Origin of the sequence: Butyrivibrio hungatei (genome assembly GCF_001858005.1) — a bacterium.
GTDB lineage: Bacteria > Bacillota > Clostridia > Lachnospirales > Lachnospiraceae > Butyrivibrio > Butyrivibrio hungatei.
This window is the reverse complement of sequence record NZ_CP017830.1, coordinates 1-91,776: the sequence shown is the minus strand read 5'-3', so window position 1 is coordinate 91,776 and position 91,776 is coordinate 1. Positions and strand designations below refer to the sequence as shown.

The window sequence follows — 91,776 nt, the reverse complement described above, 5'->3', positions numbered from 1 at the left end:
AAGCTTGACCCCGGAATTCCCTTAGCACCAATAGAACATAAAATTCGGATATAATGCTCATTCCAGCAAACTGGAATTGTTAGCACTCTGTCTTATTGCACCGGAGGCATAAAACATAAAATGCAATCGCCAGAAACTGTGATACCACAGACACAGTGACAAGATACACAGGATTCAAATCATACAGGGCACCGAGAAGCCAACTGCCCAGAAACCACGCAATACCAAATCCTGTCTCAAATATTCCGAAACCGGTGCTTCGCATGGAACGCGGGACGATTCCGCTGACAGCTGCTTTCATAATACTTTCCTGCGCACCCATTCCAATCCCCCACAGAATTATCCCAGCTCCGATCAACCAGGCATTTCCAGTCATAAAAACAAAATATGAGAAGAATGTGCTGCATAGTGTGGAAATGATCAGAGCCTTCAGCCCGACCTTATCATAAAGCCAGCCAAAGAATAGTGCAGCAAAGGCATCCACAGCCATTGCCCCAGCATATAGCAGGCTGAGCATGGATTCATTAAATGCTCCGGTATTAGCCGAATGAAGTGTGATCAGGGTGAAGTCTGCAAAGCCAAAAGCAAAAAAGCAGATGGCCGCCATGAACAGAACAAATGACTTCCTGAATTCAAAGCTTGCCGGTTTATCTTCCTGCTTTTCAAAGATCTCCGGATCAGGGTATCTTATCTTTGCTGTCAAAACAAGAGCTATGGTGATCATTGCAGGAACAAGCAGTATCGCAAAAGAGATTCTATATGTTGTAAAAAGGTCGTCTGTACCTTTTACAAGAGCTGTTACAAAAAGCAGTACCGGTCCGAGAAACGCGCCAAGCTGATCCAGAAACTCCTGATAGGCAAAGCCTTTTCCGGTTCCGATCTCGCTTGCCGCAAAGCTTACCAATGTGTTTTTGGCAGGCTTTTTTATCGCTTTTCCGATACGCTCCAGGATCACAAGACCGCAGGCCCAAATCCAGCCATGTTCAGGTACGAGTGCCAGTGCAGGAATCGCCAGAGCCTGTATTACATAGCCTGTGATAACAAATGTCCAGTATTTCTTCGTTTTATCTGCTATAAATCCGGATATGAGCCTTAGTGAATACCCGCACAATTCTCCTATACCGGACACAAATCCGATGGTTGCAGCGGATGCCCCTGCGAGGTTCAGATATTCGCCCAATATGCTTCTGGCGCCTTCATGAGTCATGTCCGAAAACAGACTTACGATTCCCATCAGGGTTATAAATATTATGGCGCCAGACAAAGCCCTTTTTTTATCCATGTTCTACTCCACTAATCCCGATTTGCTTATTTCATTATCCTGAAATTCAAAGTTTTATTATCGTCGCAAGTTTCTTTCCGCATAGAATTCCAAATATGCAGCAACAACAACTCAGTACCACATATAATCCGCCATTCATATATTGTTTCTTCTCAAACAAATTAAAAGCTTCAAGGGAAAATGTAGAGAATGTGGTAAAACCTCCACACACCCCTGTCTTCCAGAAAAGAATGGTATTATCAGATACACTTTCTCGGTTACTGGTAATTCCAACAACGAATCCAATTAGTATGGCACCGAGGATATTTGTAATCAGAGTTAATATCGGAAAATAAGTCTTAACAGGAATCAGACTTATTGCATATCGCGCTACTGCACCCAAGGCACCACCAAGTGCTACAAATAGAAAATTCATATCAACCTCTCTATTGTCATATATACTGAAATTTAAAAAGTATTCTCTGCCTTACTCTTAAGATAGCTATCAGCCTTTTTAAGCATCTCTTTTTTGTTATCATACTCTATGGTATTGATAGCATCTTCAAGTTTAAGAATCTTCAGAGCTTTGACCTCGTCTGGTCTTGTTATGCTCGGAGATGAGTCTTTATACTTAGCAAGGAAATAAACTACCTGCTTTGTCACTCCAGGTTTTTCTGAAAGCGTATACTGTTCGCTTGCTCTAAATTCAGTGTCTAACTCGACTTTCAGATTTGTTTCTTCCTTTATTTCACGAAGCGCAGTTTCTATTTCAGTCTCGCCTTCTTCCATATGTCCTTTTGGAAAGCTGTGAGATCCGCTCATCTCCTCAACTAAAAGATATTTTATTACTCCACCGTCTATAGTGTATACTATTGCCCCGCAAGATTTTTCAAACTTATCATTGAATTCTTTTTTACCCAGTTCCATGTAAATATAAAGAGAAGGATCTTCTCCTAAAGCAATAACATACTCAGGCATTTCTTTCTGAATAAATCCCAACTTACGGTACAAATTTATTGCCTTGGCATTAGCTGGATGGGGATCAACCCACAGATTTTCAGCTCCTTGTTTAAAAGCTTCTTGAATAGAGTATAGTAGCGCCTGCGTTGCAATCCCTCGGCCCCTGGCAAATTCAAATAACTTAATATCCAAAGAAGCATTTTTAGTTTCCGAATCAATACGATATTGAGTCTCACCGCAGTATTTGCCATCTTCAAAAATTGAATAATGATTTTGCTTTGGTCTTGCAGATATGAATCTATCTAACCATTCTCGTACTGCTTCCCCTGTCTCATGCAATCCTCCTGGCCAGATATACTGCATGACGTCTTCATCTGCCCACAGGTTTTGTATATTCTTGATATCATCATATGTTGATTCTTTAATAGTTATCACTTAGTTCAGCCCCTAAATCTTTAGTTTGTCTTAGTCAGTTTTAACTGAAATCTAATCAGCGAAATGAATCACTTCTACAGATTATAATGTCCTAATTTTCTCCACAACTTTTTTAAACTCATCATATCTAATTTGCTCAGAAAAGGTTTCATACCCTTATTTTTTAATAGTTGAAACAAATAAAGAAAAGCCTTGTCATCAAGGCCTTTCCATTATAAAATCCATCTTTAGTTATCAGTTCTCGAATCGGCGAATTAACAAAAATATTGCGTCTTTGGGCTAACCTTCTAGGATGTCCAGTTCATCATCAATAGCTCTGGATACAAACTGGTTTATTGTGATTCCTTCATTGGCAGCATATAATGCAATTTTCTTATGCTGCTCAGGCTTAATGCGAACATTGAATGAGCCTTTAAATTCTCGTTCAGGATCTTTTCCTATCTTCTGGCAGTAATCAAGGTAATTATCTATACAATCATGCAGGGACTGTGTAAGCTCTTTTACTGATTCTCCATGAAAATTCAGAGAGTCATTGATGCCAAGAACGTGACCTATGAATATCTGATCTTCCTGGTCAAATTCTACTTTTGCATGATATCCATTGTATTCCATCAGTGAACTTATCATTCTATCTCACCTACTTCCTTAAGAAATGCTATGACCATCTTTACGTGATACCTGTACAGCTCATTGCCTGGGTGTGGACCGTCAAATTGAAGGATGCGCTTTGTTTCAACATGATAATAGCCTATTCCTGATCCTCTTCCGCCCTCGAACTTTTCGCAGCCACATTGCTTCATAAGTGCGTCCAGTTCTCTTATTGTAAAACTTGTAGGTGCGGGTTTTGACAGTAATTTTTCTAGTAATTTTGATTTCTTTGGCACAGTAATTCCTCTTGCAACTATTTTCTAGTTACAATATAACACTTTAGCCCTACCTCGTCAATTCCAACAGAGTAACAGCTAGCATTTCCTTATTTCATACATATCTTCATGTTTCAGATACAATACCTGATATGTCGGTATTATTAGTGTGTTCCATGGATCAGATATATATACTCCGCCTGTAGACGTTGCTGATTTCTTGAACTGGATCCATAGGTCATCTATCATATCTGACATGATGAAAAGTTTAAGATAAACTTTATCTGCTTCAGATTCGCCAATTTCGTAAAAACGCATCCCACCTACACAAGTAACATCTTCCAGAGTATATGACCGTAAATTTCTTTGCATTACAGGCCGGATGTTGTGTCCAAGGCAGGCTGCGCTGATAGCATCACTGGGCTCTTCGAAGCCCTGCATTATCCATGTGAAGCATATTGCGAGCAGTGTCATATCCGAATCACGGATACTGTCCACGTAATGTAAGGTGTTAACATCGTTTTCTGACAGTGAGAAAATGCCCTTGCCTATGATAGACATATATTTTGCGAATAAAAAGCAGTCAACCATATCATAAGAGTCATACTCTGCAGGCATAATACGGAAGAACTTCTTTATGCGCTCAAATGGGTTATATACTACATTCTGCTGATTAAACCACGTGAAGAAACCCGCTTGAAAACAATTATATGTTTCCGGGCGTCGATCAACATACATTTTCGATATTATAGGCGTTTTATCTGCTTCTTTAGAAAGAATAGGTGAATAAAGATAACTTATATTTGAAGTGTACACTTTCCCATATTTTTCAAAAGATCTATTGATCACATCTGTATCATAAAAGTCATTTGGATTAGTCCTGCAACAAGGAAGGGGTAATAAATAAGCATTAAATCCTGTCCCTTTCTCATACGGACTGCATCTGATTCCTTCAGCGTGATAAAAATTATGTTCAAAAACAAATCTCCCATCCGTCCCTGTTCCCGGGTGGAAAGGGCAGGTCTTTACATAATGGAACTGATGGATTATGCTATGATATCCATCTTTCAGGCATTTGGGGCATATTCGCATATGATATGTACCAAAATAAGATCTTGCAGTGTTATAATCCATATGCGCAAAGATTTCCATTTTGTCTATATACCACTGGGGCAAAATTTTATTAAGGCACTCGATTGTTTCTAAACTGTTTCTGCAATGTCCATCCATCTGAAATCCTTCTATATATTTCTTCTCGTTGGTCGCTTCAGCTCCAAGCATTTTGAGCGCATGTTTACTTGAACATATGTTGACCCTGCAAAAGTTTGCAAGAATGCTGAATATGGATTCATAAGGTCTCACCCATTTTTTATCCCATCTGTATTTTCTGGAAAAAAGTAAATCCTCTTTATTTAGTGTATTCATCATCTGATTCACCATAGCCCGAAAGCGCTACACAACTTTCAAGTTCCTTTCTCGTAGGGAATGCAATTGGACTGCTTCCCAGTTTTCCATGCTTATTGAGGCAGATCACCAGTGAATCTATGAAATATTTCATGGGAATATCTTCTGCCGCAATCCTCTTTTGGATCCTTACACTCTGAAATGCTTCCCAGAAGTCATTGCTGATATCAAAAAAGGTCTTACCATCTGCGTAAGGAAAATAAAAATCCACAAGTCCATCCGATAATATTTCATAGTCTGTAATGCAAACATGAAGTTTATCTACCGAAGCCATGCAGAACTGGAGCTCTTTGGGATCCTGTATACCAAAGAACTGGCTTTCATTGATCATGAAACGTCCAACTATCTGATCTTTGCCCTGAAGTTTAAAGGAATGCTTAAGATCCTTAAGTTCCCTTGTCCCGTACATGAACACAGATAACTGGATATCTTTTCCGCTAAGATTGTTATATAAATCCATAAGCCAGTAAAAATCCTTTTCCCTTAGTTTCCAGGCTTCATCAATGAACATGACTGCTTTCTTAAAGGGGGTCTCGTGAGCACGTAATATAAGCTCATTAAGAACTCGTTCTTTTAGTATTAGTGCGGTACTGTATCTGGGACATTCATAGCCCATAGCCATAAGTATCGAGGCATAGAAGTTTCTCTCAGTTTCGGGGTGGTCAGTCACATTCCATATAATGACCATTTCACGGCTCCCATATTGATTTCTTATGGATTCAGCTACATAGTTCATGCACACCGTCTTGCCTATCCTGGCTCTTCCATAAGTAATACTCCCACAAGCTCCTATGCCGAGCCATGAATTGATTCTCCGTTCTTCATCAAGGATGCTCTTAGTCGGAAATACAAGCTTACGGGAAGTAAGATAGCGGATAGTCATCTGTGATATGAACTGTTCTGATATATTATTAGCTGATACAGCTTCTTTTGTAGAATACACGCATTAACCCTCCTTTCTGCTTTGGAACATCAACGTATAAAGGTCTTCCGGTGAAAGACCTTTAATATCTTCATATCTTAGTACAGCCCCAGTTTCCTGTTTTTTACGTACAGTCTCCAGGTTAAATGTATTATCACTTTGCTGTTCTGCTGCTATGCCCTTGCTAATCTCACGTCTGACTATATCTGCCCTGGTAGCGTTTCTCCGGCTTTTCTTTCCTTTGACATCAAGGCTTGATATATATGCATCTATCGGTGTATCAAATATTAGTTTTGATCTCCCACGCTCTCTGGCAAGCTTCAGGGCATTCTTTCTCGTCCTGACGGAATGTGATTTTGTACCGAATTCCCCACTTGCCTTAAGCGTGTCTATATATCTGCCATCCTGATCATATGCCTCAATACTGGAAATATCCCTGGGGTCATAAAGGATGGTCAGTGACTGTCCAAGGTAGAGTTCAGTGGCAGAGAGTATCTTGCTACGATACTCAGTACCCATAAACTGAATATATGCGTGTTTGCCATGTGCTGCCCTACCTCTGACAGTGCGTTTGTCCATCCTCATGTTCAGACGTTCTATGACTGATATGATCATATCTTCGTCAGCCACATATGGGTAAAGCCCTGCTTGAAACAGTTTGCAGCTCATGCACTCTAAGGGTGAAAGTCCATCTACCCCTTTATGGGGTGTGTTATTATACTCAGCTATGAGAACATCTATCAGTTCGGTCATCTGTTCATATGTGACATCATATTTTATTGCATTTTTTTCAGGGTTTTTTCTGACAGGATCTTTGGTATCTGACCCGGTTGTTGATGGCAGCATATGGAATCCTCTGGACTCTAGCGTTCCGAAAAATCTTTCAACAATTCCTCTTGTTTCGGGAGTTGCAACAGATCCATAGTTAACGCAGCAGCCAAGCTCATCTACAAGTTTTCCTACCGTGTATGCTGACAGATGCGATTTTGCATTATCCAGCATTATTGAATCAAAGACTGCATATTTGAAATCAGAAAACGCGGTTGAATAGAAACCGCCATTAGATGGATACTGAAGTCCTTCGATGGTCAGATCCAGCAGAGTTTTCGGTATGATGGCATTTTTAATAGCATCCATGACATCATACTGGTCGTAATTAAATTCCTGAGAAAGGGAATATCCAAGGATACATCTTGTTGCTATATCTATCACGGCTATTAACCACGCCCTTGTAGCAACAACCTTGCTAACAGTGCCGTCTGTATTGGGTACATCAATTACATATTCGATATCTATGATGTGGCCGTCAATCTGTACTGTAGCAAAAGGAGCCACCGGATTGACTGTAAGCCTGTGCCCAATCCCTGTAGACGCAAGCTTCTGGGCAGTATTTTTATCAAATCTTCTAGCATTTAAAGAAATGTTATCAGCTTCAAGTTTATGGACGTAGGCACACATGCTGACATATCCACGGTTTTCTGTAGTAAATGGGTACTGCCACTCTGTGATGCCAAGATTGCGGCATTCTTTAAGAAATAACCTGTGAAGTGATGTTATGTTCATGTTCCTGACAAGCGTATATTTCCTGTCACCAAAATAACACCCTATTATGAACTCTTTCAATTGAGGATACTTCTCCAGAAGCTGATCAAACTCTCTGCCATGTCCTGATCTCGTTTCTCTAAAGGGTTTACTTCCTGTTAAAAGGCCATGATATCCAAGAATATTCCCTGCATCATTTGAAGAAAGACATCTTTCTATCAGCGATACCATCCTCGAACCGGGGATACCTGTCATTTCAGTAATCTTTTTTACAGATTCGCCATCTATGTACATATCTACAGCCTGCTTATTTAGCATATACCTACTTCTTTTAGATTCAGGGACAGTATTGATAAGCGGTTCAGCCCACATGCTCCTTGCCTGGCGGAGTTCTTCGATATTATATTTTTTATTAGCCAATGGAGATCACCTCCGTATCTGCAGAGATGCAGTCTGTATTCATATTGCTCAGTGTGACCAATCCTCTATAGTACAGATCTGAAATATAATCCAGCGCTCTGTACTTTTCTAGGCGCCCCATCTTTTCAAGTTCACCGATACATATATGCCTTTTTGCCTGGATAAAACTTAGGAAGATCCTGTCTGCATTTACTCCACAAGCTGTGAATCTTCTGGCCCTGGCTGCAAGAAGCGATATATTTCGGATATAGAAAGGTCCTATTTCAATATTCTTTTCGTTTCGGAATACAAAATTGACATCATTCTGTAAGCACCACGCCGACTGGCAGGCAACCTTCACATGATCCTTACTATCATCAGAACTGCAAAGATATGCAACACCTTGATATTCTTCTGTTCCGTCTTTATATTTTACCCATGCATTGAACAGAACCTTTGACTCCTTCCCTCCTATATAGACAGTAGTTTCCAAAGGATATTCACAGTACCACTCCACATCAGGATTCATCTCAAGAGTAAGAATATTCTCATATTCAAGGTTAGAAAATACTGCTACTCTTCTCCGAAGTTTTCTGCTGTGAAATACCCAATAGTTACTGCCATAGCTTGAACTTCTCAGCCTGAAAATAGGTTCCTCGTATCGATACATTTTTAGTGCACCTCCTATCGATAAAATTAAGTTTATATAACGATAATATTATCGGCATAATTATATCCTTGGCACTCATATTCGGCTTTTTACACTTTTATCTTTAAAATTACGGCTTTTTACAAAAATAGCTTAAATGGTACGGCTTTTTACGATTTTTAGCTTTAAAAATTTAACCTAAATGGAGAGTAATGTAAAATGTGAAAAAAAAGAAAGCCCATGGTTGTGAGCTTTCTCGTATATGTATATTTTACTGTTTTAGGTTAATCTGACAGGAAGAATTTTAATCAAATGGTTAATGAAAATTTAATAACAAAAATACAGATTTACGTTTGCTAATGTGCTAAATTTAATAGTAGATGGCTGTGTTTTTTTCTCTATACTTTTATTAAGGAGCTCATTATGAGTAAAAAAAGTACCATAATCCGCAGGAGCGGGAAGATTAGAAACAAACTGCTTATTTACATTGTTCCTATAGTAGTGATCATGATTGCAGTACTTGTTATTATTGCAACTACTATGTCTAAAAGACGCATGACTGATCTTGCTACTTCAAACCTCAACTCTTCTATTTCCAATCAGACGAATAACATCGAATCCTGGTTGAATGAAAATCTTGAATTTTTCAAAACAGCGAAGCAAGGTATTGAGGGCTTAAATCCGGATGATGAACAGCTTCAGATTATTCTTAATTCCTACTATGGTTTCAACAGTAATTCCCCTGAAGGACTTCATATTGCTACATCTGATGGAAAGTTTATAAAACCCACAAATTCTGAGCTTGAAGAATCAGATCCTACTAATTCTATCTGGTACAAGCAGGGACTTAGCAGGGCAAATATGCAATATGGAACTGCCTATAAAAATGCAGAAGGTAAGAACGTTGTCAGCGCATCTGCCATAATTAATTATGGCGATGATTCCATAAAGGTTATCGCTGCGGATGTTACGCTTGATAAGATCAGTATTATTGTTAACTCCGGAGTAAAGATGGAGAAGGCCAGTTCTTTCCTTGTTGATACAAACGATAACACTATACTTGCGCACAGAGATTCTTCCCTTGTTTCTACAACTCTGAGCACTGACAGCAGTGACGCGCTCCTAAGTAGCGTAGCTCAGGCTATCAAGGATGGAGAATATAGCACAAGAGAAATTGGATCCTATGTAGTAGCGTTCAAGGAAATCAAAGGTACAGACTGGGTTCTTGTCTCATATATTGCAGAAGATGTCATAATGGCAAGCATACAGGAGCTTACTAATTATCTGGTTATTGCAGGAACCATATCTGTTATTGTCATTATTATCCTTATTATCTTTGTTGTAAGCAAAGTCGTAGCTCCTTTGGCAGGAATTACCAATAGTATTCGTGCCATGAGTGAAGGCGACTTTACAATAGATGTCCAGCAGGAAAGTAATGATGAAATTGGCGTAATGAGCGGTAGAATTGCAGAATTTGTTGAAAGTATGAGAAATATGATCTCGAGTATCAGTGAGCAATCTAAGAAGCTCAAACAGGAGTCCGAGAATTCCGATTCTGTATCAAAGGATATGTACGAAGCGTCACAGTCACAGGCTGAAGCAATGCAGCAGTTAAATGAGACTGTAGATCAGCTGGCTATTGCTGTAGGCGATATTGCTAATAATGCGACAACACTTGCAGCTGTTGTTGCCGACACACGTGATAATTCTCACAAGGCTGACGATGCCATGAAGGAAACAGTGAAGATTTCGCAGAAAGGTCGCGAGGATATGGAAAAGCTTTCCAATGCTATGGAGGGCATACAGGTTGCTAACGGCAAGCTTGTAGATGCAATCAATGAAGTTGGAACAGCCTCAGAAGAAATTACAAATATTGTAAGTATGATCGCTGAAATTGCAGAAGAGACCAATCTTCTCTCACTCAATGCTTCTATCGAAGCTGCTCGCGCCGGAGAAGCAGGAAAAGGTTTCGCTGTAGTTGCTACTCAGATTGGAAAACTTGCCCAGACAAGCTCAGAAAGCGCAACAAATATTTCAAACCTCATTGAAGAAGTGCACAGACTTATCGATGAAGCAGTGGGACAGGCAAATGCCAGTGCTGAGAGTATCGAAGAAAACAGCGAACTTATAAGTATTGCAGTTCAAACTTTTGATCAGATTTATGAAAACATTCAAGCTTCCAATGACTGCATAGAAGAAATGATACAAGATGTTCAGAAGGTAGATGACGTAGCAACCAACGTTGCTGCTATTTCCGAGGAACAGGCAGCAAGCGCTGATGAAATACTGGCAACCTCACAGAACATGGTTGAACAGGCCAAGACTATTTCTAAAAACAGTGAAGATGTAGCTAACAATTCCCACGAACTTGCTAATACATCTGACACTCTTTCTTCCCATGTTCAACAGTTTAAGATTTAAGAGGAGGTCTTATTGTGAAGAATACTATATTTAATAAAATAATCAGTATAGCAATGCTTGCTATAGTGACCACCTTTACCGTAGCAGGATGTGGAAATGCTTCTACAAATGCTGGTGGCGCTTCTATAGATGGCTCTGGGGTCAAAGTTTTTTTCTCAACAATTGTCCTGGATGACTTCAAGGAGCTCGTTATGAATTCTGTTGTTGAAGCAGGCTCTAGAACCGGAGTAACTGTTGATCTTGGGGCTCCGTGTGCTACCGCTGACGAACAGGTTGAGCAGATTCGAGAAGCTTCAACTAAAGGATACAGTGCGATCATCTGCAATCCGGTAGATACCGACACAGCTCTACAGCTTGAAATTGCTGCAGGGGAAGTTCCTATCATATTCACAAACTCTCAGCCCGATGAGGAACATCTTAGTGCGGATAAATATATTTATGTTGGAAGTTATGAAATTGACGCAGGAATGATGCAGGCAGAGTATGTATGGAACAAGCTTGGAAAACCAAGTTCAATAAATGTCGTAATTTTCCAGGGGCAGCCCGGACATCCTGCAGCTATCAACAGAACCAAGGCGGTAAAAAAATACTTTAAAGATAACGGCATAGATGCAACTTACGTATTTAATGACACTGCTTATTGGGATACAGAAAAAGCGGCTGAAGGGTTCAAAATTTTCTTAAGAACCAAACAGCCTTATGATTGTGTTATATGTAACAATGATTCCATGGCTCTTGGTGTTGTTCAGGCAATGCAGGAACTGGGAATTGATACAGCCAAGATACCTGTTGTAGGTATTGATGCAACTGCGGATGGATGCCAGTCTATTCTTGATGGTGGCATGCAGTTCACTGTTTATCAGTCTGCTTCCGGACAAGGCGCAGCATGCGTTGAAGCAGCTATCGCTCTTGCAAAAAAAGGTACGATCAAGGATGTAGAGTATGTAACACCTGACTGTAAGTATGTTTGGGTGCCTTTTTCACCGGTAGATAAAACCAATGCAGGATCAATAAAATAAGTTATTTCCCATTCTGGAAGCTGTCCACCATTTCCTGAAGCTCAACGTATCGGTCCATTTTGCGCTCAATTTCAGCGTCAACCTCATCTTTTTCTTTGGTTAAAGAAACGAGCTTTGGATAATCCGTGGCAGCTTCAGTTATGGCTGCTTCCAGCTGGGCGCTTCGCTCTTCTAATTTTTCAATTTCAGATTCGATATTGTCATATTCCTTTTGCTCGTTATAAGAAAGCTTAGTCTTTTCACGTGGAGTACGATATTTTCCTTTGCCACATGTATCATCAGTCTGTGCCTGTGATGTGGCATTTTTGCTGCCAGGGGCCTTATCATTAACTGTTTCGGTAGCTTTTTTATGAACTACGTAGTCTGAATAGCCGCCTTCACTCTGGTATAGTGAGCCGTCTGGTTCAAAAGCGAATATCCTTGTTACTACCCTATCAAGGAAATACCTGTCATGACTTACAGTTATGATTATTCCTGCAAAGCCGTCGAGGTAATCCTCTAAAATACGTAAGGTTTGAATATCCAGATCGTTGGTTGGCTCGTCCAGGATTATGACGTTTGGTTGCTCCATAAGCACTCTCAAGAGGTATAATCTTCTCTTTTCCCCTCCAGAAAGTTTTGAAATAGGTGCATATTGCATGTCAGGGCTAAAGAGGAATCTTTCGCACATGACGGAAGCTGAAACAAGGCCTTCTGAAGTTCTTATAAATTCAGCAGTGTCCTTGATATAGTCAATGACTCTTTTATTTTCATCAAGGGCCTCATTCTCTTGTCCAAAGAAGCCAATCTTGATAGTTTGGCCTATTTCGATAGATCCTGTATCTGGCAAAATTTGGCCAATAATACATTTCATAAGTGTCGATTTGCCGCAACCATTAGGACCTATGATCCCAATCCTATCAAGCTTGTTAAAGGTATAGGAAAAGTTCGCAAAAAGAACTTTGTCCTCGTAGGACTTAGAAATTCCGTCAATGATAATGGTCTTATTGCCCATTCGGCTAGGAAGTGAGCTAAGCTGAACCTGTCTTTCCTCTTCAGGCCGTTGTCTGTCGCGGAGTTCTTCGAATCTTTGGATATGTGCCTTCTGCTTGGTAGAACGGGCCCTGGCTCCTCTCAGCATCCAGGCGAGGTCTTTTCTGTAAAGAGACTGGGCTTTTCTTTCGGCAGCTTGTTCGTAGTCCAGGCGCTGCTGTTTGAGCTCTAGAAAGCCTGAATAATTGGATTCATAACGATACGCAGATCCTTTGTCTATTTCAAGAATCTGATTTGTCACTTCATCTAGGAAATATCTGTCATGAGTGATCATAAGAAGTGCACCTCTAAAGTGCTGCAAAAAGTCTTCAAGCCACTCTATCATATCAGAATCCAAGTGATTTGTAGGTTCATCCAGGATCAAAAGATCTGATGGTGTCATTATCGCTGCAACTAAAGCAGCTCTTTTCTTTTGGCCACCGGATAATATTGAAGGGTTACATTCAGGGTCATCGATACCAAATTTAGCTAGATTCGCCTTTATTTCCCCCATTTTGTCCCAGTGATCATTACCGGCGTAGATTTTTTCTGTAATATTTTCCAAAAGTGTCTTATTCATATCAAATTCAGGATTCTGAGGAAGATATGAGATTCTAAGACCGTTACTGATAACAACTTGGCCCGCGTCTGGTTCCACAACTCCTGCAATTATTGAAAGCAACGTGGATTTTCCAGTTCCATTGGTGCCTACTACGCCAATCTTGTCGGTGTCATTAATTCCTACAGAAATATCGTTAAGGACAGACTTTGCCATGTATGTTTTAGATACATTTTCTACATTTAAGATATTCATTAAAAAACTTATACTCCAATTTTGTTCAGCTAAATATTTGCACTACTTATTAAACACTAGCTGAGCAAAATTGTAAAATCCAAGATACCAAATTCTAAAATCGTGATTTCCGGCAATCTCCTGCCACATGAAATTCTCCCCATCTACAAATTGGTCGCAGAGCTGAGGGAGGTTTTTTGCTGCAGCTGATGCACTTGGATAAGCAACCTTATCTTGAAGACCGCAGATGTTATAGAAATAATATATAGGATATTCATTATCTTTGAGGATAGATGCTGTTTTTGAAGCAGTATTACTTGTAGGTGCAGCGGAAAAAGCTCCAAAATAGCCGAATATGTCTATGCATTCTCCCATTCCTATGTTAATAGTCTGCATTCCACCCATTGAAAGACCTGCAATCGCGCGATGCTCTCTAGCTTCCGAGAGGTCATATCCTTCAGAATAGTCAGCATAGGTACTGTAATGAGAGTCAATATATGGAATCAGATCATTTCTGAGCTCTTGACCAAAGAGGTAAAAAGAATTTATTCCAGAGCCTTCTTTGCCTCCAACTTTCCCTGCGCGGCCGTTGGCAGCAACTACGATAAATGGTTCAATATCGCCATAGTAAGCGAGGTTGTCCATGATTGCTTTAACTCTTGAAGTTGATTTATTAAGGCCCCACTCGTTCTCGTCTCCGCCGATTCCGTGGAGGATGATCATTACGTTATATTTTTTATCTGTGCTATACCCAGCTGGAAGATAAACATTGGCCTCTTTGGTATATTCGCTGCCATCACCTGCGTAATCATGCGCTGTGTAAGTGATATGCTCTATTGTGCCACCTTTTTCATCAGTTCTCATGGCTGTATATTTTGGAAGGACAATATCACCTACTTCTGCATGTTGCTCTTCTGATGAGGTGCTTTGAGAGGCTTCTTCTGAGGCTTCCTCTGTGTAGGATTGTTCCAAGGCAATGGCCTCTTCTATCCCAGGTTCATATTCAGTTGCCGTAGATGAGGCTATAGAACTTCCTTCATCGGCAGAAATAGAGCTTTTTCCACAACCAGTCAATATTATTCCCAGTGTTACTAACCCAATCAGTAATTTACTTTTCATAACGCGATGTCTTCTTTCATAATGTCTTTTGAGTAAGTATAAGCTAGGCTTTTTGTTTATGCTTATCACTTTATAGCACTTAAGCTTCAGATATTGCGAATAAAAAACACCGGACAAAGTAAAATAGTCCGGTGTTGCGATCAATTGATCATTTAAGTCTTATTTTATATCTCTCAAGATTAACTCCATCACATTCCAAGAAGACGGTTTCTATATATTCGCCCCCATTAGCAAGGATGGTTTTTCTGCTGGCTTCGTTTTCTGGAAGGCAGCTGACATTTATTTCGTCAAATCCAAAGATTGAAAGGAAGTCACATGCCTTAGCAAGCATTTTCTTGGCATAACCTTTTCTTCTTTCTGAAGGCCTTACAGAATATCCTACATGTCCCGTGAATTTCTCCATTCTTTCGGAAAGAACATTGTGAACCTGCATGCATCCTACAATTCTGTTATCAGATTTGCGAAGTGCAAAGATAACATTCCCCCAAGCTCCATGTCCATCAGCTTCTCGTCTAGGATTTGCCCAGTTAATGCAGTCATCAACATAATCTTTTATTTCGTCATGCCTTTTCATAGAGAAGCAACCATCAAAACTTGAACCTGCATCTAGCATTTCCTGCTTGTACGCTGCTATTTTGTCGGCTAGTTCCATGGTGGGTTCTATATAGATCAGGTCATCATCAAGCTCTTTTCCTGGAATATATTCAACACAGAATTTTTCACAGATTATCCTTGTTTCTGGATCGATCGTAAGGTTTGTGTCTTCATATTCACTTAGCTCTTCTTCAAAAAATCTTTGGTGGACATCTCTCCAATAGTTTAAGGATCGGTCTCCTTCTCCTTCTGAATATGCGTGAAAAGGGGAGACATCTCCAAAACGTCTGACATACACGTCATAATCTCTGATCACGCATAACGCCTCATCATTTGCATTTAATATGACACTATAGTCACCTGTTTTGGGAATCTCATCGAGAGCATCTTCAATTACATATGCATCGTACAAACTTGCTGTTCCAAACTTTTTTCCTTCAAGAACAAGTTGCGCAAGTCCATCAGGATCATCCCCAAAAGCCCATGCTTCATAAGGTGTATTTATATCGATATTTTTATTGAAGCAATATTCTTTCCACAATTCTTCTGCAGTCATTTACATATCTCCTTAGATGTCATTTCCCCTTAGTCTTTTGATTATTCCCCAATAATCATTCAACAACTTTTAAATAGCTACTTACACAATATAGCGTCTGGCCATTATATTCTACGCGAGACCAGCCATATTCATTATTAATTCCAGTCCTGATTGCCGTGTCACCTGCACTAAGTGTAGCCACGACAGATGAATCTGCGTCAGTTACACTTGGCTTATTTCTAAGATTTACTACATCTTTTGCAGTAACGGTCTCGTTACAATCAGTAAACTTTGTTTTGAAACCTGAATTATCAGAAGTCTGCTGCGCAGACTGAGGTGATTCCTGTTTTGGTGCACTTAGATCTGTGGTCAAAAAGCTTGATACAGCGTAATATGTATTACCTTCATATACAACTCTCGACCAACCGCTGGAGCTAATCCCTGTTCTCTGAGCAGTTTGACCATTTTGCAACGTTACTTTTACTGTACTATCACTTCCCTGACTTGGCTTGTCTCGCAAATTAGTGGTGTTTTTTGCTGTAACGGTCTCATCTACAGGATCAAATTTCATTAGTGCTTCAACGTCGGCAGAAGCGGTTTCTCTTTCAGATGTGTCTTTTGCTGATTCTGTGCCATTGTAACCAAAATAGGCTACATCCACATCAACAGGTTTGCTGATTCCTGCTACGCTTCCGTTGTTGGTATATTGCCACATAGCGCATTGACCACCGTAGGATGGGCCTTTTGCTATGTTTGAAGTATCCTGATTGTACCAGGCCATCCAAATCTTATATTTCTTTTCTATCTGAGACGTATTCCACTTGGCGTTTTCTGACAATTCATTTCTTGAAGCGTAGAAGATTGGTGTATATCCAGCATTATAGATCTGCTCTAAGAAAGCTATTGCTATGTTGCTACGCTCATCCTGCGTGAGACTATACTGTCTGCTGGATGTATTTTCAAAGCCTTCACAGTTATACCCTACTGGATAGGTAATGGGGTACTGTGCAATATAACTTGCAACCCAGTTCGCCTCTTCTTTTGCTTCATCGGTAGTAACTGCTGTTGAAAAGAAGTATGCTCCAATCTTTATTCCGTTCTTTTCAGCTTCTTGCATGTTGTATTTTGCATTTGTGTCTGCCTTGATTTCACCAGTTGATGAATCTCTATAACCAACTCTTATCATCGCAAATTCGACGCCGCTGGAAGCTACCTGAGCCCAGTCGATAGTTCCTTGAAAGCGTGATACGTCAATTCCATATGTAACTGAAGAATTCTCGCCTACACTACTAGCATTAACAAGGTCTGAAAGGTTTATTTTTTCACCAGTTTCTTCAGTATTTGCAGCTTGAGGATCGCTTGAACTTGCTTCTGTAACAGATATATTACTAATTGAGCTTGCCTCTGTGCTAGCCTCCGAGCTTGTCTCTGCTATTGTAGTAGAAGTTGTAGATGCTTCACTTATATCGGAAATATCCTCGACACTTATCACTTCTGCGCTTATATCATTATCATCAGCTAATTTATTATTTAAAAGAAGTATAGAAGCTATACCTATTATCAAGCAAGCTATTAAGACTCCCCCACTTATGATAACTTTTTTCATTCTACTCACCTTCATGTAATGCTACTTAGTTTACTAATAATTGTTTATGATTATAGCACAATAAGCTAAATAGACCGACTTTTATTCAGAAGCCGGTCTTTAGAGTTTAAATATTATTTTCTTGATATACGATCACATGGTCATCCTGCTGATAATGCTTGCCTTCTAGCACTTTAAATGCATGCTGCTTGCACACTCCTCCGAACCATTCATATGGTTTATCATTTTGAGTTTTACCATCAATGATCTCTTGTATTCCATCTCTTACACATCTCATAAGTGAGATGTCATCATAATCTCTTGCATGTCCGTGTAAGATCAGATCAGCTTCTTTTTCTAGGAAAAGTACGTTATCAATGGATTTTACACAGTCTGTAAGAGATACCCCGCCAGGTGTTTGCATCCATAAATGATGATTGATCGAATCTCCGGTAAAAAGGATTCTATCTTCCTTTAGCAAAAGAAGAATTCCCCCATATGTATGACCTGGAAGATCATAGATTTCAAGCGTTTTTCCTCCAAGATCAACAATGTCTCCGCCTTTTATTTCTTTAAATGGAGGCATTGATATACCCATAGCCTTGCATGGTTCAGCAAACGCAGGGGCATTTACAAACATTTCTGTCATTGGTATGTCTTTTGGATTGATATATGCTTCGTCAAAGAAGATATTTCCGTAGATATGATCGGGATGACCATGAGTATTAATGACCATTACAGGCTTATCCGTAATTTCACTTATGACTTTCTTGTAATCATGATACCCCATCATCGTGTCGATGAGGCACGCTTTCTTTTCCCCAATTACTACAAATGCGCTTGCCTCGTGGTTCTCATCCAGAAGATAAAGGTATGGCTTCAATTCTTTAACGTATAGTTCCTTGTCTTCAAACATAGATATGACCCCCATTTCTTTTAGTGTGAAAGAACGTGGAATAACACTTGTTTTTAAATAATTGTCATAGATTGTTGATGATCAAGGCTATTCCTGAAATAATCAGCATGACAATTACTATTTTTTTGATTACCTTATCATCTAATATACTACTTAATTTTATTCCTAAAAACAGTCCAAGTATCATAAATGGAAAAAGAAGAATGACATTTTTTATCACTTCCAAGGTCATTATGCCGGTCAATGCATATAAAAAAATCCTAAAGGTGTTTTCTACAATGAAAACTGCGCATATGTTGGCCTTAAACTCTTTTGTATCATCTGACACGCGACTGATATAAGCTCCAAGCAATGCACCTATTCCATAAAGCCCGCATAAAAGACCAGACAATAATCCTATAGCAGTTAGAAGTGCTTTAGATCCCTTTGCTTTTCTATTGGAGTATTCTCTTATGAGCATTTCTAGGCCGATCAGTATGACAACAATTCCAAAGATGATCTTAACGATAACGGCATCCAGATTTTTTAGTAAAAAAACTCCTGGTATACTACCTGCAATCACCAATATCGCCGTTGGAATAAAGACGGATATTTTGATCGACCTTCGTTCTCTTATAGTCATTACGATATTTGTAGGGTAACCTAGTAGTAATTCGACTGGAGAAACATTTATATTGTTATTTCCATAAGCCAAAATGCTGTTAAAAACCAACGTATTCGCAAAGCCGCATAGTCCTTTGATAAAAAAAGCTGCAATAGTGGCAATTATCCATGTTATCATTTATTTTTCCTGTTACTTGTCATTTCTGAATATGTCTTGAATCACTTGCAATCTCTAGACATGGCATTGAACCGATACCAGACTTTTTATCCATACGTACGACGGTAATGCCTGTGAAATCTGTATGTAAAAGAGCGCACATGTATGGAAATGTAAGATTCAAAATATGCGCAAGTGCCGCGCTTGATGAGCCTCCATGACTAAATAATGCCACTGTTTTGTGTCCATCCTCAGCAATTTTATGATCGTAGTAAAGGCCGTGTCTATCATATCCTAGTTCTGAAAGCCATTCATCAATGCCTTTTTCTACTTGATGAACTGAATTTACAACCCTGTTTTGAGCAAAAAACTCATTTTTTTCCCAATTATCATCATTTAGATCCATTCCACGTTTTGCCATTTCATCAGCTATATCCCAAGGATGTCCATCTGAAAAGATTGGAACGTCATTTATTCCACCCCAATCGAGCTCTTTCATAAAATCAAGTGTCTTAATTGGTAGTCCTAAGACTTTAGCGGTAGCTTCTGCGGTTTCCATTGCTCTTCCGTAAGGAGATGACCATATTTCTTCTATTCCTTCTTCCTTTAGCCTATCAGCAGCAAGCTTAGCCTGAACAATACCTGTTTCGGTCAAGCAGTTCTTTTCATAGTTGGGTTCCCCGTGTCTTACAAATACTATTCTCATATGTCTATCCTCCTGATGTTACACAAAAACCGCGGCCTGATTACTTATAATATTGACTATCCTTCTAGCATTATATAAGCTGCATACCATGTATTCAAGATTTTAAGCGGAGAAACAGCTTTTCATATTCTGTATAGTAAGAAAGGCTCCCCTGACATTGCCATTTTTTGATAATAGAAGATGTTTTTTTAAGTAGATTTTGTCTTAATACAGTTATATAGTTTATATAACTCGATGTAAGGAGGCTTTTTGACCATGAGCGATAAAAAATACATTGCACTTACTTTTGATGATGGTCCATCTGATACTACAACAAGAAAGGTTCTTGATAAGCTCAAGAAATACGGTGTTATAGGAAGCTTTTTTCTTATTGGTGACTGTATTCCTGGAAGGGAAGATATCGTGAAGGAGGAGCTGGATTATGGATGTGATATACAAAACCACTCTCTTACTCACTCTGACATGAGAACTTTTGACGCTGATACAATAAAAGCTGAAATAGATGAAACAACCAGAAGAATAGTTGCCATTTCAGGTAAGGAACCAACTTTTTTTAGACCACCTTACATATATGTAAATAATCTAATGATGGAATCAATTCCACTTATCTTTATAAGTGGCTATGGCTGTGATGATTGGGTTCCTGAAGTTGGAGCTGCAGAGCGCGCCAAAAAAGCTATTGAAGGCGCAAAAGATGGTGCTGTAGTACTGCTTCACGATCTAGAAGGTAATGACGCTACTGTTGAAGCCTTGGATACTATTATCCCAGAGCTCAAAAGGCTGGGATACGAATTTGTGACGATCACTGAACTGTTTAAGCGTGCTGGAATAAATTATAGTAACGCAAAAAAAGAGGTTTATTCATATACCGACCAATAAAACTTATCTTTCTAGAATTGATAGATTAAACATCGCTATCTTCTCGATGACAACGTAACAAATAAATGTCTTTTCAATTATGCTTAATGAAACACCAAAAGGTGTTTCATTTTTTTATGGTTCTTTTTGTGATTCAAAAAATATTTATTGATTTACAATAAATTTATATTGCAAATCAAAAAAATCCATGTTATAAAGACAATATACAAGTACTTGGAGGTTAACATGGATAGCAAACTAAATAATTTCGTTAAAGCCATCTTAGATTTTTGTTTTTATATTGGCCTTGTGGCAGTCATCGCCGTTCCTTTTCTATTAAAACACGCCGTACAGCTTGCGTTACAAGTGTTGGGGGAAACAACGGAATATGCCGCGATCAACGACCATTATTGGTATGCAGTTGTTTCGATAATGCTTGTTGGAATCGCAGCACTTCTGATCTTGTATGAGCTTCGCAAGATGATGAAGACTGTTATAGACGATGACTGTTTTGTTGATGCTAATGTTAAAAGCTTATATCGTATGGGTACCTACGCATTTGTAGTAACTGTGATAAAGCTCCTTAGATGCTTTGTATATTTCACTCCTTCAGCCATTGTAATTGCGGGTGTATTTCTTTTCGCTGGGCTATTTAGCAAGGTTCTGGCAAGAGTATTTGATAAGGCTGTGAGATACAAGCAGGAAAATGATTTGACCATTTAATGGAGTAGGTAGAGATATGATAGTGATAAATTTAGATGTCATGATGGCAAAACGGAAAATAGGACTAACTGAGCTAGCCGGTAAAGTAGGAATTACCTTGGCTAATCTATCTATTTTAAAAAACAACAAAGCAAAAGCGGTTCGTTTAGAGACCCTTGATGCAATATGTAAAGCTTTGGATTGTCAACCGGGAGATATCCTAGAATATGTTGATGATCAGGAGGAATAAGTATGGAAACCAACAATAATCAAATGCCACAGTACAATAATGGTTCTAGTGCACAGGCACCTCAATTCAACAACGTTACACCTATGCCACCTACATCTGCACCTACAGGAAATGCTGAGCATTTTAAAAAGTACGGATTATTATCTCTTGTATTTGGCTTAGTATACGGATTTTGCTTGTACAATAATCACGCGAGCATTACATATCCTATATTTATGGCTGGAGCTCTTATCATTCTCAAGCTGTTTAGAGCTAAAGATGGATTTTCATTATTAGCAGATTGCCATGGTAAAAAAGGTTTAGGAGTATTTTATGTTGTTTCTTTGATGCTTCTTTCTATACACAGATGCATGACAACCAGCTCTGCTCTCGAATTTTTAGAGAGGCTTGCCATTTTTCTTTTATTCTTTAGCTTTATCGTCTATCTGTATGTTGATACAACAGGTTTTGATATTGGCGCATGGTTTTTAAGCTTGTTGTGTGCCATTTTCAAGCCACTTGAACACCTTGCTCGTCCTATCTCAGATCATAAGGCTTACAAAATAACTAATGGAAAAATTGTCGATAACGAGAAGAAAAAAACAATTACAGCAGTGTTCCTTGGTATTGCTATCGCCATTCCACTTTTGATAATTATTATTCCACTACTGTGCTCTGCTGACCTTGTTTTTGAAAACTTCCTTTCAAACATCAAGTTTGACTTTGATATATCTGAAGACGTATATCACGGAATCATGATGTTTCTGACAGCCCTTTTGGGATTTTGGAGCGCATATACCATTATTACTTCCATGGTTTTAAAAGAGCTTAGAATCAAAGTTAAAGGTGAAGGTACAACAAATCCAGTAATAGCCATCACATTTACTAGCATTATAGGACTTGTTTATATTTTATTTTGCGCTATTCAGCTTCTCTATCTCTTTAGCGGAAGCATAGCTCTTCCTGAGGGATATACATACGCAGAATATGCCCACGAAGGCTTTTACCAGCTTCTTGCAGTATGTATCTTAAACATTATAATGGTCTCAATCTGCCAGGCATTTTTCAGCAAATCCAAGGTGTTGAAGATTCTTTTGACCCTAATTGCAACCTGCACATATATAATGATCGCTTCATCTGCCATGAGAATGATCCTTTACGTTGAAGTATATCATTTAACATTCCTTAGACTCTTTGTTCTATGGTTCCTCGTAGTTTTGTGCTTTTGGCTCGCGTTCCTTATTGCAAGCATGTACGTCAAGAATTTTCCTGTATTCAGAGCTTGCATGGTAGCGATCACCCTCGCATTTTTAGCCTTCATTTATAGCAACCCAGATTATCAAATTGCCCGCTATGATCTTGCTGCTGCAGAAGAACAGATTGATGATTACGACTCAGTCAAAAGTTACATTTGCTACAATTTATCTTACGATGCTGTTCCTGCAATTGTAGATAATGAAGAACTACTGACTGCCTTTAAAACTGCTCATTATTCCAGAGATTCTGAAATTTATATAGACAGCAAAAAATTCTCAGGATTTAGAAGATTTAATATCTCCTACTATATAGCCAAGCAATATTTGAAATAACTCTCAGCAATATTTGAACTGTTTTCGCTACATAATGATAAGAAATGATCATCTACAAGATGTATCATTAAGATCAGAGAATGTATTTTGACTATTATAGGAGGGCAAAATGAAAATATTAAAAGTAACAGATCCAGAGTTTACAAACTATGGAAGAATCATTGAAGGCTACGAAGAAGAAAAAAAGCAGATTGAAGAAGCATTAAGAGATAAAACTCCAATCCCAGAGGGAACAGACTATGTAGCTGAGGAAAAGGTTCTTCAGGAGCTTCCAGCAGCTGACAGAATCGCTAACTCTCTTTTTGGCGGCTCACCAATGCAGTTTGGATGGTGCAATGGTCACAACACAAAACTTAACTGTCTTGAATATCATCGTTCAAGCGAAATCAATCTCGGTGCTACAGACTTTATCCTTCTTCTTGCGAAAAGAGAAGAGATTGTAGATCACAAGATAGATTCCAGCAAAGTTAAGGCTTTCCTTTGCCCTAAAGGAACAATGATCGAGGTGTACGCTACAGCGCTTCACTATGCTCCATGTCAGGCTAGCAAAGATTCTGGTTTCCAGGTTCTTGTTGGTCTCCCAAAAGGCACAAACGTAGGAATGCCTAGCTTCACACCTGTCAATCAAGAAGATAAGCTAATGACAGCTACAAATAAGTGGCTCCTTGCTCATGCTGAATCATCAGAAGCCAAGAACGGCGCTTGGATTGGAATCACAGGCGAGAACATCGACATAGTAGCTGATATCTAATTACTTTTTTCAAAAACAACCAATTATAATCCTAATAAATACGCCCCGAGGAGCACTGCTCTTCGAGGCGTATCCTATTTATATGACTTTTATTCTTCCCATGCTGATTTAAATTCCGATTCTTCTAGAGAAACATAACTATCCATGTAATCATCATACTGCTTCATTGTTATGAGATTAGCGTCATCATAGGCATTCTCTATATCGCCTTCGTAATAATAAAAGGTACTGTTTTCGTCATAGTCATCCTGTCCTTCATAGATTGCAATAATGTAGATGGTTTCAATTACTTCACCTTTTTCATCAAACCTTACAAGCTCCATGAACCTTCTTCCTGAATGCATGAAGTCTGTATGTGCTACGTAATAATGCCCATTTCCCTTTTTGATACTAACATTATCTGCTGTTCCGCATCCACCATCGATATGCTTGATCTCACCATCAACAATGTCATATACTTCCCAGCCATAGTAAAAGCCATCTACAAGAAGTTCATCTTCTCCATCATCGTCAAGATCAATGTAATATGCCCTAGGAATCCCAGCAAAATCTATTCCTTCAGCAAATATCTCAGAAAATGTACTTCCATCAACTTCAAGCTCATCATTGAGAAATTGCTGAAACAATTCATTGCCCTCTTTAGAGGCTCTTTTTCCTTCATTTGTCGATTCAACTGAAGAAGCCTCCGTAACAACTTCTGTGGATTCCTCTTCAGTTACCTCGTCCAAAGACTCTTCTGAAATAGCTTCTACAGATTCATGCTCGGCTACTACAAATTCATTCTTGTTTTCTGTTGCACAACCCATAGTCCCTATTATCATGAGCCCTGTAAGCATAATAACAAATACCTTTTTCATTTTTGTATATCCTTTCAACCAAAAATTGATGCCCTTAAGCACACCTTACAGTTATAACACATTTGCTACGAAAAATAAGTTGCAGTTTGACGCTTGTTATTAACAAAAGTTGGAAGTATAATTTAAGGCGTTGCACGAAAATTACTAGGATTCGAAAGGATTTTTAAAATGGATACATTAGAAATATTGAGAAATCTAGCTATCATTGTTATAAGCGCTAAGCTATTTGGTCTTATTGCCCGTAAACTCAAGGCTCCACAAGTAGCTGGAGAAATTATCGCAGGTCTACTTATTGGACCCTCTCTTTTTAATATAGTTGTTGACAATGATTTTTGGTCAGGAATGGCTGAAATTGGTGTAATACTCCTAATGTTCAGCGCTGGTCTTGAAACCAATATCGACAACCTCAAGAAATCTGGCTTAAAGGCTACAGCACTTGCTATTGCTGGAGTTTCTCTTCCTCTGATTCTCGGAACAATTATGTATATGTGCTTTTATGGATTTTCTGCTCCTGGAACTTCTACATTTGTGGAAGCTGTATTTATTGGAACTATTCTTACTGCTACTTCTGTTAGCATTACTGTTTCGGCCCTTAAGGAGCTCGGCAAGATATCAACTGATGTAGGTACGACAATAATGAGTGCAGCTATTATCGATGATGTAATCGGTATCGTTGTGCTTACCGCTGTTCTTGGTCTTAAGGACCCAAATGCTGATCTTGGTGCTGTGTGCATCAAAACTGTAGCGTTCTTTGCACTTTCACTTGTTGCCGGTGTTATTATCTTTAAGATCATGCAACGTTTTGTTCACAGATGGCCTCATACTCGTAGAATTCCAATTATAGGAATGGCACTGGCTTTTGTTCTTGCATATGTTGCTGACAAATATTTTGGAGTTGCCGATATCACCGGTGCTTATGTTGCTGGTATTATACTAAGTTCTCTTGACGATTCTGCTTATATCGACAGAAAAATGGATATTAGTTCATATATGATATTTGGCCCTATTTTCTTTGCAAGTGTCGGACTACAGACCAACCTTAGAACCGTAGATCTTTCAATTTTAGCTTTTTCAGTGGCTTTTGTTTTGGTCGGTCTTTTGGGAAAAGTAATTGGGTGCGGATTAGTTGCCAAACTTTTAAAGTACAATAACTCTGACGCACTTAAGATTGGCGTTGGAATGATGACAAGAGGTGAAGTTGCACTAATCGTTGCTCAAAGGGGGCTTAAGGCCGAGATTATCGATAGTAAATATTTTACTTCGGTAATTCTTTTGATCGTAGTTAGCTCTATTTTGACGCCAATAATTCTTAAAGCAATTTATTCCGTAGATGAAAAAAAACAATAATCTTACATAAAAAAAACAGGTCAGACATTTTAAACCATCTGACCTGTTTTTTCATATTTTCCTTTAGCGGTTACTTTACTTCGTCCGTAGTTCCATCTTTTTTTACAACTTCAAGCTTACAACCAAGTCCAAATGCAGCTGCAGCTCCTGCAATAAGTGCCCAAGGTGCTGCGGCAAAACCAAGGATTCCACCAACAACTCCTACATTTACAGGAACACTAAATACTACTTCGTCATCCTTTTTGATCTGGATTCTATCGACATTGCCTTCTTCAACCTTTTTCTTAAGTCTATCAATGATAGCCTTTGTATCTTCTCCTATATCTTTCATATCTGGCTGAATAAGCTTGATTGCTGCATCAACATCGCCATCAGTTTTCTGAAGCGCTTCTTTTGCAACCTTGAATTCAACACCTGTCTGATCCATTACCTTTTCAACAGCTTCTAATGTGATTTCCATATTTGTATTCTCCTTTCAAATCAACTAGCAACTACAACTTTTGCAATTAAACTTACAATTCCAACCAAGATAAGAATTGGGAATGCGATGTAAATAAGTCCCCCCATCAACAAGCCTATCAATATCAGTGGTAGAAATACTAGAAACACCAAAACTTTCATGATACTCCAAGTAGCTTTAATTGCAAAGCCAAGCATTCTTCCAAAGATCATAAGGAAAAATATGATAAACAGCATTGATAACATGATCCTCACCATCCTTTCTAAAATAAAAACCAATGTTATCTGTTGTTGAAAATATTGTATATAATGGAGCTTTAAAAATATATATTCATAACAGGAAATTTATGTGCCATATTTCGATTTTATTGCGAGATATGATTGTTCTATTTGCAATGTATCAATCCAGCTTCAAGATCATCTCAATAACACGCTTAGCACACCTTTTTAGGTCTTCTCTTGTAATAGCTCCCATTTCCATAGCTTTTTTTACTCTTTCTGGGTATCCATTTGCCATCTTAACATCATTACCTGCAAGAATCTCTTTATACTGCTCTGATCTATTCCACCAGTCACTTGTTACCATGCCTTTGAATCCCCATTCATCGCGAAGAATTCCGGTTAAAAGATCCTTTGACTCTGACGCTCTCTGTCCATTTATTACATTGTATGACGACATGATTGTCCATGGATCAGCTTCCTTAACGATGATTTCAAATACCTTAAGGTATATTTCTCTAAGCGCACGCTCTGAAACTCTTGAATCACTATGTTTTCTGTTGGTTTCTTTATTATTTGCAGCAAAATGCTTTACGCTACATGCTACGTTATTTGATTGAATACCCTTAACCATCTGCGCAGCAAGTTTTCCAGCAAGATATGGATCTTCTGAATAATATTCAAAGTTACGGCCACAAAGTGGGCTTCTGTGAATATTTACAGCTGGCGTAAGCCATATCTGGAGGTTGTTTTCCTTGAGCTCCTCTCCACCTGCAACACCAATTTCATACAGCAGCTCTTTGTTCCATGTAGAAGCAAGAAGTGTTGCACATGGCCAAGCTGTTGTTGCAACGCCGCATTCCGGATTAATTCTGACACCTGCAGGGCCATCAGCAGTCATAACATTTGGAATACCATATTCAGGCTTATTGCCCATTCCCCATGTGTTAGCAACACCTCTGTTAGGCTGACCACCAAGAATATCTATAAGATCTTCATCATCAAGCTGCTCTACAAATTCATCAACAGACATTTTGCCATCAAACACGTCTATAAGAGGCTTAACACCTTCTTTATATGGATTCATGAGAAGATACCTTGCTCTTCCCTTCTCTTCTGGGACCATTGCCTCTTCTGTTCCTGGCACCATCTTTTCAAAAATGCATTCATCCTTGTCTCTAGCTGGACCTGTAGGAAGATCTTCATAGGTTCCATCAGCAAGAAGCCTTTTCTTTAATGACACGGGATTAAGCTTCTCAGAAAGCTTTTCATATATCTCATCGTCATCCTGAGCGTATGTATAGTCAATCTCATCAGCCTCAGCTACACTTCCACCAAGGAAAAACTTATAATCGCCTTTTTCAACAACATAGGAAGATTTCTCTATCTTTCCAAGATCATCATATGAAGCTAACTGATATTTATTAACTGAAAGCTCCATTACCTGGGATTCTCCAACTTTTATAAGTCTGCTCTTTTCAAAAGAAACTAATACTTTTGCCGCTTTTCCAAGCTTACCCTGTGGTGCTGAAAGATAAATGGCTACAACTTCTTTTCCGCTAACTTTTCCAGTATTTGTAACATTAACAACAAAAGTTATGTCATCGCCTTTTTCTTTTACTTTAATAATCTCTTTTTCAAAGTTTGTGTAAGAAAGGCCATAGCCAAATGGGTATACCACTTTATTTTTTGCTCCAGAAAGGGTTTCAAAATATCTATAACCCACAAATATATCTTCTGTGTAATCAACATATTCTGGAGACTCGTGGAACCCTGCTGTTGATGGATAGTCGCCTACATCTGCTGCAAATGTGTCTGGGAGCTTACCTGATGGATTAACATATCCCATAAGAACCTCAGCAGCAGCTAATCCGCCTTCCATTCCACCTTGCCAAGCTAAAAGAGCTGCTTCTATAGCACTGTCGTTCTTTATCCACTTTGTATCTACAATACCGCCTGTATTTAACACAATTATTGTATTTGCAAAGGCTTCTTTTACAGCATTAATCAGCTTTTTCTCGTTTTCTGTAAGATAAAAATCTCCTTCAGGGAATATTTTTCCTGCTGTTTTGGGCATGCTTACCTCATTGCCCCAAGGATTGTATTCTCCGTCATATTCTACATCTGAACGGTCCCAACCTTCTCCAGAAAATCTACTGATACTGATGATCGCTGTGTCTGTATATGCTTTAGCCCCCTTTATGAGTTCATCCTCTAAGACAGGCTCCACTGTCATTCCAGGTGCAGATCCAGTTTTATACTGTTCTTCCACATTTTTCTTATAAAAATCACAGACTGGTTCATATACATCTACTCCAAGGATTTTGAAGCCATCATAGATGTTATGAATATATTTGGTGTAAACATCGCCGCTTCCGCCACCACCTTTTACATAATCAAAGGTTCCTTTTCCAAAAAGAGCTACCTTCTTGCCCTTTGATAACGGCAAAGCTCCCTTTTCGTTCTTTAAGAGTACCATTCCTTCAAGAGCGGCATTTTTTGACAACTCAATATGTTCAGTGCCGGCTGTAACCCTTGTATCACCGTAAAGTGGCATAGCTGGCTGATAATTTGCTCTAACCCATTTTTTCATAAGATATCCCTTTCATTCTTTTCAAAATAAATAAATCAATCTAATACTACCATTTTGTTAATAGATTAGTTATAAATTTTTCTTATTTTTTTTAGGCATTCATTCGAACATATAATGTATAATCTCCTTATGAAATTCGGAATATGCATTTTAGCGATGGTAGCGTAGCTTTACCGGAGCATAAAAATGTGGATGTGGTTTCTTGAGGGCTCAAAACAGGCAGGTCATTCGACCTGCCTGTTTTATTTCTATGCACCAGCAAAATAACTCTAACAATTACCATAAATACGATATTTATTGCTTTTTGAGGGATGTATTATTATATTATTACTGTTAATGATTTTTATGTGGAGGAGCACTATGAAAAAGTGGAGTTTTTCATCTGAACATTTAATACCACTGAGCTTCTTAGGAGCAATTGTTGTTGGAACAATACTCCTTCTACTTCCAATATCTACTGCAATAGGCGAAACTACCGACTTCGTTACAGCACTTTTCACAGCAACTACATCTGTTTGCGTTACAGGTCTTGTTGTTACAGATACATATAGTCACTGGAGCACCTTTGGTCAAGTAATTATCCTTATTCTGGCTCAAATTGGCGGACTTGGAATAATAACCGTTGCATCAACATTTTTACTAGTATCCCAAAAGAAATTTACTATGGGCGAAAGAATGATGCTCAAAGATGCATTAAATCTAAATTCACGATCTGGTATACTTGGAAAGCTTGTCAGGATCATCCGTGGAACAATTATGGTAGAACTTCTTGGTGCTATCCTTTATTCATTTCGTCTCGTACCACTTTTAGGTCTAGCAAAGGGATTATGGGCATCATTATTTAATTCAGTTTCTGCCTTTTGTAACGCAGGAATGGATATCATAGGTCCAACGAGCATGGGGCAGTTTCACTCTGATCCAGCAGTTCTTTTGATCACAATGACACTAATTGTAATTGGCGGCCTGGGTTATGTTGTTTGGTTCGACATATCATCCGGAATTAAAAACGGTATCAAGAAAAACTATTCACCCATAACAATAATAAAACGCTTTACAGAACACACCAAGTTAGTCCTTACGATGACGTTTTCACTCATATTTTTGGGTGCTTTGATCATTTTCTTTGCTGAATACACCAATCCGGCAACAATAGGAACCATGTCGCTTTCCGACAAGATCATAAACAGTTTTTTTCAGTCTATAACTCTTAGAACTGCCGGTTTTGCAAGCTTTTCGCAGAAGGGATTGACAGATATATCATGCGTAATATCCTATGTTCTAATGTTTATAGGCGGATCCCCTGTAGGTACCGCTGGTGGAATAAAGACAGTCACTTTTTTCCTCGCAGCTATCAATATAATCAACTACATAAATTGTGATGAAAAAAATCTGGTTTTTCACAAACGAGTAACCGAAGATCTCATGAGAAAAGCTTCTGTCATACTTGCCGTTAGCTCTTTTACAGTAATTGTCCTTACTCTTATACTACTGGCAACAAATCCTGCCATCACGGTAGTTGATTCACTTTTTGAAGTAATAAGCGCTTCAGCCACTGTTGGTCTTACAAGAGATGTTACCCCGACCCTTAATCTTGCCGGTCGTATTATAATTATCATAGCAATGTATTTAGGCAGAATTGGTCCAATATCAATGGCAATATTTTTTGCTAACCGTAAGCCAAATAAGAATTCATGCAAATTCGCTGAAGGCGAATTTTACGTCGGATAAAGGAGAAAAAATGAAAAAATCAGTTGCAGTTTTAGGCCTTGGAAGATATGGCATCAGCTTGGCAAAGAGCCTCTATGACATGGGTGCAGATGTCCTTGTTGCTGATAAAGACGAAGATACCATAAAGGAAATGGCTGGCTTTTGCACAGTTGCTGTCGTTGCTGATCTAGAAAACGAAGAAGAAATCAAGGCATTAGATCTCAAAAACATGGACATTGTAGTATGTGCCATGGGACGAAACATGTCAGCAAGTATCATGGTAGTAGCCGTAGCAAAAGAACTTGGAGTTCCTCTTGTTGTGGCTAAAAGTTCTTCAGAAAGAATGTCTTCGATACTAAAGAAGGTGGGAGCAGACAAGATCATAATTCCTGAGGATTTTGGTGGAAATCAGTCAGCTCGAATCCTTCTTTCTGATACATTTATGGATTACTTCCAGCTCGATGATACTCTGTCATTAGTAGAAATCAAGCCTAGAGACAATTGGATTGGTAAAAACCTCATCGAATTAGAGCTCAGAAAAAAGTACAAATTAAACGTAGTTGCAGTTAAAGATAGCCAGACTCCTTGGGGATTCATTGATCCTCAAAGAAAACTTGGTAAAGACACTACATTACTTGTTATCATAGAAACTAGTGAGCTAAACAAGATCAACAAAAACTGATGATTCTTGTTATCATCGATTTTAACGCATATGGAGGTAAAATATGTATTTTCTGATCAATAATACTTTAGAAGAATGTAGCGCAGAACAGTGTCATGATGCCGCTGCCCCATATGTTGCTATCTTGACTCCTGCACAGTGGGCAGAGCAAAGCGAAAATTTTGATATGGGACTTGATTTTGATATAAGCAATGAGGAAATATTCACTACAAAAGCAGAAGTTAACTATGACTCCCTAACCGGAACCTTCTGTATTCCGATACAATCATCCCATACAGATGAACCTCAAAAGTTTTCATATGCACTTGATGAAACTGGCATTGTATTCATAGATAATGGGGATACTGTAGAGAACATCGTTAAACGCATTCAAAGATTCAAGAAATGGAAAAAACCTTCTCTCGAAAGATTTTTCTATGACTTTTTGGAACTTATCATACATGACGACCTCTCTACGATGCAGCGCTATGAGATGGAGCTCGATAATCTGGAAAAAGAAATAATGACAGATACAGAAGCTGCTGACATGAGCCGAAACAATGACATTCGTAGCGACATACGAGATCTTAGAACTCATTATGAACAGCTCCTAGATCTTGGTCAGGAACTAGAAGAAAATGAAAATGGCTTTTTTAATGAAGAAAACCTCAGATACTTCAGAATGTTTTCAAGCAGAGTTGAAAGACTGTATGAAGCCGCAACTCATATAAGAGATTATACTATCCAGTTAAACGATCTATATCAGTCTCAGCTCGATGTTAAGCAAAATAGAATTATGACTGTGCTTACCGTGGTTACTACAATTTTTATGCCACTCACACTGATCGTTGGTTGGTATGGAATGAATTTCAAATACATGCCAGAGCTCGAATCAAAGATGGGATACCCTGTTGTAATTCTCCTCAGCATATTGATCGTAGTAGGAAGTCTTATCTTCTTTAAGATAAAAAAGATACTGTAATTTGGTCATGCAACCCAAAATAAAAATCGCTTCAGTGAAAGCGATTTCAGTTTGGAGCTTTATTTCATTTAGACCTGTTTTTTTAATTTTTATTATTTATTTAACTGACTCGTTATGTTATAAATATCTCAAATGATTTTTTTAGAGGTGATAATATGGCTGAAACAAATAATGATAATGTTATGCTGTCTCAGGCTGAGATAGATAAGCTTATAAAGAAAATGGAAGAAGAAAAAGCTGAAAAGAAGTAATTATTTAAGGTTCAGTTCCTTATTTGAAACTGAACCTTTTCTTTATTTCCGTGAATGACTATCTTCGCTTTATAATTTTCATTCCTGTAATGAATGCAAATGGAAACATGAATATCTTTTCCGTTCCATCATTAAATCTAACCACAAACTTTGTTGGTATCTCGTCATCATCAAGAGTTACGTCGGTAATCACACCGTCACCATATTTTGATTGATTCACTTTATCGCCAGTCTTAAGTATTTTTGGAACATTTTCGCTGGAAGTCTTTGCCTGCAACTTCTTTTTATATGAAGAAATAGCTCGTGGCTTAGTTTTTTCCTTAATATTCACTGGAGTTTTTTCTTCTTTTTTGCATAGCTCTCCAACAAAATGTGATGGCTTATCACTATATTTTAGAATGGTAAGCGTATCTTTTGCTCTGGTCATTCCAACATAAAAGATTCTCCGCTCTTCCTCATAATCTCTCTTCTCTTGGACTGTTGCTGTCTTGAACGATTTAATGATCTTACTTGGAAAAACTCCATTAACAACATCCATAAGAACAACATGCTCATATTCAAGGCCTTTACTTGAGTGAATCGTAGACAAAATAAATTTGGACTTGTAGTTTTCTTCCTTGTTAGCAAGAATATCCCTTAACTGGTTAAGTCTGTCTAGAAATGCCTCTATTGTAGCCTCATTTTTGGCAAGCATCTTTAGGATAAAAAGCTTATTATCATCAATATTGTTGTTCTTTAGATACTCTCCATATCCCATTTTTTCTATGCGATTTATGGCTTTAATAGGATTCTCAGATACCATATTTCTAAAATTGATACGCAAGTCTCTGACATTTCCTAAAATTCTTCGATTTATCTCCAGTTCTTCGACTGCATCGAGAATCCCAATATGCTTATAATCGGCAATGTAGCACATTTTCTCAGCATCAGCCTTGCTCAGGTACGTCTGAAATTTATAAAACACCTTCATGAAAAGTTCAGGATCCATAGGGCTTAATGCAAAATTCAAGATAGTTGTCACATCCACTACCACTCTATGTGAAAAGAAGCTCATATCAGTATTTTTAATCCTGTATGGAACTTCATCTCTCTCAAGAATATCAATAAGAGGTAAAATAGACTCATTATCCCTGTACAAAACTGCCGTCTGCTCTTTTACCGTGGTAGCCATCTTATGAAGATAGTCATATTGCGACTCTCTGCTCCTAAGTACATCAAATCTGATAGCTTCACCCGCTTCTCTTGTAGCATTCATATGCTTGTCATGGCGACTAAAATTCTTTTGAATGAACTTATCCGCCACTTCAACAATTCTAGCGTTTGATCTGTAATTTTTGTCCATCACAAGCACTCTTGCACCTGGATGATCTTTCTCAAAGTTCAGCAACGCATCTGGATATGCTGCCCTAAAACCATATATACTCTGATCTTCATCTCCTACCATAAAAAGATTGCCATTTTTTCCTGCTAAAAGAGATATAATCATATGCTGTATTTTGGATGTATCCTGCGCTTCATCAACGCAAAGATACCTGTACCGATCTCTGTAATGATCCAGAAGTTCCTTAGAACCCTTAAGCATCCTATATGCATATATCATCTGATCATCATAATCCATAAGGCTGCGTTTCTTTAACTCTGAATTGTATTCCTCATAAATCTTAAAGAGATCTATTCCTTGATCCTTACCAATCTCTACTATGTCTTTTTCTGTAAGGAGCATGTTTTTACAGTAAGTTATCAAAGTACGGATGTTTTTGATATCACTCTCTGTGGGATACTCTTTCATTACATTCAGATAAATGTCAGTCAAGATCTTACCTGAAACCTTCTCATCTGTTAAAAGATCAAATGATTTCTTACCAATAAGCCTTCCATAATGGCTTATTATCTTAGCACAAATTCCATTGATAGTTCTAAACTCTAAGTTAGTTGCTCCTTCGTTACCAAAAATGTTTACAAAACGGCTTTTCATATCTCTTGTTGCTGCAACTGTATACGTAAGAGTTAGTATATTATCTGGTGCAATTCCACTTACAAAAAGCATATACCCCAGCCTGTTTACTAGAACCGTCGTCTTTCCACTGCCGGGAACTGCCAAAAGAAGGACCGGGCCCTCAACAGCCTTTACGGTCCTTTTTTGTTCATCATTTAATTTATTTCCATATCTTTTAAAAAACTCTTCATCTGTCAAATAACTCATAACGATACAATTTTATGTTACGAGCACATCTTATGTCTATATACTTTTTTCTAAGCAAAAAACTTCGTAATATAGGATTTATCCTGCCATTGGTAATTTTTATAAAAGATTTATAACCAAGTTAGGAAAAAGAAATATTTGTGAGTTATAGTATTAAAAAATGAGTTGCCTCAACTTATATTATTCTTCATCAAGGAGGTGTCTGCGATGGATGTTAATCACAAAGATATCAATAGCAAAATCAAAAAACCTGCTAAGGTTATTGACGCCGTAAACTATAACGGCAAATATATGGATCCAAGTATTTTAAAAGGAAAAATCATTTCTGTAACAGCAATACTGACCACTTTGATTGCTATATCATTAGCAATTATGTTCTTATGTTAAAGGCTTATACCAAAAAGCCGCCTGTTCATCTTGTGAACAAGCGGCCCTTTAATTTAATGCTTATTTGTTTGTCTTATCAATATTTACGCTAACACCATCTCCGCTTAAGTTAATGTTTTTATTAACCTTAGCGTCGTATGTACCAGCTTTCATGATCTCAGTAAAATCTACGCCTGTAGCTTCTGACATTGTATCAAAAACCTGTTTCATAACAATTGGCATATTACCTGAAATCTGGCTTGCACCATTTGTGCCATCCCCTGTTCCATAAATATTGATCTTATCGATCTGTGAAAGAGGTTTAGCAATTTCAGCAGCCATCTGAGGCATGATCTTGATCATCATTTCAGCCATAGCTGCGCCATTGTACTTCTTATAAGCTTCTGCTTTCTTTTCCATTGCTTCAGCTTCTGCAATACCTTTCGCCTTGATTGCTTCAGCTTCTGCCTTACCTTTTGCAGCAATACCAGCGGCTTCAGCATCATATTTTGCTTTAATACCTGCAGCTTCCTGCTCTGCAGCGAACTTCTGAGCTTCAGCCTGAGCTTTCTTTGCATCAGCTTCTCTTTCCTGCTCATATTTAGCAGCTTCGGCCTTCTTCTGTCTCTGAACAAGTTCTGCTTCAGCTTTCTTTTCAGCCTGATACTTCTCAGCGTCAGCCTGTTTCTCAATTTCAGCGGCAAGTTGCTGCTGTTTTACTACTACTTCCTTCTGCTTAAGTTCTGCTTCACGTTCTGCCTTCGCGATCTGAGCATTAACTGTAGCTGTCTGAATTGACTTCTGCTGCTCCTGCTGCTGAATTTCATAAGCGGCATCCGCAACAGCACTTGCTGTGTCTGCCTCTTTCTTAAGTTCTGCCTGCTTGATAGCGAGAGCATTGTTCTTTTCAGCAATCTCAGTCTGAGCAAGAACTCTTGCATCATTTGCTGCTTTATCAGCTTCTGCCTTTGCAATAGCTACGTCTCTGTCAGCCTGCGCCTTTGCAATAGCTGCGTCCTTCTTAATCTTAGCTGTATTATCCATACCAAGATCACTAATAAGTCCATTTTCATCAGTTACGTTCTGGATATTGCAGGAAAGAATCTCAATACCAAGCTTGTTCATATCCTTTGAAGCTTTTTCCATAACCTGATCTGAGAAGCTATCTCTATCAGTATTGATAGTCTTAAGAGCAAGAGTACCGATGATCTCACGCATGTTACCTTGTAATGAATCCTGAAGGTCCATTGTGATCATCTCTGGATCCTTGTTAAGGAAGTTCTTGGCAGCAAGCTGAATTGCTTCAGGAGTTGTACCAATCCTTACCTTTGCAACAGCATCAACGTTAACGTTAATGAAATCGTTTGTAGGGACTGACTGCTCTGTCTTAATATCTACAGTCATCTGACCAAGATACAATTTGTCGACTCTTTCAAAAAATGGGAGCTTTACGCCGGCTCTACCGATGAGAATTCGAGGTTTTCTTCTAATACCTGATATGATAAACGCTCTGTCTGGGGGAGCCTTTACGTACCCCGCTGCAATTACAATAATTGCGATAACAACTACTGCTGCGATTAAAATTGTTGTTGTGTCGAATAACATATTCATCATCCTTTCTGAGCACTTAATGTGCCACATAAACGAACCACTTTGTTTACCGGTTCCTTATGTGATAATTCTATATGCTACTCACTACCAAAAAAATCACGTCTTTAGCGTCTTTTTATCTTATATTTTTCCTTTTTGGAAGAATATTTATACTCCGCTACAATCAAAGCTTGGAATAAAGCTTTCCTTGGCCGTTTCCCCGACCTGCATATATCCGTTAACAACTCCAATGGATGCTGCGTATTCAACAAGACTCTTGTAGTCTCGCTCTGAGACCTTCCTATCAATCTCTGGATACTCTTGCAGCTGCCCATTAGGCGTATATTGATTCATGAGGCTGATAAAAATATTGTCTCCATATTTATCATAAAGATACCTTACGATCATTTTTGCCTGGATAAGCATCCCAGGCATCAAAAGGTGCCTAACTACTACCCCTTTTTTAATGAGATTTTCTTCACCGTTATCTGACCCAAATTCGCAATTTGGATGCTGCCTTATCATTTCATCTATCGCAGCTTTTGCAACATCAACGTAACCCTTTGCTTTACTATATCTAACTGCATCCTGTTCCCTAATATATTTAAAATCTGGAAGATAGATGTCGATAAGTCCATCTAGCATCTTAAGGGTATCTACCTCAATATACGATGATGTGTTCAGCAAAAAAGGAATCTTTATATTTCTACTTTTAGCTCTTTCAATTGCAGTTTTGATAGTGGGAATAAACATATCACCTGTGACCAGATTTATATTATTTGCGCCTTTTTCCTGAAGCTCAAAGAAAATCTCAACCAATCTCTCGGTAGGTATTATCTTTCCCACTTCACCACGACTAATCTCTTTATTTTGACAAAAAACACATCCCATGTTGCAACCAGAAAAAAACACGGTTCCAGATCCGTGTTCTCCTGAAATACAGGGCTCCTCCCACATATGAAGAGCAGCCCTGCTTACATGTAATTCACTTTTTTCATTGCAATAGCCCTTGGTCACAGTCCTATCTATAGAACATTTTCTTGGACACAAGGTACAGCTTTTGTATAATTCTTGTTCTGTCATCTTTATCACATGTAATGGCAATCACTTTATTGCCCAGCGCATTTTAGTTGATTTACTTCTAGGATTTATCCTACATTCTTCTGCAGAGGGTCTGACAACATCAGCTGAGATCTCGCTAAATGCTCCCTCTTTAAGGTGCTCTTTAAAAGCCTTTTTTACTAATCGATCTTCTCCAGAATGAAAAGTCAGGATTGCCACTCTTCCTCCCGGATTTAAGATTGTAGGCAATTTTTCTAAAAAAGAATAAAGAACTTCAAATTCACTATTAACATCGATCCTAAGCGCCTGAAAAACCCTTGCGCAGCTCTTTTTGATCGCCTGATCCTTTTCCTCCGTAGGAACTTTCCAAAGAGCCTGCTCTATCGCCTCTCTAAGCGCTGTCGTGGTATCGATGTTTTTTCCTTTTTTCATAAACGAAAAAACTTTATCAGCAATTTCTTCTGCATAGGGCTCGTCGGAATTTTCCACCATCATTCCCACAAATTCTTCTTTTGTTATGTTTTGAAGTCTCTCCGCTGCAGATTCTCCATGAGAAGGATCAAGCCTTAAGTCCAGTGGTCCATCTATCTTATAGGAAAATCCTCTCTCAGGATTATCAATCTGCATAGATGAGACACCAAGATCAGCCAAAACAAAGTCAAATTTACCGGCTTCATTAGCCACTTCATCAATGTTTGCAAAATTGATCAATCTAAACTTAAATCGATCCTCATCAAATCCCGCCTTCCTAAGTCTCTCAACAGTCTTGCTCGATTCTATAGGATCCACATCCAGACCATATATACAGCCTTTTCCTCCAAGTTTCTCTAGCATTTTTCTTGTGTGACCACCATAGCCAAGAGTACAATCAAGACCTTGCTGTCCAGGTTTGATCTGAAGAAAATCCAAAATCTCTTTTACCATGATAGAAATGTGCATCCCAGCAGGTGTGGAGCCTTTTGAAATAACATGCGCTATTGTATCTCCATACTTTTCAGGATCATGCTCTTTATACTTTTCCTCAAATTTTTTGGGATATTTACCTGAGTAATGTACTCGTCTTTTGTGCTTTATCTCTTCCAATTATTTACCCTTTTTTCCTTGTATTAACCTAAGCTTCTCTTTTCTGCTTAGCCTTTTTATATGCCATTCTCTGCTCATGGCTTCTTCTTTGGTATTTGCGGTTTCATAATATACAAGTTTTACTGGAAGCCTAGGCTTTGTGTATTTGGCTCCTTTACCTGCATTATGATCTGCTATCCTTTTATCCAGATCATTTGTCCAACCGCAATATAGCGTACCATCTGCACATTCAACTATATATGTATAGTTCATTTTTGCTCCAATTAAAAAAGTGCGCTAGCTATAGTTCCAAGTACCATAGCTGCTATCAAAATAAGTGCCATAATCGCTATTGGCTTTTTAAACTTTCTTGTAGACATTTCTCTTCTCCTATTTGTAAATATATTTATTTCTAGCTCGTAACAAGCGTTCCATCGTGTCTCTGATAACATTTTCCGGACATGCCAGATTTAGTCTTTCAAATCCGCTTCCTGATGCCCCAAAAACATAGCCTTCATCCGCAAATATATATGCTTTTTTGACCATGAAGTTCTCTAGTTCATTATCAGACAATCCCCATGCTCTAAAGTCACACCATAGCAAATAAGTTCCCTCTAAAGGTAGTGCTTTGATCTCAGGCATATTCTTGGCAAAAAAATCTCTCACATACGTAGCATTATCTGCTATAACTGCTATACATTCATCAAGCCATTTCTCACAGCTTCTATAAGCTAAACGACAAGCTTCCATTCCCAAAGCATTAGTTCCAGATCTAAAGCCTTCCAATCTCGATCCAATAAATTTATCCCTAACCTCTTGGTTCTTTATTATTATGTTCGAAGTTTGAAGTGCAGATAAATTGAATGTTTTGCTTGGGGCAGTACATACTGCCATATTCATACTTGCTTCACCGGAAATTGTACTCATAACAGTATGAGTAATACCTGGCATTATTAGATCATTGTGGATCTCATCATCAATTATAAATACATCATTTGCAAGACAGATATCGCATACTCTCTGCAGTTCCTCTTTTGTCCACACACGTCCAACTGGATTATGTGGGTTACAAAAGATAAGTAGCTTATTCGATATTTCTTTTGCTGCTTCCTCAAACGCTTCGAAGTCAATCCTGTAACCATTTTCATCAAAAATCAGAGGAATATCAACGAGTTTCCTAGCCTTTATATCCACTGCTCTTCTAAATGGTCTGTAAGAAGGTGAAAAGACAATAACGCCATCCCCTGGCTTTGTTACACTAAGGATTAAGTCTCCTATCGCTGTAACAACTCCATCAGATGGCGCGATCCACTCTTTTTCTAAATGATATGAATGTCTTTTCTGCATCCATTCTATGACTGCTTCGTAATAATCTTCGGAAGCAAATGTATAACCCAAAGTTCTATCAGCTAAGTATTTACCTATTCCCTCTCTGATCTCAGGCGCTATGATAAATTCCATATCCGCAATAGAAAGAGGTACTATCCCATCAGGAACATCCGGATTTCTATCATACATATCCTTATACTTATAGGAACTTTTAGCGTCACTAACAGGATTAGTCACAAAATCATACATAAAAAGGCTCCTAAATAGTTCTTTTATCAGATACAGTTATATCCTTTATTAACGAGAATGTTTTCAACAGCCTCAATATCATCTGTGTTGATCACCATGATAGGTCTGCCTGATTCACGATTAAATGAAAGATATGTGTAATTAACATTTATATTAGTTGAATAGAGCGTTTTGAGAATCTTATCAAGTGCTCCTACTTCATCCTGACACTCTACAGCAAGAACTGGAGTTGTCTTACAAATATAATTTTCTTTCTGAAGAACTTCAATACACTTTTCAGGGTCAGAAACAACCATCCTGATAATGCCATATTCAGCAGAATCATTAGTTACAGATCCCAAAATGTTGATTCCATTCTCACACAAAATACCTGTGATATTTTGTAAACATCCTTTCTTGTTCTCAGCGTAAATAGATACCTGTTTAAGCATTACATCCTCCCTTGTCCAACTAAGCTAGCAAAAAATTACTCGTCTCCTAAAATCTTCTTGACCGCCTTTATAACATCAGATGAAGTGAATGGCTTAACGACAAAGTCCTTTGCGCCCTTCTTAAGAGCAAGCATGATCATATTCTCATACTTCTGGTCTGAGCACATAATAACATTCGCCTTTGGATCATACTCCATTACTTCCGTTAAGGCATCAATACCATTCATTTTAGGCATATTGATATCAAGAATCAACAGATCTGGCTTTTTTTCTTTATACTGCTCTACAGCATCCACTCCAGTTAGTGCCTCACCTACTATCTGATATTTCTCAGGATCCAGAGCAGATTTCAACATTTGTCTCATAAAATTTGTATCATCGGCTATCAATATTTTTTTTCGCATAATTTTTCTCCTGAAATAATGTGAAATGTAGCACTTATATTATGACAGTAAAAGGTCATCTAATACAACTATAATATTGATTATTTAAGAATTAAACTATAATAATGCGATTTAATATTTTTTTAATTGCATATATTTTTGTATGTTCGATAATTAATATATGATTTAATGTTTTAAATTATTGAAAGAAAGGATGATAAGATGAAAAACTGGAAAGCACTGATACTGATCCTAATATTAGTTTTATCAGCAACATTCGCTGGCTGTGGAAAAGAGACCGCAGAAAATCCGGAAGAATCAGTACCTTCTGTAGAAAAGCTGACGCTTTTAAACACAAAAATTGAAGTTGCTTCACAGATGGACGAGCTGGCCGCCAAATATGAGCAAGAAACAGGAATCAAGATTGAAATTATCAATGTCGATCCAAGTGCTGACAAACAGGCCACTCTAAAAGGATATTATCTTTCTGACCAGATGCCGGATATTATCGCATGTGAAGCATCTAGTTTTGCAAATTGGGATGGCCTTTTAGTGGATCTAAGCGATCAAAACTGGGCATCTAGAACTGATGCTGCTTACAAAGATGCTACATATGGCACTGTAGGCTTCCCATACACTACAGAAGCAATAGGTCTTGCCTATAATGCTGAAATTCTTTCTGCTTGTGGCGTTGATCCTGCCTCTATAACGAATCCCGAATCAATGAAAGCTGCTTTTGAAGCTATCGATGCAAAAAAAGATGAGCTTGGCATCAAAGCTGTACTTGGTTATTCCTCTGAACCAGAAAATCTTGGATGGTCAGCCGGAAACCATGTCTTTGGCACATATCTTGACTCAGGCCTTGATAGAGCAGATACAACATATATTGATTTACTGAATGATGGAGGAAAATTCGATGATCAGAGATTGGCAGCTTTCGCTGATATGATCGAGTTATTTAATCAGTACTCTGATCCAGATCTGTTAGTAACTGGATCATATGATGATCAGGTTCTCGGATTTGCCTCCGGCAAATACGCTTTTGTCACACAGGGTTCGTGGATAGGCGCAATTCTTGTAGGCAATGATGCAAGTGCTTATCAAGCCGCAGGTAGTTTCAAAGTTGGAATGGTTCCATATGCATTTCAAAGCGGAATGGAAACCATCCTCACTAGTGCTCCTTCCTGGTGGGCAATTCCTAAGGAGGGACAAGTAGAAGCCGCAAAGGCATTCCTGCAGTGGTGTTCAGAAGACACTGCTCAGCAAATTCTCGTAGAAAAAGCTGGTTTCATTAGTCCTTTCAAAGATTGCAAATATGTCGCTTCTGATCCTTTTGCAGCAGTTATTTCTGAATATTTAGCTGCAGGAAAAACATCAAGCTGGCACTGGATGGACATGCCTGAAAGCCTCGGACAAAATGGGTTCTCTTTTGCATTTAATAAGTTTGCTAACGGAGAATTAGATAAAGACGGATTTATAAAAGAGTTAAAAAACATTGCTACACAATGGTACTCAAAACTTTAAGGAGGTAGGATCGTGAAAGAAAGTAAAAACGTAAGTGTTAAGACAAAAGATTCCATCGTATTTCAACTTTCTGCCTTGAATCTTCTTATCTTAATCGCTTTTGTCGTAGTTATGGTGATGGTAATGTCTGCCATGAGAACCTCTACAACAAATAGTATTACGATGTTTGGCTCTATGATGGAACTTACTACCCACGAAGCAAATCTAAAATCTGATGTAATGTCACTATTTGATCAGGCCACAAGCTATGTAGCTGCTGAAGCACCTGAAACCAAAAGTGCTCTTTTGCCTCAGATTACCATAACCAAAGATACAATTAGTTCTGACATACAGATACTTAACGATGATTTTGCTAATTACAACGACGAAGAGGCAACAGCTCAATTAAGTGAAATAGCTGGTCAGTACTCAAGGTTATGTGCTTTGATCGACAAAGCCATAGCAAGATGCGATGCTGGGGATCAGGCTGTCGCATACTCAATTCTTTTTGAAAAAGCTGAAATCCAAAAGATAGCAATATTCCATGCTTCTAAGGCCCTGGACAAAGCTATCACAAAATCAGCAGCTGAAACCACCGCTCAGATGAATGCCCTCATGGTGTCAGGTGTTATCGTTGCGATCATTGGTATGGCAGTGATCCTTATACTTATTATATTTAACTTCCTTATCAGTTATATCAACATTGTTAAAAAGATCAAATCCATCAGTTCTGAAGTAAACACAATGATCACTAATATCGAAAAAGGAAATGGTGATCTTACAGCAAGGATCAATACTAAGACAAAATCAGAGCTTCTATTTATTACAACTGGTATCAACCATTTTATCGAGACTTTGCAGGGTATCATGCGAGATGTAAAAAATGGTTCTGTGGTTCTTACAAGTTCTTCAGAGGAAGTTATCTCACAGCTTCAGATTGCTGATGACAGCGTAACAAATACCTCTGCAGCCCTTGAAGAGCTTTCTGCAAATATGGAAACCGTTTCAGGAACAGTTTCTTCTATCAATACTAAGGTAGAGGATGTTAAAGCCGCTTCTCAGGAAATAACAGAGCAGGCACAGGCAGGAACCGAAACCGCTATCTCTATCAAGCAGGAAGCCAACGAACTTAAAGAAAGAGTAACTCAGAAGAAATTACAGGCTAGCGACCAGGTTTCTCAGCTTTCTACTGTACTCACTCAGTCTGTACAGGATTCTGAAAAAGTTAGCCAGATCAACGAACTTACAAATGTAATCCTAGATATAGCAAAACGCACTAACCTTCTTGCTCTTAATGCTTCAATCGAAGCCGCAAGAGCAGGTGAAGCAGGAAAAGGCTTCTCAGTTGTAGCAACAGAGATAAGCGCTCTTGCCGAAAACAGCCGTTCTACTGCTTCTAATATCCAGGATATTAGTAATGAAGTAACAGAAGCTGTTAACAGACTTGCTGAAAACGCCCAGGCAGCGCTTGATTATATCAATGGAACTGTTCTTGGAGATTATGATGACTTCGTTCAGACTGGTGAAAAGTACGAACATACAGCAGATATAATGAATAATATGCTGGCTGCATTTGATAATAAGGCGGAAAGTCTCAATTCCACAATGCAAGAAATGGTTGAGTCCGTAAGAATGATAACCGATTCAATAAAAGAAAGTTCTATTGCAATTTCTTCTTCCGCAGAGAATTCTTCGGAAATTGTTGGTGGTATCAAAAAGATCTCAGATGCGATCAATAAAAACAATGAAATCACTGAGCAGCTTAGTGATACAACGCAGAAGTTTACTTCCCTCTAAAAATTTTATCTTAAAAAGCATTGGGACACTTAACAGTGTTCCAATGCTTTTTTATAGTCCTGTTGTCTTATCTTAGCTCGACTTATCTTTCCGTTACTTGTTCTAGGAAGCTTATCAATAAATTTGATGATCCTTGGATACTTATAAATTGCTGCTCTCTTTTTTACAAAGTCCTGAAGTTCCGTTCCAAGCTTGGCATTAGCTTCATACCCCTTATTTAAGATTATGCTAGCCTTTACTACAGCGCCTCTGTTCTTAGATGGAAACGCAGTAACTGCGCACTCAAATACCGCAGGGTGCTTCATAAGTATATCCTCAACTTCAGATGGTCCAATCCTGTATCCGCTAGATTTTATAACATCATCATTCCTTCCTAGGAAAAAGAAATTACCGTCCTTGTCCATGATCGCTTTATCTTTAGTGTGATAGACTCCGCCGCTCCACACTTCTTCATACATCTTTTCATCCCCAAGATAGCCTTTAAATATACCAATAGGTTTTCTATTTCCATTAGGAACAATAACAATTTCTCCCTCTTCCCCTGCCGGTACAATCCTTCCATCTTCATCCATAAGCTTAATCTGGTATAAAGGAGATGCTTTTCCAATGGACCCAGGAAAAGAGCTCTGTTCTATCGTTGTACATATCTGCAACGCTGTTTCTGTCTGCCCAAAACCTTCTCTGATAACTATCCCTGTCTGTGACGTAAACTGCTGTGACACTTCTTTAGGCATCGGCTCTCCGGCAGTTGTAGCATAACGCAAGTTATTTAAATTATACTTCTTAAGGTCCTCCAAAACTAAATATTTATATATCGTTGGAGGAGCACAAAAAGTGTTTATTTTCTCTTCTTCTAACAGCTTAAGAAGATCCGCAGCGTAAAACTGTTCATAGTCATATACCATAATTGCTGCACCCAAGAACCACTGACCATATAGCTTTCCCCATGCAGATTTAGCCCAGCCAGAGTCCGCAACTGTCAAGTGAAGGTCGCCATCGTTCATTCCATGCCAGTTTTTGGCTGTAAAAATATGTGCTATCGGATAAGAATAATCATGAATAACAGCCTTTGGAGCACCACTTGTCCCAGACGTAAAATAATAGAGCATACTATCATCTATGCTTGTGGTTACTCGCTCAAAAACGTCACTTTCTCCAGCAATAAGCTCATTAAAATCTGCTTTATCTTCATATTTATCCCCGACCACGATCTGAATGATATCGTTCTTATCTATAGCTTCTTTTACCTTGTCACATATACTCTCTGAATTAACACAGATTATCGCCTTAGTGCCAGCTACCATAGCTCTCTCACTAATGTCTTCGGCAGACACCATGTGGGAGGTAGGAACAGCGATTGCTCCAAGTTTGTGAAGTGCCAAGATGCTGATCCAAAATTCATATCTTCGCTTCAAAAGAAGCATAACAGAATCGTTTTTACTAATTCCAAGCTTCTTAAATGTGTTCGCTGCCTTGTCGCTAAGCCTTTTGAGCTCTCCAAAGCTTAGCCTTGTCTCTTTTCCTTCGGCGCTCCTATGAACAAGAGCCAATTTATCGGGATTTTCAAATGCAAACCTATCTACTACATCATAAGCAAAATTGAAATTTGGAGGGCACGTTGTCTTGATCTCTACTATTTCACCCTTTGAATCCCTTACTTCCCTGTAGTAATCTTCATATATGTGTCCCATGGTCCTTAATATCCAACCTTTCTAAAACGCCTATATCTTCCATCAATCAGCTGATCTGAAGTCATTGACAAAAGAACTTCTATTTCCGCCTCAATGTCCTTCTTCAACTCTTTAAGTCTTCCCTTTTTGTACACCTTATCTATTAATCCAAGCTTATAAAGCCTATCTGCAGTAAGCCCAAGCGCTTTTGCTGCCTCGTCTGCCTTATCTGTGCTCTTCCATAAGATATTGGCACAGCTTTCTGGAGATACCACGCTAAAATACGCATCTTCCATCATCCATATCCTGTCTGAATGACAAAGGGCAAGAGCTCCTCCACTACCACCTTCACCTATAACAATTGAAAGAATCGGCGTTTTTAGATCAGACATTTCATATAAATTTTCAGCTATAGCTCTTCCCTGACCTCTCTCTTCCGCATCAATACCGCAAAAGGCCCCTGCAGTATCGACAAAGCAAATGACAGGCCTATGAAACTTTTCTGCTTGCTTCATCAGTCTAAGGGCTTTCCTGTAACCTTCAGGATGCGCACTACCAAAGTTATGAAATATCCTATCTTCCGTGTTCTTTCCTTTTTCTATTCCTATAGCTGTAACAGGAATATTGCCAATCTGCCCTATCCCTGCTATAACAGCTTTGTCGTCACCGTAATATCTATCTCCATGAAACTCAATAAAACTCTGTACAATAGATGATATATAATCTATCGCCGTTAACCTGTTATCTTTTCTTGCGCCAAGCACAATCTCGTAATCTTCCATTCTTTTCCTCTTAAAAAAGCTTTTAACTATGCAACCTAAGAATCGCTGTAAGCGTCTCTTTTTGCCTGCTCCTTGGAACAATAAGATCCACAAATCCGCACTCTAATACTCGTTCTGCCTTCTGAAAATCCTTAGGCAACTCCTGATTAAGGCTCTTTTCTATTACTCTTGGCCCCGCAAATCCAACTCTAGCTCCGGGCTCAGCAAGCGTAATATCTCCTAACATCGCAAAGCTAGCATCCACACCGCCTGTTGTAGGATTGGTTAAAAGAACTATGTACAGATTGCCATTATTACTATGCCTCTTGACTGCCGCTGAAACTTTAGACATTTGCATTAAGGAGATCATCCCCTCCTGCATCCTTGCGCCACCAGAAACAGTTACTCCTATTACTGGAAGACTCATGCTAGTTGCATATTCGAATAATCGAGTTATCTTTTCACCTACTATTGCTCCCATGGATCCCATCATAAAGTTTGCATCCATGGCAAATATACAGGCTCTATAACCGCCTATAGCAGCAACTCCGCATATTACGCCTTCGTTCTCGCGACTTCTTTCTCTAGCCAAAGAAAGCTTCTCCTCGTAGTCAGGAAACTTAAGTATATTGATTGACTCTAAGTCTCTGTCATGCTCTATAAAGCTCCTTTTATCCGTCAGCATGAGTATTCTTCTTCTGGCTCTGACGGGAAAATAATGCCCACATTCTGGACAAACAAAGTCGTTTTTTCTTATCTTATATACTGGAATCTGTTTTTGACATTTTTTGCAGACTACTCGCCTGCTTTTTACTTTTACTTCACCATATTCCAGCTCATTATTTGCTTTTAAAAATAGTTTTTTTAATTCCATGCTTGTAAAACCTTTTGGCAGATACTGGTATCATAATTACCGATCAAAAACTTGCTATCTTCCATAAATCTCATATGTATTTCGCGATTGTTCTCAACTCCTACTAGCACAAACTCAGACAATGCACATTTCATCTTGCGTATTGCTCCATCTCTGGTATCTGAACATACAACCAACTTCCCCAGCATCGAATCGTAAAAAGGGGTTACTTCACAATTTTGATACAAAGCTGAGTCAAATCGTACATCCACTCCACCTGGAATATGGAGAAGTTCAACGCGGCCTGTAGAAGGTCTGAAATTTTTTGAGTCTTCTGCACAAATCCTACATTCTATAGCATGCCTGCTATTTGATATGTCTTTCTGGTCAAATGGAATATCTATTCCCGCTGCAGTCCTGATCTGCCATTCTACAATATCAATTCCGCAAACCATCTCAGTTACGGAGTGTTCTACCTGAAGCCTTGTGTTCATCTCCATAAAATAAAAATCATCATTTTTGACCAGGAACTCAATGGTTCCAACAGTAACGTACCCCACAGCACTAGCAAGTCTGACAGCTGCTTCATACATTTTTATTCTGGTCTCATCTGATAATACAGGTGCCGGACATTCTTCAATAAGCTTTTGATTTTTGCGCTGAACTGAGCAATCTCTATCTCCTAGAACGATCACTTTTCCGCTTCGATCAGCTAGAATCTGAACTTCCACATGCTTAACATTTTCAAGATATTTTTCCATGAAAATGCCATCATCGCCAAAAGAGTTATAGGCTTCCTTTTTGACCTGCGAAAACGCTCCTGAAAGCTCATTTTTCTCTCTTACAACACGAATGCCTTTCCCTCCACCGCCTGCTCTTGCCTTTAAAATTATGGGGTAACCTATTTTCTCTGCACTATTCTCAGCGTCATTAATATCAGTTAATATATCGCTTCCGGGTGCTACTGGAACGCTTGATGATATCGCTATCTCTCGCGCTCTTTCTTTCTCACCCATTTTTTCCATAACTTCTGCTCCAGGGCCAATCAAAACTATTCCATTATTTTCGCAGGCTTTAGCAAATTCCGGATTTTCTGAAAGCATCCCGTATCCTGGATGTATTGCCTTCACTCCTACCTCTTTGGCTAAAGTTATGATCGCGTCTATATTTAGATAACTGTCCTTGGCTAAAGGACCTCCTATACAGTAACTTTCATCAGCCATTTCTACATGAAGTGCATCAGTATCAGCTTCAGAACAAACTGCAACAGTCTCAATGCCCATCTCCTTACATGCTCTTATAACTCTTACAGCAACTTCACCTCTATTAGCTATCAAGATCTTTGAAAACATTTCAGCCACTAGCTTTCTCCTCATCAGAAACAATAGCAAAAGAAAAATCTCCGCTCATACATTTCTTGCCATCAACGCTTAGTTCTCCGTGAAGCACGTACATTGGATGATATTCACGTACCAACTTTGTATCTATTTTTATCGTATCTCCCGGCTTTATCATATTTCTAAAGCGCACTTTATCGAGCCCTGTATATACTGGTATCGCGCCTTTCTCTCGCATGTTATCTGCAAACATAATGCATGCAGACTGTGCCATCATTTCGCATTGAATAACACCTGGTACTATTGGGTTGCCTGGAAAATGACCCTGTAAAAAGAATTCATCTCCTCGAACTGTATAATAACCAGTTGCGGTTCCATCCTCATTTAACATCACCTCATCGACTAAAAGCATAGGCTCTCTATGAGGTAAGATCTTTTTAATTTCCTCTCTATTCATAAGCCCCCCTTTTATTCAATAATGAAAAGATCCTGATTGTACTCCACAAGATCTCCTTCTTTTGCAAGAACTTCGATAATAGTGCCATCTTTTGAGGCTTTTACCTCATTCATCATCTTCATAGCTTCAATGGTGCACAAAACATCACCCTTCTTTATCTTGTCTCCAACCTTTAATGCTTCTTTTTCTCCGACTTTCCCATAAAATATGCCTAAAAGCGGTGCTTTAACCTTATCCCCACTCTTTTTTTCAGGTTTCATTAAGTCAGCTGTCTTTTCAACAGAATCAACAACTTTCAAGTTCATTTGTCTTTCGCATGGATCAACTTGTACTTTTCTTTTAAGGCATAACTTAAAATCCCCATCTTCTACAGAAAGTTCCGTTAATCCAAGATCTTTAAATAACTCACCGTATTCTAATAAAGAATTACTCATATTTTTCTCCACTTATGCCTTTTTAAAGGCTATACACGCATTGTGTCCGCCAAACCCTAAAGAGGTGCTGATGGCAAAGTTAATATCAGCCTCTAATGCTTTATTTGGCGTATAATCAAGATCGCATTCTTCATCCTTTTCTTTATAGTTTATCGTTGGCGGAATTATTCCGTTATAAAGCGCAAGTACAGAGGCAATAGCTTCTACTGCACCTGTGGCTCCCATCATGTGGCCAGTCATGGATTTTGTTGAACTTATGTGAAGGTCGTAAGCTCTTTTACCAAATACTTCTTTAAGAGCTTTTGTCTCCATAGCATCATTTAAATGAGTTCCTGTTCCGTGGGCATTAACATAAATCTCATCCCTATCCTGAATATGCGCCTCATTTACAGCTGCCTTTATAGCTCTGACTGCTCCATCTCCCTCCGGATCTGGTGCTGTTATGTGATATGCATCAGAAGTATTTCCATAACCAACCACTTCTGCCAGGATCTTGGCCCCTCTTTTCCTTGCGTGCTCATATTCCTCAAGCACCAGAATTCCAGCTCCTTCACCCATGACAAATCCACCTCTTCTCTTGTCAAAAGGAAGACTTCCCTGTGATGGGTCTTTTGCTAAATTGAGCGCCTGGCAATTTATAAATCCTGCCATCGCAAGCTCGTTGATAGAGGCTTCACTTCCTCCTGCAATGATTGCGTCTGCATATCCGTGCTTTATTGTCCTGTAGGCTTCGCCGATAGTATGTGTTGACGTTGCACAGGCTGTTACCACTGGAAGTGTTGGCCCCTTTGCTCCAAACTTTATAGAAATTGCACCTGCAGCCATATTACTTATCATCATTGGCACAAAGAAAGGTGAGATCATATCAGGACCTTTTTCACTTAGCTTCTTGGCTTCTCGTAAAGTTGTATTGATTCCGCCAATGCCGGATCCCACATATACTCCAAGCCTTTCTTTATCTATATCACTTTCAAGAATCTTACTCTGGTCTACAGCCTGCCTTGCTGCACCCATGGCATACTGCATAAAAAGATCTGATTTTCTTATTTCCTGCATGGTGTCATAATATGCTTTTGGTTCAAAATCTTTTACTTCTGCATCCAGGCTTACTTTAAGGTTAGAAGCATCGAATCTGTTTATCTTATCAACTCCGCACACACCATCAGTAAGATTCTTCCAAAAGACATCTACTGAATTACCGACTGGACTTATTACCCCCATTCCAGTGACAACTACTCTACACATACATACCTCCATCAACCTTTATTACCTCACCTGTGATATATCGAGAGCTATCTCCAGCTAAAAACAGTGCAAGATCCGCCACATCTTCTGGTTGCCCAAGTCTTCCTAGAGGTAATTGTTTTGCAATTTCATTAGTCTGATCTTCTTTTAATGCTGCTGTCATTTCCGTCTGTATATAACCAGGAGCTATTGCATTGCACCGTATATTTCTACGTCCATATTCCTTGGCAACAGTCTTTGTAAAGCCTATTATTCCCGCCTTAGAAGCGGCATAATTAGCTTGTCCCTTGTTGCCCATAAGTCCCACAACTGAGCTGATGTTCACAATATTTCCATGCCTTTGTTTCACAAAACTTCTAACAAAAGCCCTTGTTAAATAGATGGTCCCCTTAAGATTCACATCTATTACATCATCAATGTCCATTACGCTTAGACTTGGCAAAAGATTGTCTCTGGTTATACCTGCGTTATTTACTAACACGTCTACTGTGCCAAAATCAGCTAGAATTTCTTCTGCAACTGATACTACTTGCTCAGGATCTTTTACATCGCATATATAGAGCCTTACATCTCTTCCTGTTTCAGAAAGCTCTTTTACCGCCTTCTTGTTACGTTCGCTATCTCTGGTAGCTATTAGTGCAAGGTTTGCACCCTGCTCAGCAAATTTCCAAGCGATTGCATTACCAATTCCTCTTGTGCCACCTGAAATCACTGCAACTTTTCCTTCAAGCATCATTTTTTAACTCCTCTACAACAGCCTTTAATGACTCTATATCACATACATTGTATATTCGTGCCTGTGGAACAATCCTCTTAACGAATCCAGTAAGAGTCTTACCAGGGCCACATTCAATGAATGTATCTATTCCTTCTTTTGTCATATTCTTTATAGTGTCTTCCCAATTTACACTACTCGAAATTTGTTCAGAAAAAGATTGTATGATTCCCTCTGCATCAGTTGGATATGGCTTTGCTGTCATATTTGAGTAGAGTGGAATATATGATTTATTTATGTTATATAACATATTTATTTCTGCTTCTTTTTTCAGTTCCTCCGAAGCTTCCTTCATATAAGGCGTATGAAAAGGCCCTCCAACTGAAAGCTGTATGAATCTTACTTTCTTGTTGCTTAACTTTTCTTTTAGTTTTTCAATCCTTTCATCCTTTCCAGAAACGACTATCTGTCCAGGACAATTGTAATTAACCGGAAAAACACCTACTTCAGAGCACATTTCTTCTAGTTCACTCTTGTCCATTTTTAACACTGCTACCATACTTCCCTTTTCTTTCTCAGCAGCATCTTGCATTAAAGCACCTCGCTTACATACAAGCTTGAAGGCATTTTCCTTAGACAGAACTCCTGAAACTGCCAAAGCGACAACCTCCCCTAGAGAAAATCCTGCTACAGCATCTGGCGTAATCCCATTGGAAGCAAGTGCCAAAGCACTGGCTATATCAGCTAGGAAAAGACATGGCTGCGTATTTTCAGTTCTTTTTAATTCCGCCTCTGTTCCTGCCAGCATTTGGCTTAATGTTCCCGGTCTTATAGCTTCAGCAACTCCAAAAAAGTCATGAACTTCATTTATTTTTTCAAATAAATCTTTTCCCATTCCTGGGTACTGGCTTCCTTGACCAGCAAATAAAAATGCGATCTTCCCCATCAGTGCTCCTTTATAAACTTCCTAGCAAAGAGTATGCTTCTTGACATATTCCCGTTATTATCTCTTCACATGTGCCTTCGCTGTTTACTAATCCTGCTATCTGTCCACACATGCATGATCCATACTTAACGTCTCCATCAATAGCCGCCTTTCGAAGCGCTCCGGCTCCCATTGCCTCAAGTTCTTCTGGCGTAGTACTTGGATCTTGTTCCTTTTGTATAAACTCTCTAGTCATCCTGTTTTTTAAAGCTCGTACTGGATGTCCTAACGACTTACCCGTCACGATAGTGTCTCTATCTTTTGCACCTAAAACTTTCTCTTTGTAGTTCTTATGAACATTGCACTCTTTTGCTGTAAGAAATCTAGTTCCCATCTGAATAGCCTTAGCTCCCAGCATAAAAGATGCCGCCATTCCTCTACCATCAGCTATTCCTCCAGCTGCTATAACGGGTATGTTTACTGCATCAACAACCTGTGGCACTAATGCCATCGTTGTTGTATCTCCTACATGTCCGCCTGATTCACATCCTTCTGCTATTACCGCAGATGCACCCATTCTTTCAACCATTACCGCTAGTGCAACACTTGCCACAACGCAGACAACTTTTACGTTTGAATTTATAAGTTTTTGCATGAATCTCGCAGGATTTCCGGCTCCAGTTGTAACAATATGGACACCTTCTTCGCAAACTACGTCAACAGCTTCTTCTATATAAGGGCTCATGAGCATAAGATTTACTCCAAAAGGTTTGTCGGTAAGCTTTTTTGCCTTTCTGATCTGCTCCCTAAGTTGTTCTCCGTTAGAGTTCATAGCTGCTATTATTCCCAATCCACCAGCATTCGATACTGCTGAAGCAAGCTCAGCGTCTGCAATCCATGCCATTCCTCCTTGAAATACCGGATATTTGATTCCAAGCATTTCGCATATTGGATTTTTACTCATCAAACTTCCTCCAAAGTTACTGCTTTTCAATAAGTTCTACTAATTTATCAATTGTCGTAATTTCCTGTGAAAGTTCGATCTTACAGTCAAGTTCTTCCTGCATCTGCATAACAAGCTCCATAATGTCCAATGAGTCAAGTCCGATTTCTGAAAATGTTGCTGTTGGAGAAATCTCTGCTTCTTCTTTGTCGAGATATTCTGCGATTATTTTGATAATTGTTCCCTTTACGTCTTTCATTTTCGTTCTCCTTCTCCCGTTCTACCGGGTTGTACAATTTGAATTCTCTGATACAATAATCTTGGGGCTTACCCCCAGGTCAATACTTTTTTTGTCGATTTTTTGAGGAAATATATGTCTACATTTAATAATTTTGAAAACAAAGAAATGGAATATTCACTTACCGTGAGCCAGTTCGCAAAACTATGTGGCACCACAAGAGATACTTTGAGATATTATTATGAACAGAACATTATTGTTCCATGGGTAGACCCAGATAATGGATATCACTACTATTCCGCATCTCAGATCAGTTCTTTTTACTTTATTAGCACCATGCGACAAGCAGGGTGCTCAATTAAAGAAATAAGTGATATCATTCATAATTCAACTAAAGATGGCATCGTTAAATTAGTGAATTCCAAGATTCTTTCCATGCAACAGGAACTCTATCTTATAAATAAAAAGATAAGTGCTCTTCATCTAGGGATGTGGGTCCTTGGGAAATTTGAAGCTCACAAGCCTGGAGTTCCTTTTATGGACTCTCTTCCTGCCATGAGCGTTGCAGAAACAAAGATTGCTGACAAGAATAGTTCTTTTCATACCGCTGATATAGCCTCAGACATTTCCGTTCATCTTGCCAAAGCAGCCGAAAGCGATACATTATCTGCTTTTCCTTCAGGTGTCACCATTACTTACGAGGACCTGATCAATAAAAAATACGTTTACGACAAAATTATAAGTTTATCTTTCTTACCTGCTGATAATGTAGGTACTTTCCCGCTTCCTGGTACCAAAGCGGTTTTATGTTACCATGACCATAATGCCCCGGATATTGAAAAGACCTATAGGAAAATTGTTTCCTATATAAAAAGGTACAAACTAACCGCATGTTCTGATCTTTTCTCTATCAGCCTCATTAACCTTTACGATCAAGAGAAAAATCATACATATTACAAGTACCTTTTCATATGCGTAAAGTAATGTTATACTCATATGCCGTATGCAATTTAATTTTTAAGAGGATTAACTTATGAATAAAGAAAATAAAATGGGTGTTATGCCCGTAAAACAACTGATCATCTCTATGTCTTTGCCTATGATGATCTCTATGCTTGTACAGGCTTTATATAACGTGGTAGATAGTATCTTCGTTTCTCAGATTGTCGGAGAAACCGCTAACGCTGGTCAAGATGCTCTTACTGCTGTTACACTTGCTTTCCCAATGCAGAATCTCATGATTGCTCTTGGATCCGGTACTGGCGTTGGTATCAATGCTCTTCTTTCTAGATCTCTTGGCGAAAAGAACTATGAAAAATCCGACCTAGCAGCAAACAACGGTATTCTACTTACATTTTTTAATTATCTGCTGTTTCTTTTAATTGGAATATTTTTTGTAGAGGGATTTATTCATTCCCAGACAAACTCATATGTTATCGCCTCTTATGGCGTAACATATCTTAGAATTATCAACTGTTGCTCAATTGCGTTATTCTTCCAGCTGACTTTTGAAAGATTACTTCAATCAACTGGAAAGACTATATACAGCATGATCTCACAAGGTACGGGAGCAATCATCAATATCATTTTTGATCCGCTCCTCATTTTCGGAATAGGTCCATTCCCTGCTCTTGGCATTGCAGGAGCTGCTTATGCTACAATTCTTGGCCAGATGATCGGTTCTTGTATCGGTTTGTTCTGTAACCTTAAATTTAACAAAGAGATCAGCTTTTCTATTAAAAAGATTCTCCATCTTGATCTCAATACAGTAAAAGACATCTACTTTGTTGGCGTTCCTTCTATACTTATGATGTCTATTGGTTCAGTCATGACTTACCTGATGAATCGCATTCTCGGTGCCTTCTCATCAACTGCAACTGCTGTATTTGGAGTTTACTTTAAGTTACAAAGCTTCTTCTTTATGCCTGTATTTGGTTTGAATAATGGACTTATTCCAGTCCTTGCATACAACTATGGAGCACGTAATAAACAGCGTATTTCTGAAGCTTTAAGGTTTGCTCTTACTCTTGCTGTTTCTATTATGGTTGTAGGCACAATCGTCTTCCTTAGTGTTCCTGAGCTTTTACTTGAATTATTTAATGCTTCTGAAGATATGATAAAAATTGGCACGCCTGCACTTAGAATAATCTGCTTATCTTTCCCACTTGCAGGTATTTGTATTGCTATGGGTTCGATATTCCAAGCTTTCGCTCGTAGTTTCTATTCTCTTATTGTATCTGTAGGTCGTCAGCTCGTTGTACTGATCCCAGTTGCATGGTTGCTCTCACAAACTGGCATCCTTGATCTTGTTTGGCTTGCATTTCCTATTGCTGAGCTTGCATCACTTGCGTTATCTACCATATTTTTCAGGAAACTATACAAGCAAACTGTTTCAACGCTGTAATATACTCGCTTTTTCATAATAGTGCACTAAAAAACATCATAAATTTTGGCACTTTTTCGCTATTATATACTTGTAATGTGCATAAAATGGGTTTAGAATTTATTTTAGTAGTGAAAATACTCAATTTGAGGGAGGTATTATACCATGAATAAGACAGAACTTGTTGATGCTATTGCAAAGGAAACTGGTCTTTCAAAGAAGGATTCAGAGAAGGCTGTAAAGGCTTTCACAGAAGCTGTTTCTAAGGAGCTCAAGAAAAAGGGTAAGGTTCAGCTTGTTGGATTTGGTACATTCGAGACTGCTAAGAGAGCAGCTAGAACAGGTAAGAATCCTCAGACTGGCGCAGCTATCAAGATTCCTGCAGCTACAGTTCCTAAGTTCAAAGCTGGTAAGGCTCTTAAGGATGCTGTTAACGGCAAGAAGAAATAATTTTGAAATATTAAACGGTGGTCTATGACCACCGTTTTTTATTGCTTTTATTTTCTTTCTTTTAGTCTTTCTTCCAATTGCTTATGTGCAATGTAAATATCCATGTTTTGCTTCATATCGTTCTCGATCAGTTCTCTTATGTACTTAGTAGCTGATGTATTTGATGCTTTAGCCATATGTTCAACATAATCTCTAAGCCCTCTTATATCAAGCAAAAGGAATTTTTCTTTTTCATATCTACTATTTTTCGCTTTAGCCTCTGTCTTCTTTGCTACTGGAAGTGTAGCTTCCTCTACTTGTTTCTCAACATACTCGTTCGTAACTCTTTGAACAGGCTCTTCATATTGCTGAATCTTCTGACGCTGAACTGGTTTTGTTTCTACTATCTCTTTAACCTGTTCTGCCTCCGCCTCTACTATTGGTTCTGGAATTGGTGTTTCTTCTACAATTTCTTCTACTTTTTTGACTACAGCATTCGATTTGACGCTATTCTTATCTTCGTTGATTGGGCTCATCCCGGCAAAAAGTCCTGTTCCAGTCTTTTTTACTCCAGATTTTAACATGCTTGCTTTACTAGCCATTATTTACCCTCCTCTAAGAATTCATCAATAAAGTCATCATAGTCTCTTGCTGCACTAGAGCCACCTGAGTATTCAAATAGATCCATCTTCATTGTCTGTGCCTCTTCAACAGATACATTAAGTCTGATCTTTGATTTGAACACCTTAGTTCCAAGAATTGCTGCTTTTTCCTCTATATCATTGATCCAGATCTTTGCGTTTGCTGTATTTCTTACTTTTGTAACAAGAATACCGTCAACCTTTACTTTGTCATTAGTAAAATCATGAATCTGGCCAATAAATTTATACAATCTTGATAGTCCCTGCAAAGAATATGCACCTGGTTCGAGCGGAATAATTACTTCATCAGCTACAGTTAAGATATTCATTAGAACAACGCCTAAAGCAGGGCTGCAATCAAAAATGCAATAATCATATTCTTTTTTAAGCTTTGTAAACGCTTCTTTTATTAGACGTTCTCTTCCAACCATTCCAAAATTCATATCAGCAGAAGCAAGGTCAATACCACCTACAATAAGGTCTAGATTCTCTGCTATTGGTATGATTGCTTTATTTATATCTTTTTGGCCTGCCATTACTTCAAATAACTTTGCAGGTACGTTTCTATAAAAGTATTCCTGTTGCTCTTCTGTAAGAAGTTCAATATCTTCTGGATCAGGATCTATTTCATTTAAATCAATTCCAGCAGTCATTGATAAGTTTTCCTGTGGATCTGCATCTACTACCAATACCTTATATCCTCTTCTGGATAATCCAACAGCCATTGCATAGCTTGATGTAGTTTTAGCTACTCCGCCCTTCTGATTGCTAAATGCTACTATTCGCATATTTCCTCCCTATAACATATATCAGTTATATAACATATTTAGTCTTTAGATATTATAATTCTATTTATATTCATTTTCAATATATAATATGTTTTATATCCGCTTTATATGTTATATTTTATATTTTTGTTCTATTCTTTATATCAGATATCTCTCATATATATGTTATATATCTCTTCTTTTTTGTATTCTGTTCTGTTATATATCTTATATGCAAAATATATGTAATTTATATCATCTATGTTATATTATTTGAGTCAAGACTTTATTTTTATGTTTTGCTTTGTTATATATGTTATATATCTTTTTATTAACTTAATGTTCTTTTCTATATTTATTACCTCGTTCAAATATAAAAAACGATTTTAAGAAACGCTGTCCAACACTATCTTTTGTTAATTGATATATATCATATATACATTCTATAATGCCCTTTCTGCACAAACCAGCATGCCACAATTAAATAAATATACTATACACGTAATATATGATATAGCAGTTATATATCAAATATATTTTAGATAGCAAATATAATTATATATGTTATCTTCTGTTAATATATTCAATATGTTATATATATTATTAAAGTTATTGTGAAATTTTTCATATGATAGATATCATATATATTAAATATATCTAATTGATAGTATATATATATAAGATGCTAGATATGTTAGATAAGGAATAGATAATATATATAAGAAATATGAGAGATATAAAATATAAGAGATATAGGTAATATAATATAGTTGATTCATATATAGTAGATATGATATAATCAGTATGTAATTTAAATATGATGCATAAAATATACAACAAAAAAATAGCAAAATAAAAGAGCAGAAATACTAAACTAAGAAAAAAGAAATCCCTGGCCCCAGAAGTAGGATTATATTAATTTTCATCAATAAATGTACAAAGATTAATTAAAATAGCTACATTTATCGTTTTAGATCCTAAAAACACGTGTATACCTATAAACAAACTATAAAAAAGCATAAACCAAAACTAAACAAAACATAAAAAAAGAAATCAAAAAGATGCAAGTGCACCAATTATCATAACCCCGCGAAGCACAGCGCTAAATTAAAAAAATGCAAGAAAATAAAGATAGAATGCAATAGAACCTGCAATGCTTCAAAAATGAATAGATAATATTAGGTTGTTAATCATAAAGAAATACTTAAAAATAAAGGATAAACAAGTATAATTAATTCGAATTATAACAACAAGTGCAATTTAATCAAAAAAATGACCGCATAAGCAAAAAAATTGACCAAAATGAATAATTGGTTTTTTACAATATATTTTAAGGTCAGTTGAATTGTTAACTAATAAAATAACAAATGATTATATCAGAAATATTAAAAAAGAAAATTTAGTTGATTTTCAATAAAAAGTACAATAAAGAAAAACCAAAAATAGCGTATGAACTTAGATATATTAAAAGTAAGCTTAATATATTCTAATTCATACGTTTTTTGTTTTTATAAATAGCTTTTTAAAATGGAAACTTAAAATATTAAGTGATAATGTTAGAAATATTAGATAACAAAAAAATTATAATATAAAAAAATTAAATGTAATACAGTTTAACTACCATGTTGTTGTTTTATTAGTTTTTTTTATAACAACAATTGTTTATTAATTAATAATCAATATATGACTAGGGAATATGCGACTTTAAAAAAGTTAAAGTGACTAAAAAGGGAATATAAGGGGAACTAAAAGGGATTGGGAGGTAAATGATTCTGGAATGAAAAGTGACATAAAAGGGATTAAGGAAAAAGAGTTAAAAGTGTATAAAAAGGGAAGCATAAGCATCAAAATAGGGTTGAAAAGTGACTAAAAAGGGAATCAGATAATTCCAGTCTTGAAACAAGAAATAAGAACAGAAAAGCCAGTAAACTCTGGGCTTCTGGTTGTGCATCTTTAATAAGGTGACTAAAAAGGGAACGAAAAGGTAAACAAAAAGGGAAGAGCGATTTTGGGGATTGTCATAGCTAGAAATTCTATGATCAGGGGCCTATATTTCAAGAAACAAAAATTATAGGTGACAAAAAAGGGAATATACAAGTTTTAAGATTAGTATCTACCAGAATAATAAATCTGAAAGAAAAATGAAAGAAGCAGAAAAGAGCTGGAAGGATAGGGATATAAGCAAAGTATACAATGTGGAAAAAAGTAGCAAATAAGATCATAGCGTATTGGACATAAGGTAGAAGGCTTATGAAACAGGAAAAGGACTCTTTAAAGATTGTACTCAGAAATTTATGGCTAAAAGTGACAAAAAGGGGAAGAGAATTTACCCGAATAGTCAATACAAAATAGTCAAAGGTAAATAAAAGGGGAACGATAGCCTCTTAAGGTGCATAAATAGGGAACGAAAAAATTAACCAATTAGGTCAACAAATTATTGTGGTTAAAAGTTGACAAAACCGCTAAATCTAGCGAAAATTAACTTGAAGGTGACAAAAAAAGGAATATAATAATAGAAAAAGGTTTATAAAAAGGGAATAGATATTTGGACCACAATTTTTTAAGGTGAAATAAAAGGGAAGATATCATAATTGTTAAGGTGTACAAAAAAGGAAGAATACATACAGGTGGAAGATAATACGGGGGAACAATGAAAGAAGATAATCGTGAGCAGCTTATAGTGAGACATACCTATAAGAAATCAAATGAACTGATTAATGCCATGGGCAAGGGTACAGCACTCAGTCAGAAACTTTTTGCCATAGGGATGCAAAATATTACAGTAGATGATACTAATAACGTTGTAGCTACTATTTATGGTACTGAACTAAGAAAGATGTTTAAGTCATCTTCCGGATCTTTGTACGAGCATATTGAGGCACTTTGTGACAAGCAGATAAAGGGCGCAACTATTTTTGACTGGAATCTTCTGATGAAAGACAAAGAAAATGGCAAAATCGAAGTTCATCAGGTGGTAACAGATGCATCATTTAAAAATGGAACGCTTACTTTAAGATACAATAACTCCCTTACAGATAAGATCGTCAATCTACAAAAGGATTATACAGTGCTTAGTTTAGCTGACACGCTTAGTTTGAAGAGTGTCTATTCATTGCGCTTATATGAAATGCTTAAATCAGCATACGATTACAGAAAGGCAATTACAAAACAGTCAGGCGAACAAGTATGTGACTACAACCTGATAGATCTTAAATTTGAATTAGGAATTATCAATTCAGGCGGAGATAATAAAATTAAAAACGAACTTGAAAAGAAGCATCCAGATTACGCTAAGCTAGAGGAATTAGTTGAAAAAACGGGACAAACAAAATATAAAGAGTACAAAATCTTTAATAGAAATGTACTTGCAAAAGCTAAAGAAGAGCTAAACAAAAAAACGAGCCTTATAGTCGACTATGATCCTATAAAGAGTGGTAGAAAAACTGTAGGTATTCGTTTTTATGTTGATAAAAAGGATGTTAATGGTAAAGAGGTTGAAAAAGAAGTAAAGATCAATAAGGATGAAGTATTAGATGATCTTATTGAACTTATGCATGATACTTTCAAGATAAAAGAGATCAGGGAAATAGCTGAAGCGGCGTCTTATGACTTTGATAAGATAAAAAAAGCATATGAGTATATGCAAAACTATAATAACGATGTTGATGTTCCAATCGCATTTATGAAAGAATGCATTAAAAATGAATATTATAACAGTAAATCAAAACCGTTGAAGGCAAAGAATAAATTCAATAATTTTGAACAGAAGACAGATTATGACTTCGAGGAACTTGAAAGGCAATTACTAGATAACTGATATATGTTATATAACATATATATTATATTGCGAGGTATATGATGGAAAAGATTGTGTCAAAGCTCTTAATTTATGGTGATCGGCCCAAGGATACAATTCTAATGCAGTTAGCAGCGGTTTTTGAAGACCTGCATAGTGGAAATTACAACAAAGAAGACCTTGTATCGAGAACATACAAACAGGTAAAACGTCTTTTAGTGCTTGGAACAGATAATGCTTTTGATAATAATCTCTGGCATAACTACCTAGCATATTTGCTGGTCATGGATGAAAATCCTTTTAGTTTGTGCTGTGAGAAGGTTGGAAGTAAGGACGGAAGTGTTAATCATTTTGCAATCAATGATTTTCATGAATTTAGATGTTTATTTGATTACGACTTTTCAGAAATCGAAGAAAAACTTGGCATAGATTGCTTTAGCTGCTTGACAAATTACAAGGCTATAGAAAAGCCAGAGCTTATGTATAATGGCAACGTAAGCGAAAAAGTGAGAGCGCTAAGTACAGCATTAGAGAAAGCTTCATCTGATGAAGAGTTTTTTAATGTGATTACCTCATTTTACAAAAATATTGGAGTAGGCGAATTTGGTCTTAATAAAGCTTTTAGAATCAGAGAAAAAAAAGACGGTAAGGTGGCGTTTGCTCCAATAAATAATATGGACAAAGTGGTCCTAGATGACCTTGTAGGTTATGAAATACAAAAGAAAAAGCTTATAGCAAACACAAAGGCTTTCATTGAGGGTAAAAAAGCAAACAATGTGCTTTTATTTGGGGATAGTGGAACAGGAAAATCAACAAGTATTAAAGCAATTGTAAATGAATACTATGGTGATGGCCTTAGAATGATCGAAATTTATAAGCATCAGTTTAAACTGCTATCGCAGCTAATTTCACAGATAAAAAACAGAAATTATAAATTTATAATTTACATGGATGATCTATCATTTGAAGAAGATGAATCAGATTATAAATTTTTGAAGGCTGTTATTGAAGGTGGAGTTGAAACGAGACCTGATAATATCTTGATTTATGCAACATCAAACAGACGACATCTGATAAAAGAGACCTGGAAAGATAGAAGAGATGTTGAACAGGACGGCGATATACATAGATCTGATACCATGGAGGAAAAATTGTCGCTGGCAAACAGATTTGGCGTGACGATTGGGTATTACAAACCATCCAGACAGGAATTTTATGACATAATTAAGGTGCTAGCAAAAAGGAGTGGAATAGAACTTGAAGAATCAGTACTCCTTGCTGAAGCTGACAAATGGGAACTTAATCATGGAGGAATATCGGGAAGATGCGCGCAGCAATATATTAATCATCTTGCTGGCGCAAATTCTTAAGGATCCCATTTTAAATTTGGACAGTTAGGAGCACATCCTTTAAGAGAATTATTTCGTACTTCACAAGAAGCATTACGACATTCACTGCATTTAAAAGTATAGTGATAGGAATACCTCTTTTTACATGCTTTACAGCAAAAAGGGGCGCTACTATTTCGTGCTATAAAGGTTCTGCCGCATCCTACACAGGTTTTTTCGATATTGTGAGCCATAATATCCTCCTATATATTTAATTATGCTAGAAAAAAATATATAATCAATAAAATCCTTTAAAATTTTTAATAAAAATATGTAGGTAAGTGATATGCATGAAATGAGTTATATTACCAGAATGGTTGAAATGGCGCTGGATGTTATCAAAGAGGATACAACAGTAAAGGTAAAGCGTATTGAAGTACAAATAGGAAAAACAAGCGGTGTAATGCCGTTTTATATGTATAAGTATTATCCAGATGTAGTTAAGGGAACTCGTTTGGAAGGGGCTGAACTTGTTTGCGAGGAAGTTCCAGTAAAAGCATTGTGTGAAGAATGTGGTAAAGAATACTATCCAACTAGTGAAAACAGATATCTTTGCACACACTGTGGCGGAAGAAAGGCACACATTATTGAGGGCAAGGGTGTAACACTTAAGAATATTGTTGTAGAAGATATATAACATATATCAAAAATATATGTTATATAAACGGGGTGTTTATGAAGAGTTTGTATATAGAATGCAAAATGGGAATCGCTGGAGATATGCTAACAGCAGCTCTTATTGACCTTTTTGATGACGCTAGCGAAAAAGTAAATGAACTTAATAGGCTGGGTATTCCTCATGTGGATTATGTACTTGAAGATTCTAATAAAGCTGGGATCAAAGGCAGACATATGAGAGTGATGGTTCATGGTCATGAAGAAGGTGAATCACTAGATAGTCATGCGCATGATTTTGAAGAGCATTCTCATCATCATAGACTTCTTTCGGAAATTGAACAGATTATTGAAGGATTAGCCATTGGTGAAGATGTAAAAAATGATATAAAAGAAGTATATAAACTTCTTGCAGAGGCTGAAAGCAAGGTACATGGTATTGCTGTGTCAGAAATTCATTTTCATGAGGTTGGAAACTTAGATGCGATTGCAGATATTACTGCTGCATGCTATCTTTTACACTGCCTGGCTGTTGATAAGATCATTGTTTCGCCGATTAACGTTGGAAGTGGAACGGTTAAGGCGGCGCATGGAGTTTTACCAGTACCAGCACCAGCTACAGCAGTTCTTTTAGCAGGTATCCCATATTATGAGAGCGAGACCATAAGATCAGAATTATGTACACCAACGGGTGCTGCATTAGTTAAGTATTTTGCAACGGATGATGGCGTACAGCCTGTTATGAGGGTTAGCAAAATCGGCTATGGAATGGGCAAAAAAGATTTTGAACAGGTAAACTGTGTTAGGGTAATTTTAGGAGAGATTGAAGAAGACAAAGAGCAGGTGTTTGAGCTTTCATGTAATATAGACGATATGACTCCTGAAGAAATAGGCTTTGCTACGGAAAAACTATTGGAAGTAGGAGCGTTGGATGTATTCACAACAGCTATAGGAATGAAAAAAAACAGGCCCGGAATTTTGTTAACTTGCATGTGCAGAAAAGAAGAAAGAGATGAAGTGGTGAGGGAATTATTTAAAAATACTACAACCATAGGTATACGTGAAAATGTCTGCAACAGGTATGTTCTTGCAAGAGAGATAAAGAAGAATGACACACAGTATGGAGAAATAAGGATTAAAAGATCATACGGTTATGGAGTAGATAGGGTAAAACCAGAATATGATGATCTAGTAGAGCTAGCAAGAAAATCTGGAAAACCACTTCTGGAAATAAAAAAAGATATTGTTAAATGATAAAAAGGCCGAATATTGCGGCCTTTTTTAATGAGGTGGTTATTAAACGTTGGCAAACGAGGTATGAAAATGATTAAAATCGATCTTATAACAGGTTTTTTAGGCGCAGGGAAAACCACTTTTTTGAAGAAATATGCTAAGTATTTATTAGATAAAGGCGAAAGAATATGCATAATTGAAAATGATTTTGGTGCCATAAATGTAGACATGGTAATTCTTCAGGATATTGCGAGTGATAATTGCAATTTAGAGATGATAGTTGGAGGAGATGGGCGCGAGGCACATCAGAGAAGACTAAAAACAAAGCTTATTGCAATGGGCATGAACGGATATGATAGAGTAATAATAGAACCTTCAGGTATATTTGACTTAGACGAATTTTTTGATGTGTTATATGAAGAACCATTAGATAGATGGTATGAGATAGACAATGTTATTGCTATTGTGGATTCTAAGTTAGAAAAGGATATAACCAGGGAGTCTAGATATTTATTGATGTCTGAGGCGGCAAGTGCGGGAACGATTATTCTTAGTAAATTAGAAAGCATAAGTGATCCTGATATAGAGTTTACAGAGCAGCGCATAAAATCTCTGATGGAGGAATTTAAGTGTTCTAGAGTTATTAAAGAAGAGGATTTTATAGCTGTGCCGATAGAATGCCTTGATGACAACGCGTTTAATCAAATTGTTAAGTCTGGATATAATAAAGCTAGTTATCCTAAAGAGGGCATAAGCGAAAAGGAAGGTTTTCAAACTATTTTTTACTTTGATTACAGTAGCGATGCGGAAAAGCTTATAGAGAATGTAAGAAATGCTTTGAAAAATGAAGAGTGTGGAAAGGTGCACAGAATAAAGGGTTTTGTACAGACTGGTGCAGACACTAAGGTAGAGATAAATGCAACTAGACAGGAGCTGTCTGTTAAAGATGTAGAGTCAGATAGAACCGTGTTGATAATCATAGGCGAGCAATTGAATAAAGATGCTATAAAGAAATATTTTGGTGAGCCATCATTGTAGTGAAAAGTCTATTGATTTGGTGTATAATTTATGCTAGGTAGGTTATTTTTTGACATTATTTTGATACGCTTGTATGGGAGAAAGATATGCCAGAACAGACCAACACCGGGAAAATAGAATATTCTTCTACTAAGGAATTTAGTGATAGTGATATTTTGTCTATGCTTAAGGATTTACCAGATGCATGTTGCATCTTTAAGGTTCTTACTGATCCTTTTGGGACAGTCAAGGATATGTTATTTCTTTTTGCAAATGAGAAATATGCTCAATTGGTTGGAAAGCCAACATCTGAGCTGATTGGAAATACATATTTAAAAACTGTATCTAATAGAGATGAAGATTGGATTAAGTATAGCTATCAAGCAGCTATGCTAAGACAGTCATCTATCTTGCGCACATATAATACATATTATGATAAATGGTTTGAATTTTGGGCTGTTCCAGTTTATCAAAAGGGATTCTGCGCATTTATTATCCATGATGTAACCGCAACTAAACATAGTGAGGACGATAATGCTCTTACAAATAATACTAATAAGCTTGTAATAGAATGTGCTAAGGCTTTATCTTCTGCTGAATTTGGAAAGGGCCTTAGAAGAGTTCTGAAGGTTGTAGGGGAAGCTATAGAAGCAGATAGAGTCTATGCGATAGAAACCGAAAAAGGGAACCTGGTAGGATTCCACGAGTGGATAAATGGAGCGTGCTCTGCTAAATTACCAACAAAAGAAGATATAGAAAAATATGATTTTATAAGTTTGTGGGATAGACAACTGAAAGATAAGGATTTGGTTTTTGTTAATGATACCATGATCTTAAGAGATGATGATGAGACGCTTTACAACGAGGTATTAGCAGGAAATATTCAGCGTTACAGTGTTGCTGTTTTGAGAGATAACGAGAAGGTTATTGGCTATTTGGTAGCAGATAATTATCCCAATGATCTTACTATTGATATATCAAGTGTTATTGAATCTGTTGCAATATTCATCTCGTATGAAATGAGAAACAGGACACTTACTGCAGAGATGACTTATCTTGGAAGTCATGATGCTTTAACAGGAGTAGGAAACAGGTATGCTCTTAATCAGACATTAAAACTACTTACAGAGATGTCTGTAACTGTTGGAGTGTGTTATTTAGATGTCAATGGACTAAAAGCCATCAACAAGGAAAAAGGCCATGAAGCGGGTGACGCGCACATTAAGACTGTAGCAGAGAGGTTTGCACAAATATTTAAAAAGAAATACTGCTACAGAATAGGTGGAGATGAATTTATTGCTGTTATTCCAGAAATAAAAGAAGAAAAATTCAATGAATTGGTTGATAAATACAGAAAAAAGTGCAGTAATACAGAGGGTTCAATGGGCTCATGTTGGATAGCTAATTCACAAGAGATCAATCACGCAATTAAGGAAGCTGATGAAGCAATGCGAGAGGATAAGAGCAGATATTATGCTGAGCATGAGAGGAGAAAGGGAACGAGTCAAGAGTAGTTAATGTCTACTCTTTTTTCCCAATTGCTCTTTTTAAAATATATCAGCATAATGACGCTGCAAACAAGCCACCCCGCAGGATATGCAATAGATATAGGATATATGGATGTTGTTAAATGTGACACGATAAAAAGGTATATTTGCCTGAAAACAACAAAGGATGAGAGCATAATATACATAGGAGCTTTGGCGTCACCAACACCTCTAAGTACACCAGCATGGGTTTGGTTACTACAGCATAAGATATCAAAAAAACAATTCATTCTGATAAATAGTGTGCCATATTTGATGACTTCAGGATCTCCATTGAATAATGAGACCATTTTAGGGGCAGCAAAGAATTCAGGAATTACTAGTGCTATAGTGCATATAGCAGCAAGGAAAAGAGCTTCTTTGATGCCTTTTTTTATACGATCTACATTACCAGCACCAGCATTTTGTCCGACAAAAGTCGTAGCTGTTAATGCAATACTTTGCATTGGGAGCATTACAAAGGCATCGATTCTTCCATATGCCCCCCATCCTGCGGTGCTAGATTCACCAAATCTGTTGATATATCCCTGAACAAATAAATTTGAAAAAGAGATTACCGCCATCTGTATTCCGGCAGGCATACCAATCTTTATGATCTGTTTAAGAATGGGTTTGTCTATAGTGAGTTCTTTGAATCTGATGCTATAACAATCGTCAGTTCTAAAAAGCACCCACAAAGTAAGGAATGCTGAAATAAATTGAGAGATTATAGTAGCATATGCTGCACCTGCAACTCCCTGGTGAAGTACAATTACATAAAGTATGTCCAAAACAATGTTAAGAACAGAGGTAATTATCAAGAAGATAAGTGGTCTTATGGAATCGCCGACGGCTCTAAGAATCGCAGATCCTATGTTATACATCATAAGACCTATTATTCCTAGAAAATAGATTCTGAGGTATGTAGTGGCAAGCGGCATAACTGACTCTGGAGTAGACATGAAAACTAAGAGAGGCGGTGTTACGAAGTAGCCAAAAGCCATCAGCAATATGCCAAGTAAAAAAGTGCACACAATGGCCGTATGAACAGCTTTTCTAAGATCGGAAATGGTTTTTGCGCCGAAGAAATGTGAAACAACAACACTAGCGCCTGTGGAAAACCCCATAAAGAAACCAACAAGTGTATTGATTGCAGGAGCTACGCTGGTAACTGCACCAAGACCATCAGGTCCTACAACTTGGCCAACTACGATACTGTCTATGGTGTTATAGAGTTGTTGAAAAATATTTCCGGCAAGCAAGGGAATGGCAAAAAGAATCATCTCTTTGCGGATTGAGCCTTGTGTCATATCCATGGTAGAAATGCGTGACATACGTGACCTGACTTTCTTTGAAAAATAAGACTATCGTATAATTATATACGATAGTCTTAAAAATTCAATGATATATAACATAAATATCATATGTATGATATTTATTAAGCAAGAGAAGCGGTGATGATAGACATTGAATATACTTCAATTGCGTTGCAACCACGAGAAAGATCGTTGATTGGAGCATTAAGGCCAAGAAGAATAGGGCCATATGCTTCGAAGTTGCCCATACGCTGAGCAATCTTATATCCGAGGTTACCAGCATTAATATCTGGGAAAATAAATGTGTTAGCGTGACCTGCTACAGGTGAGCCTGGAGCTTTCTGCTTTGCGACTCTAGGAGATACAGCAGCGTCAAACTGAAGCTCTCCATCGATAGGAATCTCTGGATATCTCTCCTGAGCCTTCTTTGTTGCGTTTTGCATCTTGGTAACAGTGTCATCTTTTGCTGATCCCTTAGTAGAGAATGAAAGGAAAGCAACCTTTGGATCAACGCCAAATCTCTGAGCGCAGTTTACTGTCTCACCGCAGATTTCAACAAGCTCGTCTTCGTTAGGATTGATGTTGATTCCGCAATCAGCCATAGCGATAACTTCGTTTTCTCCAGTAGCTGAAGGACGAACAAGAATGAAGCATGAAGAAACGATTGTGTTCTCAGGCTTTGTTTTGATGATCTGAAGTGCTGGACGAACAGTATCAGCTGTTGAGTATGTTGCACCACCAAGAAGACAGTCACCAAGTCCCATTTTTACTAACATTGTTCCAAAGTAATTTGTCTGCTTAAGGATAGGAATAGCTTTTTCTGGTGTCATTCCTTTACTCTTTCTAAGCTCGCAGAACTGCTCAACCATTTCATCAAATTTGTCGAAGTTCTCAGGGTCAATTATCTGAGCTCCTCTGATATTGTAACCAGCATCTTCTGCTGACTTATTGATCTCATCTGGATTTCCTAAAAGGATAGGTTTTAAGAAGTTACCTGCAAGAAGTCTTGAAGCAGCCTCTAAAATTCTTGGGTCAGAACCTTCAGGGAATACGATTGTCTTAGGGTTAGCCTTTAGTTTCTGTATCATATCACCAAATCCGTACATTGTTTTTCCTCCTTGTATGTATCAGATATATTTTTTTAGCCGATTGCGATTATAATCCTTATAATTTCAAAAAAACTTGATTTGACTCAAGTTTTGGGCTAAAATTCACAAAAAAGATTGATTATTTTTTAACTTACTTATGTATATTTTCTTTTGTACATGTAATCACATATATTATGATATAATTCATATGATTTTTGGAGGTTGATATAATGAACATGAATCCTATGCTTTTAATGCAGCTTCAGCAGAGATTTAGTCTGTTTTCACAGGATCATCCTAAGGTATTGCCTTTTTTTAGAGCTATCGGGAGCAATGCAATGCAGGAGGGAACTATAATAGATATTAAAGTTACAACTCCTGATGGAAAGACCCTTGAATCAAACATAAAGCTCACTGCAAATGATATAGAAACTGCAAGAATGATGATGAACATGAACAATCAATAGAAAAGAAGCTCTTTAGCGATAAAGAGCTTCTTTTCTTATTTAGGTCAAATGGTGGAATAACCGAAGCCGTTACAGATAGCATCTACAGGAATGCCGGATTTACAAAGCGTGCAAGAGTCCTGCGAATAGCTAGCGTAATCAGGTAGGTCTCTGGTTGTGAAAAGTGCTCTTATTGGAATGCTTTCAATCTGGGTTGCTACTGAGAAAACGGCAGCGATACCAACAATGTCGCCCATATAAAACTTAACTGAGTCTAATGCGCTTTTTAATGTTCCGCCGGTTGTGGCAGAGTCGATAAGGATCAGAACTTTCTTATTCTTTATCATATGTTTGTTATTGTCCCTGAACATTATCTGGTCATTGACGTTATATTCGGGGCTTGTTATGTACATTGTTTTGTGAGAGTTCTTTGAAAGGATACCTGCTTCAGTAAGCTTGTTTGCCATATATGATCCTACAACTTCCATCCCGTTAAGACAAAGGATTGTATCGATGATATCTGAAGCCAAAAACAGTTCAGCAAGGGATTCGCCAGCTGCTCTTGCTTCTTTCATTCTGGCTTTTGTGTCGCAAAAGTCGATGTAGTAATTTACGTGAGAATGAGGGGTTATGAAATGGCCAGGTGTATAACGCATAATTACATCTTTATTTCTTGGATATTCCATTTTTACATAGTTCTGCATATGATACCTCCCTCTTCAGAAAATGTGTTTATATAATATGATAATATCATTTAATTATCAAAATTCCAAATATTCATTGTACCTTTTTTCATTGCTTTAATATCTTGGATTTGCTATGATTCTTTTGTAAATACGAATAAGAAAGAGGTTAATATGAATACAAAAACAATAATTGAAGCGATTGGATATGTTGGATCCGCTTTGGTACTGGTTTCATTTTTGATGGCATCAGTAGTTAAACTTCGAATAGTTAATTCAGTAGGAAGCGTGATATTTACTATCTATGCTTTTATAATTCATTCATATCCTACGGCAATCATGAATTTATGCCTGGTAATGATAAATATTTATTACCTAGTAAAGTTGAGTAATACAAATGTAGAATATGATTTTGTAAAGCTTAATAAGGAAGATAGCCTTCTTAAGTACATAGTTGATTGCTATAAGGATGATATAATGAAGTGTTTTCCTGGTATAAACATGGATTTTTCAGAGGCAAATGTTGGATATGCGGTATGCCACAAGGGAACGCCTACAGGAATTTTACTCGGATCATTAAATGATGGTTTATTGGAAATCATGCTTGATTATTCGACTCCTGAATATAGAGATTTTTCTATAGGCAAATATCTAATGTCAAAGCTTCCTGAGGAAGGGGTTAAGTCGTTGGTATATAGAGGATCTGATGTAAATCATAAAGCGTACCTATCTAAGCTTGGTTTTGTACAAAAAGGAGGATACTACGAAAAAGTCTTATAATTTTTTTAGGTTCATTTAAGGTTAGCAAGGTAGAATCTGATCATCAAGAGTGAGTAATCTCTTGAACCCCACATATATACTTTTCATAACACAACAGAAGGGCTTCTGCACCAGCAGGAAGCCCTTCCTCCCATTAATGGGGAAAACAGTTTCTAGAAAATTAACAATTTCATAGACACAAACAAACATAATAAAGTATATAATTAGAATAAATAACTGATGAGGGGGACACTTGGATGAAATCTGAGCATGTGAAGATTGGCAGGGTTGAAAGAGACATAACCAGAATATATCAGCTGTTTGATGATTTTGTGTTTGATATCAGACTGGATAAGAAAAACGAGCTTCATTTACGACTACTAACAGAAGAGGTGTTGAGGCTGGCCAAGCAGATAGTTGGAGATAATACTGTGGATTTTTGGTTTGAGGGAGACGCTAGAATAGCTTATATTTTTCTGACAGCTACCAATAGTATCGACGAGAATAAAAGGCAGGAGCTCCTTTCAGTTTCATCTTCGGGAGAAAACAGCATGGAGCAAGGCTTTTTTTCAAAACTAGCTTCAATGTTTGTTATAGAGCCGCCTGCTGAAAAGAAATGGTCTTTAAAAGAATATCAGGCTGAGCTTTTGAAAAAGAGAGAAGAAGACAAGTACTCCCAGGAAGCATGGGATGATTTGGAGAGGTCGCTTGTTGCTAACCTTGCAGACGATATAGAAGTTGGATTTGATAAAGACATCGTTAAGATGATAGTGACGAAAGACTTTTCAGAGGCTCTTTCCAATGTTAATTCAAGGGTTCCGGCTATTATAAGTAAGCAGATCATAGTAGACAGCGATGTGATCAAAGCTTCTAATGCCATAGGTAGAGCGGATAGTACTATAGAAGAACTGAAACTAAATAAAAAAGACAGTTTCCATCTTAATCTCATTTTTGAAGAGACATTAGGCATGTTAAAGGAGATGACGGGGGAATACAGCGCAGTTATATGGTTTGAAAAATATAAAAATCAGTGCTGCATTAGGTTAACGGCAAAGACAGAAATGGATATAAACAAGAAAAAGAACTTGCTTGATATGTCCTTTGACGGCACAAATTCTCTAGTGAAAGGGTTTATGGGCAAAGTCCGGGATGTCATAGAAAATGGCGCTTTAGGGTACAATAATGTTATGAAATTACAACAAGAATATGGCGGTGGCTACGTTCAATATGGTACAATGGGAATGTATAGTAGCACGGAGGGAATGGCTGATACAGGTATTATGTGGTCATTGTGCGAATATAGAAGTTCCTTGTCAGACGAAATGGAAAATGTCAGTGTCAAAGAGGCCTGGGATGAACTTGAAAAATCCATTGTAGCTAAGTTGGCAAAAGATGTCGTTGTTGGTGTTAAGGGCGACAGAGTAGATATGACTATTGTTTATGACATTGAGCAATAATATCATGTGATATTTTAATATGAGAGGAGCATACTATGACGATCAACAAAATTGCGAATGGAGCGGATTTAATAATTGCGCTGGATGGAAGACTTGACACTACTACAGCACCACAGCTTGATGATGAACTCAAGGCATCATTATCAGGTGTAAAAAAGCTCGAGATTGACCTTGGGAAGCTTGAATATATTTCATCTGCGGGACTTAGAGTTTTGTTATCTGCCCAGAAAGTTATGAATAAGCAAGGGGAAATGATTGTAAGAAACGTAAGTGAAGAAATAAAGGAGATATTTGAGGTTACAGGATTTGTAGATATTCTTACAATTGAGTAATTACAGATTGTTAGAGCAAGTCGCGCTTTGGCTTGCTCTTTTTTTAAATGATAAGGAGGGGCTATTGTATGGAAGACATATATCAGGGAGCAGCTATTGTTTTAAGGTATATTGTTGAATTTTCTACATTACTTCTTGAGCTGTTTGGAATATGTATCCTCGTATATACCGCGGTAAAGAGCTTTATTTTTTGGCTTAAGAAAGATGATTCCATTCGTTTACAGCTGGCTCAGGGTATAGCTCTTGCACTTGAGTTCAAACTCGGCGGAGAGGTTTTACGAACAGTTGTAGTAAGAGAGTGGGCTGAACTAGGTATACTCGGAGCCATAATTGCATTACGAGCTGCGCTTACTTTCCTTATCCATTGGGAAATAAAAAATGAAGAGAGTAGAGTTCAGGCAGAAATGAACAGCACACCTAACGTTCCCGGTCCACAGTGAGATGAAACTACGCTTCCTGCCCTGGTTTCAAGAATTTCATCGAAATGATCGAGGCTTTCAAGGTATGTTCGTACGGAGTTAACAATTTCTCTGTCGCATCCTGAATGAGTGATAAAAACTCTCTCTTTTCTTGCGGATAGAAGGTCTGCCTCCATGTCTTTTACGTAGTCCATTACATATTTTTTGCTAGATCCACGGTATTTCTTTTCTGGATGCATTGCGCCATGAGAAACAGCGATTCTAGGGTGTAATTTTAGTGCAGTGCCAAAAAGAGCTGCAAGACCAGAGCAACGACCACCCCTGTGAAGATAAACAAGGGTGTCAATAACAAAGCTTGCTTTAACTTTGTCTTTTAATCTTTCAATTTCTGAAACGATTTCCTTGGCAGAAAGGCCTTTTGAGGCTAGTTCAGCAGCATAAACGACCTGAAGACCAATTCCAGTTGATAGATTAGCGGAATCTATAATGTAAATTTCTTTATTGTCGTCGCGCTCTTCAGCCGCGAGTCTGGCGTTATTGAAGCAGGCTGACATTGAGGATGATATAGTAAATATAATGTATTCATTGTCGTTATCAATGAATTTTAGGATATCATCAACGCTGGGAGCCGCCGTTTTGGGAGTTTCACCATGTTCATCTGACCATTTATATAGAATCTCTGGGGCTATATCAATTCCGTCCAGATACTCTTTTTCTCCAAGTCTAACATATAGAGGAATGATACCTATATTGTATTTGTTAATTATCTCTTTTGAAAGATCACATGTGCTGTCCGAAAGTATCTTAACCATCGTATTCCCCCATTTATGAATATAATTAGAATGATAACGCATCTCTATTATAAAATAAAAGAGAAGGATAAGAAAATGCTCTTATCCTTCTTTTTTTTAAACTGCTTTGAGTAGCTTATTCTTTATGCAGATCTTTGCCCCCAGGATCTTTTCATTAGAACCTTCAAATTCCACAGTTATTCGACCTGTAGCAACGGATTTTACAGTACCCGTACCGTATTTGGCGTGTTCTACAGTGGATCCTTCTGGATAAATTTCTTTTATCTCATCATCAGTAAGTTCTGGTTCAATAACTTTAGGCGCAACAACAGGTGTTACAGGAGCCTTAGGCTTGTATGTAGTGTTTTCACAGAGACATTCTAATATAAGATCCAGATTTTCATTTGTAAAAAAGATTATTTCGTGAGGAAGGTAGTTTTCTGTTTCGTTAAGACGATATAGTTTATTTCCATTTTTGATAAAAAGAATTGCTTTACTACCTATTTCTTCATAGCCGGAAATTATGTCCTCTATCTCGTCTTTATCGTTTTCAGTGATTGTGATGGCGAGATTTTCAGATTCAGCCATTCTTTTGATTGAAGTGTAGTCTTTTTCAGTAGCATGAATTTGGTAACGATCATATATAAGAGTATTTACGTTTAATATTGAGCCGTTATTACCAAATTGGCATAAAACACTAAGATCATCATCACGTTTGATTGAAACCTTTAATCCCTTATCTTTTATGAGCTCGCAGGCTTCTTCGTATGAGTATAATTGATTATCCATGACTTTTTAATTCCTTTTCTAAAAAATAGCGCAGATATGTATATTACAACACCATACGCATGCTTTCAATATGGAAAAATTGAGCATTTTTTGTTTTTTTTCAATAAAAGCTAAGAAAATTGCTAACTTGGTTGACATCTAACATTTTTTGTAATACGCTTTAAAGGTAATAATCAGTTGTAAAACTGATAAAACGGTTTAATAATCTTTTGAGGAGGTTCATTACATGAACAAAACAGAATTAGTTGAAGCTATCGCAAAGCAGACAGGTCTTACAAAGGCTGCATCAGAGAAGGCAGTTAAGGCATTCACAAATGCTGTAACTAAGGAGCTTAAGAAGAAGGGTAAAGTTCAGCTCGTAGGTTTCGGTACATTTGAAACATCTAAGAGAGCAGCTAGAACAGGTAAGAACCCTCAGACTGGCGCTACAATTAAGATTCCTGCAGCTACAGTTCCTAAGTTCAAGGCTGGTAAGGCTCTTAAGGATCTTGTAAACGGCAACAAGAAGTAATTCATTATGATAATGATTAGGCCAGAGTACGTTGTACTCTGGCCTTTTACAACTTTATGAGAGGTGATCATGAGATCAGAAACTGAGATACGCAAAAAACTACAAGATGAAATTGATATTTATCTTACATGCCCTAAATTTTCAGTGGAAGAGCACGCCCATAATATCACGATGTTGGCGTGGGTAGTTGATGTTTCGGACAAAGAACTCAGCGATATGATACGTGATGCAGAAAGTTCCTTTTCATAAAATTTTGTTTTAGTGATAAAATACCTAGGCAGTATTGCATTCAGAAGTGAATTGCATGCTGCCTTTAGTTTGGTTATAATTACCTTTGTGCGTTTAAAATTTTATCTTTTTTTCGAGCGGAGAAAGACTCATGAAACATCCTGTGTTTCGGCTGATCAAGAAAATTGCATATATTGTTTTTCCAAAATATAAGGTAATCGGAATGGAGAATATTCCAGATGGTCCGGCAGTTGTTATTGGGAATCATTCTCAAGCGCATGGACCTGTTTCTGTTGAATTATACTTTCCAGGAGAGCATTATACTTGGTGTATAGCTGAAATGATGGAAAAAGATAAAGTGGCAGAATATGCTTACAGGGATTTTTGGTCAAAAAAACCTGTTATAATAAGACCGTTTTTCAAACTGGTGGCACATCTTATTCCATCATTATCAGAAATAGTATTTACTAATGCGGATACACTTCCGGTATATAAAGATAAGAGGGTTTTTAAAACCTTTCAGTTGTCAGTAGAAAAACTTGAGCAGAGTGCTAAAATTGTTATTTTCCCTGAGGAGTATACAGAATATAACAATATTGTGCATAGATTTCAAAGGGGCTTTGCGCACCTTGGCAAATACTATTATCGTCAGGAAGGACAGGATATCCCATTTGTACCAATGTATGTTTGTCCTGCAAGAGGCGAGTTAATATTTGGTGAGCCTATTTATTATGATCATACGAATAAAAGCGAAGAAGAAGCAGAAAGAATTTGTGGATATCTTCAGGATGCGATTTCAGAAATTGCTTACAGCCTTCCTAGGCATAGGGTAGTTCCTTATCCAAACGTATCAAAAAAGAAGTATCCTTATAATGAAAGATTGTTATGAAGAAACCTGTTGTAGATTATAGAAAATTAAGATTATCAAATATTGCAAGTACTGAGTATCGCCATTTGCTCCTTTTATTAGGTTGGGTAGGATATTTCTTCATGTACTTTGTTACAGAGAGAGTAATACCAGAAAGTGCGTGTCACGTCGTTCACAGTAAAGTGGATGACATGATACCATTTAACGAATATTTTGTGCTATTTTATGTATCTTGGTATATATTTATGGCAGGGTCTCTGTTGTATCTGGCATTGTATGATATAAAGAGTTTTATTAGGGCAGAAAAGCTTGTATTAGGAATGCAAATAACGGCTGTTATCATATATATAGTATGGCCTTCGGTCCAATATTTAAGACCAGATCACTTTGAAAATAGTAACTTCTGTACTTGGCTTATGGGGATTATTTATTCGGCAGATACTCCTACTGGAGTTTGTCCTTCACTGCATGTAGGATACACTCTTGCAGTATTGTCTGCGTGGATAACGCGTAAGGAGTCAAAGCTGTGGAAGAAATTTATGATGACCGCATGGGCAGTTATGATCTGCATCTCTGTTTGCTTTGTTAAGCAGCATTCTTTTATAGATGTATTGGCAGCAATTGCTATGTATACTGCATTAGAACTCGTTATCAATGGGAGGAATATTAAGTTGGGAAATCGAAGATGGGGAGACCGTATAGACGGAAAGTTATTACGTGATGTTGACGCTATGCATTATGTAATGCCACTTATGTATCCTAATAGATGTGACAATGAGGCGTTTATGACAATGTCTATTGATCTATCAGAGACTGAAAGGTACATTCATGAGCATAATAAGCTCCACCCTGAACATAGAATTTCTATTTTTGATCTTGTTATAGCGGCTACCCTTAAGACTATAAATCTTCGTCCACAGATGAACAGATTTATTGCGAATCAGACTTTGTACCAGCGCAATAATGTCACAGCGGCATTTACTGTTAAAAAGAACTTCAAAGACGATGGAGATGAGACGCTTGCAAGAATTGTGGCAGAAGAGGGCGATAATCTTGAAAGTATAAGTAAAAAAGTAAGAGACCAGATTGCATTATGTAAGACACAGGATGATGAGTCTACTGATGCCATGAACTTTATCAAGCATCTTCCAGCTAAGCATGTCTTAGGAGCTTTTGCAAGATTCCTTGATAAGCATGGATGGATGCCACAGTCAGTAATTGCTACAGACCCATATCAGTGCTCAGTAGTTCTTTCGAATTTAGGTTCACTTGGAATGAATATAGGTTATCATCATCTGATGAACTGGGGTACTAATTCTATCTTTATTATCGTTGGATCCAAGATCAACAGGCCACATTTTGATGCTGAAGGCAATATTACTATGAAAAGAGAGTTAGATCTTTCCTTCACGATTGATGAGAGAATATCGGATGGCTTCTATTATGGACGATCACTGAAACTTTTAAAGAAGCTTGTTGAAAATCCTACTCTTTTAGAGGCTCCTCTCACAGAAGAAGTGAAATATTAAGATTATACCTAGCAATATACGATTTGTTATGCAATAATCTCCTTACAGGTTTCTGTAAGGAGGTTTTTTTATGGTCGAATCTAGCAAAGTACAAAAAATATTGTATGGTGGAGATTATAATCCAGAGCAATGGCCTGAAGATATATGGGAAGAGGATATGAGGCTTTTTAAGGAAGCACATATTGATATAGTAACTCTAAATGTATTCAGCTGGGCTCAGCTTCAACCTTCTGAAGATACTTACGATTTTTCCAAGCTTGATAAGATAATGGAGCTTGTTCAAAAGAACGGTCTTAAGGTCTGCATGGCGACTTCTACAGCAGCACATCCGGCCTGGATGGCTAGAAAATATCCAGATATTTTAAGAACTGAAAAAAATGGTGTGAAGCGTAAGTTTGGATCTCGTCATAATTCATGTCCAAATTCGCCCACATACAGAAAGTATGCTTCTAAGCTGGTTGAAAAGCTTGCTGAGCGCTATAAGGACTATGATAATATTGTATGTTGGCATATTTCTAACGAATTTGGTGGCGAATGCTATTGTGAAAACTGCGAGAAGCGTTTTAGGTCATGGGTAAAAGACAAATATAAAACCATAGAAGAAGTGAATCGCGCTTGGAACATGGCTTTCTGGGGACATACCCTATATGATTTTGAAGATATTGTTACTCCAGATCTTCGCTCAGAAGAATTTGAGTGGGATGGAATCAGGACAAATTTCCAGGGAATATCTTTGGATTATGCTCGCTTCAACTCTGATAGCCTGCTGGAATGTTTTCTTTTAGAGAAAGAGATACTTAAAAAGTATACGCCGGATATTCCCGTTACAACGAACCTTATGGGAATGTACAAGCCGCTTGATTATCAAAAATGGGCGGAGTATATGGATTTTGTTTCTTGGGACAATTACCCAACTTATAATGCTAAACCTTATGAACCAGCGTTATCTCATGACCTGATGAGAGGTTGCAAGAATGGCAAACCATTTGCACTTATGGAGCAGACTCCAGGGGTAACTAATTGGCATCTGTACTGTAGCTTAAAGCGTCCAGGAGTTATGAGACTTTACAGTTATCAGGCCATGGCTCATGGAGCAGATACGGTAATGTTTTTTCAGATGAGACGAAGCATCGGTGCTTGTGAGAAGTATCATAGCGCCGTCATCGATCATGTTGGTACATCGGATACACGCGTTTTTAGAGAGGTCTCTGCTCTTGGAAAAGAACTTGAGACAATAGGCTCTAGCATTTTAGGAGCCAGGTCAAAAGCTGAGATAGCCATAGTTTTTGATTGGGACAATTGGCGGGCAATAGACTGGTCTGCAGGTCCTTCAAGACTTTTAAATTACTGTGATCAGATAAAAAAGTACTATTACGCCCTTTGGAGAAACCATTATCCTGTTGATATAATCAGTGTAAAAGATGATCTTTCAAAGTATAAGTTAGTAATAGCACCTATGTTGTATATGTGCAAGAAAGGCTATGATCAGACAATTCGTAGCTTCGTAGAAAACGGTGGAACATTTGTTACTACCACTTTTAGTGGCTATGTAGATGATAATGACCTTGTTGTAACTGGTGGGTATCCTGGAAAACTGAAGGATATACTGGGAATATGGGTAGAAGAGTTAGATGCACTTCCTCCTGAAGAGGCGAATTCCTTTATTTACAAGGGAACAGAGTATCCTGCACAGGTTCTGTGCGATGTTCTTCATCTAAGGTCTGCAAATGAGCTTGCCAAGTATGAAAAGGATTTTTATGCCGGAGCTCCGGTAATTACAGTAAATGCCTTTGGTGCAGGTAAAGCATATTATTTTGCAACGCAGTCAAACGATGATTTTTATAAGGAATTTTTGTCTGACATATGCTCAGAGTGTGGAGTGCAACCATTACTAAAATGTGATGAAGACCTTGAAGTAACAGAGCGTTCTAACTCCAATGGTGACTTCCTATTTGTACTCAATCACTCTCAGGAGAAAAAAGAGTTTGTTTTGCCATATGACGCTTGTAATCTAGTAACGGGTACCGAGTATTTTAAGGGAAAAGAGATAAAGATATCCGGAAAAGATGCAATGATACTAATAAAAAAGTGAATATTTCAGTGTTTAGAAAGGCTACCCCATGGGTAGCTTTTTTGTGGTCTTGACAAAGAGAGCTCTCAATGATTTAATTGAACCACGAGTTTAATTAACGGAGGAGAGTATGAAGTTGAGGTATTTTGTGATTGTCGTTGTGGTTATAATATTGATAGTGCTGTTTTTGTTGGGAAAACGTGTAGATGTGAGAACAAATAAGCATGTAGCGGAGCTTGATGAAGAATTGCAGGAAATTCTTTATCTAGGATCATTGGCACCAAATTCCCACAATATCCAAAGCTGGAAGATAGAGATTTATCCTGGGGAAAATTATCTAACTATCTGTCTTGATGAATCAAGACGGCTTAAGGTAGTAGACCCAAAGGACCGCGAATTGTACATTTCCTTGGGCTGTTACGTGGAGACCTTGATAAAGAGTTTTTCAGCTTATGGTTATGAGACTAAATATGAGATTTGCCAGGATGAAAACTATGTAAGGCTTGAGTATAGTAAGACTTCGGGTGTGATAGATAAGGAGCTGATCTCAATTATCACTAAGCGTCACACAGATAAGAGGGCATTTGACAGATCAGTAGGAATTAGCGAAAAAGAATACTCATATATTGATGAAAATAACCGTGGAATCTACTTCTTTTCAGTAGGTGATAATAAATTTGATCTTATAAAAAGTGAAACCCTAGAAGCGTACACGGAACAAGCCTATAACAAAGAGGTTGCGGCGGAGTTGTCTTCATGGCTAAGGTTTTCGGATAAAGAGGCTTTGGATCAAAAGGATGGGCTTCCAGCGGAGCAACTAGGCATAAGCGGTATCAAAAAGATGCTTTATTACCTGTCTACAAACCACGAAAGCGCTCAAGGAGAAAGCTTTGCAAAACAAGGAATAACAACTACCAAAAATCAGTTGGATGGTTGTACTGGTTTTGTTATAGTTAACTCAGTTGATTCTGCAAAGGAGCTTATTTTGTGTGGAATGAAGACCGTTGATCTGTGGCTTGATCTAACGAAAGATTCTATTTCTGTACAGCCTATGAGTTACGCCATAGAGTGCGTAGAGTATAGAGAAACGCTTGAAAAAGAACTGGGAATAGCGAATATACAGATGATTTTGAGAGTTGGGTATACAGCTGATTATGGAAAAAATGCAGCTATAAGGAGGGATTTGGCCGATTACATATCGGTAAAATAATTATGGCAAGAAGAATAAAAGAAGAGCCTTCAGTTCATCGCAAAAGAATTGCAGACGCAGCAGAAAAACTATTCATAACACATGGTATTGAAAAAACCACGGTGTCTATGATTGCTGAAAGTGCTGGATATAGTAAGGCTACGATATATGTATATTTTGAGAATAAGGAAGAGATTGTTGCTTATCTGGTATTGCATAGTATGAAACTGCTTAAAGATGAAATAATGAATCATACAAGTAAATCATTGTCTTATAAGGATAATTATTCAGGTGTCTGTGAAGGCATTATTAGATATAAAGATAAATACCCTATGTATTTTTCTCTATTACAAGATGTGATAAACGTGGATTTTTCAGAAGGTCAGTATTGTGAGAGCGAAAAAAGCACGTATTACATAGGTGAAGAGATCAACAAATATATCTCAGAACTTTTCAATCTCGGAGATGATGCGTTTGTGGTGATATTTACTTTTTGGTCCTCAATATGCGGAATTCTTTCGATGACTGATAAGAAAAGCAAATATATCGAAAAACAGTCTAGGATAAAAAAAGACAGTTTTGTATTATTGGAGCTGGAGATGTTATACCACGGATTGATAAATAGATAAAAGATATAGTTTTATTAGAGCGATTATTTAGTCGCTCTTTTTTTATGAAGAAAAGAATGTAACAAAATGTTACACAGGATATTTTATCTAACTATTGACATATTATACTAAAAATGTTAAAGTGCATATTACAGAACGGAGGAATAATGATGTCTTCAAAAAATGTTAACGCCAAGATGCTAATGAAGATGCAAACTAATCTTTTAGTAATTCGAAAAATAATGAATTGGAAGCAACAGGATTTAGCAGACAAATTGGATGTTACACGGCAGACAATTATTAGAATAGAATCTGAAAGAAAAAGAATAATATTAAAGAAAACGCAATATATTGCTATAAGATTGCTTATTGAGAAAGAAATCTCAAAAATAGTTGATGATGAAGAACGAGATAATAAAAGTAAAATGGTTTCAGCTATATTGGGTGATTACGATGATATGGATGATGAGATCAAGAAAAATGTTGAGATTGTAGCATTAGCTGGCGGGGCATTAGCCAGCGGCATGACAATGGCATCTATTATGGGCGGGGCTGCTGTAATATCAGCTGCGATGTTTACTCTAGCTGTATTAAAGAAAGAAACATGGCTTGAAAGGCTGGATATTCCAGAGAATACTGATGGTGATAAATAGAATAATACGGTTAGATGATTTTTATATAAAGATTGTAGAGCTATTTTAATTTGTCACCAAAAAAGAAGTGTATCCTATAAGATTAGAAAACTATACGAAGGGAGCATTATAATGGCAAATCCAGAGAATGTTGAAAAGTTTGGGAAATTTTTGCATTATGTTGCAAAAAATTATGGAACACCTGCTAATTTCATGAAGGAAGTAAGGAATGGAAACATAGCACGCTATAATGATGGCTATCGAAATGGTGAAAAGGATGGAACAGTTAAAGGAATCGTATTTACTTCCTCAGCTGTATTATTACTTTATATTTTTGTCAATGCTCCTAAATTGGTAGGTATTTGTAATGAACATTATAAAAGGGTAGTTGAACCGATTGATTGTAGAGTCAATTCTGATAATGATGCTATAGAAGTAGTAGATAAGGCATATATTGAAAAACTGTTGCATTTGGATAAGTATGCTGAAGAAGTTATCAAAGACATGAATTTTGTAAAAAAATATAAGGTCAATGGTCGGGTGATACATCTGATTATGTCAGACGAAGAAACTAACGATGAATATGAAGCAAGCATAGTGTTTAAGAATAATGGTCGTTATAGGCTTGCAACTTGTAAAGAGAATGATTTAGCCTTGAAGAGTATAGCTGATGGTATAAAAAGGTTGTTGGAAGGCAAAAGTTATTATTCTTTTAAAGAATGATGAGCTGAGAGTAATGAGTTCCATAAATAGTGTTTGAAGGTTACATTAGACACTATTATTAAAACAATATAATAAGGAGGTATATTTTTATGGCTTACAAGGTAATTTATAATTTTAGCGATGGAACGACAGATGAGTTAGATGGTGAAATTTATGAGACTTATGAAGAAGCAGAGAGAGAAGCTGCACAAGCAGCATCTGACTTTTCGCAGGGAGGAGACTATTTAAGAGAAGCTGGAGAAGATTATTGCGAAGCTACTATAGTCGATTGGGATATTATTGAAGTATAAATTAGATGTTTAAAAAGATGAGGCATTACAGAAGCAAATCTCTAAATGAGGGATTGCTTCTTTTTATTTAAACAGTAGTTCCAAAAGCTGAAACTACAAAAGTATTTGAAACTGTATTTGTATTTGAAAGTGATCCTTTAACGCGCACTACTTTTTCGAAAAATTACAATTTTGCGAAAAAGCGATGCGGGATACTCTCTTTGGGTATACCGCATCGCTTTTCATGTTTTGTCGGTTTAAACTAAACTTGTAATATGTTTAAAGATAGGAGTGTAAAAAGTCAAAAATACGGCTTTTTACACTTTTTAACTTAAAAAAATAAAGCTTGAAAATGTAAAAAGCCGTACTTTTTAAAGAAAAATCTGTAAAAAGCCGAATGGATTAAAGCTAAAATTGTAAAAAACCGGGCACTGTAGTGTGTGCAATTTAATCATTATCCTGGATATCATCAGTTCCATAGACGTCTACCTGGGATGCCTGTCTTTTATGTTCTTCTTCTATAGCAGCATAGTGTTTAACAGTCGTATTTACGTCTTTATGTCCCAGAACATCAGCAACCATATAAATATCACTTGTTCTGTTATAAAGCGCTGTACCATACGTTCTACGGAGCTTATGAGGGGTGAGTTTTTGAGTAAGTCCTGTGTTTTTTCCATATTTTGAAATCATATATTGGATGCTTCTTATCGATAAACGCTTATGCTGAAGAGATATGAAGAGAGCAGGTTCTTCAGAATCATTGAGTAGGGAAGGGCGTTCATGATTGATATAATCCCTCAGCGTATTCCGGATAATCTCGTTTATGTAGAGATGATCTTCATCGCCGCCTTTTCTGACGATAGTAATTGTATTTTCATCAAAATTTATATCTGAAAGATCAAGCCCTGCACATTCCGAGACGCGGATTCCAGTATTTAACAGAAGAGTTACAATTGCCAGATCTCTTTTTGCAGTAGGTTCAGACATGACTTTGGAATGGTAACTAGCAGAATTCACAGCTGCGACAGAATCCATTAGAAGCTGAACCTGGTCAGGATACAGCCTTCGGATATCTTTCTTTACCTTTTCTTTCTTCTTTACAGCAGCTTTCACTGTGGGATCAATCTTAAGATAGTCATATTTGATCAGATATTTATAGTAATTCCGTACAGCCGCCATTTTTCTTGCAATTGCACGTTCTTTAGCAGGCTTTACATTGCCTTTTTTATCCGGTTTGTGGCCTGATGCAACATAATTTTGGAATTCATTGATGTCCTGAGGACCAAGATTTTCGACAACTTCAAAGGGGATATCTTTGATTTCAAGATTCTTGCACAGGGGATTCTTTTCCTTGAGAAATCCGTAGAAAAATAGAATATCCTGCGCATAATTTAAAGCGGTGCTTTCCTGATATTTGAGAAGACATTCCTCAACAAATCCATGTGTATGCTGAGGAAGAATGTTTTTAATGCTTTCAGTATCTTTACGGCGTTTCTGCCTCAATGAATTGTAATATTCTGAATTTTCACCCATGACTTAACTCCTCCGCTTTTCTAAAATAATCGTAACACAAAAGAGGAATTTTGTGCAATGATATTTGCGTTAGCAGCGCGTTCCAGCGGGAGGTGAACCCCCTGTCTGACATCGTTCTTTATTGGCTTTATTTCTTTGTTGGATATGCCGTTAATTCTTCAAACTCATCTACCGGCATAGGCTTGTAGAAATAATATCCCTGCATTTCCTCACATCCAAGACTTCCGAGGAAATCAGCCTGTTCCAGTGTCTCAACACCTTCTGCGATAATAGAAGTTCCAATAGCATGGATCATCTGGACCATGTAGCTAAGTATTGTCCGACCCATCTTTTGGTCACCTGAACCGGTAATAAATCGAAGATCAAGCTTTATGCGATCAAGGATAACTTCTTTTAACATATTCAGTGATGAGTAACCACTTCCAAAGTCGTCCATTTCAACTTCAAAGCCTGCTTCACGAAGTTTGGTTGTTGTTTTGATGATGGTATCGGAGTTTTCGACATATGCGCTTTCCGTTATCTCAATACGAAGTTGACCAGGCAATAGGTTATAGAACTCTTTTAATGTATTAAAGTGGTCGGCTACATCAGGGTTCTTTACTATATCAAGTCTTGATAGGTTTACTGATACACACAGTTGTCTGCCCTGATCATTCCATCGCTTCAAATCCTTACACACAGTGTCCCAAACGTGACAGTCAAGATCATAGATAAGCCCAGCATCTTCCAAAACCGGAATAAATTCTCCCGGAGAAATGTTTCCATCCTTCTTGCTTTTCCAGCGGCAAAGAGCCTCTGCACCAGTTATCATCCCAGTCTTATAGTTGACCTGTGGCTGATACCATACTTGTATTTCCCCAGACTCAATAGCTGCAGGAAGGCGACTTGCGATACCGGCACTTTTCCTTCCCATGTCCCACTGCTTTGGGTTATAAAACTCAAATCCTTCTTTCTTGGATTCTCTGACTTTTCTTTCTGCAATGCGGGCATAATCAAGCATCTTATCCACGTTTATGTCTTTATAGTCATCAGGCATAAGAACATAAATACCAGAGCAGAGCCTTACAACAAAGTCTTTTCCACGATCGCTAAAATAATTGCGAACAGGAGTCAAAATATATTTTTCATCCTGAAGAATCTGTTCATTGCCGCCAATACATCGAAGGATAACAAAATGATCTCCATCATACCTTCCTATAGCTTCTTTATCGGTAAGTACTTCAAGGCTTCTCTCAGTCCAAAATTTTAACAGCTCATCTCCGGCCTTCCAGCCAAAGCTGTCGTTGATGAACTTAAAGTCTTTTATGTTGTTATAGGATATCGTATACGGTGTATCAGGGTTGTTAGTGAGTAGTTCCTCAACTTTTTTACGGAATCCATTGTGGCTGAGCACACCAGTGAGAGGATCGATATCCTCCATTATCCGCATCTTTTCCTTCTGCTCTTCAAAATATGCTTTCTGTCTTAGGACAAGCATTATAACAAGAGCAGCAAAAAGGATAGTCCCAATAATAAGGAAGTACTTATATTGGTAGAGATAGTCTTCAAAAGTATATACATAAAGATCTCTGGTAGTGTAATCAAGGGCTATAGCCTGTTTTTTGGTTTCAGGAATAGCTGCAATTCCTTCGTTCAGAAGTTCAATTCGTTTTTTTCCCTCTGGGGTTTCAAGAGTTCCGGCACGAAAATCCATTGAAAACATGGCAGAAGGCTGTACTTTAAAATCATTATAGGATGGCTTTTGAAGCACATAGCTCCACGCATATGAGTTATGTAAAAGTGCATCTACCTCTTCATTTCTAAGCGCTTTAATGCAATCAGCCATGGAATTGTAAAGGTTTATCGTTATTCCAGGGTATAACTGCTTTACAGTTTCTGCTACTCCGCCCTGTGATTTTAGCATGCCTACTCTGATGGTATTTATGTCAGAAATAGAGTGCTTATCTGTAGTCACAAGGGTAAATGGGGTCTGGATGAGATTGTCCGATACGATGGTCGCTTGACCAGATGCACTTGAAACAGCACTTCCAAAGGGCATAACAAGATCGTACTCAGTACTATCAAGGGCTTCCTTAAGATTTGATTCACTTATAGCTTTGAATGCGACATTGAAACCAGCTTCTTTGGCAGCGGATTCCATAAGATCAACGCCGATTCCTGCAATCTTGCCGTTGTCTTTATCAATGTAAAACATAGGACATCTGTCTACAGGCACACCGACTGTAAATTCTGTAGCAGGAGAATCAGACGAGGCATAAACAGGCGTCAAAAAGACTCCCAGATAGATTACCAGGAAAAGGAGGGCTATGCTGATAGTAGTATGGATCCTTTTTGATTTCATGATACACTCGCCTTATTGTTTGTTCTTTGCTTTAGATACTCACACTTAATTCTAACATTATTATGTTAAAATACGATAAATAATAAATAACAAATCGATAAAGGCGACTTCTAGTATTCCGGCATTGCTAACTTATGCGCATACGGGACTTGAACCAGGGATTCACGGAGCACCATTAGAACATAAAAAAAGTGTTCCGACGCTATATGAGTCATCGGAACACCATAGACCGACGCAGCATGGCATTTCCATCCTTGCAATAGTAACATCCCTTATGTCCTTGTTACTGATAACTTCTGTCAGTTTCTCAGTGTAATCTCCCTCATCCGGTTTGGGACATCCGATCATTGTAAACCTGCCTTGCATCAGAAAAAGAAAAGTATAAAACTTTATTCGACAGGGTAAATGAAACAACAATACTATATAATTCGAGGCATTTAAGCTCTCTTATGTTTAAAGTGATGCTGTCTGGGTTTGTGCTTAAATGCAACTATGTTTAGAGGCTTTTCATCCTTTTTTGCATAATTCTCATATGCCTTCTTATAGTGTTTCTGTCCGGCCCAGATATCGTCAGCTACAGGCGCCCACTCTTTTGCGTAATCATCACACTTTGCACACAGATGTTCAACACTTTCTTCAGACTCTTCATTGGTACCATGAGCTCCGGATATTTCAACCATGTCCCTTAAAAGAGCCGGATTTTCAAGCATTGGGCATGGCCTTAAATGATTCTTATTAAATGGCTGCCCCTTATGATATTCCATGAAAAGAGGACTTTGAAGCATCTCAAGTATTGAATGTGTATGTATATTCGTGTTGGAGAAGTGGATAAATACGCATGGCTCAGCATCTCCGCTTGAATTGATGTGGAAGTAATTTCTTCCGCCTGCTATGCATCCGCCAACTGCTTCGCCATCATTCTGGAAATCCATAGGGAAGAATCCCAGGTCACATTTGTCACTTCTCAGGAATCTAATCTGATCCACCATCTTCTTTCTCTGTTCTACCGTTGGCATAAGCTCAGGAACAGCATTGTTTCCAACCGGCATATAGTGAAAGAAGAATCCAAATCTTGCTCCTTTTTCAGCTATAAACTCGATGAACTTAGGATCAGTAACTGCCTTGATGTTGTTTCTTGTATAGCAGATGGAAGTTCCATAAACTATTCCGTACTTTTTGAGTAGATCCATGGCATTCATTACTGCATCATAATGACCAAGGCCACGTCTTGCGTCATTAGTCTCAGGAGTTCCCTCGATAGAAAGCTGGAATGTGAGATTTCCAAGCCTTACAACTTCTTTACAGAAATCCTCATCAATAAGTGTTGAATTGGTATAGATAGAGAACTCAACATCATTGTGCTTTTCTGCCAGTTTCAAGATATCTTTCTTCCTTACAAGAGGTTCTCCTCCTGTCATCATGTAAAGATATACTCCCAGCTCTTTTCCCTGGGTAACGATTTTGTCCATATCTTCAAAAGACAGATTGTGCTTAGGTCCATAAGTACCTGACCAGCATCCCGCACAGTGCATATTGCAGGCGCTTGTAGGGTCAAAAAGAATAAGCCATGGGATATTGCATCCGTATTTTTCCCTGTTTGCCCTGATCATTTTTGTGCCTCTGAAAAATGCCTCATAGCCAAGATTGAGCATCATCATCTTTGCAACATGCGGATCTGTCTCATCTATTACTTTATTCAAAAACTTAACCCATCTGTTATCCGGATCTTTAAATGCCGCTCTTACTTTATCAAGGCTTTCTTTTCTGGCTCCATCTTTACCCCAGAATTTCTCTGCCTGGTCAACAAGCTTAAGATAAGTAGCAGTCCTGTTCTCCGTTTTATCGAGATTTGCAAGGAACCTGTCAATCAGTATGCTAAAAGCCTGTCTTTGTACTTTGTGAGAAATGTTTTTTGCTAATTCCATACTTGTTATGCCTCCCCAAACGATGCTACAATTATTCTGATGTAACAAGTGTAACGCCACAGCATATTAATAACAATGGCTCTACCATCGGACATGACAATATTTCGTTTAAGTGAACCGATGTTACATTCTTGCATTTTTTGTAACGTCGAGAGGGAGAAAAAATGAAAAGCTCAAAAGAATCTTTAACAGAAATGCAAAAAAAAGAAGTTCTGAGGATGAATAATAAGGAGTCCAATCAGCTGACAAGAGAGTGTCTGCAGCTTTCGCTTATGCATCTAATGAGCGAACACCCTTATGAGAAGATCACCATCAGCGAGATAGTACGCCGTGCAGGAGTATCAAGGACGGCGTTCTATCGAAACTATACAGATAAAGAAGATATCCTGCATGAGCTTGGGGATGAAATAATAAAGCGTATAGCGGAGATCAGCGAAAAGCCCGAACTGCACGAAAACCCACATCTGTGGTTCGAAGATATTTTTCGGGCTGTCAAAAACGATAAAGATATAATATCTCTGTTTGACCAAGCCGGAATTCTTCAGAATGAACTCTTTCTTGAAAAAGCGGTCTCAGAGCGGCTCTATCCTACAGCTGACCCAGAAAAGAAGTATCTCAGACTTGCTGCCGAAGCTGCCATTTTACAAATACTCATAAGCTGGTTCAGGGATGGGATGCAGGAAGACGAAAAACAAATGGCTGATATCTGCGTAAATATCTTTGATAACGCTTTGAGCAGACTGCCATAATTAACAAGGA

The 91,776-nt window shown here is 37.7% G+C and carries 88 protein-coding genes and 1 pseudogene; 39 read left to right on the top strand and 50 right to left on the bottom strand.

The features are described 5' to 3' along the window. Positions 1-79 precede the first annotated feature (79 nt). From bhn_RS00445 to bhn_RS00405, 9 genes are all read right to left on the bottom strand, one after another. Positions 80-1,282: an MFS transporter gene (locus tag bhn_RS00445; RefSeq protein WP_071174855.1), complete on the bottom strand. Its 1,203-nt coding sequence runs from the start codon at positions 1,280-1,282 to the stop codon at positions 80-82. 46 nt (positions 1,283-1,328) lie between these two features. Then, the gene (gene crcB / locus bhn_RS00440) at positions 1,329-1,697 is read right to left on the bottom strand and encodes a fluoride efflux transporter CrcB (protein ID WP_013282473.1); all 369 of its coding nucleotides are present in this window, start codon (positions 1,695-1,697) and stop codon (positions 1,329-1,331) included. A gap of 32 nt (positions 1,698-1,729) precedes the next feature. Then, positions 1,730-2,656, bottom strand: a complete 927-nt coding sequence (locus tag bhn_RS15335) for a GNAT family N-acetyltransferase (RefSeq protein ID WP_013282472.1) — start codon at positions 2,654-2,656, stop codon at positions 1,730-1,732. A 279-nt stretch (positions 2,657-2,935) separates the two neighbouring features. Further along, entirely contained in the window at positions 2,936-3,283 is a 348-nt protein-coding gene (locus bhn_RS00430; RefSeq protein WP_026498728.1) for a type II toxin-antitoxin system HicB family antitoxin, read from the bottom strand. Then, positions 3,280-3,540 carry a type II toxin-antitoxin system HicA family toxin gene (locus bhn_RS00425; protein WP_022762335.1) on the bottom strand — a complete coding sequence of 87 codons (261 nt, stop codon included), beginning with the start codon at positions 3,538-3,540 and terminating at the stop codon, positions 3,280-3,282. Before bhn_RS00425 ends, bhn_RS00430 begins: the two co-directional genes overlap by 4 nt. Before the next feature lie 78 nt (positions 3,541-3,618). Next, the gene (locus tag bhn_RS00420; RefSeq protein ID WP_161487272.1) at positions 3,619-4,944 is read right to left on the bottom strand and encodes a TniQ family protein; all 1,326 of its coding nucleotides are present in this window, start codon (positions 4,942-4,944) and stop codon (positions 3,619-3,621) included. After that, positions 4,928-5,926: an ATP-binding protein gene (locus tag bhn_RS00415; RefSeq protein ID WP_026519358.1), complete on the bottom strand. Its 999-nt coding sequence runs from the start codon at positions 5,924-5,926 to the stop codon at positions 4,928-4,930. The genes bhn_RS00420 and bhn_RS00415 overlap by 17 nt, the downstream gene beginning before the upstream one ends. 3 nt (positions 5,927-5,929) lie before the next feature. Further along, the gene (locus bhn_RS00410; RefSeq protein ID WP_071174853.1) at positions 5,930-7,867 is read right to left on the bottom strand and encodes a Mu transposase C-terminal domain-containing protein; all 1,938 of its coding nucleotides are present in this window, start codon (positions 7,865-7,867) and stop codon (positions 5,930-5,932) included. After that, complete coding sequence (locus bhn_RS00405) at positions 7,860-8,516, bottom strand: PDDEXK family nuclease (RefSeq protein ID WP_071174852.1); 657 nt, start codon at positions 8,514-8,516, stop codon at positions 7,860-7,862. Before bhn_RS00405 ends, bhn_RS00410 begins: the two co-directional genes overlap by 8 nt. A gap of 402 nt (positions 8,517-8,918) precedes the next feature. Between bhn_RS00405 and bhn_RS00400 the strand changes: the two genes are divergently transcribed. Beyond that, positions 8,919-10,916 (top strand): methyl-accepting chemotaxis protein, encoded by a 1,998-nt coding sequence (locus bhn_RS00400; RefSeq protein WP_071174851.1) that lies wholly within the window; start codon positions 8,919-8,921, stop codon positions 10,914-10,916. A gap of 14 nt (positions 10,917-10,930) precedes the next feature. Beyond that, positions 10,931-11,935 carry a substrate-binding domain-containing protein gene (locus bhn_RS00395; RefSeq protein WP_083385585.1) on the top strand — a complete coding sequence of 335 codons (1,005 nt, stop codon included), beginning with the start codon at positions 10,931-10,933 and terminating at the stop codon, positions 11,933-11,935. Between the two features lies 1 nt (position 11,936). Here the strand turns inward: bhn_RS00395 and bhn_RS00390 are convergent, their stop codons facing one another. The 7 genes from bhn_RS00390 to bhn_RS00360 form a co-directional block, all read right to left on the bottom strand. Then, complete coding sequence (locus bhn_RS00390) at positions 11,937-13,760, bottom strand: ABC-F family ATP-binding cassette domain-containing protein (RefSeq protein ID WP_071174850.1); 1,824 nt, start codon at positions 13,758-13,760, stop codon at positions 11,937-11,939. A gap of 42 nt (positions 13,761-13,802) precedes the next feature. Beyond that, the gene (locus tag bhn_RS00385) at positions 13,803-14,858 is read right to left on the bottom strand and encodes an alpha/beta hydrolase (RefSeq protein ID WP_083385582.1); all 1,056 of its coding nucleotides are present in this window, start codon (positions 14,856-14,858) and stop codon (positions 13,803-13,805) included. A gap of 148 nt (positions 14,859-15,006) precedes the next feature. After that, on the bottom strand, positions 15,007-16,008 hold the full coding sequence (locus tag bhn_RS15330) for a GNAT family N-acetyltransferase (RefSeq protein ID WP_083385580.1): 1,002 nt from the start codon (positions 16,006-16,008) through the stop codon (positions 15,007-15,009). A 55-nt stretch (positions 16,009-16,063) separates the two neighbouring features. Then, complete coding sequence (locus bhn_RS00375) at positions 16,064-17,596, bottom strand: GH25 family lysozyme (protein ID WP_083385577.1); 1,533 nt, start codon at positions 17,594-17,596, stop codon at positions 16,064-16,066. A 106-nt stretch (positions 17,597-17,702) separates the two neighbouring features. Beyond that, the gene (locus bhn_RS00370) at positions 17,703-18,491 is read right to left on the bottom strand and encodes an MBL fold metallo-hydrolase (RefSeq protein ID WP_071174847.1); all 789 of its coding nucleotides are present in this window, start codon (positions 18,489-18,491) and stop codon (positions 17,703-17,705) included. Positions 18,492-18,555: 64 nt separating this feature from the next. After that, positions 18,556-19,272 (bottom strand): sulfite exporter TauE/SafE family protein, encoded by a 717-nt coding sequence (locus bhn_RS00365; protein WP_071174846.1) that lies wholly within the window; start codon positions 19,270-19,272, stop codon positions 18,556-18,558. 19 nt (positions 19,273-19,291) lie between these two features. Continuing rightward, the gene (locus bhn_RS00360) at positions 19,292-19,957 is read right to left on the bottom strand and encodes a histidine phosphatase family protein (protein ID WP_071174845.1); all 666 of its coding nucleotides are present in this window, start codon (positions 19,955-19,957) and stop codon (positions 19,292-19,294) included. 255 nt (positions 19,958-20,212) lie between these two features. Here bhn_RS00360 and bhn_RS00355 point away from each other — a divergent pair, with 255 nt between their 5' ends. The 5 genes from bhn_RS00355 (at position 20,213) to bhn_RS00335 (ending at position 24,086) form a co-directional block, all read left to right on the top strand. Then, the gene (locus bhn_RS00355) at positions 20,213-20,836 is read left to right on the top strand and encodes a polysaccharide deacetylase family protein (RefSeq protein ID WP_071174844.1); all 624 of its coding nucleotides are present in this window, start codon (positions 20,213-20,215) and stop codon (positions 20,834-20,836) included. A 225-nt stretch (positions 20,837-21,061) separates the two neighbouring features. Then, positions 21,062-21,538, top strand: a complete 477-nt coding sequence (locus bhn_RS00350) for a DUF2975 domain-containing protein (protein ID WP_071174843.1) — start codon at positions 21,062-21,064, stop codon at positions 21,536-21,538. Between the two features lie 16 nt (positions 21,539-21,554). After that, complete coding sequence (locus tag bhn_RS00345; protein WP_071174842.1) at positions 21,555-21,767, top strand: helix-turn-helix domain-containing protein; 213 nt, start codon at positions 21,555-21,557, stop codon at positions 21,765-21,767. Positions 21,768-21,769: 2 nt separating this feature from the next. After that, the gene (locus tag bhn_RS00340) at positions 21,770-23,335 is read left to right on the top strand and encodes a DUF4153 domain-containing protein (RefSeq protein WP_071174841.1); all 1,566 of its coding nucleotides are present in this window, start codon (positions 21,770-21,772) and stop codon (positions 23,333-23,335) included. A 109-nt stretch (positions 23,336-23,444) separates the two neighbouring features. Beyond that, positions 23,445-24,086: a DUF4867 family protein gene (locus tag bhn_RS00335; RefSeq protein ID WP_071174840.1), complete on the top strand. Its 642-nt coding sequence runs from the start codon at positions 23,445-23,447 to the stop codon at positions 24,084-24,086. 89 nt (positions 24,087-24,175) lie between these two features. Here the strand turns inward: bhn_RS00335 and bhn_RS00330 are convergent, their stop codons facing one another. After that, on the bottom strand, positions 24,176-24,943 hold the full coding sequence (locus bhn_RS00330) for a hypothetical protein (RefSeq protein WP_071174839.1): 768 nt from the start codon (positions 24,941-24,943) through the stop codon (positions 24,176-24,178). A gap of 168 nt (positions 24,944-25,111) precedes the next feature. Here bhn_RS00330 and bhn_RS00325 point away from each other — a divergent pair, with 168 nt between their 5' ends. After that, positions 25,112-26,290 (top strand): cation:proton antiporter, encoded by a 1,179-nt coding sequence (locus bhn_RS00325; RefSeq protein ID WP_071174838.1) that lies wholly within the window; start codon positions 25,112-25,114, stop codon positions 26,288-26,290. Between the two features lie 70 nt (positions 26,291-26,360). Here bhn_RS00325 and bhn_RS00320 read toward each other — a convergent pair whose 3' ends face one another. From bhn_RS00320 to bhn_RS00310, 3 genes are all read right to left on the bottom strand, one after another. Next, positions 26,361-26,750, bottom strand: a complete 390-nt coding sequence (locus bhn_RS00320) for a DUF4342 domain-containing protein (protein WP_071174837.1) — start codon at positions 26,748-26,750, stop codon at positions 26,361-26,363. A 20-nt stretch (positions 26,751-26,770) separates the two neighbouring features. Next, positions 26,771-26,995: a hypothetical protein gene (locus bhn_RS00315; RefSeq protein WP_071174836.1), complete on the bottom strand. Its 225-nt coding sequence runs from the start codon at positions 26,993-26,995 to the stop codon at positions 26,771-26,773. A 154-nt stretch (positions 26,996-27,149) separates the two neighbouring features. Next, the gene (locus tag bhn_RS00310) at positions 27,150-29,561 is read right to left on the bottom strand and encodes a glycoside hydrolase family 3 protein (RefSeq protein WP_071174835.1); all 2,412 of its coding nucleotides are present in this window, start codon (positions 29,559-29,561) and stop codon (positions 27,150-27,152) included. Between the two features lie 360 nt (positions 29,562-29,921). On the opposite strand from bhn_RS00310, the gene bhn_RS00305 reads away from it, so the two are divergent. From bhn_RS00305 to bhn_RS00295, 3 genes are read left to right on the top strand one after another with little or no spacing between them, the layout of a single operon-like run. Then, complete coding sequence (locus bhn_RS00305; protein WP_071174834.1) at positions 29,922-31,289, top strand: TrkH family potassium uptake protein; 1,368 nt, start codon at positions 29,922-29,924, stop codon at positions 31,287-31,289. A 10-nt stretch (positions 31,290-31,299) separates the two neighbouring features. After that, complete coding sequence (locus bhn_RS00300) at positions 31,300-31,950, top strand: potassium channel family protein (protein ID WP_071174833.1); 651 nt, start codon at positions 31,300-31,302, stop codon at positions 31,948-31,950. A gap of 43 nt (positions 31,951-31,993) precedes the next feature. After that, a complete protein-coding gene (locus bhn_RS00295) occupies positions 31,994-32,911 on the top strand; it encodes a magnesium transporter CorA family protein (RefSeq protein WP_071174832.1) in 918 nt (305 codons plus the stop codon). A gap of 309 nt (positions 32,912-33,220) precedes the next feature. On the opposite strand, the gene bhn_RS00290 is transcribed toward bhn_RS00295, so the two are convergent. Continuing rightward, entirely contained in the window at positions 33,221-35,365 is a 2,145-nt protein-coding gene (locus tag bhn_RS00290; RefSeq protein ID WP_071174831.1) for an ATP-dependent helicase, read from the bottom strand. Between the two features lie 207 nt (positions 35,366-35,572). On the opposite strand from bhn_RS00290, the gene bhn_RS00285 reads away from it, so the two are divergent. Next, positions 35,573-35,752: a hypothetical protein gene (locus bhn_RS00285; protein WP_071174830.1), complete on the top strand. Its 180-nt coding sequence runs from the start codon at positions 35,573-35,575 to the stop codon at positions 35,750-35,752. A 60-nt stretch (positions 35,753-35,812) separates the two neighbouring features. On the opposite strand, the gene bhn_RS00280 is transcribed toward bhn_RS00285, so the two are convergent. The 7 genes from bhn_RS00280 to bhn_RS00250 form a co-directional block, all read right to left on the bottom strand. Then, complete coding sequence (locus bhn_RS00280) at positions 35,813-37,345, bottom strand: flotillin family protein (protein WP_071174860.1); 1,533 nt, start codon at positions 37,343-37,345, stop codon at positions 35,813-35,815. A 144-nt stretch (positions 37,346-37,489) separates the two neighbouring features. Beyond that, positions 37,490-38,404, bottom strand: coding sequence for a radical SAM protein (locus tag bhn_RS00275; protein ID WP_071174829.1), 915 nt, complete (start codon positions 38,402-38,404; stop codon positions 37,490-37,492). Positions 38,405-38,425: 21 nt separating this feature from the next. Beyond that, the gene (gene rsmH / locus bhn_RS00270) at positions 38,426-39,466 is read right to left on the bottom strand and encodes a 16S rRNA (cytosine(1402)-N(4))-methyltransferase RsmH (protein ID WP_071174828.1); all 1,041 of its coding nucleotides are present in this window, start codon (positions 39,464-39,466) and stop codon (positions 38,426-38,428) included. Then, entirely contained in the window at positions 39,467-39,718 is a 252-nt protein-coding gene (locus tag bhn_RS00265; RefSeq protein ID WP_071174827.1) for a GIY-YIG nuclease family protein, read from the bottom strand. Between the two features lie 117 nt (positions 39,719-39,835). Further along, positions 39,836-41,023 (bottom strand): MalY/PatB family protein, encoded by a 1,188-nt coding sequence (locus tag bhn_RS00260; protein ID WP_071174826.1) that lies wholly within the window; start codon positions 41,021-41,023, stop codon positions 39,836-39,838. 26 nt (positions 41,024-41,049) lie between these two features. Continuing rightward, entirely contained in the window at positions 41,050-41,454 is a 405-nt protein-coding gene (locus tag bhn_RS00255; RefSeq protein WP_071174825.1) for an amino acid-binding protein, read from the bottom strand. Between the two features lie 35 nt (positions 41,455-41,489). Beyond that, entirely contained in the window at positions 41,490-41,858 is a 369-nt protein-coding gene (locus tag bhn_RS00250) for a response regulator (RefSeq protein WP_071174824.1), read from the bottom strand. A gap of 201 nt (positions 41,859-42,059) precedes the next feature. Here bhn_RS00250 and bhn_RS00245 point away from each other — a divergent pair, with 201 nt between their 5' ends. Next, complete coding sequence (locus tag bhn_RS00245) at positions 42,060-43,361, top strand: ABC transporter substrate-binding protein (RefSeq protein WP_071174823.1); 1,302 nt, start codon at positions 42,060-42,062, stop codon at positions 43,359-43,361. 12 nt (positions 43,362-43,373) lie between these two features. Beyond that, positions 43,374-45,137: a methyl-accepting chemotaxis protein gene (locus bhn_RS00240; RefSeq protein ID WP_071174822.1), complete on the top strand. Its 1,764-nt coding sequence runs from the start codon at positions 43,374-43,376 to the stop codon at positions 45,135-45,137. 29 nt (positions 45,138-45,166) lie between these two features. Here bhn_RS00240 and bhn_RS00235 read toward each other — a convergent pair whose 3' ends face one another. The 11 genes from bhn_RS00235 to bhn_RS00185 are packed head-to-tail and all read right to left on the bottom strand — an operon-like array spanning position 45,167 to position 54,736. Then, positions 45,167-46,828: an AMP-binding protein gene (locus tag bhn_RS00235; protein WP_148661880.1), complete on the bottom strand. Its 1,662-nt coding sequence runs from the start codon at positions 46,826-46,828 to the stop codon at positions 45,167-45,169. 5 nt (positions 46,829-46,833) lie between these two features. Then, positions 46,834-47,589: a carboxyltransferase subunit alpha gene (gene accA / locus bhn_RS00230; RefSeq protein WP_071174821.1), complete on the bottom strand. Its 756-nt coding sequence runs from the start codon at positions 47,587-47,589 to the stop codon at positions 46,834-46,836. A gap of 22 nt (positions 47,590-47,611) precedes the next feature. Then, positions 47,612-48,442, bottom strand: coding sequence for an acetyl-CoA carboxylase carboxyltransferase subunit beta (locus bhn_RS00225; RefSeq protein ID WP_071174820.1), 831 nt, complete (start codon positions 48,440-48,442; stop codon positions 47,612-47,614). Then, positions 48,433-49,773: an acetyl-CoA carboxylase biotin carboxylase subunit gene (locus bhn_RS00220; RefSeq protein WP_071174858.1), complete on the bottom strand. Its 1,341-nt coding sequence runs from the start codon at positions 49,771-49,773 to the stop codon at positions 48,433-48,435. The genes bhn_RS00225 and bhn_RS00220 overlap by 10 nt, the downstream gene beginning before the upstream one ends. Before the next feature lies 1 nt (position 49,774). Then, positions 49,775-50,215 (bottom strand): 3-hydroxyacyl-ACP dehydratase FabZ, encoded by a 441-nt coding sequence (gene fabZ, locus bhn_RS00215; RefSeq protein ID WP_071174819.1) that lies wholly within the window; start codon positions 50,213-50,215, stop codon positions 49,775-49,777. 11 nt (positions 50,216-50,226) lie between these two features. Further along, the gene (locus bhn_RS00210; RefSeq protein ID WP_083385575.1) at positions 50,227-50,649 is read right to left on the bottom strand and encodes an acetyl-CoA carboxylase biotin carboxyl carrier protein; all 423 of its coding nucleotides are present in this window, start codon (positions 50,647-50,649) and stop codon (positions 50,227-50,229) included. 12 nt (positions 50,650-50,661) lie between these two features. Beyond that, complete coding sequence (gene fabF / locus bhn_RS00205) at positions 50,662-51,894, bottom strand: beta-ketoacyl-ACP synthase II (RefSeq protein WP_071174817.1); 1,233 nt, start codon at positions 51,892-51,894, stop codon at positions 50,662-50,664. Then, complete coding sequence (gene fabG, locus bhn_RS00200) at positions 51,887-52,630, bottom strand: 3-oxoacyl-[acyl-carrier-protein] reductase (protein WP_071174816.1); 744 nt, start codon at positions 52,628-52,630, stop codon at positions 51,887-51,889. The genes fabF and fabG overlap by 8 nt, the downstream gene beginning before the upstream one ends. Then, positions 52,620-53,555 carry an ACP S-malonyltransferase gene (gene fabD, locus bhn_RS00195; RefSeq protein ID WP_071174815.1) on the bottom strand — a complete coding sequence of 312 codons (936 nt, stop codon included), beginning with the start codon at positions 53,553-53,555 and terminating at the stop codon, positions 52,620-52,622. The genes fabG and fabD overlap by 11 nt, the downstream gene beginning before the upstream one ends. A gap of 10 nt (positions 53,556-53,565) precedes the next feature. Further along, positions 53,566-54,498 (bottom strand): enoyl-[acyl-carrier-protein] reductase FabK, encoded by a 933-nt coding sequence (fabK, locus tag bhn_RS00190; RefSeq protein WP_071174814.1) that lies wholly within the window; start codon positions 54,496-54,498, stop codon positions 53,566-53,568. A 16-nt stretch (positions 54,499-54,514) separates the two neighbouring features. After that, the gene (locus tag bhn_RS00185; RefSeq protein WP_071174813.1) at positions 54,515-54,736 is read right to left on the bottom strand and encodes an acyl carrier protein; all 222 of its coding nucleotides are present in this window, start codon (positions 54,734-54,736) and stop codon (positions 54,515-54,517) included. 114 nt (positions 54,737-54,850) lie between these two features. On the opposite strand from bhn_RS00185, the gene bhn_RS00180 reads away from it, so the two are divergent. The 3 genes from bhn_RS00180 to bhn_RS00170 all read left to right on the top strand — a co-directional run bounded on the left by bhn_RS00180 (position 54,851) and on the right by bhn_RS00170 (position 57,548). Further along, positions 54,851-55,699, top strand: coding sequence for a MerR family transcriptional regulator (locus bhn_RS00180; protein ID WP_071174812.1), 849 nt, complete (start codon positions 54,851-54,853; stop codon positions 55,697-55,699). A 49-nt stretch (positions 55,700-55,748) separates the two neighbouring features. Then, entirely contained in the window at positions 55,749-57,119 is a 1,371-nt protein-coding gene (locus bhn_RS00175) for an MATE family efflux transporter (RefSeq protein ID WP_071174811.1), read from the top strand. 144 nt (positions 57,120-57,263) lie between these two features. Then, positions 57,264-57,548 (top strand): HU family DNA-binding protein, encoded by a 285-nt coding sequence (locus tag bhn_RS00170; protein ID WP_013282588.1) that lies wholly within the window; start codon positions 57,264-57,266, stop codon positions 57,546-57,548. Between the two features lie 47 nt (positions 57,549-57,595). Here bhn_RS00170 and bhn_RS00165 read toward each other — a convergent pair whose 3' ends face one another. After that, a complete protein-coding gene (locus bhn_RS00165; RefSeq protein WP_071174810.1) occupies positions 57,596-58,129 on the bottom strand; it encodes a hypothetical protein in 534 nt (177 codons plus the stop codon). Beyond that, on the bottom strand, positions 58,129-58,956 hold the full coding sequence (locus tag bhn_RS00160) for a ParA family protein (RefSeq protein ID WP_071174809.1): 828 nt from the start codon (positions 58,954-58,956) through the stop codon (positions 58,129-58,131). The genes bhn_RS00165 and bhn_RS00160 overlap by 1 nt, the downstream gene beginning before the upstream one ends. Positions 58,957-61,585: 2,629 nt before the next feature. Between bhn_RS00160 and bhn_RS00155 the strand changes: the two genes are divergently transcribed. From bhn_RS00155 to bhn_RS00130, 6 genes are all read left to right on the top strand, one after another. Beyond that, positions 61,586-62,752: a replication initiation protein gene (locus bhn_RS00155; RefSeq protein WP_071174808.1), complete on the top strand. Its 1,167-nt coding sequence runs from the start codon at positions 61,586-61,588 to the stop codon at positions 62,750-62,752. 41 nt (positions 62,753-62,793) lie between these two features. Further along, positions 62,794-64,101: an ATP-binding protein gene (locus bhn_RS00150; protein ID WP_071174807.1), complete on the top strand. Its 1,308-nt coding sequence runs from the start codon at positions 62,794-62,796 to the stop codon at positions 64,099-64,101. A gap of 313 nt (positions 64,102-64,414) precedes the next feature. Next, entirely contained in the window at positions 64,415-64,756 is a 342-nt protein-coding gene (locus bhn_RS00145) for a hydrogenase maturation nickel metallochaperone HypA/HybF (protein WP_071174857.1), read from the top strand. A gap of 38 nt (positions 64,757-64,794) precedes the next feature. Further along, the gene (gene larC, locus bhn_RS00140; RefSeq protein ID WP_071174806.1) at positions 64,795-65,988 is read left to right on the top strand and encodes a nickel pincer cofactor biosynthesis protein LarC; all 1,194 of its coding nucleotides are present in this window, start codon (positions 64,795-64,797) and stop codon (positions 65,986-65,988) included. A 69-nt stretch (positions 65,989-66,057) separates the two neighbouring features. Next, positions 66,058-67,005, top strand: coding sequence for a GTP-binding protein (locus bhn_RS00135; protein ID WP_071174805.1), 948 nt, complete (start codon positions 66,058-66,060; stop codon positions 67,003-67,005). Positions 67,006-67,091: 86 nt separating this feature from the next. Then, complete coding sequence (locus tag bhn_RS00130) at positions 67,092-68,498, top strand: diguanylate cyclase domain-containing protein (RefSeq protein ID WP_071174804.1); 1,407 nt, start codon at positions 67,092-67,094, stop codon at positions 68,496-68,498. On the opposite strand, the gene bhn_RS00125 is transcribed toward bhn_RS00130, so the two are convergent. Further along, a complete protein-coding gene (locus bhn_RS00125; protein WP_236845894.1) occupies positions 68,489-69,826 on the bottom strand; it encodes an MATE family efflux transporter in 1,338 nt (445 codons plus the stop codon). The two genes, bhn_RS00130 and bhn_RS00125, sit on opposite strands and share 10 nt — an antisense overlap. A gap of 122 nt (positions 69,827-69,948) precedes the next feature. Next, complete coding sequence (pta, locus tag bhn_RS00120; protein WP_071174802.1) at positions 69,949-70,932, bottom strand: phosphate acetyltransferase; 984 nt, start codon at positions 70,930-70,932, stop codon at positions 69,949-69,951. A 212-nt stretch (positions 70,933-71,144) separates the two neighbouring features. On the opposite strand from pta, the gene bhn_RS00115 reads away from it, so the two are divergent. Beyond that, positions 71,145-71,381, top strand: a complete 237-nt coding sequence (locus bhn_RS00115) for a hypothetical protein (RefSeq protein WP_083385574.1) — start codon at positions 71,145-71,147, stop codon at positions 71,379-71,381. Between the two features lie 44 nt (positions 71,382-71,425). Here the strand turns inward: bhn_RS00115 and bhn_RS00110 are convergent, their stop codons facing one another. Continuing rightward, positions 71,426-72,064 carry a phosphoribosyltransferase gene (locus bhn_RS00110; protein ID WP_071174801.1) on the bottom strand — a complete coding sequence of 213 codons (639 nt, stop codon included), beginning with the start codon at positions 72,062-72,064 and terminating at the stop codon, positions 71,426-71,428. 153 nt (positions 72,065-72,217) lie between these two features. Here bhn_RS00110 and bhn_RS00105 point away from each other — a divergent pair, with 153 nt between their 5' ends. The 4 genes from bhn_RS00105 to bhn_RS00090 all read left to right on the top strand — a co-directional run bounded on the left by bhn_RS00105 (position 72,218) and on the right by bhn_RS00090 (position 75,031). Then, complete coding sequence (locus bhn_RS00105) at positions 72,218-72,823, top strand: YgjV family protein (RefSeq protein ID WP_071174800.1); 606 nt, start codon at positions 72,218-72,220, stop codon at positions 72,821-72,823. A 236-nt stretch (positions 72,824-73,059) separates the two neighbouring features. Then, on the top strand, positions 73,060-74,259 hold the full coding sequence (locus tag bhn_RS00100) for a hypothetical protein (protein WP_071174799.1): 1,200 nt from the start codon (positions 73,060-73,062) through the stop codon (positions 74,257-74,259). 35 nt (positions 74,260-74,294) lie between these two features. Continuing rightward, positions 74,295-74,591, top strand: coding sequence for an STAS domain-containing protein (locus bhn_RS00095; RefSeq protein ID WP_071174798.1), 297 nt, complete (start codon positions 74,295-74,297; stop codon positions 74,589-74,591). A 68-nt stretch (positions 74,592-74,659) separates the two neighbouring features. Then, positions 74,660-75,031 carry a DUF1622 domain-containing protein gene (locus bhn_RS00090; RefSeq protein ID WP_071174797.1) on the top strand — a complete coding sequence of 124 codons (372 nt, stop codon included), beginning with the start codon at positions 74,660-74,662 and terminating at the stop codon, positions 75,029-75,031. Here the strand turns inward: bhn_RS00090 and bhn_RS00085 are convergent. Continuing rightward, on the bottom strand, positions 74,986-75,822 hold the full coding sequence (locus tag bhn_RS00085) for a DegV family protein (RefSeq protein ID WP_071174796.1): 837 nt from the start codon (positions 75,820-75,822) through the stop codon (positions 74,986-74,988). The two genes, bhn_RS00090 and bhn_RS00085, sit on opposite strands and share 46 nt — an antisense overlap. Positions 75,823-75,918: 96 nt before the next feature. Further along, positions 75,919-76,590, bottom strand: a complete 672-nt coding sequence (locus tag bhn_RS00080) for a hypothetical protein (protein ID WP_071174795.1) — start codon at positions 76,588-76,590, stop codon at positions 75,919-75,921. A gap of 226 nt (positions 76,591-76,816) precedes the next feature. Here bhn_RS00080 and bhn_RS00075 point away from each other — a divergent pair, with 226 nt between their 5' ends. From bhn_RS00075 to bhn_RS00030, 10 genes are all read left to right on the top strand, one after another. After that, the gene (locus bhn_RS00075; protein ID WP_071174794.1) at positions 76,817-77,101 is read left to right on the top strand and encodes an HU family DNA-binding protein; all 285 of its coding nucleotides are present in this window, start codon (positions 76,817-76,819) and stop codon (positions 77,099-77,101) included. A gap of 69 nt (positions 77,102-77,170) precedes the next feature. After that, entirely contained in the window at positions 77,171-77,350 is a 180-nt protein-coding gene (locus bhn_RS00070) for a hypothetical protein (protein WP_071174793.1), read from the top strand. A 130-nt stretch (positions 77,351-77,480) separates the two neighbouring features. Continuing rightward, positions 77,481-78,218: a lysophospholipid acyltransferase family protein gene (locus bhn_RS00065; protein WP_071174792.1), complete on the top strand. Its 738-nt coding sequence runs from the start codon at positions 77,481-77,483 to the stop codon at positions 78,216-78,218. A gap of 395 nt (positions 78,219-78,613) precedes the next feature. Continuing rightward, positions 78,614-79,726, top strand: a complete 1,113-nt coding sequence (locus tag bhn_RS00060) for a 2-oxo acid dehydrogenase subunit E2 (RefSeq protein WP_161487271.1) — start codon at positions 78,614-78,616, stop codon at positions 79,724-79,726. A gap of 70 nt (positions 79,727-79,796) precedes the next feature. After that, entirely contained in the window at positions 79,797-81,818 is a 2,022-nt protein-coding gene (locus tag bhn_RS00055) for a beta-galactosidase (RefSeq protein ID WP_071174790.1), read from the top strand. 109 nt (positions 81,819-81,927) lie between these two features. Continuing rightward, positions 81,928-83,007, top strand: a complete 1,080-nt coding sequence (locus bhn_RS00050; RefSeq protein ID WP_071174789.1) for a hypothetical protein — start codon at positions 81,928-81,930, stop codon at positions 83,005-83,007. Between the two features lie 2 nt (positions 83,008-83,009). Beyond that, positions 83,010-83,615 carry a TetR/AcrR family transcriptional regulator gene (locus tag bhn_RS00045; RefSeq protein WP_071174788.1) on the top strand — a complete coding sequence of 202 codons (606 nt, stop codon included), beginning with the start codon at positions 83,010-83,012 and terminating at the stop codon, positions 83,613-83,615. Positions 83,616-83,761: 146 nt separating this feature from the next. After that, entirely contained in the window at positions 83,762-84,247 is a 486-nt protein-coding gene (locus bhn_RS00040) for a helix-turn-helix transcriptional regulator (RefSeq protein ID WP_161487270.1), read from the top strand. A gap of 111 nt (positions 84,248-84,358) precedes the next feature. Further along, positions 84,359-84,949, top strand: a complete 591-nt coding sequence (locus bhn_RS00035) for a hypothetical protein (RefSeq protein ID WP_071174786.1) — start codon at positions 84,359-84,361, stop codon at positions 84,947-84,949. Positions 84,950-85,038: 89 nt separating this feature from the next. Next, positions 85,039-85,239, top strand: a complete 201-nt coding sequence (locus tag bhn_RS00030) for a hypothetical protein (protein ID WP_071174785.1) — start codon at positions 85,039-85,041, stop codon at positions 85,237-85,239. A gap of 426 nt (positions 85,240-85,665) precedes the next feature. Here the strand turns inward: bhn_RS00030 and bhn_RS00025 are convergent, their stop codons facing one another. From bhn_RS00025 to bhn_RS00010, 4 genes and pseudogenes are all read right to left on the bottom strand, one after another. After that, complete coding sequence (locus bhn_RS00025; protein WP_026525340.1) at positions 85,666-86,751, bottom strand: tyrosine-type recombinase/integrase; 1,086 nt, start codon at positions 86,749-86,751, stop codon at positions 85,666-85,668. 127 nt (positions 86,752-86,878) lie between these two features. Then, on the bottom strand, positions 86,879-89,092 hold the full coding sequence (locus bhn_RS00020; RefSeq protein WP_022766957.1) for an EAL domain-containing protein: 2,214 nt from the start codon (positions 89,090-89,092) through the stop codon (positions 86,879-86,881). A 225-nt stretch (positions 89,093-89,317) separates the two neighbouring features. Then, a pseudogene (locus bhn_RS16110) lies at positions 89,318-89,446 on the bottom strand (4Fe-4S ferredoxin); the annotation flags it as partial. Between the two features lie 83 nt (positions 89,447-89,529). After that, positions 89,530-91,017: a radical SAM protein gene (locus tag bhn_RS00010; RefSeq protein ID WP_022766956.1), complete on the bottom strand. Its 1,488-nt coding sequence runs from the start codon at positions 91,015-91,017 to the stop codon at positions 89,530-89,532. Between the two features lie 164 nt (positions 91,018-91,181). On the opposite strand from bhn_RS00010, the gene bhn_RS00005 reads away from it, so the two are divergent. Continuing rightward, a complete protein-coding gene (locus bhn_RS00005; RefSeq protein WP_013282475.1) occupies positions 91,182-91,766 on the top strand; it encodes a TetR/AcrR family transcriptional regulator in 585 nt (194 codons plus the stop codon). Positions 91,767-91,776: the final 10 nt, after the last annotated feature.

Bases quoted from the DNA above. Each gene is read 5' to 3' on its own strand.
- bhn_RS00290 (WP_071174831.1), bottom strand. From the start codon at position 35,365: ATGAGTTATTTGACAGATGAAGAGTTTTTTAAAAGATATGGAAATAAA.
- bhn_RS00345 (WP_071174842.1), top strand. From the start codon at position 21,555: ATGATAGTGATAAATTTAGATGTCATGATGGCAAAACGGAAAATAGGA.
- bhn_RS00255 (WP_071174825.1), bottom strand. From the start codon at position 41,454: ATGCTTAAACAGGTATCTATTTACGCTGAGAACAAGAAAGGATGTTTA.
- bhn_RS00285 (WP_071174830.1), top strand. From the start codon at position 35,573: ATGGATGTTAATCACAAAGATATCAATAGCAAAATCAAAAAACCTGCT.
- bhn_RS00340 (WP_071174841.1), top strand. From the start codon at position 21,770: ATGGAAACCAACAATAATCAAATGCCACAGTACAATAATGGTTCTAGT.
- bhn_RS00300 (WP_071174833.1), top strand. From the start codon at position 31,300: ATGAAAAAATCAGTTGCAGTTTTAGGCCTTGGAAGATATGGCATCAGC.
- bhn_RS00420 (WP_161487272.1), bottom strand. From the start codon at position 4,944: ATGAATACACTAAATAAAGAGGATTTACTTTTTTCCAGAAAATACAGA.
- bhn_RS00040 (WP_161487270.1), top strand. From the start codon at position 83,762: ATGATGTCTTCAAAAAATGTTAACGCCAAGATGCTAATGAAGATGCAA.
- bhn_RS00065 (WP_071174792.1), top strand. From the start codon at position 77,481: ATGAAACATCCTGTGTTTCGGCTGATCAAGAAAATTGCATATATTGTT.
- bhn_RS00375 (WP_083385577.1), bottom strand. From the start codon at position 17,596: ATGAAAAAAGTTATCATAAGTGGGGGAGTCTTAATAGCTTGCTTGATA.
- bhn_RS00130 (WP_071174804.1), top strand. From the start codon at position 67,092: ATGCCAGAACAGACCAACACCGGGAAAATAGAATATTCTTCTACTAAG.
- bhn_RS00355 (WP_071174844.1), top strand. From the start codon at position 20,213: ATGAGCGATAAAAAATACATTGCACTTACTTTTGATGATGGTCCATCT.
- bhn_RS00010 (WP_022766956.1), bottom strand. From the start codon at position 91,017: ATGGAATTAGCAAAAAACATTTCTCACAAAGTACAAAGACAGGCTTTT.
- bhn_RS00265 (WP_071174827.1), bottom strand. From the start codon at position 39,718: ATGAACTATACATATATAGTTGAATGTGCAGATGGTACGCTATATTGC.
- bhn_RS00060 (WP_161487271.1), top strand. From the start codon at position 78,614: ATGGGGATTATTTATTCGGCAGATACTCCTACTGGAGTTTGTCCTTCA.
- bhn_RS00235 (WP_148661880.1), bottom strand. From the start codon at position 46,828: ATGGGACACATATATGAAGATTACTACAGGGAAGTAAGGGATTCAAAG.
- bhn_RS00160 (WP_071174809.1), bottom strand. From the start codon at position 58,956: ATGCGAATAGTAGCATTTAGCAATCAGAAGGGCGGAGTAGCTAAAACT.
- bhn_RS00150 (WP_071174807.1), top strand. From the start codon at position 62,794: ATGGAAAAGATTGTGTCAAAGCTCTTAATTTATGGTGATCGGCCCAAG.
- bhn_RS00330 (WP_071174839.1), bottom strand. From the start codon at position 24,943: ATGAAAAAGGTATTTGTTATTATGCTTACAGGGCTCATGATAATAGGG.
- bhn_RS00020 (WP_022766957.1), bottom strand. From the start codon at position 89,092: ATGAAATCAAAAAGGATCCATACTACTATCAGCATAGCCCTCCTTTTC.
- bhn_RS00180 (WP_071174812.1), top strand. From the start codon at position 54,851: ATGTCTACATTTAATAATTTTGAAAACAAAGAAATGGAATATTCACTT.
- bhn_RS00405 (WP_071174852.1), bottom strand. From the start codon at position 8,516: ATGTATCGATACGAGGAACCTATTTTCAGGCTGAGAAGTTCAAGCTAT.
- bhn_RS00075 (WP_071174794.1), top strand. From the start codon at position 76,817: ATGAACAAAACAGAATTAGTTGAAGCTATCGCAAAGCAGACAGGTCTT.
- bhn_RS00335 (WP_071174840.1), top strand. From the start codon at position 23,445: ATGAAAATATTAAAAGTAACAGATCCAGAGTTTACAAACTATGGAAGA.
- bhn_RS00035 (WP_071174786.1), top strand. From the start codon at position 84,359: ATGGCAAATCCAGAGAATGTTGAAAAGTTTGGGAAATTTTTGCATTAT.
- bhn_RS00170 (WP_013282588.1), top strand. From the start codon at position 57,264: ATGAATAAGACAGAACTTGTTGATGCTATTGCAAAGGAAACTGGTCTT.
- bhn_RS00385 (WP_083385582.1), bottom strand. From the start codon at position 14,858: ATGAAAAGTAAATTACTGATTGGGTTAGTAACACTGGGAATAATATTG.
- bhn_RS00280 (WP_071174860.1), bottom strand. From the start codon at position 37,345: ATGATGAATATGTTATTCGACACAACAACAATTTTAATCGCAGCAGTA.
- bhn_RS00025 (WP_026525340.1), bottom strand. From the start codon at position 86,751: ATGGGTGAAAATTCAGAATATTACAATTCATTGAGGCAGAAACGCCGT.
- bhn_RS00105 (WP_071174800.1), top strand. From the start codon at position 72,218: ATGAATACAAAAACAATAATTGAAGCGATTGGATATGTTGGATCCGCT.
- fabF (WP_071174817.1), bottom strand. From the start codon at position 51,894: ATGTGTAGAGTAGTTGTCACTGGAATGGGGGTAATAAGTCCAGTCGGT.
- bhn_RS00295 (WP_071174832.1), top strand. From the start codon at position 31,994: ATGTATTTTCTGATCAATAATACTTTAGAAGAATGTAGCGCAGAACAG.
- bhn_RS00315 (WP_071174836.1), bottom strand. From the start codon at position 26,995: ATGTTATCAATGCTGTTTATCATATTTTTCCTTATGATCTTTGGAAGA.
- bhn_RS00175 (WP_071174811.1), top strand. From the start codon at position 55,749: ATGAATAAAGAAAATAAAATGGGTGTTATGCCCGTAAAACAACTGATC.
- bhn_RS00125 (WP_236845894.1), bottom strand. From the start codon at position 69,826: ATGGATATGACACAAGGCTCAATCCGCAAAGAGATGATTCTTTTTGCC.
- bhn_RS00220 (WP_071174858.1), bottom strand. From the start codon at position 49,773: ATGTTTTCAAAGATCTTGATAGCTAATAGAGGTGAAGTTGCTGTAAGA.
- bhn_RS00045 (WP_071174788.1), top strand. From the start codon at position 83,010: ATGGCAAGAAGAATAAAAGAAGAGCCTTCAGTTCATCGCAAAAGAATT.
- bhn_RS00400 (WP_071174851.1), top strand. From the start codon at position 8,919: ATGAGTAAAAAAAGTACCATAATCCGCAGGAGCGGGAAGATTAGAAAC.
- bhn_RS00445 (WP_071174855.1), bottom strand. From the start codon at position 1,282: ATGGATAAAAAAAGGGCTTTGTCTGGCGCCATAATATTTATAACCCTG.
- bhn_RS00100 (WP_071174799.1), top strand. From the start codon at position 73,060: ATGAAATCTGAGCATGTGAAGATTGGCAGGGTTGAAAGAGACATAACC.
- bhn_RS00185 (WP_071174813.1), bottom strand. From the start codon at position 54,736: ATGAAAGACGTAAAGGGAACAATTATCAAAATAATCGCAGAATATCTC.
- fabD (WP_071174815.1), bottom strand. From the start codon at position 53,555: ATGGGGAAGATCGCATTTTTATTTGCTGGTCAAGGAAGCCAGTACCCA.
- bhn_RS00095 (WP_071174798.1), top strand. From the start codon at position 74,295: ATGACGATCAACAAAATTGCGAATGGAGCGGATTTAATAATTGCGCTG.
- bhn_RS00085 (WP_071174796.1), bottom strand. From the start codon at position 75,822: ATGGTTAAGATACTTTCGGACAGCACATGTGATCTTTCAAAAGAGATA.
- bhn_RS00050 (WP_071174789.1), top strand. From the start codon at position 81,928: ATGAAGTTGAGGTATTTTGTGATTGTCGTTGTGGTTATAATATTGATA.
- bhn_RS00390 (WP_071174850.1), bottom strand. From the start codon at position 13,760: ATGAATATCTTAAATGTAGAAAATGTATCTAAAACATACATGGCAAAG.
- bhn_RS00245 (WP_071174823.1), top strand. From the start codon at position 42,060: ATGAAAAACTGGAAAGCACTGATACTGATCCTAATATTAGTTTTATCA.
- larC (WP_071174806.1), top strand. From the start codon at position 64,795: ATGAAGAGTTTGTATATAGAATGCAAAATGGGAATCGCTGGAGATATG.
- bhn_RS00430 (WP_026498728.1), bottom strand. From the start codon at position 3,283: ATGATAAGTTCACTGATGGAATACAATGGATATCATGCAAAAGTAGAA.
- accA (WP_071174821.1), bottom strand. From the start codon at position 47,589: ATGGAAGATTACGAGATTGTGCTTGGCGCAAGAAAAGATAACAGGTTA.
- bhn_RS00030 (WP_071174785.1), top strand. From the start codon at position 85,039: ATGGCTTACAAGGTAATTTATAATTTTAGCGATGGAACGACAGATGAG.
- fabK (WP_071174814.1), bottom strand. From the start codon at position 54,498: ATGAGTAAAAATCCAATATGCGAAATGCTTGGAATCAAATATCCGGTA.
- bhn_RS00005 (WP_013282475.1), top strand. From the start codon at position 91,182: ATGAAAAGCTCAAAAGAATCTTTAACAGAAATGCAAAAAAAAGAAGTT.
- bhn_RS00310 (WP_071174835.1), bottom strand. From the start codon at position 29,561: ATGAAAAAATGGGTTAGAGCAAATTATCAGCCAGCTATGCCACTTTAC.
- bhn_RS00370 (WP_071174847.1), bottom strand. From the start codon at position 18,491: ATGTTTGAAGACAAGGAACTATACGTTAAAGAATTGAAGCCATACCTT.
- fabG (WP_071174816.1), bottom strand. From the start codon at position 52,630: ATGATGCTTGAAGGAAAAGTTGCAGTGATTTCAGGTGGCACAAGAGGA.
- bhn_RS00275 (WP_071174829.1), bottom strand. From the start codon at position 38,404: ATGACAGAACAAGAATTATACAAAAGCTGTACCTTGTGTCCAAGAAAA.
- bhn_RS00305 (WP_071174834.1), top strand. From the start codon at position 29,922: ATGAAAAAGTGGAGTTTTTCATCTGAACATTTAATACCACTGAGCTTC.
- bhn_RS00360 (WP_071174845.1), bottom strand. From the start codon at position 19,957: ATGAGAATAGTATTTGTAAGACACGGGGAACCCAACTATGAAAAGAAC.
- bhn_RS00260 (WP_071174826.1), bottom strand. From the start codon at position 41,023: ATGTATGATTTTGTGACTAATCCTGTTAGTGACGCTAAAAGTTCCTAT.
- bhn_RS00145 (WP_071174857.1), top strand. From the start codon at position 64,415: ATGAGTTATATTACCAGAATGGTTGAAATGGCGCTGGATGTTATCAAA.
- bhn_RS00155 (WP_071174808.1), top strand. From the start codon at position 61,586: ATGAAAGAAGATAATCGTGAGCAGCTTATAGTGAGACATACCTATAAG.
- bhn_RS00135 (WP_071174805.1), top strand. From the start codon at position 66,058: ATGATTAAAATCGATCTTATAACAGGTTTTTTAGGCGCAGGGAAAACC.
- bhn_RS00350 (WP_071174843.1), top strand. From the start codon at position 21,062: ATGGATAGCAAACTAAATAATTTCGTTAAAGCCATCTTAGATTTTTGT.
- fabZ (WP_071174819.1), bottom strand. From the start codon at position 50,215: ATGAATAGAGAGGAAATTAAAAAGATCTTACCTCATAGAGAGCCTATG.
- bhn_RS00115 (WP_083385574.1), top strand. From the start codon at position 71,145: ATGAACATGAATCCTATGCTTTTAATGCAGCTTCAGCAGAGATTTAGT.
- bhn_RS00320 (WP_071174837.1), bottom strand. From the start codon at position 26,750: ATGGAAATCACATTAGAAGCTGTTGAAAAGGTAATGGATCAGACAGGT.
- bhn_RS00365 (WP_071174846.1), bottom strand. From the start codon at position 19,272: ATGATAACATGGATAATTGCCACTATTGCAGCTTTTTTTATCAAAGGA.
- crcB (WP_013282473.1), bottom strand. From the start codon at position 1,697: ATGAATTTTCTATTTGTAGCACTTGGTGGTGCCTTGGGTGCAGTAGCG.
- bhn_RS15330 (WP_083385580.1), bottom strand. From the start codon at position 16,008: ATGACTGCAGAAGAATTGTGGAAAGAATATTGCTTCAATAAAAATATC.
- bhn_RS00210 (WP_083385575.1), bottom strand. From the start codon at position 50,649: ATGAGTAATTCTTTATTAGAATACGGTGAGTTATTTAAAGATCTTGGA.
- bhn_RS00165 (WP_071174810.1), bottom strand. From the start codon at position 58,129: ATGGCTAGTAAAGCAAGCATGTTAAAATCTGGAGTAAAAAAGACTGGA.
- bhn_RS00250 (WP_071174824.1), bottom strand. From the start codon at position 41,858: ATGCGAAAAAAAATATTGATAGCCGATGATACAAATTTTATGAGACAA.
- bhn_RS00225 (WP_071174820.1), bottom strand. From the start codon at position 48,442: ATGGAATTAAAAAAACTATTTTTAAAAGCAAATAATGAGCTGGAATAT.
- bhn_RS00090 (WP_071174797.1), top strand. From the start codon at position 74,660: ATGGAAGACATATATCAGGGAGCAGCTATTGTTTTAAGGTATATTGTT.
- bhn_RS00070 (WP_071174793.1), top strand. From the start codon at position 77,171: ATGAGATCAGAAACTGAGATACGCAAAAAACTACAAGATGAAATTGAT.
- bhn_RS00110 (WP_071174801.1), bottom strand. From the start codon at position 72,064: ATGCAGAACTATGTAAAAATGGAATATCCAAGAAATAAAGATGTAATT.
- pta (WP_071174802.1), bottom strand. From the start codon at position 70,932: ATGTACGGATTTGGTGATATGATACAGAAACTAAAGGCTAACCCTAAG.
- bhn_RS00325 (WP_071174838.1), top strand. From the start codon at position 25,112: ATGGATACATTAGAAATATTGAGAAATCTAGCTATCATTGTTATAAGC.
- bhn_RS00080 (WP_071174795.1), bottom strand. From the start codon at position 76,590: ATGGATAATCAATTATACTCATACGAAGAAGCCTGCGAGCTCATAAAA.
- bhn_RS00055 (WP_071174790.1), top strand. From the start codon at position 79,797: ATGGTCGAATCTAGCAAAGTACAAAAAATATTGTATGGTGGAGATTAT.